The organism is Streptomyces sp. NPDC001848 (genome assembly GCF_042891915.1).
Lineage (GTDB): Bacteria > Actinomycetota > Actinomycetes > Streptomycetales > Streptomycetaceae > Streptomyces.
Genome location: NZ_JBIATP010000002.1, coordinates 166,829 through 280,968 on the forward strand (window position 1 = coordinate 166,829; position 114,140 = coordinate 280,968).

Genomic DNA, 114,140 nt, shown 5'->3' on the forward strand with positions numbered 1-114,140 from the left:
GTTCGTGCCGCTCGTCGTGGACGCGTACTCGTTGAACGTCGCGCTCACCGTCGGGGTCGAGCCGCCGCCCGTATCGGTGCAGCCGACCGTGCACGTGTAACTCGCGTTGTAGAACGCGACCGCGCTCTTCGCCCCGATGGTGATGCTCGCGTTGCCGCCGGACACAGTGATCTTCGTGGCCCCGCCGTCGGTCACGTTCGCGTAGGTGCCGTCCGCCATGCCCGTTGCGAAGGCGTACGTGGCGCTGCTCGAGCCGTTGTTGAGCGCGAAGAAGCCCTTGCCGCTGCGGCCGAAGCCGATCACGTTCGAGGACATCGTCTGCCAGTTGGACATGGCCGCCGTGTCCGTCGCGTTGTGCCAGGCCACCATGCCGACCACTGCCGTGTCGCGGTCCAGGCAGTACCACGCGCCGTTCGAGCAGTCGGTGTCGGTCACGAAACCGGAGGAGTTCGGCGGGGCCTGGTCGCTCTGCGTCCACTCCCAGCCGGCGTACACCGTCGGCGTCGCCCCCTTGTAGGCGAGCTGGAAGAGGTTGGCGAGCTTGTAGGTGTCGCCGTCCTTGTAGCTGAGGTGCAGGCCGTTGCGCTCGGTGTCGTGGTTCGTGACGAACGACACCGAGTGCGCCGCCGGGAGGATCCCGGAGGAGGAAAGGGAGGCCAGGTCGGAGACGTTGCCCAGGAACGCCGACTTCAGCTTGCTCGCGTACGTGAAGTCCAGGACGTCACCGGAGGCGTAGTAGTCGCTCGGCTGCGGGGTCGTGCCCGGGTAGACCTCCTGGAAGACGTAGGGGGACGAGCCCGACGTCGTGTTCGTCAGCTTCGACTCGATCGCCGCGATGTCGGCCTCGGGGATGTGCTTGGCCGCGTCGATGCGGAAGCCGTCCACGCCCAGCGCGAGCTGCTTGTTGAGGTAGTTCGCCAGGCCCGCGCGCACCGTGTCCGAGCCGGTCCTCAGGTCGGGCAGGCCGAGGAGCTCGCAGTTCTGGACCTGGGTGAGGTTCGAGTAGTCCTGGATGGTCAGGTCCGAGGTGGGGCAGTCGGACGAGTCGTGGTAGTCGGATCGGCTCCAGTCGGGGGTGCTGTACTTGCTGGTGATCGTGGTGCCGTCGTAGCCGGTGCCGGTCTGGGCGGCCGTGTGGTTGATCACCGCGTCCGTGTAGACCTTCACGCCCGCCTTGTGACAGGTCGTGATCATGTTCGCGAACTGTGTCTGCGTGCCGAAGCGGCTGTTCAGGCTGTACGAGTAGGGCTGGTAGACGTCCCACCAGTAGTAGCTGGACTGCTTGAGGGACTCCTCGGGGGGCGCGACCTGCACCGCCCCGTACCCGGCCGGGCCGAGCACGTTGGTGCACTCGGACGCGATCGAGTTCCAGTTCCACTCCCACAGGTTGGCGATCACATCGTCCTTGGCGGTGGCGTCCGCTCGCGCGGGCGCGGCGGCCAGCGCCGTCGCACCCGCGAGCGCCAGGGCGCCGGCGGCCACGGCGCTCGCGCTACGGAGGAAGACACCTGGGGATCGGTGTCTGTTCATCTGCGGCTCCGAAAAGTGGGGGTTCTTCTTTCAATCAGGTGGGAGCGTGGGCTAGTTGAGAAGGGCACGTCAAGGTTGACGATGAAAGTTCTTGCTATGACTTTCAACCCTCTTGCTGTAAACCTTTCGTCGGCGATACGGTCACGCGGGCGCCCGGCGACGAAGCCGTCCCGCGGCGCAGGGGTCGGACCCACCTGAGCCGTATTCGCAAGGAGTTCACGCCCGTGATACCGAGATGGCCGGCGCCCGGGACGCGCCGCACCCCGTACCGGAGAAGGTTCGCGGCCGGCGTCGTCGCCGGGCTCGCCGCCGCTCTCCTCCCGCCCCTCGCCGCGCTCCCCCAAGCTTTCGGCTACGCTCGAGCAGGGGGGACCCCCATCGCCGCCCCGCCCGCGCCCCCCTCCGACGCACGGCTGGCCGCGCAGCCCGCCCGGCACGGTGACACCCGCGAGCAGTTCTACTTCGTCATGCCGGACCGTTTCGCCAACGGGGACCCCGCCAACGACCGCGGTGGGCTCACCGGTTCACGTCTGGCCACCGGCTACGACCCCACCGACAAGGGCTTCTACCAGGGCGGCGACCTCAAGGGCCTGACCGACCGGCTCGACTACATCAAGGGGCTCGGCACCACCGCCATCTGGATGGCCCCGATCTTCAAGAACCAGCCCGTTCAGGGCACCGGTGCGAACGCCTCGGCCGGCTACCACGGCTACTGGATCACCGACTTCACCCAGGTCGACCCGCACTTCGGCACCAACAAGGACCTGAGGACCCTCATCTCCAAGGCGCACGCCAAGGGCATGAAGGTCTTCTTCGACGTCATCACCAACCACACCGCCGACGTCGTGAACTACAAGGAGAAGGCGTCCGACTACCTCTCCAAGGGCGCCTTCCCCTATCTGACCAAGGACGGCAGGCCCTTCGACGACGCCGACTACGCCGCCGGCGGCAAGGGGTTCCCGGCCGTCGACACCGGCTCCTTCCCGTACACCCCGCGGGTCACGAGCAACACCAAGGTCCCGGCCTGGCTCAACGACCCGACGATGTACCACAACCGGGGCGACTCGACGTTCGCCGGTGAGTCCGCCACCTACGGCGACTTCGCCGGCCTGGACGACCTGTGGACCGAGCGTCCCGAGGTCGTCAAGGGCATGGAGAGGATCTACGAGCGCTGGGTCCGGGACTTCGGCGTCGACGGCTTCCGGATCGACACCGTGAAGCACGTGAACATGGAGTTCTGGACGCAGTGGGCGACCGCGCTCGACCGGTACGCCGCCGCGCAGGGGCGCAGGAACTTCTTCATGTTCGGCGAGGTCTACTCCGCCGACACCTCCGTCACCTCGCCGTACGTCACCCAGGGCCGCCTGGACGCCACGCTCGACTTCCCCTTCCAGGACGCGGCCCGCACCTACGCCTCCCAGGGTGGCAGCGCGCAGAAGCTCGCGAGCGTCTTCGCGGACGACTACAGGTACACGACCGACAAGGCCAACGCCTATGAGCAGGTCACCTTCCTCGGCAACCACGACATGGGCCGCATCGGGTACTTCCTGAAGCAGGACAACCCGAAGGCGTCCGACGCCGAGCTGCTGAAGAAGGACGGGTTCGCCAACGAGGTCATGTTCCTCAGCCGCGGCAACCCGGTCGTCTACTACGGCGACGAGCAGGGGTTCACCGGCTCCGGCGGCGACAAGGACGCCCGTCAGACGATGTTCGCCTCCAAGGTCCCGGACTACCTGGCCGACGACGAGATCGGCACCGACCGCACGCACGCCAGCGACTCGTACGACACAAGTGCGCCGCTCTACAAGGAGATCGCCGCTCTCTCCAAGCTGCGCAGGAACAACCCCGCGCTCACCGACGGCGTCCAGACCCAGCGCTACGCGGCCGACGGCCCCGGCATCTACGCCTTCTCCCGCACGGGCACGGACGGCACCGAGTACGTCGTCGCCTTCAACAACGCGGACGACAGCAGGACGGCCGGCTTCGCCACCGGCTCGGCGGGCATGACCTTCCACGGCATCTACGGCACCGACGCCTCCCTCACCAGCGACGCCGACAAGAACGTCACCATCACCGTCCCGGCTCGGTCGGCGGTCGTCTTCAAGGCCGCCCGGCCGCTCGGCGCCCCCGCGACCGAGCCGGCCCTCACCCTCAAGGCCCCGGACGCGGGCGCCACCGGCACGGTGGACGTCTCCGCCGACGTCACCGGCGGGCAGCTCAACCGCGTCGTCTTCGCGGCCCAGGTCGGCGACGGCCCCTGGAAGGTCCTGGGCTCCGCCGACCACGCCCCGTACAAGGTCACCCAGACCATCGGCAAGGATGTCCCGGCCGGGACCGCCCTGCGCTACAAGGCGGTCGTCGTCGACTCGGCGGGCCGTACCGCGAGCGCCATGGCCGGCAGCACCACCGGCACCCCGCCCGCCCCGCAGATCCCCACCGCCTCCTCCCGCGACTACGTGATCGTCCACTACAAGCGCCCCGACGGCGACTACGCCAACTGGGGCCTGTACGCCTGGGGTGACATCGCCGACGGCGAGGCGACGACCTGGCCGAACAGCCATCCCTTCGTCGGCCGTGACGCGTACGGCGCCTTCGCCTACGTCAAGCTCAAGCCCGGCGCCTCCGGTGTCGGCTTCCTCGTCATCGACAAGGACGGGAACAAGGACGTCTCCGCCGACCGCACCATCGACGTCACCAAGACCGGCGAGGTGTGGGTCGAGCAGGGCAAGGAGGCCGTACAGACCCAGCGGCCCGCCTACCCGGCGCAGGACACCACCAAGGCCGTCCTCCACTACCACCGCGCCGACGGGAACTACGACGGCTGGGGCCTCCACGTCTGGACGGGCGCGGCAACCCCCACCGACTGGTCCAGCCCGCTGAAGCCGGCCCGGACCGACGCGTACGGCGCGGTCTTCGAGGTGCCGCTCGCCGCCGGTGCCACCAGCCTCAGCTACATCCTCCACAAGGGCGACGAGAAGGACCTGCCCGCCGACCAGTCGCTCGACCTGAAGGCGAACGGCTACGAGGTGTGGCTGGTCGGCGGCCAGGAGAAATACCTGCTGCCGCAGCCCGCGGGCAGCGCGGCGGCCCTCGACCTGACCACCTCCAAGGCGGTCTGGATCGACCGGAACACGGTCGTCTGGAACGGCGCCGACGGTGCCGTCTCCACCCAGCTCGTCTACTCCCACGACGGCTCGATCACCGTCAAGGACGGCACGCTGACGAGCGACGACGAGCGCTGGCTGCGCCTTGAGAAGACCACGCTCACCGACGCCCAGAAGGCGAAGTTCCCCCATCTGAGGAACTACACGGCCTGGTCCGTCGACCCGCGCGACCGCGATCGGGTGCGTGAGGCGCTCGGCGGCCAGATCGTGGCCTCCCAGCGGGCCGCGAACGGAGCCGTGCCGGCGGCTACGGGCGTCCAGATCGCCGGCGTACTCGACGACGTCTACGGTGCCGCGACGAAGGCGGAGCTGGGACCGGTGTTCCACCACGGCCGGCCCACACTCGGCGTCTGGGCGCCGACCGCGCAGAGTGTCGCGCTGGAGCTGGACGGCCGGACGGTCGCCATGAAGCGGAACGACACCACCGGCGTCTGGTCCGTCACCGGCCCGGCGTCCTGGAAGAACAAGCCTTACCGGTACGTGGTGAGGGTGTGGGCGCCCAGCGTCCGGAAGGTCGTCACCAACAAGGTCACCGACCCGTACTCCCTGGCCCTCACCGCCGACTCCAAGCGCAGCCTGGTCGTCGACCTGAATGACAGGTCCCTGGCCCCGAGCGGCTGGTCGGCCCTGAAGAAGCCGAAGGCCGTGCCGCTCCGGGACGCGCAGATCCAGGAGCTGCACATCCGCGACTTCTCCGTTGCGGACCACACCGTCCCGGCCAAGGACCGGGGCACCTACCTGGCCTTCACCGACAGCGGCAGCGACGGCGTGAAGCACCTGCGGGCGCTGGCCGAGGCCGGCACCTCCTACGTCCACCTGCTGCCCGCCTTCGACTTCGCGACCGTCCCCGAGCGGAAGTCCGAGCAGGCCGCCCCCAACTGCGACCTGGCCTCCTACGCCCCTGACTCCGACCGTCAGCAGGCGTGCGTCGCCGCGACCGCCGCGAAGGACGCCTACAACTGGGGCTACGACCCGTACCACTTCACGGTCCCGGAGGGCTCGTACGCCACCGACCCGGACGGCACCGCCCGTACCGTCCAGTTCCGCAAGATGGTCGAGGCGCTCAACCACGACGGCCTCAGGGTCGTCATGGACGTCGTCTACAACCACACCTCGGCCGCCGGTGAGGCCGACACCTCCGTGCTCGACCAGATCGTGCCCGGCTACTACCAACGGCTCCTCGCCGACGGTTCCGTGGCCAACTCCACCTGCTGCGCCAACACCGCGCCCGAGAACGCGATGATGGGCAAGCTGGTCGTGGACTCCATCGTCACCTGGGCCAAGGAGTACAAGGTCGACGGCTTCCGCTTCGACCTCATGGGCCACCACCCCAAGGCCAACATCCTCGCCGTCCGCAAGGCCCTCGACGCACTCACGCCCGCCAAGGACGGCGTCGACGGCAAGAAGATCATCCTCTACGGGGAGGGCTGGAACTTCGGCGAGGTCGCGAACGACGCCCGCTTCGTGCAGGCCACCCAGCAGAACATGGCCGGCACGGGCATCGCCACCTTCTCCGACCGCGCCCGTGACGCCGTACGCGGTGGCAGCCCCTTCGACGCCGACCCCGGCGTCCAGGGCTTCGCGTCCGGGCTGTACACCGACCCCAACTCCTCGCCGGCGAACGGCACCACGGCAGAGCAGAGGGCGCGGCTCCTGCACGACCAGGACCTCATCAAGGTCGGCCTGACCGGCAACCTCGCCAAGTACCGCTTCACCGACTCCGGCGGCAAGGAGGTCACCGGCGCCGAGATCGACTACGGCGGCTCACCCGCCGGGTACGCGGACGCGCCCGGCGACGCCGTCGCCTACGCCGACGCGCACGACAACGAGTCCCTGTTCGACGCCCTCGCCTACAAGCTGCCGAAGGGCACCTCCGCCGCCGACCGGGCCCGGATGCAGGTGCTCGCCATGGCCACGGCCACCCTCTCGCAGGGCCCGTCCCTCTCCCAGGCCGGCTCCGACCTGCTGCGCTCCAAGTCCCTGGACCGCAACTCCTACGACAGCGGCGACTGGTTCAACGCCGTCCACTGGGACTGCCGGGACGGCAACGGGTTCGGGCGCGGACTGCCGATGGCCGCCGACAACCAGTCCAAGTGGCCCTACGCGCGGCCCCTGCTCGCCTCCGTGAAGGTGGGGTGCGAGCAGATCGAGGGCGCCTCGGCCGCCTACCGCGACCTGCTGCGGATCCGGACCACCGAGCCCGTCTTCTCCCTCGCCACCGCCGACCAGGTGCAGTCGCACCTCTCCTTCCCGCTCTCCGGGAAGGACGAGACACCCGGCGTGATCACGATGGAGCTGGGCGACCTGGTCGTCGTCCTCAACGCCACGCCGACGACGCAGGAGCAGACGGTCGCCGCCCTGGCCGGACAGCACTACGCGCTGCACCCGGTGCAGGCCGCGGGCGCGGACCCTACCGTCAAGACGGCCTCCTACGCGGAGAAATCCGGCACGTTCGCCGTTCCGGGTCGTACCGTCGCGGTCTTCACCCGGGGTACGCACTAGGGCACTAGCGTGGTGGGGCGGACCGGAACCTCCCGGTCCGCCCCATCCTCTTTCCCGAGTGCCGAGGAGCGGCTCTCATGGACGGCAACGGCGAACAGACGGGCTCCACCGTGCTGGTGGTCGACGACGCCCCGGCCAGTCGGCACGCGCTGGGCGCCGTGCTGCGCCGGGCCGGACACCATGTCGTGCCCGTCGCCAGCGGCGGGGAGGCGCTGACCGTACTCCACGCACGGGTACGCGACGGGACCCTGCCCGACGTCGCCCTCGTCGAGGTGGGCCTGCCCGACATGAGCGGCTTCGAACTGTGCCGCAGGCTCAAGTCGTCACCGCCCACCGCCGCCCTGCCGGTCGTGCACTTCTCGGCCGCCACGGCCGGACCCGGTGTCCGCTGCCGGGGGCTGGACTCCGGCGGCGAGGCCTATCTGTCGGTGCCGGCCGCACCCGAGGAGATCCAGGCCGTCGTACGGGCCGCCGTGCGCGGGGCGCGGATGCGCACCGGCGCCGAGGCGCTGGCGCGGCGGCTGACGCTCCTGTCGGAGACGATCGTCTCGGTGCAGGCGGCGGGGTGCATGACGGGACTCGTCAGGGCCGCCGCCGAGGGCACCGCCCGGCTCACGGGATTCCCCTCGATCGTCTTTGTGCTCGGCGAGGACGGTGAGCTGTTCCGGGGCCTGTCCGGCTCCCGGGCGCCCGCCGCTGTTCCGGACGCCGAGGCGCACGACACCGTGGCCCGGCTGATCCGTGGGCTGGCCGCCGGACACACCGGGGCGCGCGGCACGGTGGTGCCGTATCCGCTGTGGCCGGCCGGGCTGCTCGGGCCCGGTCATGTCGGGGACGCCCGCGTGGTGGTGGCGCGAACCCGGGAGGGAAAGCCGGCCGTGTGCCTCGCCGTGCCCGCGCGCGGCCCCGAGGCCGACCCGCTGGTCACCCGGCTCGCCCAGGCCACCGCGCTCGCTGCGGATGCCCTGCTCATGTACCAGGTGGAACGCCATGTGGCGCTCACCCTGCAGCACAGCTTCATGCCCCAGCAGGCGCCCCCGACACGGGGCGTGGAGACGGTCGTCCGCTATGTGCCCGCCTCCCGGCAGACCGAGATCGGGGGCGACTTCTACGCCGCGCTGACCACCGCGGACGGTGTGCTCACCGCGGTGGGCGACGTCGCCGGGCACTCGCTGGACGCGGCCACCGTCATGGTGGAGATCCGGCACGCGCTGCGCGCCTACTGCCTGGAGGACCCGGACCCGACGAGCCTGGCCCGGCGGCTGGACCGGCTGCTCCAGCACTACCATCCGGACGTCACCGCGACCGTCTGCCTGGTCCTGGTCGACCCCGACAGCGGGCGCGCGCGCATCGCCAACGCCGGGCACATTCCGCCACTGATCGTGCACGACGACCGCACCGCCGTCTACGCCGTCGCCAAGGGGCCGTTGCTCGGTCTGGGCCTCGACCGGCCGCCGCCCACCGAGACGGTGCTGCGGCCCACCGACCGGCTGTTGATGGTCACCGACGGGCTCATCGAGGACCGCGGCACCGACCTGACCCTGTCGATGGAACACCTGCGCCGGGCCGCCGCCGACGCCCCGCCCGGCGTCGCGTCCCTGTGCGACACGCTGCTCGGCTGCTTCGGCCGGGACCGGCAGGACGACATCGCGCTGCTGGCGCTGCGGCTGACCGGCAGCGTCTAAGGTGAGGGCGTCCGCCGTAGAACAGGAGTGCCCATGCCGCAGATCACCGTCGACTACTCCGCACCGCTCGAGGACGCCTTCGACCGGCGTGCGTTCGCGCTGGCACTCCACGACCGTACGGTCGACATCGCGGCCGCGCGGATCGAGGCGTGCAAGACGCAGTTCCGCCGTACCGAGGACACCACGGTCGGCGCCGACAGCGAGGGGCACGCCATCGTCCACGTCACCCTCGGGCTGCTCGCCGGGCGCACCGAGGAGACCAAGGCGAGGCTCGCCGAGGCGACGCTGGAACTGCTGCGGCAGCACATCAAGCCCGCCGAAGGCCTGGCGCTGCACGCGTCCGCCGAGGTGCGGGACCTGGACGCCTCGTACCGGAAGTTCGACAGCTGAGGGGTTCCTCAGGACGCCAGGCTGACCAGCCGGGCGACCAGGTCGCCGAACGGCCCGTCGGCCGGCTCGTCGCCGAGCATACGGCGCAGCAGCGCGCCCATCTCGTCGTCGTAGGCGGCGCTCACCGCCGTCAGCGCCGCCAAGTCCCGCACGAGCTGGGCCTCCAACTCGCGGCGCGGGATCCTGCGGCCGTCGAGCCAGATCAGTGCCGTGGACTCGACGAGCGAGATCCAGGAGCGGATCACCAGTTCGAGGCGGGCCGGCGGGTTCTGCACCTTGAGGTGCGCGAGGATCTGGACATAGGCGGCCTGCCGCACCGCGTCGACGAGCGCGTTCGTACGGGAGACCGCGTCCCTTGAGCGGACTCCGTCGGCCGGGACGGCCGGGCCGCCGCGCATCAGCGCGGAGAAACCGGGGCCGTGGTCGTCCACGAAGTCGAAGAACCGGCGCATCACCCGCAGCAGCCGGGCGCCCAGCGGACCCTCCTGCGGTTCCACGAACCGGGCCGCGAGATCCTCCGAGGCGCGCTTCAACGCGGCCTCGTACAGGCTCATTTTGCCGGGAAAGTAGTGGTAGACCAGCGGCCGCGAGATACCCGCGGCCGACGCTATCTCGTCGATGGAGACCTCGTCGGGGGAGCGCTGGCTGAACAGTTCGAGCGCGACGCCGATCAACTGCTGCCGCCGCTCCTCAACTCCCAGTCTGCGGCGTACCCCGGTTGTCATGCGAACACCTTACCGATCGAATCCAGCCGCACAGAGCCCCGAACGGCAGCGGTTGTTCACATCTCAATCACAGGTCTCTCACCGATCGGGCATCGCGCAGGGATCCGGTGCCGTGTCACCGCAACCCGCTGATCGTCCTTCCGTCCTTCAGCGTCCCCTTCAACCGCGCCTCGGCGCCCTGCTTCGCACGCACGGTGAGCAGCGTTCCGTCCGCCGATCCGTTCACCCCGCCCGTCGCCCGGATCGACTTGGTGTCCTCGGCGCCTGCGGCCAGCAGATACCAGTCGCCCTTCGCCGACTTCCACAGCACGCCCGCCAGCACATGGGGATCCTTGGCACCGCACGCCGGCACGTCCTCGGCCTGCGCCGCGACCGCCCCGTAGACCCCGCCCGGCGTGTGGAACTGCGCCTGCACCTGAGCCCCGTCACCCCGCCACGTGTCCGCCCGCGTGCACACCCAGCCCGCGTCCCCGGAGGCGTCCGGCAGCGCCTGCCGTGCGAACTCCCAGGCGTTCACGGACTTCACCCCCTGCGATCGCACCACCGCCAGCGAGCAGGCGAAGGGCGCCCACGCGCGCAGCGCCGTCGCCCCGGACGCCTCCTGAGGCGCGCCCGGCCGTCCCACGGTCAGGTGCGCCGGCACCAGCTCCCCGAGGTCGGTCAGCAGGCGCGTGCCCGAGGCGTCGGTCAGCTGCAGCACGTTCCACGACGGGCACGCTCCGGACTGCTGCGCCGGACTCGCCAGCGGCGCGGTCACCCCGTCGGTCAGGCCGAGGTTCGGCGTCGCCGCCGTCGGCTTGCGCAGGTCCCGCTCGACGGCACTGGTCACCCAAGGGGCCGTCAGATAGCGGACGTTGGTGTCGGCACGGTCGAGCACCACCGCGTCCGCCTCGGCTCCGCTCGCCCCGTCGACCCGGGCGAAGTCGAGCGCGGCCCCGGCGGAGCCGTCCTTCGGCTCGGCGTAGCGCACGATGCGCAGACCGTCGTAGAAGACCACCACGCGCGCGGCGTCGACCCGCCCCGCGTACAGCAGTCGCGGTGGTCCGGGCGGGCCACCCGAGGGAGTGCCCGGGGTCGCCGAGACCCGGACCGAGTCACCGGGCCGCGCCCAGGCGGCGAGCGCCCGCCGCAGCAGTGCCCGGTCGCCGGTGAGGGCGCCGCGCGCGGGCCATACGGAGAAGTCGGTGCGCGCCGAGGTCTTCCAGGCGGCGGGCGGCACCGTCGTCACCCGGGCCGGGTCCAGGGCGGCCTGCGCGGCCGGGTTCCGCGCGCCCGAGGGGGCGGTCGTGTCGTCCGGGCCGAAGCCGCCGGGCAGCGCCAGCAGCGCCCCGCACACCGCGACGGCCGCCACCGCGGCGAGCGCCGCCTTCCCGTGCCGGCGACGCCGCATCAGGTCGGTGGGCCGGGCCTGAAGGGAACACGGGTCGAACTCCGGGGAGTCCAGCAGCGCGTCCTGCGCGGGCACCTTCGCGGCCTGCCGGACCGCGGCCGCCGGGTCCGTGACGCCCGCCGCGGCGAGCACCTTGCGCACCTCGTCCTCGGGGAGCTTCTCCAGCCCGCGCAGGACGTAGGCGGCGCGGGCCGGACCGGAGAGCGCCGACAGCCGCTGGTCCAGGGCGAGTTCCTCGGCGCCCCCCGAGCGCGGGAAGAGCCTGAGCCCCCACACCTGCGGCAGCAGTGGCGGCAGCTGGGAGCGCTTCGGCCAGGCGGCGCGCTTCAGCGGCAGTCCGGCCTCCAGTGCCGTACGCAGTACCCGGAGGCGGACGAAGGAGTACCCGGGATCGCCGTCGCGGCCGGTCGCCTGGGCCGGGATCACCGACGCCGAGGCACGCCCGTGGGGCAGTGCCCGCTGGGCGAGGGCGTGCGCGGTCAGCACCCGCCGGGTGCGGCCGAGGCCCGGCGGCAGCACCAGATAGGCGAGCCGGACGAGCCGGGGGTAGTGCTCGACGAGCGCGGCCTCGGCCTGCTCGACGTCGACGACCGGTCCGGAGGGCGGAGTTGGGCGCGGGGCGACATCCTGTGGCTGCACGTCCGGCAAAACGAGCAAGCTGGAGGTTGGTCACCCCGGTGCCGTCGAGCGGGAGAGGGGCGACCGGTACCCGGGTGGGCTCAGCCCTCGGGTTCGACCAGCAGCCGCGCGTAGTTCGCCATCGACCGCTGGTAGCGCGGCAGATGAGGGGCGAGCGCGCCGAGGACCAGTGCCAGGCCCGCACGGTCGCGGCCGAGGCTCGACAGGCACAGGGCGAGAGTGGCGCGTACCGCGTCGTCCAACTCGTCCGAAGGCGCGTCGAGTTCCGGGGTCAGCAGTTCGACGCCCTGCTCCGGCTTCCCCACGTTCCTGAGCGAACTGGCCAGCTGGATCTTCGCCCGGCGGCCGCGGTAACCGTCGAGGCCGCGCTCCAGCGCCTCCCGGTACAGCGGCACCGCCCGGTCCGAGTGCCCCGTCGAGTCCCAGGCGCACGCCTGCTCGAACGGCCCGAGCGGGCTGTCGCCGGGCAGTTCGGCGACGAGGGCGTCGATCACCGCCCGGAAGTCCGCAGCGCCCTCCTCGGCGTAGTCGTCGAAGCGCGCCCAGGCGGCCGCCAGGCGCTCCTCCCAGTCCGGTGTGCTCATTGGTTCCCCTCGTTTCTGATACCCGCGGCACACTGTCGCACAGATGTGCAGCGATTGAGCGCTGGGCCCGTCGCAGCCGTACGGAAGAGCAGGGCCCTCGCGAGGGTCTTCAGCGGCATGGGCCGGAAGGGACCGGAGGAACACATGAGGTGGACGCGCGAGAAGCTGGCGGCCGGTGCCGTCGTCGCCCTGCTGGTGCTGACCGGCTGCGGCGGTTCGGGCGGGACGTCCGGGGCCGCCCAGGACAAGGTTCCGGCGCCCGCGACCGGCAGCCTCGAGGACCTGGCGGCGGACGTGAACTGCAAGCCGAACATCCAGACGGACGCCGACGAGATCCGTCAGGCCATCTGCACCAACTCCGACGGCAAGTTCGTGCTCGCCACCTTCGCCACCGACCGCGGTCAGCGTGAGTGGATCAACGATGCCAAGGACTACGGCGGTTACTACCTGGTGGGCCGCAAGTGGGTCGCCGTCGGCGACGACGGGGTGGTCAAGGCGCTGCGCGGCAAGCTCGGCGGCGATGTGGAGGTGGGCGCCGACCACCACGCCCACGCCGGCCACAGCGGCTGAGCAGCCGGGAGCGCCGCCCGGCGCACACACCGAAGGCCGGTGGCGGGGGATCCGCCACCGGCCTTCTGCTTCAGTGGGTCACCGGCTCAGGCGTGTCACTGGCACCTCTGTCCGGAGTTGATGCAGTTGGCGATCTTGTTCGCCAGGCCGCCGGTGGTGACGCTGATGAAGTCGTCGTGGTCGGTGGCCGCCTTGTGGAGCTGGTCCGGGAAGCCGTCCACCGCGTAGGCGTTCTTCACCTGGCCGTTCTGGATGACCGGCGGGTTGATCTTGTACACGAGGCGCATCGTCAGCTGCGGGATCGCCTTGAAGCCGTTCCCGCAGGCGCCGCTCGCCGGGTCGGCGAAGGCCACGTGCGTGCGGTGGTTGGCGCTGTCGATGTTCTGGCCGTCCCAGCAGCTCTGGAAGGCGAACGTGCGGACCACGTTGCTGCCCTGCGGGCAGATCGGGTACTGCGTCGTCAGCTGGACCTTGTTCTCGAAGCCGGTGCAGCTCCAGTGCGCGTTGGCGTTCGCCAGGCCGTTGGTGGTGGTCTTGGCGTCACCGGTGATGATGCGCAGGAACTGCGGCATCGCGACGACCTTGCTGGTCGGGTTGCCGACGTACTTGATCTCCGCCTGGATGGGCGTGAGGATCTTGCCGACGTTGCCTTCCTTGCCGCCGCCGTCCGCGTTCTGGTCGAAGTCCTGGGTGCCGTCCTGGATGCGGACCACCGGCCAGTAGTACGCCGACAGGTCGTTCTTGTTCTGGCAGCTGGTGCCGCCCTGCAGGAAGGTCTGGTTGCTCGAGAAGGCGTTGACCTTCTGGTTGCCGACGTAGTCGTGCAGGTGGTGCGCGCCGTTGGTTACGCCGGGCGCCACGATCACGTTGTCGGTGTTGTGGTTCTTGTTCGCGTTGACACCGCAGCGCGTGACGAACTGACCCGTCGAGGCGTTGGGGGTCTTGTTCGGCTTGGCCTGGACGTTCGGTGCGACCTTCGTGATGTCCACGAAGTCGGCCGCCACCGGACCGTTGCCGGCCTGGCCGCCGATGCCGCCCTGCTGACCGTTGTTGCCCTGCTGCTGGCCGCCGTTCTGCTGCTGGCCGCCGTTGTTCTGCTGACCGCCGTTCTGCTGACCGCCGTTCTGCTGGCCGCCCTGCTGCTGGCCGCCGGTCTGGCCCGCGTTGGTCTGGTTGGCGCTCAGCGTGGTGCAGGCGGCGAGCTGCGACAGCGACTGGTTGAAGGTGCCGCCGACTCGCTGGATGTCGATCCTGATCCGGTCGATCGTCGCGGCCCGCTTCTCCTTGAGGGGGCCGACGATCGCGTTCTGCACGAAGCTCGCGTCGTTGGCCTGGGCCTGGCGCGTGGAGGCGAGCCGGGAGTAGGCCTCGGTGATCTGCTTGTCGAGGTTCGCCAGCTCCGCGGCCACGCCGTTGCGTGCCGCGGCGGGCACGTTCGTCAGCTTCTGGCCGACGTCCGGGCAGGAGATCGTCGCCACCTGGGCGCTGGCGGCCTTGGTCTGGTTCCCTCCCCAGGCCTGGTTGTTCGTCTCGTGGGCCGAGGCGAAGTAGTTGGCCCAGAGCAACCCGCCCCCACCGAGCGCTAGGGCAGCCGAGGCGGCTATGGCCTTGGTGGCCAGCGGCGTACGGCGTTTTCTTGTGTTGCGTCCCATGGAACTCCTCTGACTTCCTTTCGGGGCGGAGGCGCCCGACAGGGGTGAAGCGGCGTCTTCCCATACGCAGGAGGCGGGTGGGGTGTTCAGAGACCGGAGGAAAACTTGGAAGTTCCTGAGGGCAATTCGGGTGCAAGAGGTGCAGAAGCCCCTGTTTCAGCGGGAGTTGAGGCGGGTAGGTCTCATCGCTTTGAATTTGGTTCAGCTGATTCGGAGCTGATTCGGAGCTGATTCAGCGGTGATTCAGCGGTGATCAGCGGCCGTGATCCAAATAGGCGAGCACGGCCAGAACCCGCCGATTGTCGTCGTCGGAAACCTCCAGGCCGAGTTTTGCGAAGATGTTGGAGGTGTGTTTGGCGATCGCCCGCTCGGTGACGACGAGCCGGTCGGCGATCGCCGCGTTCGAACGACCCTGCGCCATCAGCTCCAGCACCTCACGCTCACGGGGCGTCAGCCGCCCGAGCGGCCGGTCGTCCGCCGCGCGCCGCGTCAACAGCTGCTGGATCACCTGCGGGTCCATCGCCGTACCGCCCGCCGCGACCCGTCGTACTGCGTCGACGAACTGCTCGGCGTCGAACACCCGGTCCTTGAGCAGATAGCCCACCCCGCCGTTGCCGTCGGCGAGCAGCTCGCGCGCGTACAACTGCTCCACGTGCTGGGAGAGGACCAGCACCGGGAGGCCGGGCCGCTCCCGCCGGGCCTCCAGCGCGCACTGCAGGCCCTCGTCGGTGTGCGTGGGCGGCAGTCGCACGTCCACCACGGCGACGTCGGGCGTCAGTTCGGCCAGCGCCCGGGTGAGCTCGGGGCCGGACTCGACGGCCGCGGCGATCTCGAAGTCGAAGGCCTCCAGCAGCCGGACCAGCCCGTCGCGCAGCAGGAAGAGGTCCTCGGCTAGGACAACGCGCACGGGATCTCCAGGGTCACCAGGGTGGGACCGCCCGCGGGGCTGCTGACGGCCAGGACGCCGTCGAATGTACCGAGCCGGCGTTCGACCCCGGCGAGCCCCGAACCGGCCCCGACCGCCGCGCCGCCCTTGCCGTTGTCGGTGACCGTGATCCGCAGCGTGTCCTCGGCGTGGTGCACGTCGATCCAGATCCGGTCCGCGCCGGAGTGCTTGACGGCGTTCGTGAGCACCTCGCTGACCGCGAAATAGGCGGCCGACTCGATCGGCGCGTCCGCGCGGCCGGGCAGCTCCACGGTCACCTCTGCGGGCAGCGGCAGCCGCAGCGCCAGCGCCCGTACGGCGTCGCCGAGTCCGCGTTCGGCGAGGACCGGCGGGTGGATGCCGCGCACCAGGTCGCGCAGTTCCTCCAAGGCCTCGGCGGAGTTCCGGCGGGCCTGGGCGAGCAGCTTCCTGGCCTGCTGCGGGTCCTTGTCGAGCAGCATCTCGATGCTGCCGAGGTCCATGCCCATCGCGACCAGCCGGGCCTGCGCCCCGTCGTGCAGGTCGCGTTCGATGCGACGCAGTTCGGCGGCGGAGGTGTCCACGGCGTCGCGTCGGGTCTCGGTCAGCACGCGGACGCGCTCGGTGAGTTCACCGTGCGGGCTGCCCAGGACGGCCCGTGTGAGCCGGAAGTGCGCGCCGAGCAGGCTCGGGGGGTACCGCCAGGTGAGGGCGAGGAGTACGGCGCCGAGCGCGGCCGCGCCGAAGGCGGTCGCCTGGCCGGAGACTGGGACGAAGGCGTACCGGTACGTGCCGCCCCCGTGCGGCACGTACGCCCGCCACAGCCCGGCCGGCAGCATGAGCCCCTGCACCGGGTACAGCAGCACCACGGTCGGCAGCAGCGCGGTGGCGAAGCCCGCCGTGATGTCCACCGGCAGCCAGAGCACGTCCCGCCAGGTCTGCGGGTCGCGCAGCATCCCGAAGGTGCGCGACCACGGATTGGCGTCCGCGGGGAGCGGCCGGTACGCGGTGCGGATCCGTATCCCGCACCACTCGCCCGCGAGCCTGCGCCGGGTGTCCGCCAGGGCGCGCACGCCGGTCAGCACCCACGGGGTGGTGACGAGCCCGATCCCGAGCGGGACGAACGCGAGGGACAGGAGCGTCAGCACGAGGAACGCCACGCCGAACGGAAGCACCGCCAGGGACAGCACCAGCCCCCGCACGGCGGCCAGGACCACCTCTCGTGCGTACTCGCGGGCGCCCCCGCGCCGCATGTCTGTCTTCATGGCGTCAGTCTGGCCGAGGGCCGGGCGGCGGTCACGGGCCCGAACCCCCCGGTCAGGGGGTGGTGCCAGGTACACCTGCGGCGACGCCGAGCACCTTCGCCTCCACCGCCGGGTCCAGGCCCACCGGCGGCCGGCCGGGCCGCGGCGGCACCACACCGCCGGACTCCAGCCACGCCCAGGTGTCGCGCACGGTCTCCTCGACCGGCCGGCACCGCAGCCCGTCCCGCACCGCTCGGGACACGTCCATGCCGTACAGGGCGGCCTCACCGTCGCTGCCCGGGGGCACCCACACCGGCAGCTGCGTCCACGGCTCGATCCCGGCGTCCAGGACCACCTCGGGCGCGGTCCACCGCAGCCGCGCGCCGCTGCCCGTGACCCGCGCGCACTCCTCCAGCAGCCCGCCCATCGTGGCGTGCCCCCGGGGGCCGGCCAGGTTGTACGGCCCGCTCAGCTCCCGCTCCACCGCGCCGAGGATCCATTCCGCGAGGTCCCGCACATCGACGTACTGCAGCGGCAGTTCACGCGGTCCGGGGGCCAGGACCGGCCCGCCGCGGGCGATCCGGGTCAGCCACCACGGCAGCCGGCCGATGTTCTCGCACGGGCCGAGGATCAGCCCGGACCGCACCAGCACCGAGCGGTCCGCGCCGAAGGCGTCCAGCGCGGCCAGCTCGCCGCCCCGCTTGTCCCGCATGTAATCGGTCGCCTCGGCGTCCGGCGCGGCGCCCGCCACGAGCGGCGCGTCCTCGGCGTACCCGAAGGGCGGGGCCCACGCGTACACGGAGCAACTCGACACGTACACATACCGTCCGGCGCGCCCGGCGAGCAGGCGCGCCGCCTCGTGCACCGCGCGCGGCGCCGCCGACCAGGTGTCCACGACGGCGTCCCACTCACCCTGGGCGAGCTCGGCGAGCCCGCCGGGCGCCGTGCGGTCGCCTCGCAACGCCCGTACGGCGGGCGGGGGTTGGTGCCGTCCCCGGTTGAGGACGGTCAGCTCCCAGCCCCTCCCGAGCGCCGCCTCCACGACGGCTCGACCGGCGAACTCCGTACCGCCCAGCACCAGAAGTCTCATACGGACGACTCTGCCCGGGCGGCCCGCGGGACGGAACCCGGATCTGCTGACGGCAGATCCGCGGTCACCGGCCGGTGGGCGGCACGTACTTGTAGCCCACGCGCCGCACCGTCTGGATGGTCCTGCGGTGCTCGGCACCCAGCTTGCGCCGCAACCGGGCGATGTGGACGTCGACGGTGCGTCCGTCGCCCACGTGGCCGTACCCCCACACCGTGGTCACCAGTTGGTCCCGGGTGTGCACCCGGTGCGGGTGCGCCACCAGGTGGGCGAGCAGCTCGAACTCCAGATAGGTCAGGTCGAGCGGGCGCCCGTCCACCTCGGCGGTGCGCCGACCGGTGTCGACACGTACGAGCGGGTCCGTGCCCACGGGCTGTTCCGTGTCCGGGCGGGCTTGAGCGTCCGGGTGGTCGGGCACCGCGACCGGCGCGAAGGGCGGCTGCTGGTCGGCCGGGACGAGCACCAGGTAGCCGATCATCGGCGGATGGCCCGGCAGGCTCGGCAGCGCGTGCGGGGGCGCCGGCAGCCAGGTGGTGCCCGGTGGCAGGAAGTCGGCCACGTCGACGGCCTCGTCCCGGTCGACGGCACGCAGCCGGTGCCGTGCGGAGCCGTTCGGCGGGGTGGCGGTGGTGGTGGTGAGGGCGGCGGTGGTGAGAGAACGAGTGGTCGCCATGAGAGGTCAGCTCTTTCGCGCGAGGAGTTCGTCGGGGGGACGTACGTCGTGCGCGCTGGCCGAAGGCCGGAAGGACGGCTGTAGCCGGTGTACGGCTTGCCGGGTGTACGGCTCTACAGGGCCCGCGCGGTGTTCGCGCGACAACACACCCGGTCGAAGTCGTGGTGCTGACGGGAAGGCCAGAAGGGCTCGAGGTCACGGCGACCCGTCGCGCTGAACTTCTGGAAGCTGGCCATGGTTCCCATTGAAGCAGACACCGCGCCCGGACAGGACCCTTCTCTCACTGCTTGGACACGTGGGCGATGCGAAAAGGGCGCCCACCTCGCGGTGGACGCCCCTGCGGAGCCGTGCGGTGCGTGGATCAGACCTGGCCGGCCTTCTCCAGCGCCGTGCAGCAGGTGTCGACGATGAGGCGGGTCACCAGGTACGGGTCGACGTTGGCGTTCGGACGGCGGTCCTCGATGTAGCCCTTGCCGTCCTTCTCGACCTGCCACGGGATACGGACGGAAGCGCCGCGGTTGGAGACGCCGTACGAGTACTCGTTCCACGGGGCGGTCTCGTGCAGACCGGTGAGGCGGTCCTCGACGCCGACGCCGTAGTTCTTGACGTGGTCGAGCGGCTTGGAGCCCTCACCGAGCGCCTCGCAGGCGGTGATGATCGCGTCGTAGCCCTCGCGCATCGCCTTCGTGGAGAAGTTGGTGTGCGCACCGGCGCCGTTCCAGTCGCCCTTGACCGGCTTCGGGTCCAGGGTCGCGGAGATGCCGAAGTCCTCGGCGGTGCGGTACAGCAGCCAGCGGGCCACCCACAGCTGGTCGGCGACGTCGAGCGGGGAGAGCGGGCCGACCTGGAACTCCCACTGGCCGGGCATGACCTCGGCGTTGATGCCGGAAATGCCGAGGCCCGCCTTCAGGCAGTTGTCCAGGTGCGCCTCGACGACCTCGCGGCCGAAGATCTCGTCGGCGCCGACACCGCAGTAGTAGCCGCCCTGCGGGGCCGGGAAGCCGCCCTCCGGGAAGCCGAGCGGACGCGAACCGTCGAAGAAGGTGTACTCCTGCTCGATACCGAAGATCGGCTCCTGGGCGGCGAACCTCTCGGCCACCTCGACCAGCGCGGCACGGGTGTTGGACGGGTGCGGGGTCATGTCCGTGTCGAGGACCTCGCACAGCACCAGGACGTCGTCGCCGCCGCGGATCGGGTCGGGACAGGTGAAGACCGGCTTGAGCACGCAGTCCGAGGAGTGACCCTCGGCCTGGTTGGTGGAGGACCCGTCGAAGCCCCAGATCGGAAGCTCCTTGCCCTTGGCGTCGTCGGCCAGGATCTTCGTCTTGGAACGAAGCTTGGCGGTCGGCTGCGTGCCGTCGATCCAGATGTACTCAGCCTTGAAGGCCATGGGCCACATCCTTCGGGATGGTCTCGACTGCGTGGTCGAACAGCGCAGTCGCAGAGGTTGTGCGGGTGCGCGGCGCTGCGGCAGTGGGGCGCCGGGTGATGCCCGGCAGCTTGTCAACAGGCGATTTCCCGGCCATTGCTCCGATGTGAACCCCGTGTTACCGAGAGCCGCGGCCGGGCATGCGTGAGGTCGGCCACCGCCCCCCGTGCGATGGCCGACCTCAGGGTGCCGCTCCACGCGGAGCGGCCGCGGCTCCGGGAGGCGACGGCTGCACGCCGGTCACCGCCCGCGTCCGAGCGCTGCCGCGCCGCGCTCGCCCCGCGTGCCGGTCCTGCTGCTCGTGGCCGCGAACAGCAGGACCGTGCCGGGTGTTGTGCCGCCTCCTGGAGTTACCGGGGCGCCGGCCTCACCCCACCTTCTCGATCAGGGCCCGGCGGATCAGGAACTTGCCCGGTTGGCGGACCTGTTCGAAGGCGGCGTTGTTGAGGAGCACGCAGCTGCCGGAGACGGAGGTGACCTTCACCGTCGTGGACTTGTTGTTGTCCAGGTTGGTGACCTTCAGGGTCGTCCCCGCCGGGAACTGGTTGCTGGACGCAGCCGGGGCGCCGCCCTCACCGGAGAGCGTCACCGTGGAGCCCTTGCAGACCTGCTGGCCCGAAGCAGCGGTGCCGGCGCCTCCCGTGTTGTCCGCGGGCGCGGTCGTGGCGGGCGTGGTCGTGGCCGGCGCGGAGGTGGCGGCCTGCGAGGCCTGGGGGTCCTGAGCCGACCCCCCGGCCTGCGCGGCGCCGCCCGACTGCGCCGATCCCGATCCGCCCGCCTGGATCGACTCCCCGACCTGGCAGCCGGACGCCTCCTGCTTCCGCTTGATCTCGGCGACGACCGCCTCGCGGTTGGCGATCCGCGCCGCCGACTGGGCGTCCGGCTTGGCCTTCTGCGCGGCGATGAACGACTCGTTGTTGCCGAGCGCGGTGGCCAGGCCCTGACAGACCGTCGAGGTCGACGCGTTCTGCACGTTCGCCGCGTTCGAGGTGGCGGCGAGGGCGAAGGCCCCACTGCCGGCCACGGCGACGGCGGTGACCGCCAGCGCGATCTTCTTCTTGGGACTGAGAGTTCTCCTACGCGACATGCGCGCCTCCTGTCCCCGGCCGCCGTCACCGGCGACCGGACGCGATGGGTACGCCGCTATGTACGAGATACCGAACGGAGTTACTCAGCGGTTTACAGGAGTCAGCGAAGTAACGTAGGTCACAGGGGAGTCGGCGTCAGCGGGACAGGGCGTCCCGTACGGCCTCCTCCGTGCGTCCGACCACGGCCGTACCGTCGTCGGCGGTGATGATCGGCCGCTGGATGAGCCGGGGATGCTCGGCGAGCGCACGCACCCACCGGTCGCGGGACGCGGCGTCCCTCGGCCAGTCCTTCATGCCGAGTTCCTTGGCGTCGGCCTCCTGGGTGCGCGTGATGTCCCAGGGGTCGAGCTTCAGCCGGTCGAGGACGTCGCGGATCTCCTCCTCGGTCGGCACGTCCTCCAGGTAGCGGCGCACGGTGTAGTCGGCGCCCTCGGCGTCCAGCAGGGTGAGGGCGCTGCGGCACTTCGAACAGGCCGGGTTGATCCAGATCTCCATGTCCCACACGGTAGCCGAAACACCGCTTCTCACCGGTGTCATAGCCTGGCTCAAATGCCCCGTGGCCAGGGGCTTTTGTCAGTGGGCGGCAGTAAAATAGAAGCAGTGTTCGAGGGAGGTGCCGGGGCGTCCGGCGGCTCCCTGACCGCGACAGGAGGATGCCTGTGCCCGCTGCCGCAACCAAGCCGAAGCCGACTCAGTCCACGGCACGGCGGCCGGTCCCGCTGGACCTGCCGTACGCCCCGGTGGCCAAGCGACCGCTCCCGCCGGGGCGGCCGCGCGAGTGGTACGTCACGCACAACCGGCGCCTCAAGGCGATGCGTCTCGCGATCGCCCTGCTCGACTCCGGGGTGTACGTACCGAACCAGGCGCGCAACGAGACGATACGGAGCACGGCGGAGCGGATCGGGGTGCGACCGCCGTCGGACACGACGTGCCACATGGTGCGCGCGCTGATGCGGTACAGCCGTTGAGCCATGGCGCCGGGCGCCCGCCGGCTCCGGGGTGCCCGGCGCCGGCCGGCAGCCACTCAGCCGTTCGATACGTTTCGGTCGGGGCCGTGGGGCGCGCGACGGCCCGGAAGGCTTCGAGCTGCGCGCCGCCGCAGCGGTCGTAGTCAGCGGTCGGAGGGGAGCTTCCGCCGGATCTGGCGGCCTGGGTAGCCCGCCCCAGGGCGATCAGTGACCAGGTGCGCGAGCGGCTCCGCCTGACCGCCCGGACGCGCCCTCTGCGGACAGCTCCTTCTCCAGCGGTGTGCGGAAACGGGGCGTGACCCGGGTCGTGCCCAGCCACGAGCCCAGGCGTTCCGCCTCCCTCGCGATCGCCTCGTGTGCCTCCCGGCCCAGCCCCTCCGCGTCCAGCAGGCGCCACACCACCTCGCCGTCCGGTCGCTGGGCCCACCCCCCGACCACCCGGCCGTTCCACCACACCGTCGGGCCCACGTTGCCGCTGCGGTCGAACAGGGCCGGGCGCAGCTCGGGGGCCAGGTACCAGTCACGGTCCTGCCAGCCCATCGCCGTGGGGTCGAGGCCCGGGAGCAGGGCCGCCCACGGTTCGACGGCCGACAGCGGCTCCTCGTCGCCGGGCGTCACATACCCCGTCACCCCACCGTCCAGCGTCACCGGCACCGCCTCCATCGCCGTCAGCGCTCGGCGCACCTCCGTGACCCTCCAGCCGGTCCACCACTTCAGGTCCGCCTCCGTGGCCGGCCCGCACGCCGTCAGCCAGCGCCGGAGCAGCTCCTGTTGTGCCTGCGCGGGCGGGAGTTCGGGATGGGGCGGGGCGATGGCCCAACGGAACTGCGACGACGTCCACCCACCCAGCGGGCGCCCACGGACGACCAGGCCGTCGACACCCAGGACACGCATCATCCGCGACGACACGGTCTGCGGGGCCTCATAGCTCCTGCCCGCACCGTAGACGAACTGCTCCTTCAACCGCGGTTCGTCCCGCGTGAGTTCGCCGACGGTCGCCTGACCGCGCCGGGCCAGCGCGGCGAGCACCGACGCCTCGACCTCCTCCAGCCACTGAGCCGTCAGCCGGCCGCCGCTTCCGGTCACCACCTCCTTGACCAGCGCGGCGCGTGCCTTCGCCGCGTTCACCAGGCCGGTCGACGCGTGCACCACGGCCGCGAGTTCGGTCGGGAACACGAACACGGTGTGCCGCATGCCGTGCATCCGCACCAGCGTCCGGTCCTCGTACAGTGCCCGCTCGACCTCCGCCACGGTCTTGTCCGCGTCCGCGAGGCGCGCCCCGACGGCGAGGTACACCGTGGCCGGATCCGTGCCGTGCAGCGCGACCAGCGACCCGGCCACGTCCTCGGGTGTCGCCGCCCGCGACCCGGCACCCAGCCGGTGCCGCACCGTCAGGCGGGCCCGTCGCTCCGTCGTCCCGATGTGCCGCCCTGCCCCGCCCATGCCGTCTCCCTCGGATCGAAAAGCAGATGCACCATACGTGACCGCCTCCCTACGCTGGACACACATCCGATGGAGTCACAGATCCCCGGCCACCCATCGAAACCTAGTGGCACAACCACTCACCCAAGCGAAGGAGGGCGTCATGGGCACCATCATCCTTGCCGGAACCGTCGTCCTCGTCCTCTTCGGATTCGGCAACCACATCTGGTGGCTCGCCGCCATAGCCGTGGTCTTCCTGTACGCGCGGTACGGTCGCGGCTCGTCCGCCACCGGCACGCCGGGCGCCCCGGCCTCGGCGGCCACCTACCAGGAGTACCGCGCGCGCCGTGACCAGCACGCCAAGTGGGAGCGCCGCTACCGCCGCGAGCGCCCCTTCGAGGCCCGTCGTCAGGAACGCAGCAAGTAAGAGCAAGAGCTGTCAGGAGCAGGCGGACGTCACAGGCCGGGAGCGCCCCAGATGGGGAACCACCGGCTGAGGTCCTGCTCGATTCGCAGATCGTTGGCGAGGGCCGCCTTGATCTGCAGCTCCAGCGCGTTGTCGCGCCGCTCGCCCTGCCCGGCGAGCGGCGCGAACGGATAGAAGGTGCCCCGCTTGTACAGGTAGACCAGGCCGAGCCGCCGCCCGCGCTCGTCCTGGAAGCCGGCCACCGAGCACAGCAGCTGCGGGCCGAAACCGTTGACCTCCATCGCGCTGTTCACCGCGTGCAGATCGTTGACCAGGGCGGACAGCTGGTCGGGGGTGCGGCGCGACACCAGCCACGAGTAGCCGTAGGCGTCCCGTTGCAGCTCGACGGGCGGGCCGGTGCGGTCGGTGTCGGCGTCGAGGAGTGCCTGCACCTCGCGGTTGGCCTGGGCGAAGGCACCGCCCTCGACCGTGGCGAAGCAGACCGCGCCCGTCCCTGTGGGGGTGAACCCGGCGGCGGCCTCCAGGGTGATCGCCGCGGACGGCAGGGCGAACAGCTGGTCGAGATCGGGCGCCACCGGCTTGGTACGGCCGAGCAGGATGTCCAGGAACCCCATCGGCGCTCAGCCCGCCTTTCCGGGCGCGGCCGCCTCGCCCAGCTCCGCGGAGATACGGGCAAGCTGCTCCAGCCGCTGCTCCAGGGAAGGGTGGGTGGAGAACAGGCGGGAGATGCCCGGCTCGGCACCGAAGGCGGGGGTGAAGTAGAAGGCGTTGAACGCCTGGGCGGTGCGTAGGTCCTTCGTCGGGATACGGGCGATGTCCCCGGTGACCTTGGTGAGCGCGGACGCCAGCGCCGATGGACGCCCGGTCAGGTGTGCGGCGGCGCGGTCGGCGGCCAGCTCCCGGTACCGGGACAGGGCCCTGATCAGCAGGAAGCTGATCGCGTAGACGAGTGCCGAGATCCCCATGACGGCGCCGAGGATGGCGATGGTGTTCTGGTCCTTGCGCCCCCGCCCGCCGAACAGCTCCGAGTAGAACGCGAACCGCACCACCAGCCCGGCGATCACCCCGAGGAACGACGCCACCGTGATCACCGCGACGTCCTTGTGCGCCACGTGTGACAGCTCGTGTGCGAGTACACCCTCCAGCTCGTCGGGTTCCAGCCGCCGGAGCAGACCGGTGGTCACGCACAGCACGGCGTGGTCGGCATTGCGCCCGGTCGCGAACGCGTTCGGCATGTCCAGATCGGAGACCGCGACGAGCGGCTTCGGCATGTCGGCCACCGCGCACAGCCGGTCGACCACGCCGTGGAGCTGCGGATACTCCTCGCGCTCCACGATCCGCCCGTGCATGGCGTACAGCGCGATCCGGTCCGAGAACCAGTACTGCGCACCGAGCGCCACCGCCGCGATCACGACGACCAGCACCCAGGACTTCAGCAACGCGATCAACGCGGCGACGAACGCCACGTACAGCAATCCGAGCAGAAACAGCGTGACCGTCATCCGGACGGTCAGCCGCCGATCACTCTGGAACCGGCTCCGCATCGTGCATCACCCCGCAGTACCCCGTAGTAAGGCACTCGTCCCCTCCCCATTGTGCGCCCAACCCGACCCATGAACCGGTTCCGAACGGCCCCACGGCAGGCAAAGAGTCCCTGTGGATCTCTGTGGGCTCCGGCAAAGAACACCGGTCGTACGGGCGGAGCCCCGTCTCCACCCGAGGGCGGGGACGGGGCTCCGTGTCAGTGCTGCGGCAGCGGCCGGCTCACACGTCGAAGTACAGCTCGAACTCGTGCGGGTGCGGACGCAGCTGGAGCGGGGCGATCTCGTTCGTGCGCTTGAAGTCGATCCACGTCTCGATCAGGTCGGACGTGAACACGTCGCCCTGGAGGAGGAACTCGTGGTCGGCCTCGAGCGAGTCGAGGACCGCCGACAGCGAGGTCGGGACCTGCGGGACGTTGGCGTGCTCCTCGGGAGCCAGCTCGTACAGGTCCTTGTCGATCGGCTCGGCCGGCTCGATCTTGTTCTTGATGCCGTCCAGACCGGCCAGCAGCAGTGCCGAGAAGGCCAGGTACGGGTTGCCGGAGGAGTCCGGGGCACGGAACTCGACGCGCTTGGCCTTCGGGTTCGAACCGGTGATCGGGATACGCATCGCGGCGGAGCGGTTGCGCTGCGAGTACACCAGGTTCACCGGGGCCTCGAAGCCCGGCACCAGGCGGTGGTACGAGTTCACCGTCGGGTTGGTGAAGGCCAGCAGCGACGGGGCGTGCTTGAGGATGCCGCCGATGTAGTAGCGGGCGGTGTCCGACAGGCCCGCGTAACCGGCCTCGTCGTAGAACAGCGGGTCGCCGTTGCTCCACAGGGACTGGTGCACGTGCATGCCCGAGCCGTTGTCACCGAAGATCGGCTTCGGCATGAAGGTCGCGGTCTTGCCGTTGCGCCAGGCCACGTTCTTCACGATGTACTTGAACAGCTGCAGGTCGTCCGCGGCGGCGAGCAGCGTGTTGAACTTGTAGTTGATCTCGGCCTGGCCGGCGGTGCCCACCTCGTGGTGCTGCCGCTCGACCTTCAGACCGGCCTTCTCCAGCTCCAGGGAGATCTCGGCGCGCAGGTCGGCGAAGTGGTCGACCGGCGGGACCGGGAAGTAGCCGCCCTTGTAACGGACCTTGTAACCGCGGTTGTCCTCCAGCGCGCCGGTGTTCCAGGCACCGGCCTCGGAGTCGATGTGGTAGAACGACTCGTTCGCGCTGGTGGCGAAGCGGACACTGTCGAAGACGTAGAACTCGGCCTCGGGACCGAAGTACGCCGTGTCGGCGATCCCGGTGGAGGCGAGGTAGGCCTCGGCCTTCTTCGCCACGTTCCGCGGGTCACGGGAGTACTGCTCGCCCGTGATCGGGTCGTGGATGAAGAAGTTGATGTTGAGCGTCTTGTCCCGGCGGAACGGGTCGACGCGTGCGGTCGACAGGTCGGCGCGCAGCGCCATGTCGGACTCGTGAATGGCCTGGAAGCCACGGATCGAGGATCCGTCGAAGGCGAGCTCGTCGTCCGGGTCGAACGCCTCGACCGGCACCGTGAAGTGCTGCATCACGCCCGGCAGGTCGCAGAAGCGGACGTCGATGAACTTGACGTCCTCGTCCGCGATGAACTTCTTGGCCTCGTCGGCGTTCTGGAACATCCAGCTCCTCCTACTCCCGACCGTCCGTGCCGGGGTGGTAGTTCGTTCGTGCGGCCAGTGCGGTGGCACACGCTGAAAGCCGACCTTAGGGACGGGCGGTTTCTCAGGCATGACCCATTTGTTTCTGTCAGGTTAACCAGCGCGCGCCTCCGTGACCCCGCCTCCCGGGTCGCGAAATCGGGAGCGATACCGTGGACGGGTGGACAACAGGCAAGCAATCGGATCGTGGCTCTCCGGTCCCCGCGCGGCCATGGAAGAAGCCGGTGCGGACTTCGGATACCGAGGGGAGCACCTCGGTCTGCCGGAGCACGGTCCGGGCTCCATCGCCCGCCCCGGCCGACGCTTCGGCGCCCTCGCCGTCGACTGGGGCCTGTGCGTCTTGATCGCATACGGTTTGATCACCCACGGCTACGCCCCGGCGACGAGCAACTGGGCGCTGCTCGTCTTCTTCGTGCTCGGTGTCCTCACGGTCGGCACGGTCGGCTTCACCCCCGGCAAGCGCCTCTTCGGCCTGCGGGTGGTGGCCCTCGCCACGGGCCGGGTGTCCCCGCTGCGGGCGGTACTCCGCACGGTCCTGCTCTGCCTGGCCATTCCGCCCCTGATCTGGGACCGGGACGGCAGGGGGCTGCACGACCGGATGGCGGGGACGGTCGAGGTCAGGATCTGAGGCGAAACGTCGATCGGCCGTCCCGAAACGTCACGTTCCGGGACGGCCGATCGACGTTTCGCCTCGGCTTATCGGCCCTTCGGGCCGCCTCGCGGCATCCGCATGCCCTTCGGCAGGGGCCCCTTCGGCAGCGGCATGTTGCTCATCAGATCACCGAGGGCCCGCAGTCGGTCGTTCGTGGCGGTCACCTGGGGGCCGGTGAGCACCCGCGGGAGCTTCAGCATCGTCGTGCGCAGCTTCTTCAGCTCGACCTGGCCCTCACCCGTGCCCACGACGATGTCGTGCACCGGCACGTCCGCGACGATACGGGCCATCTTCTTCTTCTCGGCGGCGAGCAGGCTCTTGACCCGGTTCGGGTTGCCCTCGGCGACCAGGACGATGCCGGCCTTGCCGACCGCGCGGTGCACCACGTCCTGGTTGCGGTTCATCGCGACCGCCGGAGTGGTGGTCCAGCCGCGGCCGATGTTGTCCAGAACCGCCGCCGCGGCGCCCGGCTGGCCCTCCATCTGACCGAAGGCGGCCCGCTCGGCCCGGCGTCCGAAGACGATCGCCATCGCGAGGAAGGCGAGCAGGAGGCCCAGAATGCCGAGATAGATGGGGTGACCGATCAAGAAGCCGATCGCGAGGAAGACACCGAGAGTGATGATTCCGACTGCCGCGAGTACAAGACCGATCTTCGGATCGGCCTTGCGGGTCATCTTGTAGGTCAGGGCGATCTGCTTCAGTCGCCCCGCGTTCGCAGCGTCCGCTGCAGTTTCCTTCCTCGCCATGCCACGAAGTCTACGTGGCCCGGGAAGCGGCTACGACGGCAGTGCCGGGGGTGGAGCGGTGGGGGGTGGGGGAGCGGTGGGGACGCTCCGGTGCGCCGGGGGAGAGGCGCGCAACTGCTACGAGCGGGACGCCGCGTCCTCGAGGACACGCTCGGCCTCGACCCGGTCCTTGGCGCGGCGGCGGTCCTCCAGGACGGAGGTCCAGGCGTTGCGACGGGCGGTCCGCTGGCCGCCGCTCATGAGCAGCGACTCGATGGCACGGAGTGCATCGGTGAACGATGGAATCGCGTTGGCACGTACGGGTGCGGCCTGCATGGTGGAGGTCCCCCTCGGGTCGGCGGCTCGTGGCCGGGGTGCTACGGGGCGTGAAGCCAGGCTCACTGTTCGGTGTTACCAGGACGTGACCGACCGGTCAAACGCCAATGAAGCCTTGCTACGCGGCACGGAAAGCCGGACGCGGCCCCGACGGTGCCCGCTAGCTGCGGGGACGGTCGGGGCCGCGTCAATCGGCCATTACCGGCCGGTAGCCGCTTGTGTGCGGATTCACACCCGGGAAGTGGCACGGAGTGTCAGAAGCGGTGTGACGGCCGGTTCAGACGGCCTGGGCGGCGACGTACGCCCCACGCTTCTCGACGGCCATCTGGTAGAGCCGGCCGGCGCGGTAGGAGGAGCGCACGAGCGGGCCGGACATGACACCGGAGAAGCCGATCGCCTCGGCCTCCTCCTTCAGCTCCACGAACTCCTGCGGCTTCACCCAGCGCTCCACGGGGTGGTGGCGGACGCTCGGGCGCAGGTACTGGGTGATGGTGACCAGTTCGCAGCCGGCGTCGTGCAGGTGGCGCAGGGCCTCGCTGACCTCCTCACGGGTCTCGCCCATGCCGAGGATCAGGTTGGACTTCGTCACCAGGCCGTGGTCACGGGCCGCGGTGATCACCTTCAGGGAGCGTTCGTAGCGGAAGCCGGGGCGGATCCGCTTGAAGATCCGCGGGACGGTCTCGATGTTGTGGGCGAACACCTCGGGGCGCGCGGAGAAGACCTCCTCGAGCTGCTCGGGGATCGCGTTGAAGTCGGGGGCGAGGAGCTCGACCTTGGTCCGGCCGCCCTCGCGCTCCGCCGTCTGCCGGTGGATCTGCCGTACGGTCTCGGCGTACAGCCAGGCGCCGCCGTCCTCCAGGTCGTCGCGGGCGACGCCGGTGATGGTGGCGTAGTTCAGGTCCATGGTGACCACGGACTCGCCGACGCGGCGAGGCTCGTCGCGGTCGAGCGCCTCGGGCCTGCCGGTGTCGATCTGGCAGAAGTCGCAGCGGCGGGTGCACTGGTCACCGCCGATGAGGAAGGTGGCCTCGCGGTCCTCCCAGCACTCGTAGATGTTCGGGCAGCCGGCTTCCTGGCAGACCGTGTGCAGGCCCTCGCTTTTGACGAGGTTCTGCATCTTCGTGTATTCGGGGCCCATTTTCGCCCGGGTCTTGATCCACTCGGGCTTGCGCTCGATGGGGGTCTGGCTGTTGCGGACCTCCAGGCGCAGCAACTTGCGTCCGTCGGGTGCGACTGCGGACACGTCGGCTCCCTGTAGCTTCGATTCTTCGGCGTACACCAGGGTACGCCCGTGTATGTGGGCCCCCGCGCCGAGGCCAACCTGGGGGCGTTCGGGCGCATTCCCCTGCGGGATGCACCGGGTTCGCCGGAGGGGCTGATTCTCCGGCGCCGGTCGGCATCGATCAGCCCGTCCGGCGATTGAGGACGAGGCCGTTCAGGCCGACAGCGGGGGTCTGGGGGCGCAGCCCCCAGGGACGGGACGGGTAGGGGCGGCGGGGGCGGAACGAACCCCGGCGTGGCTCACGCCGACGCCCGCTCGACCTCCCGCGGCCTGAGCACCGCGTTCTCCAGCACGTCCCGCAGGTGCCGTTCCACCACCGGCAGCACCTCCTCGATCGTCACGTCCCGGCCCAGCTCGTTCGCCAGGGACGTGACGCCCGCGTCCCGGATCCCACACGGGATGATCTTGTCGAACCACGCGTTGTCCGGGTTCACGTTCAGCGCGAAACCGTGCATCGTGACCCCCTTGGCGACGCGGATGCCGATCGCCGCGACCTTGCGGTCCTCCCGGCGCTGGCCGGCGTTGGACGGCGCGTACTCCGGGCCGTTCAGCCGCGGATCGAACTCCTCGTCCGTCAGGCGCGGGTCGAAGTCCAGGGAGAGGCCGCCCAGGGACGGGCGCTGGTCGACCGGGTCACCGAGGACCCACACCCCGCTCCGGCCCTCGACCCGCGTCGTCTCCAGGCCGAACTCCGCGCACGTGCGGATCAGGGCCTCCTCCAGGCGCCGTACGTGCGCCACCACGTCCACCGGGCGCGGGAGCTTCTGGATCGGGTAGCCCACGAGCTGGCCGGGGCCATGCCAGGTGATCTTGCCACCGCGGTCCACGTCGATGACCGGCGTGCCGTCCAGGGGCCGCTCCTCGGGCGCCGTGCGTCGGCCCGCCGTGTAGACCGGAGGGTGCTCCAGGAGCAGACAGGTGTCCGGGACCTCGTCCGCGAAGCGGGCGGCGTGCACCCGGCGCTGCTCGTACCACGCCTCCTGGTAGTCGACGGCATCGGCCCCGAACCCCATACGGACGAACCGCAACTCACTCACGGCAAGCGCCTCCCTAGAAGCCTCGTAAGGCGCGAAACGCGCCCACGCCACTGTACGTCCGGCCCGGGGGAAAGGGTTCGCCCGGGCCGTCGTCAGCCCGACCGAGCAATCCTCACACGATCGGATGAATGGACGGCGAAGGGTGCGATCGGATGCTCACTCTCCGCTACATTCACGCCGTCCACCAGGCCATAAGGGCTGCTCACAGACGATTTCAGGGCAGGCAGGAGACCGCACCGCAGATGACGGAACGACCCGCGCAGCGCACCCCCAACCGACAGCTCGCCGCGCTCATCGCAGAAGCGGGGTTCTCCAACGCAGGTCTCGCCCGTCGCGTCGACCAGCTGGGCCTCGAACACGGGCTTGATCTGAGATACGACAAGACGTCCGTGACGCGCTGGCTGCGGGGGCAGCAGCCGCGCGGCACCACCCCTGCGCTGATCGCCGAGGTGTTCACCCGAAGGCTCGGGCGCCGGCTCACCGCCCAGGACCTCGGGCTCGACGCCTGCGCCCCGGTGTACGCGGGCCTGGAGTTCGCCGCCACCCCGGAGGAGGCCGTCGACATCGTCAGCGGTCTGTGGCGCAAGGACTCCGGCAGCCACGCCGAGCTCCGGAAGATCGCGTTCACGCCGGCCGGGCTCGTCGTCCCCAGCCGGGACTGGCTGATCGGGCGCCCCGACGACAAGGTCGCCCGGGGCGAGAGCGCCCCCCGCGTCCCCGCCCAGGGCCGCCCCGCCTCCCCCAGGTTCTCGGCCTCGCCCGAACAGGGAGGACCGGCGTCCCGGCAGCGCGGCCAGTCCGAGCGCGGCCCCGGCCAGAAGGTCACCGGCGGGGACATCGCCGCCCTGCGCTCGGTCGGCGAGCTGTTCCGCGCCCTCGACAACGCCTACGGCGGCGGCCACGCCCGCCAGGCCCTCGTGCGCTACCTGGAGCACGAGGCCGAGCCGATGCTCCGCGGCACCTACGGCGAGCAGACGGGCCGCCGCCTGTTCGCGGCCGCCGCCGACCTGACCCGGCTCGCCGGCTGGACGTCGTACGACATCGGCGCGCACGGACTCGCCCAGCGCTACTTCGTCCAGTCCCTGCGGCTCGCCCAGGCGGCCGGTGACCGGCTGTACGGGGCGTACGTGCTGGTCACGATGAGCCGCCAGGCCGTCTACCTCGGCCACGGCCGCGAGGCGGTGCAACTCGCGCGCGTGGCGCAGCAGGGTGTCGGCACCTCCGCGCCGCCCGTCGTGCAGGCGCTGCTGCACGCCGTGGAGGCGCGCGGGCACGGCGTGCTCGGCGAGGTCCGCGCCTGCACGTCCTCCCTGGTACGCGCCGAGCGCGCGCTGGAGTCGGCCCGCCCCGGTGACGAGACCCCGTACTGGGCGCGGTTCTTCGACGAGGCCCAGCTCGCCGACGAGTTCGGGCACTGCCACCGGGACCTGCAGCAGTACCGGGCCGCCGTCCAGCACGCCGAGCGCTCGCTGCAGCTGCGGGCGCCCGGTTACGCCCGCAGCCGGCTGTTCTGCCGGGTCGTGCTGGCCACGGCCCGACTCGGCCTGGGGGAGGTCGACCAGGCCTGCCAGCTCGCGGCCGAGGCCGCGGGGCAGGCCGCGGAGATGCGGTCGGTGCGGGCGACGGAGTACGTACGGGACTTCGAGCGCCGTCTGGAGCCGTACCGGGACGCCGCCCCCGTGCGCGGCTACCGGGACAAGGTAGCCGCGCTCCACTGACGCTGATGATCCGTCAGGCGGCCGTCGGCAGCGGGTCGGACAGCTCGGTCGGGCCCGTGTCCAGGTCCGCCAGGACCGCCGACGCGGCCCGGTGGCCCGAGTGCAGCGCCCCCTGCACCGTGCCCGTGTCCCGGTGGTCGCCGCACACATACAGACCGGCCAGCAGCCGCACCGGCCGGCGTACGTCGTGCGGCGGCCGCATCACCGGGACGGCCCGCGCGGTGTGGTGCACGGCGAGGGTCTCCCAGCGCGTGGTCGAGGTGCCGTAGAGGCGGGCCAGATGGGCCCGCACGGCGCCGTCGACGTCCTCCGGCGGCGCGCCGAGGACCGTGGAGGAGACCAGGGGTCGGCCCGCGGGCGCCCGGGAGGGGTCCACCAGGCTGACCACCGCCGTGTGCGCCACCGGACCGTCGCGGTCCGCGTCCAGCAGCAGCGACGCACCGGTCGGTGGCGGCTCGTCCATGGTGTGGTGGACGACCGTGACGGGGTGGAAGTCGGGCACGCGCAGACCGGGCAGCAACTCGGCGGCGGCATGCGCGTCGGTGGCCAACAGCACGGCGCGGCAGCGGAATTCACCGTGCTCCGCGGTGGTGACCGAGGTGGTGGAGACCGAGGTGGCGCGCACGCCCGTGTGCACCGTGCCCGGCGGCAGCGCCTGCGCCAGCAGCTCGGGCAGCACCTCCGCACCACCCTCCGGCAGGCACAGCCGGCCGCTCGCGAAGGAGCGTAGCGCGAGGTCCGCGGCGCGGCTCGACATGGTCAGCTCGGGGTCGCACAACAGCGCGGCGAGCAGCGGACGCAGAAAGCCCTCGACGGTGCGGGCGGGCATCCCACGGGCCGCGAGCGCGTGCCAGGCGGGCAACTCGGGCCGGGCCAGCAGCCGTTCCACGGGGGTGGCGGCGATCCTTCCCAGCACCACCTTGAGCCGGGCCTGGTCCACGGCACTGCCGAGCGGGGCGGGGGATCCCGCCGCCCTCGGCCGGACGGGCCGCACACCGGCCGTTCCGTTCACCGAGCGGGGCGCACTGGCGAGAGCGCGCACCGCGTTGAGCGCTCCCCGTGCGCCCCTTGCCGCCGGAGGAGCGCCTGCGCGCCGGTGGCGGCCTCCGCTGTGCACCAGGACGCCCGGCGCGAACGGGCGCAGGACGAGGGGGTCGAGCCCGGGGGTCAGCCCCAGTTCGGGATACGACGTGGACAGGAGTTGTCCGACGCGGTCGAGCCGGAAGCCGTCGACCTTCTCGGTCGACATCCGGCCGCCCACCCCATGGGCGGCTTCCAGGACGGCGGTACTCACTCCTGCGCTGATCAGCCGGTGGGCCGCCGCGAGGCCCGCCACCCCGGCCCCCACGATGACGACGTCCGCCTGATTCACGGGCTTCAACACGTGCCCCTCCTCGAGGTTGCGCGGTCGGCGAAGACGTCATGCCCGCGACCGGCTTCAGGAATGCCCGAGTTCTGCTTGAGGGTAGGGCCAGGCACGGTCAAGTGAAGTCGCGCATCAACAGAGCACGGTCGCACAACGGTCGCATATGGTCGAACGCGAAAGGTGCCGTGCCGCCGTCACGCCGTCCGGCCACGCCGTCCGGTCACGCCGTCCCGTCACGCCGTCCGGTGAGTCCGCCCGGTCACGGCCGGAGCGCCGCCCGCAGCGCGTCCTCGATCCCCGGGAACGTGAACGAGAACCCGGACTCCAGCAGCCGCCTCGGCACCACCCGGGCGCTGCCGAGCACGTCCCCGGCCATCTCGCCGAGCGCCAGCCGCAGTGCGGGCGCGGGCACCGAGAAGAGCGTCGGCCGGTGCAGCACCCGTCCCATCGCCGCCGTGATCTCACCGTTCGTCAGCGGTTCGGGAGCCGTCAGGTTGAACGGCCCGGACAGCCCCTCGGTACCGAGGAGATGGCGGATCGCCGCCACCTCGTCGTACAGCGAGATGAACGACCAGTACTGGCGCCCGTCCCCCATCCGCCCCCCGAGCCCCGCCCGGAAGAGCGGGAACAGCCGCCCCCAGGCGCCGCCTTCACGCGCCACCACCAGCCCGGTGCGCAGGAACACCGTCCGCACGCCCGCCTCCCGCGCGGGAGCCGTCGCCTCCTCCCACTCCACGCACATCCGGGACAGGAAGCCGTCCCCGGGCGGGGCCTCCTCGTCGACCACCCGGTCCCCGGTCTCGCCGTAGTAGCCGATCGCACTGGCGTTCACCAGGACACGCGGCGGCTCGGGCAGGGCGGCGACGGCCTCCGCGAGCGCCGCCGTCCCGAGCACCCTGCTGTCCCGCAGCGTCTTCTTGTACGCCTCCGTCCAGCGGTGGTCGCCGACACCGGCCCCCGCGAGGTTGACCACCGCGTCGCACCCGGCCAGCCCGGTCGTGTCGATGTACTGCCCCTCCGGATCCCAGCAGATCTCGTCCTTGCCCCGGGCGGAGCGGCGCACCAGGCGCACCACCTCGTGCCCCTCCGCGGCCAGCGACCGGACCAGGGCACTGCCGATGAGACCGGAGGCACCGGCCACGGCGATCCTTGAAAGTTCCATGAAATCCATCCTGTCGCGCGTCGCCCAAAACCCCGGTCAGGACACTCTTACCCCGCCGTACAGTGATCTTCATGCCCGCTGCGTACATACGTCTGGCCACCCTCGACGACGAGGACGCCCTCGGCCGGCTCGACCGGGAGACCTGGTCCCCGCTGCACGCCGTCCAGCCCCGCCCCCAGCCGCCGTACGAGCCCTTCTACAGCGAGCGCTTCGGGCCACGGGACCACCTCGTCGCGGAACGCGACGGCACCCTCGTCGGCTACATCCGGCTGGGGTTCCCGACCTCGCTCGCGTGCAACTCCCACGTCCGGCAGATCCAGGGCCTGGCCGTCGCCGAGGAGGCGCGCGGCGCCGGCGTCGGCCGGGCATTGCTGCGGGCCGCCCAGGACGAGGCCCGCCGCCGCGGCGCCCGCCGCATCACCCTGCGCGTCCTCGGCCACAACACCCCCGCCCGGGCGCTCTACGAGTCCGAGGGGTTCATGGTGGAGGGTGTCCTGCCCGAGGAGTTCCTGCTGGAGGGCGAGTACGTCGACGACGTGCTCATGGGCCGCTCCCTTTGACGCGTACACGCCGCGCCTCGACGCGCACAGCGGTCAGGACGTGACCAGCTCGCCCGTGTCCACCGGCGCCGTGGCGTTCGCCGCCCGCTGGGCGTCGCCCGCCACCTCGTCCGCCGTCAGCACGTACCCCGTCTCCTGGTCGGAGGTGGACCGGGCGAACACCACGCCGTACACCTCGCCGTCGGTGGTGAGCAGCGGGCCGCCGGAGTTGCCGGGCAGGACGGTGGAGCGGATGGAGTAGATCTCGCGGGTGACGGTGTCCGTGTTGTAGATGTTCTGACCCGTCGCCTGGATCTTGTTCGCGACCGTGGCGGCCCGCAGCGTCAGGTCGCCGTCCTGCGGATAGCCCGCGACCACGGCCGCGTCGCCGCGCTTGGCCCCGTCGTCGAACCGCAGCACGGGCGCCCGCAGGTCCGGCACGTACAGCACGGCCACGTCCCGGTCCGGATCGAAGAGCACCACCCGAGCCGCGTACGCCGGGCCGACGCCTCCCACCCGTACCGTCGGATGGTCGATGCCGGCCACCACGTGGGCGTTGGTCATCACATGCCGCGCCGCGTACAGGAACCCGCTGCCCTCGCGGCCCTGGAGGCCCGAGGCGCCCTCGATCTTGACCGTGCTCAGCTTGGCGGCGTTGGTCGCGCTCGGTGTGACGTTGTCCCCGGAGGGCTTGGCCACCGTGGCCGTCGGCTCGTTCTCGAAGGGGTTGAAGACCTGCGGGAAGCCCGCCTGGGTGAGCGCGGAGGTGGCCCGCGAGAACCAGGTGGGGGTGGTGTCCGGCATCACGTTCTGCACGGCGCCCAGCAGCCGTGAGTCCCGGATCGCCTCGGTGACCAGCGGTGAGGAGGAGGCGCCGAGGACGCTCGCGGCCACCCACGCCACGATCAACACCGCCAGCGAGTTCGCCGCCGCCCCACCGATCCCGTCGGCCACCCTGAGCGGCCCGCGGTCCAGCTCGCGCCGCAGCCTCAGCGCGAGCCGGCCCGCCAGCTCGTGGCCGATCGCCGCCGGGACCAGAACCGTGAACACCGCCGCCACCGTCGCCGCGGTCGTCCCCCGCGTCACCAGGTGCATCACCCAGGGCAGGATCCACACACCGACGACGGCGCCGCCCACGAAACCGGCCAGGGAGACACAGCCGGCCACCAGTCCGCGCCGGTAGCCGGACGCCGCGTAGGCCAGGATGACCAGCACCAGAAGGATGTCGAGCAGGTCCACGAAGCCGCCTTTCTCTTGGACCCCTTAGTACGCGCAGCGGGGGTCCGGTGATCAGCCCCGCGCACGTGGGCCCGGAAATCGGCCACGCGCGCGACGACCTTTCGCTGCATCACCCGGGGACCACCTCCGCACCCCTGGCCGGTGTGCGGTCGCCCGGGCGACCCGCGCGGCGCGCACTGGTGAAAACGTCCTGGACCGGGACGATGGTTCCACCGGGTGGCACAGCACACATCGCGGACGCGGCGTACGGCATGGACAGTGGGTCCATGCGTGTCTTCCGAAGAGCACGAAGGGGCAGAAAGAGACGCCCGCTCCGGTCGCTCCGTTCGGTGCGGATCTCGGGTGTCGTCCTGCTCCTGGTCGGCTGTCTGCCCGGACTCACCGCCGGTGCCGCGCTGGTGATCGGGACCCTGGGGGCCGAAACCCCGGTCCAGGTACGGCCCCCACAGTGGCCGGCCGGCGCCCGAACCGCCGTCCTGCACACGGCACCCAGGCCGCGCATCCTGCCGCGGTCCGCCTGGGCGAACGCGGAGGAAGGCGCCGGGAGCCGGCCGGCGCCGCGCTACGACGACAAGGTCGTCGCCGTCTTCGTGCACCACACCGCCTCGCCCAACCGGTACGACTGCGCCGACACGCCCCGCATCATCCGGGCGCTGTACGCGGGCCAGATCGGCTACCGCCGCTGGGACGACATCGGTTACAACTTCCTGGTCGACCGCTGCGGCACGATCTACGAGGGCCGCACGGGCGGCGTCGAACGTCCCGTCACCGGCGCCCACACCCAGGGCTTCAACCACCGCACCACGGGCATCGCCGCCATCGGCACCTTCTCCCAGGGCGTGCCCGTGCCCAAGGCGATGACCGACGCGATCGCCGCCCTGGCCGCGTGGAAGCTGGGCCTCGTGGACGTCGACCCGCGCAGCAAGGTCAAGCTGGTCTCCAGCAACGGCCAGAGCCGGTACCAGGAGGGCAGCACCGCCCTGCTGCCCGCCCTCGCCGGCCACAACGACGGCTACAGCACCAACTGCCCCGGCGCGGCCCTCACCGCCCTGCTCCCCTCGATCAGACAGAAGGCGGCCCATCTGCAGGGCAGGAAGTGACGGCCCATCACGCCCGCTGTCCCGGTCCGGCCGGGGCCCCGGTCCACAGCAACGCCACAGGCCGTCCGAAGGGTCCTGAGAACCCGGCGGCCTACCGTTCTCGGCAACAGCCGACCGGAGGTGGGACCATGAGCAACAGCCGTACGCGGACGAGGACGACAGGGCCGAGCACCTGGGCCGGAGCCGTGCGCAACCCGTGGACGGTGCTCTGCGTGGCCGCCACGGTCGTCCTCGGCCCGGCCGCCGCCACGGCGTCCGCCCTGGACCAGGCCAACAAGGCGCCGCTCCACCACGTTCTCGGCAACAGCCGACCGGAGGTGGGACCATGAGCAACAGCCGTACGCGGACGAGGACGACAGGGCCGAGCACCTGGGCCGGAGCCGTGCGCAACCCGTGGACGGTGCTCTGCGTGGCCGCCACGGTCGTCCTCGGCCCGGCCGCCGCCACGGCGTCCGCCCTGGACCAGGCCAACAAGGCGCCGCTCCACCAGGCGGCGAAGCACGACCGGGCGCCGCACCCCCACCTCCCGGGCGCCGGCCCGGCCCAGGCCTACCTGCCCTCGGCCCCGACCCGCCGGCGCGTGGCCTGAGGCTCATGCCTGCCGCGGCACTAGGAGCGGAAACGGTCCCAGAGCCTCGGGTAGCGCTCGGCCAGCACGGAGTCCTGCTCCAGGTCGAACGGCGTGCCCTCCGGCTCCGCGGGCGTGGGCGGGATGTCCAGGTCGGGCGTTTCGGTGCCGGTGAGCTGTTCGTACGCCTCGTCCGCCGCGTAGCCGAGTTCCTCTCCTTCGCCGTCGATCTCCTCGTCGAAGTCCTCCAGCAGGTCGGCGAGCGAGTCGGGATCGTGCAGGGCGCCCTCGAAGACATGCCGGCCCTGGCCGATCAGCCAGCACCGGAAGGAGTCGAACGCGTCGTCGCTGGCCCCGTCGAGCAGTACCCAGGCGGCACCCCACAGGTCCCATCGGTACGAGCGGTTGAACCGGGACTCGAAGTGACGGGCGAAGTCCAGGACCGACTCCGGGTCCAGCTGCAGCAGCCGCTCGACGAGCATGTCGGCCTGCTCCTCGGGGTCGCCCTCGGCGGCCTCGCGGCTCGCGTCCATCAGCTCCCAGAACTCCGTCTCGTCCATCACGGGACCAGCATCGGCCTTCGGGGCAAGGGGCGCACGCGGAGTACGCCGGGACGTCAGGCGCCGTAGAGCCCCGCCAGCCGCCGCGCGTCGCTCACGAAACGCGCGCGCAGCCCCTCGGGCGACAGCACCTCGACCTCCGGACCGAGCGCCGTGAGCTGTGTGTGGGCGACCTCCTCGGACTCCACGGGCAGGGCCGCCGTCACCCACCCGCGCGCGTCCGGGGCGCCCGCGTCCCGCAGCGCCTGACGGGCCGAGGCGCGGCCGACGGCGTACGGCAGTCTTCGCACGCCCTCCTCCGACAGCCGCACCACGACCTCCGCCCGCAGGATCGACCGCGCGAACTCCTCGGCCCGTTCCGCCCAGAAGGCGGGCAGGTCGAACTCCTCGTCCCGGGCGAAGCGTTCCGCGCCCACGTCCACGACCGTGAAACGGTCGATGCGGTACACCCGAAAAGAGCCGTGCCCCGCGCCCCCTGCGGCTCGCCTCCGGGGCGCCTCCCCCGGCGCCGAGGGTTCGACCGCGCTCAGTCCTTCGGGCCTCCGCGCCGCCCCGAGCTCTCGACTTCGCTGGAGCAGGGGGGACCCGCACGCACCCTCGGCACCGGCACGCCCCTGCGGCTCACCGATCCGCGCGCACAAGTACCAGACGCCCGCCTTCAGCACGAGCCCGTACGGCTCCAGTGCGCGCTCGACCACGTCCTCGCCGCGCCGGTAGCCGGCGGTGATCCGCCGGTCGTCCCAGACCGCGTCCGCCACGGCCGGCAGCAACGCAGGCGTCCCGGGCTCCTTGAACCAGTCGGGCGCGTCCAGATGGAACCGCTGTGCCGCCGTGCGCGGCGCGTCGCGCAGGGAGGGGAGGAGGGCCGCGGACACCTTCAGCCGGGCCGCCGAGGCCACGTCCTGAAGACCCATCTCGCGCAGTGCGCCCGGCACGCCGCTGAGGAACAGCGCCTCGGCCTCGCCGCGGGCCAGACCGGTCAGCCGGGTGCGGTACCCGCCGACCAGACGGTAGCCGCCCGCCCGCCCCCGGTCCGCGTACACCGGGATCCCCGCCTCCGAGAGCGCCTGCGCGTCCCGGGTGACGGTCCGCTCGGACACCTCCAGCTCCTTCGCCAGCTCGGCGGCGGTCATGGAGGGGCGGGACTGCAGCAGCAGCACCATTTTGATCAGACGGGCGGCACGCATGGGTTCATGATGCCGGGGCCACTGATTTCGTGGCTCGTTCGCCCACGGGGGCGCCTCTCACGGCAGTGAAGGGGTACGGCGAGACCGCCGTACCCCTTCACCGGACCTCAGGCCTTACAGGCCGTACTTCTCCCGGGCCTCCTTCACGGCCGCCGCCTTGACCTCGCCGCGCTTCGCGAGCTGGGCGAGGGCCGCGACCACGATCGACTCGGCGTCGACGCCGAAGTGGCGGCGGGCCGCCTCACGGGTGTCGGAGAGGCCGAAGCCGTCGGCGCCCAGCGAGGACCAGTCCTGCTCCACCCACTGCGCGATCTGGTCCGGGACCTGGCGCATGTAGTCGGAGACGGCCAGCACCGGGCCCTCGGCGCCCTGCAGCGCCTGGCGCACGTACGGCACCCGCTCCTCGCCCCGCAGCAACGCCGCGTCCGCCTCCAAGGCGTCACGGCGCAGCTCCGTCCAGGAGGTCGCCGACCAGACGTCCGCGGCCACGCCCCACTCCTCGGCGAGCAGCTTCTGCGCCTTCAGCGCCCAGTGGATCGCGGTACCGGAACCCAGCAGCTGGATGCGCGGAGCGTTGGCCGCAGGGGCGAGACCCGCCGACTCCGCCGTGTTGAAGCGGTACAGGCCCTTGACGATGCCCTCGTCGATGCCGGGGGCGGCCGGCTTCGCCGGCTGCGGCAGCGGCTCGTTGTAGACGGTGAGGTAGTAGAAGACGTTCTGGTCCTCGCCCGGGGCCGCCTCGCCGTACATCCGGCGCAGACCGTCCCGCACGATGACCGCGATCTCGTACGCGAACGCCGGGTCGTACGTCAGCGCCGCCGGGTTGGTCGCGGCGATGACGGGGGAGTGGCCGTCCGCGTGCTGCAGGCCCTCACCGGTCAGCGTGGTACGGCCGGCCGTGGCGCCGACGAGGAAGCCGCGGCCGAGCTGGTCGCCGAGCTGCCACATCTGGTCGGCGGTGCGCTGCCAGCCGAACATCGAGTAGAAGATGTAGAACGGGATCATCGGCTCGCCGTGCGTCGCGTACGACGTGGAGGCGGCGATGAAGTCGGCCATCGAACCGGCCTCGGTGATCCCCTCGTTGAGGATCTGGCCGTTCTTGGCCTCCTTGTAGTACATCAGCTGGTCGCGGTCGACCGGCTCGTACGTCTGGCCCTTGGGCGAGTAGATGCCGAGCGACGGGAAGAGCGACTCCATGCCGAAGGTGCGCGCCTCGTCCGGGACGATCGGCACCCAGCGCTTACCCGTCTCCTTGTCGCGGACCAGGTCCTTGACCAGACGGACGAACGCCATGGTGGTGGCGACGTTCTGCGAGCCGGAACCCTTGTCGAACGCGGCGAACGCCTTCTCGGCCGGGGCCGGCAGCGGGGCCACCGGGTGGACGCGGCGGGCCGGGGCCGGGCCGCCGAGGGCCGCGCGGCGCTCCTGGAGGTAGCGGACCTCGGGGGAGTCGGCGCCCGGGTGGCCGTAGGGGACCACGCCGTCGACGAAGTCGCTGTCCTTGATCGGCAGGCCGAGGCGGTCGCGCATCGCCTTGAACTCGTCCACCGTCAGCTTCTTCATCTGGTGGTTGGCGTTCTTGGAGGCGAAGCCCTCACCGAGGGTGTGGCCCTTGACCGTCTGGGCCAGGATCACGGTCGGGGCGCCCTTGTGCTCCAGGGCGGCCTTGTACGCGGCGTACACCTTGCGCGCCTCGTGACCGCCACGGGAGACGTGGAAACACTCGAGGATCTTGTCATCGCTCAGCAGCTTCGCCATCTCGACGAGCGCCGGGTCCTTGCCGAAGAAGTCCTCGCGGATGTAGGCGGCGTCACGGGTCTGGTACGTCTGGACCTGCGCGTCCGGTACCTCGCGCAGCCGCCGTACCAGCGCGCCCGTCGTGTCGAGGGCGAACAGCTCGTCCCAGGTCGTGCCCCACAGCGTCTTGACCACGTTCCAGCCGGCGCCGCGGAACTGGGCCTCCAGCTCCTGCACGATCTTGAAGTTGGCGCGGACCGGGCCGTCCAGGCGCTGCAGGTTGCAGTTGATGACGAAGGTGAGGTTGTCCAGCTCCTCACGGGCGGCGAGCGCGAGGGCCGCCGTCGACTCCGGCTCGTCCATCTCGCCGTCACCGAGGAACGCCCACACGTGCGAGGCGGAGACGTCCTTGATGCCGCGGCTGGTGAGGTAGCGGTTGAAGCGCGCCTGGTAGATGGCGGAGAGCGGGCCGAGGCCCATCGACACCGTCGGGAACTCCCACAGCCAGGGCAGGCGGCGCGGGTGCGGGTAGGAGGGCAGGCCGTTGCCGCCGGCCTCCTGGCGGAAGTTGTCCAGGTGCTGCTCAGTCAGGCGGCCGTCGAGGAAGGCGCGGGCGTAGATGCCGGGGGAGGCGTGGCCCTGGATGTAGAGCTGGTCGCCCGAGCCGTCGCCCTCCTTGCCCTTGAAGAAGTGGTTGAAGCCGGTCTCGTACAGCCAGGCGGCGGAGGCGAAGGTGGCGATGTGGCCGCCGACGCCGTGTTTGCTGCCGCGCGTCACCATGGCCGCCGCGTTCCAGCGGTTCCAGGCGGTGATCCGGGCCTCCATCTCCTCGTCACCGGGCACGGACGGCTCGGCGGCGGTGGGGATGGAGTTGACGTAGTCGGTCTCGAGGAGCTTCGGCAGCGCGACGCCGGCCCCTTCGGCGCGCTCCAGCGTGCGGCGCATCAGGTACGCGGCACGGTGCGGCCCGGCCGCCTTGGCGACGGCGTCCAGGGAGGCCTGCCATTCGGCGGTCTCCTCCGGGTCGCGGTCCGGGAGCTGGTCGAGCTCGCTCGGCTGGATGGCGTAGGGGTCGGTCATGTCGCCGCCTTCCTCAGTCGAAGGGGGTGCCCTCATCGGTAAGGGTCGGGGTGCCCTTGGTCTTTGGCAGGACAGGGCGTGGGCTTGGGTGCGGTGCCGGTTTGCGGCTCCGTCGCGTGGCCCATCGGGGACTCTAACTCGCTGATCGATGATCGATCAAAGGGTTGAGGGGCAAAACCTCTTGATCACGAGAAAGTCGGCACGCGGTGCCTCGGGTGGTGGCACCGGGTGACGTCGTGGCTCGGGGTTTTCGCAGGTCGGGCGACGTATGAGCGGGAGCTCGCTCCGGTGTTCGGGAGGGTTCCCTGAGGGTTCCGTCCGCTCACGCCCTCGGCGCGCAGCCGAGCACGTGAGCCTTCACCAGGTCCGCAATCCTCGGGTCGCGACGCTTGAACGCCTGAACGAGTTCCTCGTGCTCCTCCGCGTACGACTGCTGGACCGTGCCCAGCCAGCGGATCGACAGGGCCGTGAAGACCTCGATGCCCAGGCCCTCCCAGGTGTGCAGCAGCACCGAGTTGCCGGCCGCGCGGACCAGTTCGCGGTGGAAGGCCACCGTGTGCCGCACCTGCGCCGTACCGTCCGACCTGCGGTCCGCCTCGTAGAGCGCGGCCACGTGCGGCTCCAGCGCCGAGCAGTCCTCCGCCAGCCGCTGTGCCGCCAGCTCCGCCGCGATGGCCTCCAGACCGGCCCGGACCGGGTAACTCTCCTCCAGGTCGCCCGCCGTCAGGTTCCGCACCCGTACGCCCTTGTTCGGCGCCGACTCGATCAGCCGCAGTGACTCCAGCTCCCGCAGCGCTTCGCGCACCGGGGTCTGGCTGACCTCCAGCTCGGTCGCGATCCGCCGCTCCACGATCCGCTCGCCCGGCTTCCAACGACCGCTGACGATCCCCTCCACGATGTGCTCGCGGATCTGTTCGCGCAGCGAGTGGACGACGGGCGCGGTCATGAGGGCTCCTTAAGGAGGGGCAATCCAATGCAGCGGCCCGAAGGGCCTCGTTGAGGGGTGGCGGTCGGGCGACGGGCGGGACCCCGGGGGCGTTGACGTTTAGACAATACGGCCGCCAACGCCCGGGGGAAGGGCGCATACCGGCGCTTCAGCGCAGGTGAGACGAGGCTTACACCCGGCAAACGCGACGCCCCCGCCCGGACAGCTCCGGACGGGGGCGTCGTACAGCCGTATCCCTGAGGGGATCAGAGGCCGAGCTCGACCTCGAACTCGCCCGCCTCCAGGATCGCCTTGACCGCCGTCAGGTAACGGGCCGCGTCGGCGCCGTCCACCAGGCGGTGGTCGTAGGAGAGGGTCAGGTAGGTCATGTCGCGGACGCCGATGACCGTACCCTCCTCCGTCTCGATGACGGCCGGGCGCTTGACCGTGGCGCCGATGCCGAGGATCGCGACCTGGCCCGGCGGCACGATGATCGTGTCGAACAGGGCACCGCGCGAACCGGTGTTGGAGATGGTGAAGGTCGCGCCGGACAGCTCGTCCGGGGTGATCTTGTTCGCCCGGACCTTGCCCGCGAGCTCGGCGGTGGCCTTGGCGATACCGGCGATGTTGAAATCACCGGCGTTCTTGATGACCGGGGTCATCAGGCCCTTCTCGGAGTCCACCGCGATACCGATGTGCTCGGTGTCGAAGTAGGTGATGGTCCCCTCGGCCTCGTTGATCCGGGCGTTGATGACCGGGTGGGCCTTGAGCGCCTGGGCGGCGGCCTTGACGAAGAACGGCATCGGGGAGAGCTTGACGCCCTCGCGCGCCTGGAACGAGGCCTTGGCCCGCTCGCGCAGCTTCATCAGGCGGGTCACGTCGACCTCGACCACCGAGGACAGCTGGGCCTGCTCGTGCAGGGCCTTGACCATGTTGTCGCCGATGACCTTGCGGATCCGCGGCATCTTGATGGTCTGGCCGCGCAGCGGGGAGACCTCAAACGCCGGGGCCTTCCTGGCGGCCGGGGCAGCTGCGGCCGGGGCCGGGGAAGCGGCGGCGGCCTTCGCGGCCTCGGCGGCGGCGATGACGTCCTGCTTGCGGATACGGCCGCCGACGCCCGTGCCCTTGACGGTGGCCAGGTCGACGCCGTTCTCGGCGGCGAGCTTGCGCACCAGCGGGGTCACGTAGGCACCCTCGTCGGTCGGCTGGGCGGCGGCCGGAGCAGCCGGGGCCGGGGCGGGCGCGGGCACGGCCGGCGCGGGAGCCGGAGCCGGGGCGGCCGGGGCCGCAGCGGCGGGCGCCGCCGGGGCGGCGGGGGCCGCCGGGGCGGCGGGGGCCGCCGGGGCGGCGGGGGCCGCCGGGGCGGCGGGGGCCGCCGGGGCGGCGGGGGCCGGAGCCGGGGCCGGGGCGGCCGGGGCCTCGGCGGCGGGCGCCGGAGCGGGGGCGGCCGGGGCCGGGGCGGCCGCCGGAGCGGCACCCGGGGCGCCGATGACGGCGAGCTTGGCGCCGACCTCGGCGGTCTCGTCCTCGCCGACCACGATCTCCAGCAGCACACCGGAGGTGGGCGCCGGGATCTCGGTGTCGACCTTGTCCGTGGAGACCTCGAGCAGCGGCTCGTCGGCCTCGACGGTGTCGCCGACCGACTTCAGCCAGCGGGTGACGGTGCCCTCGGTGACGGACTCGCCGAGCGCGGGCAGGACCACCTCGGTGCCCTCGGCGGTGCCGGCACCTGCGGTGGCCTCGGCGGTCGGGGCCGGAGCCGGGGCGGCCTGCTCGGTGGAGGGGGCGGCCGGGGCCTGGGCGGCCGGAGCGGCCGTGGGAGTGGGAGCCGGGGCGGGAGCGGCCTCGGCGGCCGGGGCCGGGGCGGCGGCCGGGGCACCGGTGCCGTCGTCGATGACGGCCAGCTCGGCGCCGACCTCCACCGTCTCGTCCTCGGCGACCTTGATGGAGGACAGCACACCGGACGCCGGCGCCGGGATCTCGGTGTCGACCTTGTCGGTCGAGACCTCGAGCAGCGGCTCGTCGGCCTCGACGCGCTCACCCTCGGCCTTCAGCCAGCGGGTGACAGTGCCCTCGGTGACGCTCTCGCCGAGCGCCGGAAGGGTTACGGAAACCGCCATGGTTTCGGTTGCTCCTTACAAGTGCGGAAGTCTGTGTCGTCGCGTTCGTCGACCGAGGGTCAGTCGTGCGCGTGCAGCGGCTTGCCGGCCAGCGCCAGGTGCGCCTCGCCGAGCGCCTCGTTCTGCGTCGGGTGGGCGTGGATGAGCTGGGCCACCTCGGCCGGCAGCGCCTCCCAGTTGTAGATCAGCTGGGCCTCGCCGACCTGCTCGCCCATGCGGTCGCCGACCATGTGGACGCCGACCACGGCACCGTCCTTGACCTGGACGAGCTTGATCTCGCCCGCGGTCTTGAGGATCTTGCTCTTTCCGTTGCCCGCGAGGTTGTACTTCAGGGCGACGACCTTGTCCGCGCCGTAGATCTCCTTGGCCTTGGCCTCGGTGATACCGACGGAGGCGACCTCGGGGTGGCAGTAGGTCACGCGCGGCACGCCGTCGTAGTCGATCGGGACGACCTTCAGGCCGGCCAGGCGCTCCGCCACCAGGATGCCCTCGGCGAAGCCGACGTGGGCGAGCTGGAGGGTCGGGACCAGGTCACCCACGGCGGAGATGGTCGGGACGTTGGTGCGCATGTACTCGTCGACGAGGACGTAGCCGCGGTCCATGGCGACCCCGGCCTCCTCGTAGCCCAGGTTCTGGGAGACCGGGCCGCGGCCGACGGCGACGAGGAGGACCTCGGCCTCGAACTCCTTGCCGTCGGCGAGGGTGACCTTGACACCGTCCTGGGTGTACTCGGCCTTCTGGAAGAAGGTGCCCAGGTTGAACTTGATCCCGCGCTTGCGGAAGGCGCGCTCGAGCAGCTTGGAGGAGTTCTCGTCCTCGACCGGGACGAGGTGCTTGAGGCCCTCGATGATCGTGACGTCGGAGCCGAAGGACTTCCACGCGGAGGCGAACTCGACACCGATGACGCCGCCGCCCAGGATGATCGCGGACTGCGGCACGCGGTCCAGGAAGAGGGCGTGGTCGGAGGAGATGATGCGGTTGCCGTCGATCTCCAGACCCGGCAGCGACTTCGGCACGGAGCCGGTCGCCAGGAGGACGTGGCGGCCCTGGATCCGCCGGCCGTTGACGTCCACCGAGGTCGGGGAGGACAGGTAGCCCTCTCCCTCGATGTAGGTCACCTTGCGCGAGGCGATCAGACCCTGCAGACCCTTGTACAGGCCCGAGACGACGTCGTCCTTGTACTTGTTGACGGCCGGTACGTCGATGCCCTCGAAGGTGGTCTTGACACCGAACTGCTCGCTCTCCCGGGCCTGGTCGGCGATCTCGCCCGCGTGCAGCAGGGCCTTGGTGGGGATGCAACCCCGATGCAGGCAGGTGCCGCCGACCTTGTCCTTCTCGATCAGGGCGACGTCCAGGCCCAGCTGCGCCCCGCGCAGGGCCGCGGCGTAACCACCGCTACCACCGCCGAGGATCACTAGGTCGAAAACGGTGCTGGCGTCGTTCGCCACGTCACGTCCTCCATGCATGTGCGCCGTGCGCCGGTCGTCGGTGACCGGCAGGCGGCTGGTGTCCGGCCGCTTGATGCTTCGGCCCTTCGGTGGGGCCCTGTCCTGCCGAGACCCCATCTTTGCACTTGTCGGCGGCTACCGAGACGCCGGGCCGGTGTGTGAGACGTCTGATCCGTCACGTCGCAAGGTCCCGGCGCCGGTGGGCCGTACGGATTTCGTCGAGGGCGTAACCCCCGGGCGAGGGCGAGGGCGGCCCCCTGACCGCGTCGGTCCGGGGGCCGCCCTCAGCGGGTGTGCCGCGATCAGCCCAGGTCGCCGGCGGCCGCCAGCTCCACGAGCCGGACCAGCGTGCGCACCGCCGAACCCGTGCCGCCCTTCGGGGTGTAGCCGAACGGGGCCTGCTCGTTGAAGGCCGGGCCGGCGATGTCCAGGTGGGCCCAGGTGATGCCCTCGCCGACGAACTCCCTCAGGAACAGACCGGCGACCAGGCCACCGCCCATCCGCTCGCCCATGTTGGCGATGTCGGCGGTGGGGGAGTCCATGCCCTTGCGCAGGTGCTCCGGCAGCGGCATCGGCCAGGAGTCCTCGCCGACCTCCTCGGCGGCCTCGTGGACCGCGGTGCGGAACGCGTCGTCGTTCGCCATGATCCCGAAGGTGCGGCTGCCGAGCGCCAGCATCATCGCGCCGGTGAGGGTGGCGACGTCCACGATCGCGTCCGGGTTCTCCTCCGAGGCCGCCCACAGCGCGTCCGCGAGGACCAGCCGGCCCTCGGCGTCCGTGTTGAGCACCTCGACGGTCTTGCCGCTGTACATGCGCAGCACGTCACCGGGGCGGGTCGCGGAGCCCGACGGCATGTTCTCGGCCAGGGCGAGCCAGCCGGTGACGTTCACCTCGAGGCCGAGGCGTGCGGCGGCCACGACCGCGGCGAAGACCGCCGCCGCGCCGGACATGTCGCACTTCATGGTCTCGTTGTGGCCGGCCGGCTTGAGGGAGATGCCGCCCGAGTCGTAGGTGATGCCCTTGCCCACGAAGGCCAGGTGCTTGCTCGCCTTGGAGTGCGTGTACGACAGCTTCACCAGGCGCGGGGCGGAGGCGGAGCCCGCGCCGACGCCGAGGATGCCGCCGTAGCCGCCCTTGGCCAGCGCCTTCTCGTCGAGCACCTGCACCTTGATGCCGTGCTCCTTGGCCGCCGTCTGCGCGAGGGCCGCGAACGCCGCCGGGTTCAGGTCGTTCGGCGGGGTGTTGATCAGGTCGCGGGCGCGGTTGAGCTCCTCGGTGACGGCGACGGCGCGCTCCACGGCCGCCTTGTACGCCTTGTCGCGGGGCTTGCCGCCGAGCAGGGCGACCTCGGCGAGCGGGGCCCTGCCGTTCTTCTTGGCGTTCCGGCCGTTCCCGCCGTTCTCCTTGTACGTGTCGAAGGAGTACGCGCCGAGCAGCGCGCCCTCGCCGACGGCGCCGGCGTCGGCGGCGTCCGTGATCGGCAGCGCGAAGGCGGCCTTCTTGGAGCCGGCGAGCGCGCGGGCCGCGGATCCGGCGGCGCGGCGCAGCGCCTCGGCGGTGAACGCCTCGTCCTTCTCCGGCTCGGCACCGAGGCCCACCGCCACCACGACGGGAGCCTTGAAGCCGGAGGGCGCGGGCAGCTTCGTCACCTCGCCCTCGGCACCCGAGGCACCCAGGGTCTGCAGGATGGCGGCGAGCCTGCCGTCGTACGCCTGGTCCACGGCCTCGGCGCCCGGTGCGACGACCGGGCCCTCAGCGCCCTTCGCGACACCGACCACGATCGCGTCGGCGCGCAGGCCGGCCGCGGCGGCGGTGCTGAGAGTGAGAGCAGTCACGGTGGTGAAATCTCGCTTCCGATTGAGTTTCAGGTGGCCGAACGGATGGGGTCGACCGGCCCGGGAACCGACCCTAGATTGCCGTGCACATCCGGTCTTCACCTGGGCTGGGAAAACACCCTGCACGAGCCTACGCGCGGTGGCCGGTTTCCGTGGTGCCAGGCGTCGGCGATCGCCACCGGGGACGGCCGCGCCGCCCGGAGTCCGCCCCCGTGAAGTGCCGATCGGCCGGCGGTCAACGGCGGTGCGCCCGGCCGGATACGACCCAGGGGGCGCGGCGGCAGCCTGCTCAGCCCAGTGACAGCACGACGAGTGCCGCCGTCGCGGCCGTCTCGGCGAGCCCGCCGAAGACGTCGCCGGTGACCCCGCCGAAGCGGCGCACGCAGTGCCGCAGCAGCAGTTCGGCGACGGCGACCGAGACGACGACCGCGAGGGCCGTACGGGCCGCGTCGTACGACCCGAGGAGCGCGCCCCCGGCCGCGGCGGCCACGGCCACGGCGGCGCCCACCGCCAGCGCACCGCCCACCGGCACCACGCCCGCGACCGCCGCCCCCAGCCCTTCGGGCCGGGCGGCCGGTATGCCGTCCCGCGCGGCCAGGGTGAGGGCCAGCCGGGCCGCCGTCGCGGCGACCACCGCCGCGAGGGCGCCCCGCTCCCAGGAGTGGCCGTACGCCTGCGCGAGGGCCGCCACCTGGGCCGACAGCGCGAAGACCAGCGTGATCACACCGAACGGACCGATGTCGGACTGCTTCATGATCCGCAACGCGTCCTCGGCGGGCCTGCCGCTTCCGAGCCCGTCGGCGGTGTCGGCCAGCCCGTCCAGATGCAGCCCCCGGGTGAGCACGGCGGGCACGGCGGCGCTACCCACGGCGGCGAGCAGGGCTCCTGCCCCGAGCGCCACCATCACCGCCCCGACCAGCCCGGCGATGCCCCCGACGACCACTCCCGCAAGAGGCGCACACAACATGCCCCCGCGCGCCGCGTCCCGGTCCCACCGGGTGACCCTGACGGGGAGCACGGTGAGGGTGCCGAAAGCGAAACGGAGGCCATGAGCGGGCGGGATCCTGGACACGGCGGCAGCGTAACCGGCGGAGCCGGCACGCCCCCGCCCACCTCACCCGCGGGTGTCACGCAACCGGGCACCCGCCGGGGACCGCCGGCGCAGCTCCGACAGCCGGCACAACACCACCACCGCCGCGATCGCCGCGATGTGCTCCTTGCCCGCGAGGTTGTCCTTCACCAGCAGCTCCACCACCATCGCCGCGATCACCACGCCCCCCGTGACGCGCGCGCCGTACCGCCAGCACAGGAACACCGCCAGCCCGATCACGGCCGCCGACGGCCCGGTGTCGACGACCTGCGCGTCCGTCGCGGGCAGCCCCAGCGGATGGTGCGCGCCCAGACCGATGCCCACGCGCGCGTACAGGGTGCCGGCCAGCGTGGCCGTGTAGGCGATCACGAGGGTGCGCCACCAGCCCAGGCAGATCTCGGCGATCCCGAAGACGAACAGCACCTGCAGCAGCGCGCCCCACACCGGCAGGTCGAGAGCCGGTACGAAGAGGGAGAGCGGGGTGCGCAACAGGGCCGGTCGCAGCGGCTCATCGGCCCGTACCGACCCGATGTTCTGTACGAACTCGAAGCCCCACGACTGGTTCTGCACGAACTGCAGCACCGAGGTCAGGCACACGGCCGTGAGCGTCAGCGGCAGCGCCCGCCAGGTGCGCCGAGTGAGGGCCTGACGCACGGTGCCGTACGGCGGTCCCCACTCGGCGCGGACCAGGCGGACGAGGGCGTTCATCCAGCGGTCCGCATCTGTCCGGCGCTCATCGTGTCCCCGGCGCTCGTCATGTCCCCCGTGCTCCTCATCTATGCGACTCAAGGTGCTTGCGGTGCAGCCACTTCGGCAGTCCCGGCGCCTCCAAGAACCCCTCCGCGCGCGCCGAGGCAACGCCGATGCGCAGCAGGTCCGCGCTCTTCTCGAAGAGCAGGAACCTGGGTTCCCAGATGGGCCGGTACTTGGCGTTGGCCCGGTACAGCGACTCGATCTGCCACCAGCGCGAGAAGAAGCTGAGCAGCGAACGCCACAGCCTGAGCACCGGTCCCGCACCGAGTCGTGCACCACGTTCGAAGACGGAGCGGAACATGGCGAAGTTGAGCGACACCTGGGTGATCCCGATCTCGCGGGCGCGGCGCAGCAGTTCGATGACCATGAACTCCATGAGGCCGTTGTCGGAGTCCCGGTCGCGCCGCATCAGGTCCAGCGACAGGCCGTGCGGTCCCCACGGCACGAAGGACAGCAGCGCCCGCAGCCGCCCCTCGCCGTCCCTGCACTCCAGCATCACGCACCGCCCGTCCTCCGGGTCGCCGAGCCTGCCCAGCGCCATGCTGAAGCCGCGTTCGGTGGCCCCGTCGCGCCAGTCGTCGGCCTTCTGCAGCAGGAACGCCATCTCGGCAGCGGGGATGTCCGCGTGGCGCCGGATGCGGACCGTGTATCCGGCGCGCCGGACCCGGTTGCAGGCCTGGCGGACGGTGCGCATCGCCCGCCCCTCCAGGGTGAACTCGCCGACGTCCACGATGGCTTCGTCACCGAGTTCCAGGGCGTCCAGCCCGTGCCGCGCGTAGACGGTCCCGGCCTCCTCGCTCGCGCCCATCACGGCTGGGATCCAGCCGTGCGCGCGGGCCTGGGCGAGCCACGGCTCGATGGCGCCGGGCCAGGCCTCCGGGTCGCCGAGCGGGTCGCCCGAGGCGAGCGAGACCCCGCCGAGGACGCGGTAGGCGACGGCCGCCTTGCCGGTGGGCGACCAGATGACGCTCTTCTCGCGGCGCAGCGCGAAGTAGCCCAGTGAGTCGCGCTCGCCGTGCCGTTCGAGCAGGGCCCGCAGCCGTTTCTCGTCGTCCTCGGTGATCGGGTCGACGGCGCGCCGGGAGCGGAACGCGGCGTACAGGACGGCGAGGACGAGCAGCGTGCTGAACACGTTGATGGTGACGTTGACCCAGTTGGGGGTGGCGATCCCCGGGTAGTGCGAGTCGTCGACGGTGACCGAGACCAGGCGCAGGGTGCCGTAGCGCCAGCGCTCCGGGAAGGTCGAACGGTGGGCGTCCCGCGCGGTGTTGGTGACGGTGACCAGGAGCGCGGCGAGCAGCGAGGCGGTGAGCAGACCGCCGGCGGCGACGGCGGCGGCGAGCCGCGGGTTGGACCGGTCGCCCTTGGCGTAGAACTCGCGGCGGCCGACGAGGAGCGCGCCGGCGAAGGCCGCGGTGAGGACCAGGGAGATCCAGTTCTGGGCGTACTGCCGGATCTCGGGGAACGTCATGGCGAACGCGAACAGCAGCAGGAACGGGCCGCTGAGCGCCAGGTTGAGGATCCACGCGGCCCGTTTGCGACGCCGCATGGTGACGGCGAGGAACATCGTGAACACGCCGGAGGCGAAGCCCGCGGTCAGCAGGTACGGCGTGAAGAGGTTCTCCTGGTTGTGCCGTCGCACGTCCTGCCCGAAGGAGACCCAGACGGCCGAGAGGAAGTTGATGAACGTGACGGCACGCAGGTACCAGACGGCGAACGCGGCGGCCCGCCGGGAGGCCCGCCCCCCGCCCCCCTGCCGAACCGAGCGTTCCCGTTCCACGCTAAATCGGGCATCTCCCATGAAGGGCGATGATATGGGGCGCTTGGGGGCGTGTGGGGGAGCGGTTCGAGGCAGAAATCGGCCGGTTCACTCCTTGTCGTCGGCCTCCGCGGGCTTCTCCGGGAGCTCCGCCGCCAGGGCGGCCGCGGCCTGCACCAGGGGCAGCGCGAGCAGGGCCCCGGCTCCCTCACCGACCGTCACGCCGTGGTCGAGCAGCGGCTCCAGGGCCATCCGGTCCAAAGCCTTGGCCTGGGCCGGCTCCCCGCTGTTCTGGCCCGCCAGCCACCAGTCCGGCGCGCGGAACGCGATCCGCTGCGCCACCAGCGCGCACGCCGCCGACACGACCCCGTCCAGGATCACCGGCGTCTTGCGCACCGCGCACTGCAGCAGGAAGCCGGTCATCGCGGCCAGATCGGCCCCGCCCACCGCCGCCAGCAGCTGCAACTGGTCCCCGAGCACGGGCCGGGCCCGCCGCAGCGCGTCCCGGACCGCCGCGCACTTGCGCATCCACGCCAGGTCGTCGATCGCGAGGCCCCCGCGCCCGGTCACCACGGAGGCGTCGGTCCCGCACAGCGCGGCGATCAGCACGGCCGCCGGCGTCGTCCCGCCGACGCTCACATCGCCGAGGACCACCAGATCCGTCCCGGCGTCCGCCTCCTCGTCCGCGACCGCGACCCCGGCCCGGAACGCCGCCTCCGCCTCCTCGAGGGTCAGTGCGTCCTCCACGTCGATGCGCCCGCTGCCGCGCCGCACCCGGTGCCGTACGACGTCCTCCGGCAGCCCCTCGGGGTCGCAGTCCAGCGCCATGTCGACCACCCGTACGGGCACGTCCAGCTGGCGCGCCAGGATCGACGCCGGGCTGGCGCCCTCCAGGACCGCCCGCACCAGCTGATCGGCACCGCCCGCCGGCCGCGCCGACACGCCGAGCGTTGCGACCCCGTGGTCCCCCGCGAACAGCACCGCGCGCGGCCGCTCGATCAGCCGCACCGGCACGGTGGACTGCGCCGCCGCCAGCCACTCACCTAGGTCGTCCAGGCGCCCCAGGGCCCCGGGCGGAACGATCTGACGCTCCCGGCGCGCCTCCGCGTCGCGGCGCACCCCGCCGTCGGGGCGCTCGATCAGATCGGTGAAGTCGTCGAGATTAAGCGAGCTCATTCGCCGAACAGTACCGGCAGAGATCGAACGCCAACGCGCCACCCGCAGCCATGGGTGCGCCGCGAGGCCACCGGCCGGCCGTCATCCGCGCAGCGTCAGCGCCTGCCCGGCCACCACCAGCAGCACATGCTCGCACTCCGCCGCGAACGCGGCGTTCAGACGGCCCAGTTCGTCCCGGTAGCGGCGGCCGGACGCGGTCGCCGGGACGATGCCGGAGCCCACCTCGTTCGAGACGGCGACGACCGTCCGCCGGGTCTCACGGACCGCCGCCGCCAGCTCCTCCACCCGCCCGCGCAGCGCCCGTTCGCCGCCGGCCGCCCACTCCGCGTCGTCCCACGCGTTCACCGCGTCCATCGCGTCCGTCAGCCACAGCGACAGACAGTCGATCAACAGCGGCGGCCCGTCGTCCTTCAGCAGCGGTACGAGATCGCAGGTCTCGGCGGTGCGCCAGGACCCGGGCCGCCGCTCCCGGTGCGCGGCCACCCGCGCCGCCCACTCCGTGTCCCCGCCCCGCGTGCCGCCCGTCGCCACGTACAGCACGTCCGGGAACGCCTCCAGGCGCCGCTCCGCCTCCACCGACTTGCCCGACCGCGCCCCGCCCAGCACAAGGGTGCGCCGAGGGACGTCCGGTGCGTCCTCACAGGCGCCGACGGCCAGCATCGTGCCGTCCGGCACCGCCCGCGCTCCCGCCGCCGCGAGCCGCCGCGCCAGCTCGGTGCCCGGCGGCACCTCATGGTCCAGATGGGCGGCGACGACGTCCGTGGTCGGCCCGAGCGCCCCCACCGCCCGCAGCTTCGCCAGCGCGTCCGGCCGCCCCACGACATCGGCGACCACCATGTCGTACGGCTCCGCCGGCCCCGTCAGCCCCGCGGGCGCCGCACCCGGCGGCAGATACAGCAGCCGTGTCCCGTCCGGGCCGGTCACCGCGTATCCCGTGCCCGGGGCGTCCATCGCGAGCGCCCGCACCCGGTGCCCGGTCAGCAGCGCCAACTGCCGCCCGTCCGGCACCCGTCCGGGCTGCGGCAGGCCCGCCGGGACCTCCACCGGGGGACCGCCGTGCGGATGCGTGAGCAGCACCTGCCGTACGCCCGCCAGCGACTGCCCGGCACGCGCTGCGGCGAACGCCGCGCCCGGCGTGAGGTCGAGCAGCAGCGCCCCGTCCACGAGCAGGGAGGTCGCCGCCCGCGCCGCGGGCCCGAGCGCCCGCGCGCAGGCGGCGCAGGGACAGCCGGGACGGGGGAGGCCGAGCGGGGCACCGGTACCGAGCAGAGTGAGTTCCACGGACTTGATTTTCCCGGGTCGTCGCAGGTGTTGCGCGCCCGGCTAGGCTCAGATCACGAGCCGGACAAGATCCGGCCCCTGGTCCGCAGGTGCTCACATCGTGGAGGCGTAGATGGTGGCATGGACGTGGCGGTTCGAGAAGGCCGACGGAACGGAGGTCCAGCCCGCGGTCGCGCCCGAGGAGTTCACCACGCAGGGGGACGCCGAGTCCTGGATCGGGGAGCACTGGAAGGAACTGCTCGCCGGAGGAGCCGACCAGGTGCGGCTGTTCGAGGACGGCACGGAGATCTACGGGCCGATGAGCCTGCACGCCGAGGAGTAGTCCACCGGCGGGGGGCGAGGGCCCGGGTCCACGGCACGGGTCGAGGCCCGGGGTCCACCGGCGCGGGGCGAGGGCCCGAGTCCACCGGCACGGGTCGAGGGCCCGGCCCTCGCCCATCCCCCTACTGCTCGCCCAGGGTGACGTCCACCGTCTTCCGGTGCCCGTCCCGCAGGAACGTCACCGTCGTCCGCTGTCCGGGCTTGTCACCGGCGAGCGCCTCCGCGAGGGACGTCACGGTGGTGATGCGCGTGTCTCCCAGTTCGGTGATGATGTCGTCGGCCCGGATGCCCGCCCTGTCGGCCGCGCCTCCGCTCTTGACGTCGACCACCGAGACCCCGGCCGGCTGGTACGCGTCGTTCACCACCGTGCGGGCCGAGATGTTCAGGGCCGCCCGCCCCGAGTCGGTGACGTGCCCGGTCCTGATGATCTGGTCGGCGACCGTCTTCACCAGGGACGCCGGGATCGCGAACCCGATCCCGGGCGCCGCACCGCCCCCGAGCTCCGGGTCGACCGCGGCGAGCGTGGGGATGCCGATGACCCGGCTGCCGAGGTCGACCAGCGCGCCCCCGCTGTTGCCCGGGTTGATCGCCGCCGAGGTCTGCACCATGTTCCCGATGGTGGCGCCCGTACCCCCGTCGCCGCCCTCGCTGACGGTCCGTCCGGTCGCCGACACGATCCCCTGCGTCACGCTCGACGACAGCCCGAGCGGGGAACCCATGGCGAGCACGATCTGCCCCACCTCGACCTTGGCCGAGTCCCCGAAGGCGGCCGCCTTCAGCCCGCGCGGCACCTTGTCCAGCCGGATCACGGCGAGGTCCTGCTCCGGGTACGAGGAGACGAGCCGGGCGGTCAGGGGCTGCTCGCTGTTGGCGGTGGTCACCTGGAACGCCCGGTTGTGCCCGATCACATGCGCGTTGGTGACGATGTGTCCCCGGCCGTCGTAGACCACGCCGGACCCGAGGGCGTTGCCCGTCCGGATCTGCACGACGGACGGCAGGACGTCCTTGATGACCCGCTGGTACTCGCTCTGCAGGTCGTCCGCCGCGAGGGCCCGGACGGTGGTTTTCGTGTTTGCCGTGTCCTCCTTGCCGGCCGAGGACCCGGAACCGGGGGTGCAGCCGCCGAGCAGGACCAGACAGCAGACGAGGAGCGGGGCGCACAGCCGGTGCGGGACCCGGGTACGGGAAGCGTCCATGCCCCGAGTCTCACCAAGGGCCGGCGGCCCTGCCCCCGGTGCTCACCCGAACGGGACCCGGCGCGGTCTCAGCCCCGCACTCCGCACAGGTGCAGCAACGCCGCGACCCCTCGGTACGGATCGGTCCTGCCGGCCCGCTCCTCCACCGCCAGCAGCGTCTCGGCGTCGGCGGGAACCGCCGCGTCGTCCGCCGCCGTGTCGGTGAAGACCCGCACCCCGTACCAGGCGTGCAGCGGTGCGCCGATCCCCGCCAGCGTCGCGGTCAACGCCTCCAGCCGGTCCGCGCGCACCTCCAGGCCGAGGCGGTTGGTGTAGGACACGGTGCCGAACGCGGCCAGCGCGCCCGCCCAGTCACCGGACAGGCCCGGCCGCATCGCCAGCGCGTCCCCGTTCCGCACCAGCAGGGAGAGCAGCCCACCGGGGGCCAGCATGCGGGCGAGCCCCGCCAGCAGGGCGTCCGGCTCCTCCACGTACATCAGCACGCCGTGGCAGAGCACCACGTCGAAGCTGCCCGGCAGGAAGTGCACACCCGTGTCCCGGCCGTCGCCCTCGATGATCCGCATCCGCTCCCGGATGCCCTCCGGCTCACCGGCGAGGGCCTCGCGGGCGACGGCGATCATCTTCTCGTCCCGCTCGAGCCCGGTCACCTGGTGCCCCGCCCGCGCCAGGCGCAGGGCCTGCGTCCCCTGACCCATGCCCACGTCGAGCACCCGCAGCCGCTGCCCGACCGGGAACCGCCCGGCTATCTGCTCGTCCAGCTGCCGGGCCACCAGCTCCTGCCGTACGACATCACGCAGACCACCGAGCCTGCTCAGCCAGGCGTCCGCCGCACCCCCGGAGAAAGCCGTCGTGCTCAGGGCCGCTCTCCGCGCTTGACCTGCGGCTTCGGCAGCCGGAGCCGACGCATCTGCAGGGAGCGCATCAGTGCGTAGGCGACCGCGCCGCGCTTGTTCTGGTCGGGGAAGCGCTCGCTGAGCCGCTTGCGCAGCCGGAACGCGGAGATGATCGAGTCGATCACGATCGCCACGATCACCACGAGCCACAGCAGCAGCGCGATCGACTGCAGGGCACCCACACGGACCACGCTCAACACGAGGATGACCACGGCCATCGGCAGGAAGAACTCCGCCACGTTGAGCCGGGAGTCGACGTGGTCGCGGGCGAACTTGCGGACCGGGCCCTTGTCCCGCGCCGGCAGATACCGCTCGTCCCCGCTCGCCAGCGCCTGGCGCTGCCTCTCCAACGCGGCACGGCGCTCCTCGCGCTGCCGCTTGGCGGCGTCCTTGCGCGTCATCGACGTGTTGGCGACGCTGCGCCGCTGGGACTGGGCCTCACTGCGCTTCGGCGTGGGCCTGCCCTTCGGGGCCTGCGGGTCACGGGGCTGCTTGGAGACGGTCAGCGGCGCCTTGTCGGCGACCGGGGCCTTCTCTTCCTTGGCACGGCTACGGAACACGAAACCCAAGGGTACGGGGTCACCCGGCATGGACCCCAGCCCCGTGGGGAACGATCCGGCAACGCCGCTCGTCTCCAGGGGACGGAGCGGTCGTGGAAGGAGGACCGCCGACGTTCTTCCGGAGAGTGGCTGAGGGAATCCCGGCGTCTCCCCGTACGTAACCCCGGGGGACACCTACTCCCTACGCCGGAGCGGAACCGCACGCAGTCGTCCTCGGGGATGACCGCATCCGCTCCCGAACAGTGCGGTAATGGATGCAGGGCCCGTACTGTGGGTTCTGTCGCAGAGCTGTGAGCCGGACTCGGTCAGAAGGGGGCGCGCGAAGCCCATGAGCGGTGTCATGAAGCGTATGGGGATGATCTTCCGCGCGAAGGCGAACAAGGCCCTTGACCGGGCCGAGGACCCGCGCGAGACCCTCGATTACTCGTACCAGAAGCAGCTGGAGCTGCTGCAGAAGGTGCGCCGCGGCGTGGCCGACGTGGCCACATCCCGTAAGCGCCTGGAGCTCCAGCTCAACCAGCTGCAGCAGCAGTCCTCGAAGCTGGAGGACCAGGGCCGCAAGGCCCTCGCGCTCGGCCGCGAGGACCTGGCCCGTGAGGCGCTGTCCCGGCGCGCGGCGCTCCAGCAGCAGGTGACGGACCTGGAGACCCAGCACCAGACACTGCAGGGCGAGGAGGAGAAGCTGACGCTGGCGGCCCAGCGGCTGCAGGCGAAGGTGGACGCCTTCCGCACCAAGAAGGAGACCATCAAGGCGACCTACACCGCGGCCCAGGCGCAGACCCGGATCGGCGAGGCCTTCTCCGGCATCTCCGAGGAGATGGGCGACGTCGGCCTGGCGATCCAGCGCGCCGAGGACAAGACGGCCCAGCTCCAGGCCCGCGCCGGCGCGATCGACGAGCTGCTGGCCTCCGGTGCCCTCGACGACCCCTCCGGCATGGCCAAGGACGACATCCAGGCCGAGCTGGACCGGCTCTCCGGCGGTACGGACGTGGAGCTGGAGCTGCAGCGCATGAAGGCGGAACTGGCCGGTGGCTCGTCCGACCAGCGGCAGGCGCTCGAGGGCGGCACCGGGCAGGGCCAGAACCAGTCCCACCCGCAGGACACCCCGCGCTTCGACAAGCAGTGAGCCGGTCTCGCGCCTCGAGGAGGGCGACATGATCGTACGGATCATGGGTGAGGGGCAGGTACGCCTGGACGACGCCCACGTCACCGAGCTGAACAAGCTGGACGACGAGCTGCTCGCGGAGATGGAGCACGGCGACGAGACCGGCTTCCGCCGCACCCTGACGGCGCTGCTGGAGGAGGTCCGCCGCCTGGGCGCTCCGCTTCCGGACGACTCCCTGGAACCGTCGGAGCTGATCCTGCCGTCGCCGGACGCGAGTCTGGAGGAGGTCAGGGAGATGCTGAGCGGAGACGGCTTGATTCCCGGCTGAGCAGGGTGCAGCGCAGCTGCGGGCAGTCGTGCCTCCCCCACAGCCTGGACGGCCTTCGGGTACCCCCAGGGGCGGCGCGGGTGGTGGGCGGGGCCCGCGGCGGCTGCGGTTCCGCCCGCCGAGGGCGCCCCGTACCGTGAACCCGTGAGCACCCTAGAGCGCACCCGGTGCCGGATCCGCGCCCATCCCCTCGCCCTCGACGCGGCCCTGGCCTTCGGCGCGCTGGTCTGCATGGTGGCGACGTCCTTCGCCGCCCCCCACGGCGGAGGCGCCACCTGGGGCGCCCGCACCCCCGACGCCCTCAGCCTCGTCCTCATGGTGCTCGGCGCCGCAGCGCTCGTCCTCCGCAGACGCCACCCCATGGCCGTCCTCGCCGTCACCGGCGCCCTCTCCCTCGTGGAGCTGATCACCGCCGACCCGCGCGCCCCCGTCGCCATGTCCGCCGTCGTCGCCCTCTACACCGTCGCCTCCACCACCGACCGCCCCACCACCTGGCGCGTCGGCCTGCTGACCATGACCGTGCTCACCGCCGCCGCCATGCTCTCCGGCCCCCTGCCGTGGTACGCCCAGGAGAACCTCGGCCTCTTCGCCTGGACCGGCATGGCCGCGGCCGCCGGCGACGCCGTGCGCAGCCGCCGCGCCTTCGTGCAGGCCATCAAGGAGCGCGCCGAGCGTGCGGAGCGCACCCGCGAGGAGGAGGCCCGTCGCCGCGTCGCCGAGGAGCGGCTGCGCATCGCCCGTGACCTGCACGACGTCGTCGCCCACCACATCGCCCTGGTCAACGTGCAGGCCGGAGTCGCCGCCCACGTCATGGACAAGCGGCCCGACCAGGCCAAGGAAGCCCTCGCCCACGTCCGTGAGGCCAGCCGCTCCGCACTCAACGAACTCCGCGCCACCGTCGGCCTGCTCCGCCAGTCCGGCGACCCGGAGGCCCCCACCGAACCCGCACCCGGCCTGGCCCGCCTCGACGAGCTCGCCGACACCTTCCGCAGCGCCGGCCTCCCTGTCGAGGTCGCCCGCGCCGACGACGGCACGGCCCTGCCCGCCGCCGTGGACCTGGCGGCGTACCGCGTCATCCAGGAGGCCCTCACCAACGTGCGCAAGCACGCGGGGCCCACGGCGAAGGCCGAGGTCAGCGTCGTCCGCGTCGGCCCGGACGTGGAAATCACGGTCCTCGACGACGGCCCGGGCGAGGACCCCCCACCCGACGACGACGGCCACGGCGGCCATGGCCTGCTCGGCATGCGGGAGCGCGTCACCGCCATCGGCGGCTCCCTCACCACCGGCCCCCGCTACGGGGGCGGCTTCCGGGTCCATGCGATCCTGCCGGTCGAGAACCACACGACGACCGCAGCCGGGGAGACCGTGTGACCGCCGCCCAGCAAGCGCCCGCGACCATCCGCGTCCTGCTCGCCGACGACCAGGCGCTGCTCCGCAGCGCCTTTCGCGTGCTCGTCGACTCCGAGCCGGACATGGAGGTGGTGGGCGAGGCGTCCGACGGCGCCGAGGCGGTACGGCTGGCCAAGGAGCGGGGCGCCGACGTCGTCCTCATGGACATCCGCATGCCCGGCACGGACGGCCTCGCCGCCACCCGCCTGATCAGCGCCGATCCTGCTCTCGCCCACGTCCGGGTGGTCATACTCACGACCTTCGAGGTCGACGACTACGTCGTGCAGTCGCTGCGCGCCGGCGCGTCCGGCTTCCTCGGCAAGGGTTCCGAGCCCGAGGAGCTGCTGAACGCCATCCGTGTCGCGCACGGCGGCGAGGCACTGCTGTCGCCCGCCGCCACCAAGGGGCTCATCGCCCGGTTCCTCGCCCAGGGCGACGACGACGGCCGCGACCCGGCCCACTCCGACCGCCTCGGCACCCTCACCGGCCGCGAGCGCGAGGTCCTCGTCCAGGTCGCCGGCGGCCACTCCAACGACGAGATCGCCGAGCGCCTCGCGGTCAGCCCACTGACGGTGAAGACACACGTCAACCGTGCCATGGCAAAGCTGGGCGCCCGCGACCGGGCACAACTGGTGGTCATGGCCTATGAGTCGGGGCTGGTGCGCCCGAGGACGGAGTGACGTGACCCGGCGCCCGGTTGCACCGAGCAGGGCGGCTTCTTGATGTACACCCCCGCTCCGATACGGCCGGTTCACGAAAACCTGGCCTCGCCACGCCTGGGCAACGACCGACGGCTGCGACCCGGCCCACTCCGATCGGCTCGGCGCCCTCACCGGCCGCGAGCGCGAAAGGAGGCAGGCCGCGTCGCGCACACGCGTACGACGCGGAACACGGATCATGGCGGGTGCTGCGCCGATGGGGTGGGCGCCCGCGGAGGTGCGGTGCCCACCCCGTCGGCGACAGGGGAGAGGCTTACGGCAGCGCCAGCATCCGCTCCAGCGCCAGCTTCGCGAACGCCTCCGTCTCCTTGTCCACCTCGATGCGGTTGACCAGGTTCCCCTCGGCCAGGGACTCCAGGGCCCACACCAGGTGCGGCAGGTCGATGCGGTTCATCGTGGAGCAGAAGCACACCGTACGGTCGAGGAAGACGATCTCCTTGCCCTCCGGCGCGAAACGGTTCGCCAGGCGGCGGACCAGGTTCAGCTCGGTGCCGATGGCCCACTTCGAGCCCGCCGGGGCCGCCTCGAGCGTCTTGATGATGTACTCGGTCGAACCGACGTAGTCCGCGGCCGTCACGACCTCGTGCCTGCACTCGGGGTGCACCAGCACGTTCACGCCCGGGATCCGCTCCCGCACGTCGTTCACCGAGTCCAGGTTGAAGCGTCCGTGCACCGAGCAGTGGCCCCGCCAGAGGATCATCTTCGCGGTGCGCAGCTGCTCGGCGGTCAGGCCGCCGTTCGGCTTGTGCGGGTTGTAGACGACGCAGTCGTCCAGGGACATGCCCATGTCCCGCACCGCCGTGTTGCGGCCCAGGTGCTGGTCCGGCAGGAACAGGACCTTCTCGCCCTGCTGGAACGCCCACTCCAGCGCCCGCTTCGCGTTCGACGACGTGCAGATCGTGCCGCCGTGCTTGCCCGTGAACGCCTTGATGTCCGCGGACGAGTTCATGTACGACACCGGGACGACCTGCTCGGCGATTCCCGCCTCGGTCAGCACGTCCCAGCACTCGGCGACCTGCTCGGCCGTCGCCATGTCGGCCATGGAGCAGCCGGCCGCGAGGTCGGGCAGGACCACCTTCTGGTCGTCGGACGTGAGGATGTCCGCCGACTCCGCCATGAAGTGCACACCGCAGAAGACGATGTACTCGGCCTCCGGCCGCGCCGCGGCGTCCCGGGCCAGCTTGAAGGAGTCGCCCGTGACGTCCGCGAACTGGATGACCTCGTCGCGCTGGTAGTGGTGCCCGAGGACGAACACCTTGTCGCCCAGCTTCTCCTTGGCCGCGCGGGCGCGCTCGACCAGGTCCGGGTCGGACGGCGAGGGGAGATCGCCGGGACACTCGACGCCCCGTTCGCTCTTCGGGTCGGCCTCACGGCCGAGCAGCAGCAGGGCGAGGGGCGTCGGCTGTACGTCGAGCTCCTGGGTCTGGGCGGTGGTCACGACACGCACCCTTTCTGTTCTGCGGCTCGCCGGCCCTTCGGGCGGGCCGGCGGGACATGCGGGACAAGCCTTTTCGTCGAATTGACGCTATCTATCATAACCGCTTCATGTCACTTTGACGATGGCGATAGCGTCTATGTGACGTGAATCCCGATCGGCGCCCGGCCGGCCCATCGCCGGCCCATGGCCGTCCCTCCACAGGCCGGTAGGCGTGTTCCGCGGCGTGTGCGAGCATGAAGGGGAAGCGAGACGCGAGAAGCAGCGCGCCAGGCCCGGAATGAATCCGCGGCCGGGCCGGTTGCACTCGTCGGCAAGCAGTCTCCGTACAACCCGGGAGAGATGTAGATGTCCGTACAGGACGAGACCACCACCGTCGCCGACGGCATCATCCTGACCGACGCCGCCGCGGCCAAGGTCAAGGCCCTGCTCGACCAGGAAGGCCGTGACGACCTGGCGCTGCGCGTCGCGGTTCAGCCCGGCGGCTGCTCCGGCCTGCGCTACCAGCTCTTCTTCGACGAGCGCTCGCTCGACGGCGACGTGGAGAAGGACTTCGGCGGGGTCAAGGTCGTCACCGACCGCATGAGCGCCCCGTACCTGGGCGGCGCGACCATCGACTTCGTCGACACCATCGAGAAGCAGGGCTTCACCATCGACAACCCGAACGCGACGGGCTCCTGCGCCTGCGGCGACTCCTTCAGCTGAGCAGCGCACACCGGTAGGCGTGTGAAGGCGGCGTCCCCCACCTGGGGCGCCGCCTTCGTCCGTTCGTGGAGCCGGTCCACTACCGTGCGAGCGGGGGCCCCGCCCCGTCGGCGGGTACCGTCCCCTTCGGGATCGGCGTGCCGTCCGAGCCGACCACTTCGCGGTCGCCCAGCGGTGCGTCGAGGTGCAGCGTCTCGTGGTAGACCTTGGCGATCATGATGCAGACCTTGCCCCGCCAGGGCGTCTCGGTCACCCTCACCGTCACCTTGTCGGAGCCCTCGCTCACGGACGCCGCGTAGTCGGCGCACACCCCGCCCTCGTAGGCGATGGTCAGGTTCCGGCCGTCGGCGGTGTAGGCCATCACCTTCACGTCGTGTTGCGTGGGTGCCGGGGACGGCGTCCCACCCGGCGCGCTCGTGCCCGGCGCCGACGTGCCGCTCGGCTGCCCCGGCGGCTGCGGGATGGTCAGGTACTGCGGGTCGATCGCCGGGTACGTCACCGTGAAGCCGTCCCCGGCCCCCGTCGGCCGTACCTCGAACAGCCATGACGGCACCAGCGCCGCCCGGCCGCTCACCGAGTGACGGGCCAGCCCGAACACCGCGCCCCGCACCGTCGCCGACGCCCGCTTCGGTGCCGCGGTGGACGCCCCGCACGGCTGCTCGTCGCGGTCCTTGACCGGTACCGGACTGGCGCAGCCGCCGACGCCCTTGCGGCCGTACGAGGGCGCGCCGTTCATCAGCTCCAGGGTCCGCTTCGCGTCGAGCACGGGATACGTCGCACCCTTGACCGGCGCCTTGAGGTTGCCGCTGCCGCCGACCACCCGGCCGTCCGCGGCCACCTGGATGCCGGTCGACCAGCCGTACGTGGGCAGCCCGCCCACCTGAGGATCGGCGTTCAGCACCCGCAGGGAGCCCAGGACCTGGTGCGCGTCGAGCTTGGCGTCGTCCTCGCCGAGTGCCTTCAGCACCGGAGCGGCGGCCCGCTTCGCCACGGCCTCGCTGACCGGGGAGGAGGAGCCCCGGGCCGAGCCCTGCGCGGAGGCGCACACCCCGGTGCCCTGGCACAGGTTGTCGGACCCGGGCCCGTACCGGCTGAACGTCCAGCCCCCCGGCGCCTGCCCGGCCACCCGCAGCAGCGGCTGCGCGCCGTCCTTGCCGCCGCCCACCGTCCACGAGTCACCGACCCGCTGCGGCGTGCCGCTCACGTCCAGCGCCTCGGCGAGCCGGGCCACCTCGTCCCGCGTCACCTCGCCCTCGGCCCGGTACACGGGTGCCGACCCGGGGCCGCCGGGGAGCTCGCCCGCCGCGCGGTACGTCGTGCCGTACGGGTCCGGCTCACCCACCGTGATGCCCGGCGTGCCGCCCTCGCCGGAGCCGTCGAGGGCCAGCGGCGGGGGAGCGCCGTCACCGCCCGGTGCGGTGGAGCCGCCCGCCCCGCCGGACAGGGTCGTGGCCAGATACGCCCCGCCGCCGCCGACCAACAGCACCGCGGCCGCGACCGAGGCGATCACCACCGGGGAACGCCGTCGCGGCACGGCGTCGCTCCCACCCTCGGGGACGTCCGCCGTCTCGCTCGCGTCGTCGGGTCGCTCGGTGTTCACCGCATCGCTCCTTCGGCTCCACGCTGTCCCAGGAGACCCCGCCGTGCCGGAAAAGGGCACGAGGGGTCGTATCCCGCCTCCCTCTTACGGGGGACGGCGATGGGACGCAGCGGGGGAGCGCACGGTTCCCTCAGGGGTGCGCCTGTCGGCCGGCGGCCGGGATCAGTCCCCGTAGTCGGACATCGCGTCCAGGAGGCGGGCGGAGGCGGGCGGCACGCTGACCCCGTGGATCAGGGACGGTGGGACCGGCACGGAAGCGGACTTCGCGGGTGCGGCCCAGTGCGGGACCATACGGGCGCAGTCGCCGCGCAGCGACGCCAGGTCTCCTTCCGCTTCCGTGCCGAGCGGGGCGCTGCCGAGGACCTCGAGCTTCGTCATGACGGCACCGTAGGCAGTCCCGAGCCCACCAGGAAAGATCTACTATCGGGTAGCTCTGCCTGCTTCAGGGGGCCCGGTGGACCGGGTAGCGTGAACTGTCCATCCCCTGCGCCCCAGGAGCGTGTCCCAGCCGTGCGTATCGCAGTCACCGGCTCCATCGCCACCGACCACCTCATGACCTTCCCCGGCCGCTTCGCGGACCAGTTCGTCGCGGACCAGCTGCACACGGTCTCCCTCTCCTTCCTGGTCGACCGCCTCGACGTACGCCGTGGCGGGGTGGGCGCGAACATCGCCTTCGGTATGGGGCAGCTCGGCACCAAGCCGATCCTGGTCGGCGCGGCCGGCTCCGACTTCGACGAGTACCGGGCATGGCTGGACCGACACGGAGTGGACACGGAATCCGTGCGGATCTCGGAGACCCAGCACACGGCCCGCTTCGTCTGCACCACCGACGCGGACCACAACCAGATCGGCTCCTTCTACACCGGCGCGATGAGCGAGGCCCGGCTCATCGAGCTCAAGACGGTCGCCGACCGGGTGGGCGGCCTCGACCTGGTCCTCATCGGCGCCGACGACCCGGAGGCGATGCTCCGCCACACGGAGGAGTGCCGCTCCCGCTCGATCCCGTTCGCCGCGGACTTCTCGCAGCAGATCGCCCGCATGGACGGCGACGAGATCCGGATACTGCTGGACGGCGCGACCTACCTCTTCTCCAACGAGTACGAGAAGGGGCTCATCGAGACCAAGACGGGCTGGTCGGACGCCGAGATCCTGGGCCGGGTGGGCCACCGGGTGACCACGCTCGGCTCCCGCGGTGTGCGCATCGAGCGCGTCGGTGAGGACCCGATCGAGGTGGGCGTGCCCGAGGAGACGGCCAAGGTCGACCCGACGGGTGTCGGCGACGCCTTCCGGGCCGGGTTCCTCTCGGGGCTGGTGTGGGGGGTCTCGCTGGAGCGGGCGGCGCAGGTGGGCTGCATGCTCGCGACCCTGGTCATCGAGACGACGGGCACGCAGGAGTACCAGCTGCGGCGGGCGCACTTCATGGACCGGTTCACCAAGGCGTACGGGGACGAGGCCGCCACGGAGGTCCAGGAACACCTGGCCTGACGCCGGCCACGCACAGGCCCTAGGAGAGCCGGCGGACCACGTACGCCGCCCCCCGTTCCGCCGGCTCCTCTCCCACGTACTGCTGCCCCCGCATCTCGCACCACGCCGGGATGTCCAGGCGTGCCGCCTCGTCGTCCGCCAGGACCCGGACCGTGCCGCCGACCGGGACGTCCCCGAAGACCTTCGCCAGCTCGATCACCGGGACCGGGCAGCGCTTGCCGAGGGCGTCGACGACCAGGGCGTCCTCCCGCCCGGCGGTCCGCGGGGACGGAGCCCCCAGCTTCTCCCGGACGCCCGCCACCGCCTCCGGCAGCACCGCGAGGAACCGTTCGACGTCCTGCGCCGGTGTCCCCGGCGGCAGCGACACCCGGACGTTGCCCTCGCTCAGCACCCCCATCGCCTTCAGCACATGGCTCGGCGTCAGCGTGCTGCTCGTACAGGACGAACCGGACGAGACGGAGAAGTCCGCACGGTCCAGCTCGTGCAGCAGCGTCTCCCCGTCGACATAGAGACAGGAGAAGGTGACGATCCCGGGCAGCCGGCGCACCGGGTCGCCCACCACCTCCACATCGGGGACCAGCTCCGGCACCCGCGCCCGGATCCGCTCCGTCAGCTCCCGCAGCCGGGGGGCCTCCTCGGCCGCCTCCGCCCGCACCGCCCGCAGCGAGGCCGCCGCCGCCACGATCGCGGGGATGTTCTCGAACCCGGCCGCCCGCCCCGACTCCCGCTCGTCCGAGGGGCCCTGGGGCGAGAACCGCACCCCCTTGCGCACCGCGAGAAGCCCGACACCCGACGGTCCACCCCATTTGTGCGCACTGGCCGTCAGCACCGACCAGTCGCCCTCCACCGGGCCCCAGCCCAGCGACTGCGCCGCGTCCACCAGCAGCGGCACCCCGGCCGCCCGGCACACCTCGGCCACCTCGGCCACCGGCTGCACCGTGCCCACCTCGTGGTTGGCCGACTGCAGGCAGGCCAGCGCGGTGTCCGGACGCAATGCCTCCGCGTACCCCTCGGGGGTGACGGCGCCCGCGCGCGAGACCGGCACCTCGGTCACCGTCCCGCCCGACGCCTCGAACACCTCCGCCGAATGAAGCACCGAGGAGTGTTCGACCGCTGACACGATCAGGTGGCGTCCGACCCGGCGACGCCCCGCCAGCACCCCCTCGACCCCCGCGTGCACCGCCCGCGTCCCGGAGGAGGTGAAGACCAGCTCGTCCGGCCGGCAGCCCACCGCCTCGGCGGCCGTCTCCCGCGCCGCGTCCAGCAGCAACCGAGCCCGCCGCCCCTCGCGGTACAGCCGTGCGGGATCGGCCCACCCCTCATCGAGCGAGGCCAGCAGAGCCTGCCGGGCAACGGGATGAAGGGGAGCACCGGAAGCAGCATCGAAGTAACCCACACAGCAACGCTAGAACGCCGGGCAAGTGCAACGGACCTCAAGGGGCGCGGGGCTGCGTCGATGTGCGGCTCCGCCGCGATGTGGGTCCCTGTTCGAGCGAAGTCGAGAACTTGGGGGAGCGATCAACCCAAAACGACCCGCACCCGCCACACAAGCCGTACCCCCGAGCTATTGGGCGCCCCATTTGCCCCACTCCACCCCTTCGGGGCGACCCGGCGGCGCGTACGGCACCCTCCCCGCAAGCCGCCGGAAGGCGTCCAGTAGGGTTTGGTCCGCATAAACATCCAAACCCCTGCCCGACGCAGGGCGGCGACCGACCAGCGAGAAGGCCGCAGCCAACCGCGCGGGCGAGACTCTCGGGAAGGCGCTACGTGAGTCCCAACGGCTCCGACCGCTCGCCGCGGCGCCCGATGCGGCGGAAGCTGCTGCAGGCACTGACCGCGGGCCTGGTCCTGGCGACCGCAACCGGTTGCACATACAAGGACTTCCCCCGCCTTGGTATGCCCACCCCGACCACGGAAGAGGCTCCGAGGATCCTCTCCCTGTGGCAGGGGTCCTGGGCGGCCGCGCTCGCCGTCGGCGTGCTGGTGTGGGGCTTGATCCTGTGGAGCGCGATGTTCCACCGTCGCAGCCGCACCAAGGTCGAGGTTCCCCAGCAGACCCGGTACAACATGCCCATCGAGGCGCTGTACACGGTGGTCCCGCTCATCATCGTCTCGGTGCTCTTCTACTTCACCGCCCGCGACGAGTCGAAGCTCCTCAGCCTCTCCAAGAAGCCCGACGTCACCATCAACGTCATCGGCTACCAGTGGAGCTGGGGCTTCAACTACGTCACCCCCGTTCCCGGGGTGACGGGCGACGCGAAGACCGACAAGAACCTGGCCGCGATTCCGGACCGGTTCAAGAACGACTTCCCGGCGAACGCCGGCGGTGTCTACGACTTCGGCACGCCCGCCACGCGCAACCCGCAGACGGGCAACCCCGGTCCCACCCTGTGGCTCCCCAAGGGCAAGACCGTCCGCTTCATCCTCACCTCGCGTGACGTCATCCACTCCTTCTGGGTGCTGCCGTTCCTGATGAAGCAGGACGTCATCCCGGGCCACACCAACGCCTTCGAGGTGACCCCCAACGCGGAGGGCACCTTCCGCGGCAAGTGCGCCGAGCTCTGCGGCGTCGACCACTCCCGGATGCTGTTCAACGTCAAGGTGGTCTCGCCGGCGGCGTACGAGCAGCACCTCAAGGACCTCGCGAAGAAGGGGCAGACCGGTTACATTCCCGCCGGCATCGCGCAGACGAGCCACGAGAAGAACCGGGAGACGAACAACCTGTGAGCATCCTCAACGAACCCCAGGGTGCCGCGGCAGCAGAGTCGTACGAGAACGAGCTGCCGGTACGGCGCAGGCGACCCGGTAACGTCGTCGTCAAGTGGCTGACGACCACCGACCACAAGACGATCGGCACGCTGTACCTGTCGACGTCCTTCGCGTTCTTCCTGATCGGCGGCGTGATGGCGCTGCTCATGCGCGCCGAGCTGGCCCGTCCGGGCCTGCAGATCATGTCGAACGAGCAGTTCAACCAGGCGTTCACGATGCACGGCACGATCATGCTGCTGATGTTCGCGACGCCGCTGTTCGCCGGCTTCGCGAACTGGATCATGCCGCTGCAGATCGGCGCGCCCGACGTCGCGTTCCCGCGGCTGAACATGTTCGCCTACTGGCTCTACCTGTTCGGCTCGCTCATCGCGGTCGGTGGCTTCCTCACCCCGCAGGGCGCGGCCGACTTCGGCTGGTTCGCCTACAGCCCGCTGTCGGACGCGGTCCGCTCGCCGGGCGTCGGCGCCGACATGTGGATCATGGGCCTGGCCTTCTCCGGCTTCGGCACGATCCTCGGCTCGGTCAACTTCATCACCACGATCATCTGCATGCGCGCCCCCGGCATGACGATGTTCCGCATGCCGATCTTCGTGTGGAACGTGCTGCTGACCGGTGTGCTCGTGCTGCTGGCCTTCCCGGTCCTGGCGGCCGCGCTGTTCGCCCTGGAGGCGGACCGCAAGTTCGGCGCCCACGTCTTCGACGCGGCCAACGGCGGCGCGTTGCTGTGGCAACACCTCTTCTGGTTCTTCGGCCATCCAGAGGTGTACATCATCGCGCTACCGTTCTTCGGCATCATCTCCGAGGTCATCCCGGTCTTCAGCCGTAAGCCGATGTTCGGCTACATGGGCCTCATCGGCGCCACCATCGCCATCGCCGGTCTCTCCGTGACGGTGTGGGCGCACCACATGTACGTCACCGGTGGCGTACTGCTTCCGTTCTTCTCCTTCATGACGTTCCTCATCGCCGTCCCGACCGGCGTGAAGTTCTTCAACTGGATCGGAACGATGTGGAAGGGCTCGTTGTCCTTCGAGACGCCGATGCTCTGGGCGACCGGCTTCCTGATCACCTTCACGTTCGGTGGTCTGACCGGCGTCATCCTGGCCTCGCCGCCGATGGACTTCCACATCTCGGACTCGTACTTCGTGGTGGCGCACTTCCACTACGTGGTCTTCGGCACCGTCGTCTTCGCGATGTTCTCCGGCTTCCACTTCTGGTGGCCGAAGTTCACCGGCAAGATGCTCGACGAGCGCCTCGGCAAGATCACCTTCTGGACGCTGTTCATCGGCTTCCACGGCACCTTCCTGGTGCAGCACTGGCTGGGCGCCGAGGGCATGCCGCGTCGTTACGCGGACTACCTCGCCGCCGACGGCTTCACCGCCCTGAACACGATCTCGACGATCTCCTCCTTCCTGCTCGGCCTGTCGATCCTGCCGTTCCTCTACAACGTGTGGAAGACGGCCAAGTACGGCAAGCCGGTCGGCGTCGACGACCCGTGGGGCTACGGCCGTTCGCTGGAGTGGGCGACCTCCTGCCCGCCGCCGCGGCACAACTTCCTCACGCTGCCGCGGATCCGCTCCGAATCGCCCGCCTTCGACCTGCACCACCCGGAGATCGCCGCGCTCGAGCAGCTCGAGTACGCGGGTGCCGGCAGCAAGGGCGTCGCTGGTGGCAAGGAGGCCGGCAAGTGAAGATCCAGGGCAAGATGTTCCTGTGGCTGTCCGTCTTCATCCTCGCGGTGGCCATCATCTACGGCCTGTGGTCGAAGGAGCCGGCCGGCACCACCGCGCTCTTCCTGGCCTTCGGCCTGAGCGTGATGATCGGCTACTACCTGGCCTTCACGGCCCGGCGGGTCGACGCGGGAGCGCAGGACAACAAGGAGGCCGACGTCGCCGACGACGCCGGTGAGATCGGCTTCTTCAGCCCGCACAGCTGGCAGCCGCTCGCCCTTGGCGTCGGTGGCGCGCTCGCCTTCCTGGCGATCGCGATCGGCTGGTGGCTGCTGTACTTCTCGGCCCCGCTGATCCTGGTGGGCCTGTGGGGCTGGGTCTTCGAGTACTACCGCGGTGAGAACCGCACCCAGTGACACGCACAGCCGTACGGGAGCCCGGACACACCACCTGGAGTGTCCGGGCTCCCTCTTTTGCCGCGTATTTCGTCCCCCACACGGATTGCCCGGCGCGCCATGCTTGACCGACGTTCCTAGCGTGAGGGCATGAGCCACTCAGCGTTCTTGAGGACCGGCACCGTCGTCGGCTGCCCCCTGCTGGTGATCGCCCTCGGTGCGGGCCTCGTCGCCTGCGGGGCGGACGGGGACCCGGCGGCGAAGCCGTACGACGCGGCGGACGACATCGCCTTCAACGCCCCGGTCGGCGACGGCAAGCGGGTCGACCCGGACAAACCACTGGAGATCACCGCCTCGGGTTCGGACGCGCGGATCACGGACGTCACCGCCACCGACTCCCGAGGACGTTACGTCGCCGGTGAGCTCTCCGCCGACGGCAGCCGCTGGCACAGCACCTCACCGCTGGCCGCGGGCACCCACTACACGGTGCAGGTCAGCACGGAGGACGAGGACGGCAACCCGGGCCGCAAGACCCTGGAGTTCGACACCGGCACCCCGAAGTCCAAGAAGGTCCTGAACGTCACCCTCGGCCCGGACTCCGGGACCTACGGCGTCGGCCAGCCGGTCACGGCCACCCTCAGCGAACCCGTCAAGGACAGGGCGCAGCGGGCCATCGTCGAGCGCGCCCTCAGGGTGGAGTCGGTGCCCGCCGTGCAGGGCTCCTGGTACTGGGTGGACGACAAGACGCTGCACTACCGCCCCAAGGACTACTGGCCCGTCCACGCCACCATCACGGCCTACAGCAACCTGGCCGGGGTGAAGGTCGCCGAGAACCTCTGGGGCGGCGACACCAAACCTGTGAAGCTCACCACGGGGGACAGCGTCATCGCCCTCACGGACGCCGCCGCACACCGGCTGACGGTCTACAAGAACGGCCAGGTGATCAAGCAGATCCCCGTCACCACGGGCAAGCCCGGCTACGAGACCCGCAACGGCGTCAAGGTGATCCTGAACAAGAGCTACGTCGTACGCATGCGCGGAAGCACCATCGGTATCTCGGCGGGCTCCAGCGACTCCTACGACCTGAACGTCTACTGGGCGGCCCGGGTCACCTGGAGCGGCGAGTACGTGCACGCCGCGCCCTGGTCCGTGGGCTCCCAGGGGTACGCCAACGTCAGCCACGGCTGCACGGGGATGAGCACCGCGTACGCCCAGTGGTTCTACAACGCGGTCCGCCAGGGCGACATCGTCCAGGTCGTCAATTCCAACGGCAAGCAGATGGAACCGTTCGGCAACGGCTTCGGCGACTGGAACCTGGACTGGAAGAAGTGGCAGAAGGGGAGTGCCCTGAGCCCCGACACGCCGAACCCCGCCCTGACGGCACGACTGAGCCCGGAGAGCGTCTGAGGCGCCCTGGCAGGGGCGGGCACCTCTCAGGCGCTCAAAAGGGCCCTACGCCGCAACAGCGCAGCCAGAGCGGAGGAGAACTCCACCGGCTCCACCGGCAGCGCCACCGCCGCGTCCGCGCGACTCCAGGTCGCCAGCCACGCATCCTGGGGCCGGGCGATCAGCACCAGCACCGGCGGGCAGTTGAAGATCTCGTCCTTGATCTGCCGGCACACGCCCATCCCGCCCATGGGGGCCGCCTCGCCGTCCAGCACGCACGCGTCGATGCCGCCCTTGTCCAGCTCCCTGAGCACGGCCCCCGGCGTGGCGCACTCCACGAACTCCACCTCGGGCACGTCCGGAGCCGGCCGGCGCCCGGTCGCGAGCCGCACCTGGGCGCGGGTGTTGGAGTCGTCGCTGTAGACCAGCACCGTGGCGGTCGGCTGCATGCTTCCCTCCGGGACGTCGTCGTCGTACGGAACGGACCATCGGTGCGGATGCTACCCCCTGGAACACCGGGCCAACACCGGCGCGCACCCGCCTTCGGTGCGCCATCCGGGCACTACAGACGGTACGGACACTCCGAACGGCACCCCCCGGAGTGAGGGCGAGATAAGCGACCGACATAATGTCGGTCGTGGCGACAGCAACGACAGTAGAAACCGGGCACGCGCACCCGTCGGTCAACCGGCCGAACCTCACCAGCGTCGGAACCATCATCTGGCTGAGTTCCGAGCTGATGTTCTTCGCGGCCCTCTTCGCGATGTACTTCACCCTGCGATCGGTGACCGGGCCGGCTCACTGGAAGGAGATGGCGAGCCATCTCAACTTCCCGTTCTCGGCGACGAACACCACGATCCTGGTGCTTTCCTCCCTGACCTGCCAGCTCGGCGTGTTCGCCGCCGAGCGCGGGGACGTGAAGAAGCTCCGGGGCTGGTTCATCGTCACCTTCATCATGGGTGCGATCTTCGTCGGCGGGCAGATCTTCGAGTACACCGAGCTGGTCAAGAAGGACGGCCTCTCGCTGTCCTCGGACCCGTACGGCTCGGTGTTCTACCTGACCACCGGCTTCCACGGACTGCACGTGACGGGTGGTCTCATCGCCTTCCTGCTGGTCCTCGGCCGCACCTACGCGGCGAAGAGGTTCACCCATGAGCAGGCGACCGCCGCCATCGTCGTGTCCTACTACTGGCACTTCGTCGATGTCGTCTGGATCGGCCTCTTCGCCACGATCTACATGATCCGGTAGTCGGCCGCCGCGCGGCGGACGGTCCCCCGGTGGGGGAGGCCGATCGCCCCCGACGACCCGATCCACTCCCAGAAGCATCGACGCAGAAGATCCTGACACCGGGGTAATCCGTGAAAAAGCTCTCCGCACGACGACGCCATCCGCTGGCGGCTGTCGTCGTCCTACTCCTCGCGCTGGCGGCCACCGGGGGGCTGTACGCAGCGTTCGCGCCCGCGACCAAGGCGCAGGCCGATACGACCGCCCAGTCCCTCGCCATCGACGAGGGCAAGAAGCTCTACCAGGTGGGCTGCGCCAGCTGCCACGGCACCAACGGTCAGGGCAGCTCCGACGGTCCCAGCCTGGTGGGCGTGGGCGCGGCGGCCGTCGACTTCCAGGTCGGCACCGGTCGTATGCCCGCCGCCACCTCGCAGGGCGCCCAGGTGCCGCGGAAGAAGCCGATCTACAACCAGACCCAGATCGACCAGCTCGCGGCGTACATCTCCTCCCTCGGCGCCGGCCCGGCGATCCCGACGAAGAACGACTACAGCCCGGAAGGCGCCGACATCGCCAAGGGCGGTGAGCTCTTCCGTACGAACTGCGCCCAGTGCCACAACTTCACCGGTGAGGGCGGCGCGCTGACGCACGGCAAGTTCGCCCCGAGCCTCGAGGGTGTCGCCCCGAAGCACATCTACGAGGCCATGCTGACGGGCCCGCAGAACATGCCGTCGTTCCCGGACACCACGCTGTCGCAGCAGAACAAGAAGGACATCATCGCGTACCTGAACGCGGTCAACGGTGACCAGACCGAGAACCCCGGCGGTCTCAAGCTGGGCGGCCTCGGTCCGGTCTCCGAGGGCCTGTTCGCCTGGATCTTCGGCCTCGGCGCGCTGATCGTCGTCGCCGTCTGGGTCGCCGCTCGGACCGCAAAGGCCAAGAAGTCATGAGTAGCCACGACATTCCAGAAGAGAACCTGCCCGCTGAGCAGGACACCGAGTCCGGTGCGGTAGCCGTCGCGGACGAGGAGAACCCGTTCGCCGACCCGGGCCTGCCGCCCCACGAGCACCGCATCCAGGACATCGACGAGCGGGCCGCCAAGCGCTCCGAGCGCACGGTCGCCCTGCTGTTCACCGTGTCGATGCTGGCCACCATCGGCTTCATCGCCTCGTACGTCTCGATCCCGAACGACAGGTCGATCTACGTCTTCCCGATCGGGCACATCAGCGCGATGAACTTCGCGCTGGGCCTGACGCTCGGCGTGGCGCTGTTCACGATCGGCGCGGGTGCGGTCCACTGGGCCCGCACCCTGATGTCCGACGTGGAGATCGCCGACGAGCGCCACCCGGTCGAGGCGTCGCCCGAGGTCAAGGCCAAGGTCATGGACGACTTCCGGCAGGGCGCCAAGGAATCGGTGATCGGCCGCCGCAAGCTCATCCGCACCACGATGCTCGGCGCGCTGGCCATGTTCCCGCTCTCCGGCCTCTTCCTGCTGCGGGACCTCGGCTCGCTGCCCGGGACGAAGCTGCGCCACACGATGTGGTCCAAGGGCAAGCTCATCGTCAACATGAACACGAACCAGCCGATGCGTCCCTCGGACGTCCAGGTCGGTTCGCTCACCTTCGCTAAGCCCGAGGGCCTGGAGGAGACCGACGAGAACTTCCAGGTGGAGATCGCCAAGGCCGCCCTGATGCTCGTCCGGCTGCAGCCGGAGAACATCAAGGACAAGAAGGAACTCGAGTGGTCCCACGAGGGCATCGTGGCCTACTCGAAGATCTGCACCCACGTGGGTTGCCCGATCTCCCTGTACGAGCAGCAGACGCACCACGTCCTCTGCCCGTGCCACCAGTCCACCTTCGACCTCTCCGACGGTGCCCGGGTCATCTTCGGCCCGGCCGGTCACGCCCTGCCGCAGCTGCGCATCGGCGTCAACGCGGACGGTTACCTCGAAGCGCTCGGCGACTTCGAGGAGCCCGTCGGTCCTGCTTTCTGGGAGCGCGGATGAGCACTACAACGAGCAACGGGTCCGCAGCACGCGGACGGGCACCGGCCGGCGAGCGCGTCGCCGACTGGGCCGACGGACGCCTGGGCATCTACACCCTGGCCAAGTCCAACATGCGGAAGATCTTCCCCGACCACTGGTCGTTCATGTTGGGCGAGGTCTGCCTCTACAGCTTCCTCATCATCATCCTCACGGGTGTCTACCTGACCCTGTTCTTCCACCCGTCGATGAACGAGGTGGTGTACCACGGCAGTTACGTGCCGCTGCAGGGTCAGCTGATGAGCGAGGCGTTCAACTCGACGCTGCACATCAGCTTCGACGTCCGCGGTGGTCTGCTGGTCCGGCAGATCCACCACTGGGCGGCGCTGGTCTTCCTCGCCGGCATGTTCGTGCACATGATGCGCGTGTTCTTCACCGGCGCGTTCCGCAAGCCGCGTGAGATCAACTGGCTGTTCGGCTTCCTGCTGTTCGTCCTCGGCATGTTCACCGGTTTCACCGGTTACTCGCTCCCGGACGACCTGCTCTCCGGCACCGGTGTCCGCTTCATGGAGGGTGCGATCCTGTCCGTGCCGATCGTCGGCACGTACCTGTCGTTCTTCCTCTTCGGCGGCCAGTTCCCCGGCGGCGACTTCGTGGCCCGGTTCTACTCGATCCACATCCTGCTGCTGCCGGGCATCATGCTCGGCCTGGTGGTGGGTCACCTGATCCTGGTCATCTACCACAAGCACACGCAGTTCGCGGGCCCCGGCAAGACGAACAACAACGTCGTCGGCATGCCGCTGCTGCCGGTGTACATGGCCAAGGCCGGCGGCTTCTTCTTCCTGGTCTTCGGTGTCATCGCGGCCATCGCGGCGATCGCCACCATCAACCCGATCTGGGCCATCGGGCCCTACCGTCCGGACCAGGTGTCCACGGGCGCCCAGCCCGACTGGTACATGGGCCAGGCCGAGGGCCTCATCCGCGCCATGCCCGGCTGGGAGATCAACTTCGCGGGCCACACGCTCGTCCTGGGTGTGTTCGTCCCGCTGGTGCTCTTCCCGCTGACCCTCGCCGCCATCGCGGTCTACCCGTTCATCGAGTCCTGGGTCACCGGCGACAAGCGCGAGCACCACATCCTGGACCGTCCGCGCAACGCCCCGACGCGCACCGCCTTCGGTGCCGCCTGGATCTCGTGGTACTTCGTGATGCTGCTGGGCGGTGGCAACGACATCTGGGCCACGCACTTCCACCTGTCGATCAACGCGATCACCTGGTTCGTCCGCATCGCGTTCTTCGTGGTGCCGGTCATCGTGTTCATCGTGACCAAGCGGATCTGCCTCGGCCTGCAGCGCCGGGACCGCGACAAGGTGCTGCACGGCCGCGAGTCGGGCATCATCAAGCGGCTGCCGCACGGTGAGTTCATCGAGGTCCACGAGCCGCTCAGCCAGGAGCAGCTGCACACGCTCACGGCGCACGAGCAGTACCAGCCGCTCGAACTCGGCCCGACGGTCGACGAGAACGGCGTCGAGCGCAAGATCAAGGGCTCGCAGAAGCTCCGCGCCAAGCTGAGCAACGCCTACTACGGGGAGAACAACCAGATCCCCAAGCCCACGGTCGAGGAGTACAAGGAGATCACGAGCGGCCACGGCCACCACTGATCGCTGCACGCCACGCCACGGTCGAAGGGCCCCGTCCGATCTCCGGACGGGGCCCTTCGCCATGCCCCCGGCTGGATAGGGTGGACCTGTTCGAGACTCGCGTCCCGTAGTCCGGGACACCGACCCAGGAGCGGCTTATGAGCGCTGTGACCCCCGCTGGAGGCGACACCGCGGCGGGCCGTTCCTGGCCCGAGGTGCTGAACGCCCTGCTGGAGGGGCGGGACCAGAGCGCCGACGCGACGGCCTGGGCGATGGACCGCATCATGCGCGGCGAGGCGACGGACGCGCAGATCGCCGGGTTCGTGGTGGCGCTGCGGGCCAAGGGCGAGACGGTGCAGGAGATCACCGGGCTCGTGCGGGCCATGTACGAGCACGCGAACGTGATCGAGGTGCCGGGCGCGACCGTCGACATCGTCGGTACGGGCGGCGACGGAGCGAAGACGGTCAACATCTCCACGATGTCCTCGATCGTCGTCGCCGGCACGGGAGCCAAGGTCATCAAGCACGGCAACCGGGCCGCGTCCTCCGCGTCGGGCGCGTCGGACGTGCTGGAGATGCTCGGCGTCAATCTGGACCTGTCCCCGAAGCGGGTCGCGGAGGTGGCCGAAGAGGCCGGCATCACCTTCTGCTTCGCGGTGAAGTTCCACCCGGCGCTGCGGCACGTGGCAGCGGCGCGCGGCCAGCTGGGCATCCGTACGACCTTCAACGTCCTCGGTCCGCTCACCAACCCGGCCAAGGTGAAGGCCCAGGCGGTCGGTGTCGCGGACCCCCGCATGGCGCCCATCGTGGCCGGGGTCTTCGCCGAGCGAGGCAACTCCTCCCTCGTCTTCCGTGGCGACGACGGCCTGGACGAGCTCACCACGACCGCCACGTCCCGGGTGTGGATCGTCCGTGACGGCAAGGTCACGGAGGAGACCTTCGACCCGCGGGACGTCGGCCTCGACCTGGTGCCGGTGGAGGCGCTGCGGGGCGCCGACGCCTCGTACAACGCGGAGGTCGCACGGCGGCTGCTGGACGGCGAGAAGGGCCCCGTGCGGGACGCCGTCCTGCTCAACTCGGCGGCCGCACTGGTCGCCCTGCATCCGGGCGACGGCCCGCTGACCGACCAGCTCCGGGCCGGCATGGACAGGGCCGCGGAGTCGATCGACTCCGGCGCGGCCAAGCGGGCCCTGGAGCGATGGGTGGCCGCCAGCAACGCGTGACGCCGCGCGCACCGGCGGAAAAGGCCAGGTCAGGCTGGCCGGAGTAGAGTGAGGTGAGTGGCAGCTCTCCCCGCGGGCCGCAAGGAGGCTGGGCATGATCCATTCAGCCGATATCCGTGAGTGGCGCAACCGCGACGTGATCGACGCCAAGGGCCGCAGGATCGGGTCCCTCGAGGCCGTCTACGTCGACACCACCACCGACACGCCGGCCATGGCCACCGTCCGTACCGGGCTGCCGACCCGGCACAGGCTCGTCTTCGTCCCCCTCGACGAGGCGACCGTGGGACCGGGGTACGTGCAGGTGGCGCACTCCAGAGGGCGGGTGCGCAAGGCGCCGTCCATCGGCGTGGACGACGTCCTGCCGGTCGAGCGCGAAGAAGAGATCTTCAAACACTACGACAGGGCCTACGAGCCCGGCGACGACCGCGGACGCCGCCTCGCGCGCCGCTGACCTGCCGGGCCTCAGGAAGGGGTCACCATGGCGTTCGTGCTGTTCCTGATCCTCGTGGCGGTCGCCCTGGGAATCATCGGCGCGGTGGCGAAGGGGTTGTTCTACCTCCTGATCATCGGCGTGGTGGTCTTCCTGGCCAGCCTTGTCCTGACCGGCATGCGCTGGGGGCGGCGCTCGCGCCACCACCTGCTTCGGTGACATACCGGGACGGGATCCCCTCGGGGATCCCGTCCCGGTATCCGGACAGAAGTTGCGGGCGGGTGATCACCTGCCGTAGTTTCCTGACCAGGTCATGAGCGACAGCCATTCGGCCCCGGCCGGCTGTCCGGCAACCCTCCGTCCGTGGCGGGGTGCCCCGGGTGAAGACCAGGCCGTAGGCAGCGAGGTCTGCGGCAAGCGCGGACCCCTCGTGTCACCAGGGGTCCTGGTCGTTCGAGGGAGCCTTCCGTGAGCAAGCGAATGCGTTAGGGCCGCAGAGCCCCGCCTCCGCACCCCTTTTCTCCTTTCACTCTCCGTGCCGTGGAGACCTCTGCGCCCGTGCGCGCCTCCGGCACCGGTGAGTCTCGCCTGCCTTACGGGAGTACACCCATGTCCGTCCCCACCCTTGCCGCCGACCCGTCCGTCTGTGCCCCGCTGCCCGTTCTGGGCCGTGAGGTCACCGTCCCGCTCGTCACCGGCGGCGACGTCACCTACGCCGCGCTCGACTACGCGGCCAGCGCCCCCGCCCTGCAGCGCGTCTGGGACGACGTGGCGGCGTACGCCCCGTACTACGGCAGCGTCCACCGCGGTGCCGGGTACCTCTCCCAGCTGTCCACCGACCTCTTCGAGAACGCCCGCCGCACCGTCGCCGAGTTCCTCGACTGCCGCGACACCGACCAGGTGATCTTCACCCGGTCCACCACCGACTCGCTCAACCTCCTCGCCGCCGCCCTCCCGGCCGGCTGCCGGGTCTTCGTCTTCGAGACCGAGCACCACGCCTCCCTGCTGCCCTGGCGCGACGCCCAGGTCACCTACCTCGACGCCCCGCGCACTCCGCAGCAGGCCGTGGAGACCCTGGAGCGCGCCCTCGCCGACCGCGACCCCCACGGCCCGGCCCTGGTGTGCGTCACCGGTGCCTCCAACGTCACCGGCGAGCTGTGGCCCGTGCGCGAGCTGGCGGCGGCCGCCCACGCGCACGGCGCCCGTATCGTCCTGGACGCCGCCCAACTCGCCCCGCACCACCCGGTGTCCGTCAAGGACCTCGACGTGGACTGGGTCGCCTTCTCCGGCCACAAGCTCTACGCCCCCTTCGGCTCCGGCGTCCTGGCCGGCCGCGCCGACTGGCTGTGCCAGGCCGAGCCGTACCTCGCGGGCGGCGGCGCCAGCCGCAAGGTCACGCGGCGGACGGACGGGGGAGTGGACGTGGAGTGGCACGACACGGCCGCCCGCCACGAGGCCGGCTCCCCGAACGTCATCGGCGCCTACGCCATCGCCTCCGCCTGCAAAGCCCTCACCGAGGCCGGTTTCGACACCCTGGTCGCCCGCGAGCAGCACCTGATCCGCAAGGTCAGGGAGGGCCTCGCCGACGTCCCCGAGGTCAAGGTCCTGTCCCTCTTCGGCGACGACGCCCCGCGCGTCGGCGTGATCTCCTTCGTCGTCGAGGGCTGGAACAGCTCCCACTTCGCCGCCGCGCTCTCCGCCGAGTACGGCATCGGCGTCCGCGACGGCCTGTTCTGCGCCCACCCCCTGGTCCGGACCCTGCTCGGCAGCGGCCCCCAGACCCAGGGCGAGTGCGGCGCCCCCGAGGCGGCGCCCGGCGAGAAGTCCCTCAACGCGATCCGGGTGAGCTTCGGCGCCGGCACCCCCGACGAGCACGTGGAGCGCTTCGTCGACGCCGTGCAGGAACTGGTGCGCGACGGTGCGAAGTGGCAGTACCACACGGAGAACGGCCGCTGCGTCCCGGCGGTCTGAGAACTCCAGGTCCTCACGCCACCGGTGAGGCGGCGTTCAGCGGATCAGGCGGGTCAGGAGTCCAGCCCGATCGCGAACGCCGCCTCCAGGTCGTGCTGGGAGTACGTGCGGAACGCCACGTGGGTGTCCGTCGCCTCGACCCCCGGGATCTTGCTGATCCGCCCGGGGATGACGTCCGCCAGCTCCTCGTGCTCCTTCACCCGCACCATGGCGATCAGGTCGTACGTCCCCGTGACGGAGAAGACCTCGCTGACGGAATCCAGCGCGGCGATCCGCTCCGCGATCTCGGGGATCCGGTCCACGCTGGTCTTGATGAGCACGATCGCGGTGATCACGGCTGGCTGTCTCCCTCGGTACGCGCTGACGCCCTCACTCTAGACCCTTGGCCGACGGGCCAGATCCTCCAGGGAAACGCGCAGGGTCTCGCGCAGGCGCCCCATCTGTTCCGGTCCGTAGGTCCAGCCGTCGTACTCGTTCTGCACCACCAGCCGACCGTCGAACGCGGCGACGAGCACCTTGGGCGGCATTCCGGGTGCGTTGCCCGTGGCGCCGAAGCGGAGCAGGTGCAGGTCCTCCGGGACGGGGTGCGCGGGGATCCGGCCGAGGTTGGACATGCCGTAGCTGACGACCGGAACCGGCACCGCGAGGCCCCGAGCACCCGCGCGAAGCGCGCCCAGCAGGAAGCGTTCGGGGTCGCGGCGGACGGGTGTCGAGCGCCTCCGGCAGCGCCTCGCGCTCTTCCACGCCGGGGTCCGCGCCTGCGGCGAGGGCGGTGTAGTACCGCCAGAACTCGTCCAGAAGACCGAAGGCAGACCGCCCGTCGGTCACACCGTGGTGGACCCCGAGCACCACCTGGGTGTGCTCGCCGTCGCTGAGCAGCCAGGCGTGCAACATGCTCCCGGTCCAGTCGGGGCGCGAGTTGATCAGGGCGGCGAAGGGTTCGTCGATGCCCTCGCACACGGTGACGGGCGGCTGGACCCGGTCACGCACCCGCAGCAGCGGTCCGCTCCCGCCGGCGACCACCTCGGACCGCAGGATCGGATGGTGTGCGGTCAGCAGCCGCAGGGACCGTGCCACCAGGGCCGGGTCCAGGAGTCCCCGTACCAGGGACTCCACGTACAGGGGCATCTCGTACAAAGGGAGTCCGGCGGGTCCCGGGTCGACGAAGTACGCACTCTCGAAGGGGGATACCGGGCGCTGACGGGTCATGGTGGGGAGGTCTCCGGTTCGGGCGGCGATCGTGCGCCGGTGTGAGGAGGGCGACCCTCGGGTCAGCGGGGTTCGGGCAGCATGGGCAGCGGGCCCGCGGTGAGGCTCATCTCGGCCCGTGGCTTCACCCGGGTGCCCGGGACGGGGCGCAGCCGCCAGCGGGAGGCGAGGGCGGCGAGCGCGAGCGTCGCCTCGGTCATGCCGAACACGTCGCCGATGCACTTGCGGCTGCCCGCGCCGAACGGCAGGTACGAGCCGCGTGCCACGTCCTTGGCCCGCTCCGGCAGCCACCTGTCCGGGTCGAAGGCCAGGGGGCGCGCGAAGAGTTCGGGCATGCGGTGGATGACATAGGGACTGACCAGCACGTCCGTGCCCGCCGGCAGCCGGTGCCCGCCCAGGTCCGTGGACTCGGTGGTCATCCGGGTGAACATCCAGGCCGGCGGGTACAGCCGCAGCGTCTCGGTGAAGATCCGCTGCGTGTACGCGAGCCTCGGCACGTCCGCATAGGCCGGGGGCCGGCCGCCCAGCACCTCGTCGACTTCCGCGTGCAGCCGCGCCTCGGCCTCCGGATGGCGCGCGAGCAGGTACCAGGCCCAGGTCAGGGCGCTGGCCGTGGTCTCGACGCCGGCCAGCAGCAGGGTCATGACCTGGTCGTGGACCTCCTGGTCCGACAACGCGCCGCCGTCCTCGTCGTCGCGGGCGGCCAGCAGCGCCGACAACAGGTCGCCGCGGTCCCCGTCCGACCGCCGGTAGTCGCGGATGATGCCGTCGATGAGCGCGTGCAACCGCCCGAGTGCGGTGTCGAAGGCACGGTTGGCGGCCAGCGGAAGCCGGGCCAGGAGTCCTGTGGGGTCCACCGCCTGACGGTAGGCGCCGCGCACCACGACGGGCAGGTTGCGCTGGATCTCCGCGACCGAGTGCGGTGCCATGTCGGTCGAGAACAGGGCCCGGGCCGTCACCCGCGCCGTCAACGCCTGCATCGCGTCACCGACGTCGACCGGCTGCCCGGACCGCCAGATCCCGGCGTGCCCCGCGCACTCCTCCTCCATGACCGCGGCGTACGCGGCGATGCGCGCCGGGTGGAAGGCGGGCTGCATCATGCGCCGCTGCCGGCGGTGGTCGGCCCAGTCGGAGGTGATCAGCCCGTTGCCCAGAATGGAACGGGCCTTCTCCTTCACCGGTCCTCCGGTGTCGTAGACCCGTGCGTTCAGCAGCACCTGCTGCACCAGTTCCGGATGGCAGGGCAGGTAGGCCGGCTTGGTCCCGATACGGAGCTGGACGAGATCGCCCACGGCGGGCAGGGAGGCCAGGAAGTCCAGCGGCCGGCGGGCCATGAGCAGCGCGTGTCCCACCAGCGGCAGCTGGTGGGGCGCCCGTGCCACCCGCCAGTCGCGCCTGGCCGTGTCGGAATGGGTCTTCATACCTTCGGTCCTTCGATGACGGATGGGGTCGGATGTCCGGGGCACCTCTGACAGTGCCCGCCTGTCCCGCGGCGGAAGCGGTCAGCGCCGTTCGAGGACCATCGGCATCGGGCCCGCCTCCAGGGTGGCTTTCGGCTCGGGCCGCAGCCGCGTCCCGGGCACCGGGCGCAGCCGCCAGCGAGCGGCGACGGTGGCGACGATCAGCGCGGTCTCGGTCAGCGCGAGGACGTCGCCGATGCACTTGTGGCTGCCCGCACCGAACGGAAGCAGCGCCCCGCGCGGCACCCGCGCGGCCCGCTCGCCCTCCCAGCGGCCGGGGTCGAAGGTCTCCGGGGCGGGGAAGAGCTCCGGGTTGTGGTGCAGGGCGTAGGCGCTGTAGAGGATCGTCGTTCCGGCGGGGATGGTCCGGCCGCCGAGGGTGACCTCCTGGGCCGTGACCCGCATCGCCATCCAGGACGGCGGGTAGAGGCGCAGCGCCTCGGTGATCACATTGCGGGTGTATCGCAGCGCGGACAGATCGGCGTAGGCCGGTGTGCGGTCACCGACGGCCTCGTCCACCTCGGCGTGGACCCGCTTCTCCACCTCGGGCAACGTGCCCATCAGGTGGAAGACGAAGGCGAGGGTGGAGGCGGTGGTCTCGCTTCCGGCCACCAGGAAGGTGATGACCTGATCCAGTACCTGCCGGTCGTCCAGCTTCTCCCCGGTGTCGGGATGCTCGGCGCGCAGCAGGGTGGAGAGCAGATCGCCGTGGTCGCCCTCGGAGCCGCGCCGGCGGCTGATCATCTCTGCCACGATCTCGCGCAGCCTCGTATTGGCCCGGTCGTACGCCCGGTTTCCCGGTGTGGGCAGCTTCTCCATGACGCCCAGGGGCGCGACGGTGCGTTTGTAGATGCCGTGCGACACCGTCCGCAGGCACTGCCGGGCCTCCTCGATCGTGGCCTCGTCGAGTCCGGCGGAGAACAGCGTCCGTGCCGCGACCCGCATCAGCAGGGCGTGCATGGTGTCGCTGATGTCCCGCGTCTCACCGGAGCGCCAGGCGTCCGTCGCGACGCGGGTGTCGTCAGCCACGGCTGTCGTGTAGGCCGCGATCCTGCTGGTGTGGAAAGCGGGCTGGATGAGGCGGCGCTGGAAGCGGTGCTCCTCGCCCCGGGACACCGACAGGCTGTTGCCGAGCAGCTGCCGCGCCTTGTCGAAGACGCCGCCTTTGTCGAAGACGCGGGGGTTGAGCAGAACCTCGCGGACCAGTTCGGGGTGCGCGGCGAGATAGGCCCGGCTCGGCCCGAGCCGCACCTCGACCAGATCGCCGTGGGCGGGCAGCGACGCGAGGAACTCCAGGGGGCGGCGCCACAGCGCGGGTACGTGTCCCAGCAGGGGCAGGGCGCCGGGAGCGGTGCCGATCCGCCAGGACCGGTCCGCGGCGGTCGGCTTGGCAGTGGGCATACGGCCGCTCCTCACTGTATCCGCGAGTTGACTTCGTTCACGGGCGCCTGGTACCGCCGGTCGCGGGTGGTCCACACGAAGTTGCCGTGGATGAGGTCGAGCAGCACGTCACGAGTCGTGTCGTCGAACGCCCTGATGCACTCCATGTCCTCGGCCATGTCGTCCAGCCGGGCCTGGAAGAAGCGCCGGAAGCCGGCCTCGTCCGACACGTCGCACAGCCGGAAGCAGTTGGTGATCTGGCCGAGTTCTTTCTCCCGGTCGTAGGAGTAGAAGTCGTTGACGATGGCCAGCCCGCGGGTGGTCATCCGGGCGGCGAGGCCCGTCTTGGAGTGCTCGGTGAGCTCTGGGTGGCGGTAGATCGGGTAGGACATCTTCATCCAGAAGTCCACGCCCACGTCGGTGACGCGGAAGCGGAAGTACTGCTCCGGCGACGTGGTGCAGAGCACCTTCTTCAGCAGGGAGTCCCGGAACATGTGGTCGCTGGTGACGAAGGCGCGGGCGCCCTCGTACGCGAACTCGGCGTCCTGCGGGGCGTAGTAGCGCTCGCAGACCGCGCGCAGCTGGGGCAGGAAGAGATCGAAGTTGTGCAGCGACGGGTCCATGTCGTCCCACACGAAGGTCACGCAGTTCAGGACGCAGACGGCCTTGAACGCCTCCATGTCCTTGATGTGGCGGGCGCTCTGCGACCATCGGACGACGTCCATGTAGGAGATCCAGCGCTTGTCGGAGACGGCCTTGCCCAGCGGGGCGACCGCGCGGTTGCAGGCGTCGATGACCTCCCGCAGTTCCGCGTCGGTCATCGGTACCTTCTGCGCCTCGTATCCGACGTACCGCTCGAACAGGGCGGCGAAGCGGTCGGTGCACTCCTGCCAGTAGCGCGCCGTCGTGGCCTGGGCGCCGACGGGACCCGCCTGCGCCGTCGAGCCGGTGGTGGCGGTCAGATCTGCGGTCATGAGTTCCTCCGGGTGGCGGTGGCGGCCAGCTGCTGCAGAGCGGTGATCGCCTCTGGCGTGAAGGGCGCGGCGTCCAGGGCGCGCAGGGCCTGGCGGTAACGGTCGTCGATCATGCATTCGACGGTGTCCCGGGCGCCGGTGGCGGCGAAGATCGCACGGACCTCTTCGGCGCCGGCCTCGTCCAGCAGGGGGTCGCCGATCAGGGCACGCAGCCGGGCGGACTGCGCCGCGTCACCCGCGCGGAGCGCCAGGGCGACGAGGGTCGTGTTCTTGCCGGCGCGCAGATCGTCCAGGCGGGACTTGCCGGTGTCCCGCACATCGCCGTACACCCCCAGCAGGTCGTCGCGGAGCTGGAACGCCTCACCCAGGGGGAGGGCGTACGCGGTGCAGGCCGCCATCGCCTCGGGGCCCGCGCCCGCGAGGGCGGCACCGATGTGCAGCGGGCGCTCGATGGTGTACTTGGCGGTTTTGTAGCGGTTGACCGTCAGCGTGGCCTCGACGTCGTCGGTCAGTTCGCCCGTCGCACGAAGATCCAGGTACTGGCCGAGCATGACCTCGGTGCGCATCTCGGTGATCAGCGGATGCACCGCCGCCGCCTGCCGCGAGGTGAGACGGGCGGTGTGCAGAAGCTGATCCGACCAGGCGAAGGCGAGGTCGCCGACCAACACCGCGGCACCGAGCCCGAAGCGTTCCGTGCGCTCGTCGCCCCGCTTGCCCGCGAGCAGCCGGTGGATGGTGGGCCGCCCGCGCCTGGTGTCGCTGTCGTCCATGATGTCGTCGTGGATGAGGGCGAAGGTGTGGAACATTTCCAGGGAAGCCGCCACACGCACGACCGATTCCATGCCGGTTTCGCCACCGGCTGCCCGCCAGCCCATGACGGTCAGCACCGGGCGGATCCTCTTGCCGTCCGCCATGAATTCCTTGAGCAGTTTCACCAGCCGGGCCATCTGCGGCTGTCCGGAATGTTTTCGGCGTTCGTCCAGGAAATCCTCTATCACGGTCTCGACGTTTTTTCTGACGACATTGGTGTTCAGTACGTCGGGGGATATCGTCCGAATGCTCATTTTCTCTGCCTCGTCCCGCTTGTCGGGGCCCGTCGGGTCGGTTCCGGGCGCACGTCGGCACGCCCCACGACCGCGCGGGCCGCACAGGGGCGGCGGGTGGGGGCGGCTTTCCAACGGGAACCGGTACCGGGCCGGATGGTGTGCGGACGGTGTCCGGCGGACTTCCGCCGAGGGACACCGGGTCGACGCGTGGTTCTCCGGGGCCGCGGTTCAGCTGCTGACGCGGGCCGACGTCCGCGTCGGCCGGGCTGATGTCGCCATGACGGTGGAGCGGTCCGCGGGGGATTCGACGCGCCCCGGTCTTCGCGGGGAGAGCGCGGAGCGGGCGGGGCGGTGCTGCGCAGCGCGGCCCGCGACTCCGCACGGGTCCAGGACCGAGGAGCCGGTCAGGGAGGAGCCGGACGAAGAAGTCTCGGGCGAAGAAGTCTCGGGCGAAGAAGTCTCGGGCGAAGAAGTCTCGGGCGAAGAGGCGCCGGAGGGAGAAGTGCCGGACGGAGAAGTGCCGGACGGAGAAGTCTCGGGCGAAGAGGCGCCGGAGGGAGAAGTGCCGGACGGAGGGGTGATCGGACCGCGTGGCCGACGGTGAGCCGTGGGCTCCCGCGGACAAGCGCTGCCTAAGACGCGCAGTGGTCCGCCGAATAACTCGTGCCCAATGGAGTCCATGCCTTTTCCCCTCGCAGCGCAGGATGAGCGGGAGGTCCGTCGGTGCGGTCCAACCGGTGATCGAATACTAGGCACACGACAACTGTTCGAAGCAAGAGTTTTCTGCTGGGTAGCGGCGGACGCGATGCCAAGCAAGACGATCGTTCCGGACAGATTCGCCGACCGGGGATTGACGTCGCCTGGTCGGGGGAAAGGGTGGCCGTTCGGTGTTGGGGTGCTTCGACACCACGGAACTTCATTGCGACGGAAGTCCTGCCGCTGTATTCGGCGTCTCCGGTAGCCATCCGTCACCGGTGTCGGGCGACCGCGAGCCCGCGCCCCCACGCGTAGAGGAACCCCAGCGAGAACCCCACCAGGTGCGCCAGGTACGCCACCCCGGGCCCCTGGGCGGCCCGGCCCGCCGCCATCCACTGCAGGGCCGCCCAGAACGGCAGCACGACCCAGGCCGGGAACCTCAGCGGCAGGAAGAACAGGAACGGGAAGAGACTGGTCACCCGCGCCTTGGGGAAGAGGAACAGGAACGCACCCAGCACCGCGGAGATCGCCCCGGACGCTCCGACCAGCGTCTGTGCCGACGCGGCGTTGGCCGCCGCGTACCCCAGCAGCGCCAGACAGCCGCAGCCCAGGTAGAACAGGGCGAATTCCACATGCCCCATCCGCTCCTCGGCCATGGCCCCGAAGACGTAGAGGAAGAGCATGTTGCCCAGCAGATGCACCCAGCTGCCGTGCACGAACAGCGCCGTCGCGGGCGTGAGCGCCGCTCTCGGCGCCCCGCTGAACAGCTCCACCGGCACCACGCCCCAGCGGGCGAAGTAGTCCCGCTGCGCGGTGAGCAGCGCGTCCCCGGTTCCGTAGGCCGGATTCAGTCCGGCGGCCGGTCCGGTGACGAAGAGCGCGCAGCACAGGACGATCAGCCCGTACGTCACCGGGGCCGACTGTCCGCGCAGCGCTCCCACGGCCGTCCTGCTCCAGGTGCTGATCATGGTACAGAGCATGGCGTAACCGGCCCGATCCGCACAGAGTGCCTCGCCGCCGTGGGACGGGCGGGCGGTGGGTACTCGCCAGGCCGTAGGGTTACGAGCCACACGCTCCAGGGAAACTGGCGCATCACGGAGACTGGAAGAAGGAAGAGCACTCACGATGACGGTTCCCCTGCCGACGGAGACGACCCGCTGGCGCTGCACGCTCTGCGGCAACCTCACCCGGTTCGACGTGACCCGCTCGTCGAAGGTCGTCGAGTACGTGCACCTCGATCTGGCCGGGGAGCCGAAGGTCGAGGAGCGCGAGGTGGTCAGTGAGACCATCGAGTCGGTGCGGTGCCGCTGGTGCAACGCGGTCGACCAGGTGGAACTCGTGGACAGGCCGGGCGCCGGCTCCTGAGGGAGGCGGCCCCGCAGGCGTATGGGGTGAGGGATGGCTGAGACCACAGGCGGGGAGCCGGTCGACGGCACCGCTGAGGTGCTCGACCGTCCGCTGCCCGACGGTGTGCGCCGCCGGGTCGTGCAGATCGTGTCCGACGGCTTCGGTGGGCTGACCCTCGCCGAACTGCCCGCACAGCTGCGGCAGTACGCCCGGTTCACCCCGACCCGCCGGGCCAAGTTCGCCGGCAACGCCATGGCGGCGGCCGTGGAGACGGACGCCCTGTTCCGGCAGCGCATCGCGGAGAAGCTCAGAGAGGCCCAGCCGGAGCTCACCGGTGCCCTGGACTCCGGCTCGCCGCCCCCGGCCGCGGACCCGCTCGACGTGGCGGCCGCGGCCTACGTACTGCGCCCGGCGGGCTGGGTGAAGCTGGTGACCGCCGCCGGCGAGGAGGCCCAGCGCGTCGACGCCGAGCGCGCCGACGAGGAGAGCCGGGCCGAGCTGGAGCGGGTGCACGCGGAGCTGGCGGCCGCGCGCGAGCAGACCCGCGCCGAGACCGAGCGGCTGCGGGCGGAGCTGGACGCCGCGCGCAAGGAAGCCGACTCGCTCCACCGCAAGCTGCGCGCCGCCCTCAGTGACGTCCGGCGCGGCGAGGCCGCCCTGCGCAAGGCCCGGGACGAGGTCGAGGCGGTGCGCGCCGAGGGCCAGGCCCAGGTCTCCGCCGCCGAGAGCGAGACCCGGCGGCTCAAGACGCGCCTCTCCGAGGCGGAGGCCGCCCTGGAGGCCACCCGCAGGGCGGCGCGCGAGGGGCGCAGCGTCGAGGACATGCGGGTACGGCTGCTGCTCGACACCCTGCTCGACGCGGCCCAGGGGTTGCGCCGAGAACTGGCGCTGCCACCGGTCTCCGTACGGCCGGCGGAGACCGTGGACGCGGTCGAACCGGGACGAATGACCCCCAAGGACATCGCCGCCCGTGCGCTGTCCGAAAACGATCCCGCGATCCTCGACCAGTTGCTCGCACTGCCCCAGGTGCATCTGGTCGTCGACGGCTACAACGTCACCAAGACCGGCTATCCCCAGATGCCGCTGGAGAAGCAGCGGCTGAGGCTCCTCGGCCAGCTCTCGCAACTCGCCGCGCAGACCGGCGCCGAGGTCACCTGTGTCTTCGACGGGGCCGAACTGGCCGCACCGGTGCTGCTCGCGCCACCGCGCGGGGTGCGGGTGCTGTTCTCCAAACCGGGCGTCACCGCCGACGAGTTGATCCGCCAGCTGGTGCGTGCCGAGCCGCCGGGCCGGCCGGTCATCGTCGCCTCCACGGACCGCGAGGTGGCCGACGGGGTCGCGAGGGCGGGAGCGCGCCCGGTGGCTTCGGCGGTGCTGCTGAAGCGTCTCTCACGCGGCTGATATCAGCCTCGAAGCGCGCTACGTCGCCAACCGCAACGTACAGGCTCAATGCCCGAATTGACGGAACCGTCACGCGACGTAGCGTCAGGGCTGCCTCACTTGCTGTGGCTCATGTGCAAAGAATGCATTGCGTGACAGGATTTTTTGGTGTGAGGATTTGAACTCATCACGATGAGGTCACTAGGGTCTGGCCTCGAACCTCCGAGCGGGTGATCACTCAGAAGAAGGAGCTCGCTTCCGTGGCGTCCCACCGTCGACCCAAGCAGCCCAGCCGTGCACGTGTGACCGTGCTGACCACCGCGGCCGCCGCCGCTGTCGCCTTCAGCGCGAACGCCGCCAACGCGGCGCCCAGTGCCAAGCCGAGCGTGGACGAGGTCAAGTCCAAGGTCGACCAGCTCTACCAAGACGCGGAGAAGGCCACCGAGCAGTACAACGGGGCCAAGGAGAAGCAGGACAAGCTGCAGAAGGAGATCTCCACCCTCCAGGACAAGGTCGCCCGGGGGCAGGAGGAACTCAACAAGCTGCGCGACGGCATCGGCACCATGGCCAGCGCCCAGTACCGCACCGGCAGCATCGACCCCTCCGTCCAGCTCTTCCTGTCCTCGAACCCGGACGACTACCTCGACAAGGCCTCCACCCTCGACCAGTTGAGCAGCCAGCAGGTCGAAGCGCTGAAGAAGATCCAGGAGAAACAGCGCGAACTGGCCCAGGAGCGTCAGGAAGCCACCGACAAGCTCAAGGACCTCGCCGCCACCCGCACCGAACTGGGCAAGAAGAAGCAGGAGGTCCAGGGCAAGCTCGCCGCGGCGCAGCAGCTCCTCAACAGCCTCACCGCCCAGCAGCGGGCCGCCCTCCAGGCCGACCAGCAGCGAGCCAGCCGCGCCAGTGAGCGTGCCGCCCTCAGCGTCTCCGTCGGCGTCGGCTCCGGCCGGGCCGGAGCCGCCTTCTCCGCCGCGCAGAGCCGGTACGGCAAGCCGTACGTCTACGGTGCCACGGGCCCTGACTCCTTCGACTGCTCGGGTCTGACCTCGTGGGCCTACGCCCAGGCCGGTGTCTCCATACCGCGCACCTCGGAGGAGCAGGCGAACATCGGCACCCGCATCTACAACGTCAGTGACCTCAAGGTCGGCGACCTGGTCTTCTTCTACGGCGACCTGCACCACGTCGGCCTCTACGCGGGCAACAACACGGTGCTGCACGCGCCGCACACCGGCGCCTTCGTGCGATACGAGTCGATGAACGACATGCCGTTCCAGTTCGGCGTGCGAGTCTGACCCGGCTGTCCGGTTCCTCGAAGTACCCCACCCAACACCCCCCGAACGAGCGAATTCCAGCGACCCCCGCTGACTCCACGCCCCGCCGATGACCTGCGTCAGCGGCGGGGCGTCGCTCTGTCGGCCGCTCGGCGTCTTTGGACCCCGCGGTGATCACCCCGCTACTGTCTGCCGCGTTTCCCCCGCCGTCCGGCGGGTGGTTCGTCAGCGGAAGGGAGAGCGACCGGTCGTGGGGTCCCATCGCCGCCTTGCACCATCCGGCATGCGCCAGGGCGTCGGCGCCGCGGAGTCCAACCGAGCCCTGAAGAGGGCCGCCGTCGTACTGTCCGCCGCCGCGGCGGCCGCCGCGACGCTGGGCGCCGTGCCCGCGGACGCCGCGCCGCGCGACACCCGGGCCACGGTGGACCGGCTGTACCGGGAGGCGGAACAAGCCACCGAGGCCTACAACAAGGCAGCGGAACGCGTGGACGCGCTGCGCCGGGAGGCCGCCCGGGCACAGGACCGCGTCGCCCGGCAACAGGCCCGCGTCAACACCATGCGGGACGCGCTCGGCGCGCTCGCCGGGGCCCAGTACCGCTCCGGCGGACTCGCCTCCCCCCTGGCGCTGCTGCTGTCGGACAACCCCGGCGAGTACCTCGACAAGGCGGCCGTGCTGGACCGGATCGGGTCCCGCCAGGCCGGACAGCTCAAGGAACTCCAGGGAGCGCTGCGCCGGTTGGCCCGGGAACGCGAGGTGGTGGCCGGTGAACTCGCCCAGTTGGAGAAGAGCCGTGAGGCGGTCGCGCAGCAGAAGAAGGCCGTGGAGCGGAAGCTCGTCGCGGCGCAGCGGCTGCTGAACTCCCTGCCGGACCAGGAGCGCACCGCCTACCAGCGGGCCTCCCGCTCCGCCGGCGAGGTGTCCGGCCTCACCCCGGCCGTGGCGGCCGACCCCCGCGCGGCGGCGGCCGTCGCCGCGGCCCGCTCCGCGCTCGGTCGCCCGTATGTGTGGGGCGCCAACGGGCCGGGTGGCTTCGACTGTTCGGGCCTCATGCAGTGGGCGTACGCGCGGGCGGGCGTCGGACTGCCGCGCACCTCGCAGGAGCAGCGGTACGCCGGCCGCCAGGTGCCGCTGTCCCAGGCCCAGCCCGGGGACCTGGTGGTCTACCGCTCCGACGCCAGCCACGTGGCGATGTACGTCGGCGACGGCCAGGTCATCCACGCACCCCACCCGGGTGCGGCGGTGCGCTACGACCCGGTCGGCATGATGCCGATCGCGTCGGTCACCAGGCCCTGACCGCTGGGTGGGCGGCACGTACGATCGGACGGTGGCTGGTCGTGGACGTGCGTCGGGGATCGTGGCGGGCTGTGTCCTGCTGCTGGCCGGACTCGTCGGTTGCGGCGCCGCCGCCCCCGCCGGGAACGGGACGGCCGCCGTGCGGCAGGTGCTCGACCGGCGGGCGGCGGCGGTCCTGGACGGCGACCGGTCCGCGTTCCTCGGCACCCAGACCCGTGCCGCCGGCGCCGCCGGGTTCGACAACCTGCGCGCCGTGCCGCTGGCCGCCTGGTCGTACCGGGTCACCGCCCTCCACCTGACGGGTGACCGGGCCACCGCCGACGCCGAACTGCGCTACCGCGTCAGGGGATACGACCGGGCGCCGGTCACCGCGGCCCGGTCACTGCGGCTGACCCGCATCGGCGGACGGTGGTACGTGGCCTCCGACGAGCCCGCGTGGAAGGCCGCCCGGCAACTGTGGGACCAGGGCGCCGTCGAGGCGGTTCGCGGCGCGCACAGCCTCGTTCTCGGCGTCGGGCAACCCCGGGACACGCTGCGGGAGTACGCGCGCCTCGCGGACCGCGCGGTGCCCGCCGTCACCGGGGCGTGGGGGACCGGCTGGCCGGGCCGGGTCGTGGTCCTCGTACCGACGTCGCTTCAGGGCATGGCGGCGCTGCTCGGTGCGCCGGCCTCCCGGTACCGGGGGATAGCCGCGGTCACCACCGGTGAGGTGGGCGGGAGCGGGACGGCGCCCGCGGACCGGATCACCGTCAACCCGGACGCCTACGCCATCCTCGGCGACCTCGGCAAACAGGTCGTCCTCACCCACGAGACCACCCATGTGGCCACCCGCCGCCACACCACGGCGGCCACACCCCTGTGGCTCTCCGAGGGGTATGCCGACTGGGTCGGCTACCGCGGCACCGGCCGGACCCCCGCCGAGGTGGCACCCGAACTCGACCGCGCCGTCGGGCTCGGACACGCCCCGTCCGCGCTGCCGCAGGACTCCGACTTCGCCTTCTCCGGGGACGCGGGCAAACTGGCGCAGGCCTACGAAAGCGGCTGGATGGCCTGCCGGATGATCGCCGACCGCTGGGGCGAGGCCCGGCTGAACGACTTCTACCGGGCGGTCGGCGACCACGCCGGGCGCGAAGGTGCGGTCGAGAACGCGCTCAGGACGGTGCTCGGCACGAGCCCGGAGGCGTTCACACAGCAGTGGCGGGCGTATCTGAGGTCCCAACTGGGCTGAGCCGACGGCCGGTTCGGCCCGACGCCGACAGAGGGGGCGGTCGGGAGTCGGTCCGGCGTCGACCGAGGCGCGCCGGTCGGGAGTCGGTCCGGTTGCCCGAGGGGCGCCGGTCAGGAGGACGCGAGCGTCTCCTCGGTGCGCGTGGTCTGCGGCGGTACCGTCGGGGCCGGACGGGAGACCGTCGTACGCCACAGGGCCCTGGCCGCGGTCAGCGTGGCCAGCACCAGAAGGCCGTTGCGCGTGGCGAGCAGGGTGACGCCCAGCCGGTCGCTCGCCACCACGTTCGCGAAGTACACCGGGAACTCCAGGACCGTGGCGAGGCAGGCGGCCAGGACCAGCCCGGCGGGCAGGAGCATCCGGCTGCCGGGCAGGCACAGGCAGACCGCCGCGAGCCCGACCAGCCACACCATGTACTGCGGACTGATCACCCGGCTGGTGAGCGTGAACAGCAGCACCCCCACGAAAGCCGCGTCCGCGAGCGCGTGCGGCGACAGGCGGCGTGCGCTCACCCGCCACAGCAGCAGCCAGCCGAACGCGATCACGGTCAGGAAGAGGGCCGCCGCGCTGACCCGGTCGACGTAGGGGCCGAGGAACTCCACCGAGCCGTAGTTGAGCATCACCCGGCCGTCCCAGCCGTGGTGCCGGGCCACGTGGAACACCAGCGAGCCCAGCGACTCCACCTCGGTGCCCCGGTCGCGCTGGGCGGTCAGGAAGGAGAAGGCGCCGGGCATCGTCAGGGCGAACAGCAGGGCGAGCGCGACCGCCGTCACCGCGGCCGAGATCCAGGCCCGGCGCCGGCCGGCGCCCGCCAGCAGCAGCACCGGCCAGACCTTCACCAGCGCGCCGAACGCCGCGAGCGCTCCCATCAGCCGCGGGCGGCGCATCCCGGCGAGCAGCGCGGCGACCGCCACCGCCGTCACCATCAGGTCGTAACGGGCGTACACCGTCGGGCCGAGCAGCGGAACCCCGGCCACCCACACCCAGGCGCCGCGCAGGGACTTGCCGCGCCCCACGCCCGCGTACAGCAGAAGGCCGAACACCAGCAGGTCGGCGACGCAGGCGAGCACGAAGAACGCCTGCGCGTACTCCAGGAAGGGCAGCAGCGCGGGGGACAGGATCGCGAGCGCCGCGGCGGGCGGGTACTGCCAGGTGACGTCGCCCTGCGGGAACCTGCCGGTGCGCAGGGTGTCGTACCAGCCCTGATAGATGACCGAGACGTCGCTGGTGACGTCCGGACCGGGGAACACCCACACCTTGAAGACGAACAACAGCAGGCCCACTCTGGTGAGCACCCAGGTGGCGAGCAGCCAGAACGGAATGCGCCGTGTGCCCGCCATGTCCACTTTCAGTCCCTGTCCTCACGCGTGCGGTGTCGCTGTGGCCGAGAGGCCATGATCTCGTGCCCAGCCGGGTGACGGGCGGCAAACACGGCCGTACGGCGCTGTGAGTACGGTCGCACCACCGGTTCGGTACTGTCGACGACGATGCACAAGACCCTCATCGTGACCAACGACTTTCCGCCGCGCCCCGGCGGCATCCAGGCGTTCCTGCACAACATGGCGCTGCGCCTGGATCCCGACCGGCTGGTCGTCTACGCCTCCACCTGGAAGCGCGGCCGGGAGGGCGCGGAGGCGACGGCCGCCTTCGACGCCGAGCAGCCCTTCACCGTCGTACGGGACCGGACGACGATGCTGCTGCCGACGCCCGCCGCGACTCGGCGGGCCGTGGAGCTGCTGCGGGAGCACGGCTGCACCTCGGTGTGGTTCGGGGCGGCGGCACCGCTCGGCCTGATGGCCCCGGCGCTGCGGCGCGCGGGGGCGCGACGGCTGGTCGCCACCACGCACGGCCACGAGGCGGGGTGGGCCCAACTTCCCGCGGCGCGCACTCTGTTGCGTCGCATCGGCGAGTCCACGGACACGATCACCTATCTGGGGGATTACACCCGCTCCCGCATCGCCGCCGCGCTCACCCCTCAGGCGGCCGGGCGGATGGTGCAGCTGCCGCCGGGCGTCGACGAGAAGACCTTCCACCCCGGCTCGGGCGGCGACGAGGTCCGCGCCCGCCTGGGGCTCACGGACCGCCCGGTGGTGGTCTGCGTCTCCCGCCTGGTGCCGCGCAAGGGCCAGGACACCCTGATCCGGGCGCTGCCGCGCATCCTGGCCAAGGAGCCGGAGACGGTCCTGCTGATCGTCGGGGGCGGGCCCTACGAGAGGGACCTGCGCAGGCTCGCCCAGGAGACCGGGGTCGCCGGCGCGGTCCACTTCACCGGCGCCGTCCCCTGGTCCGAGCTGCCCGCACACTACGGGGCGGGCGACGTCTTCGCGATGCCGTGCCGCACCCGCAGGGGCGGCCTGGACGTGGAGGGCCTCGGCATCGTCTACCTGGAGGCCTCCGCGACGGGCCTCCCGGTGGTGGCCGGCGACTCGGGCGGCGCCCCGGACGCGGTCCTGGACGGCGAGACGGGATGGGTGGTCCACGGCGGCTCGGAGGAGGAGACGGCGGACCGCGTCATCACCCTCCTGGGAGACCCGGAGCTGCGCCGCAGGATGGGGGAGCGCGGCAGGCGGTGGGTCGAGGAGAAGTGGCGCTGGGACTTGCTGGCGGAAAGGCTGAGGGAACTTCTCTGAGGGTGGTTGCGCCCCGAAAGGGGCGCGGGGCCGTATCGATGTGCGGCTCCGCCGCGTGGGCGAGATCAACCACGAGTCACCCGCAGTCGCCGGACAACAACGCGTGGCAGCCCGGACGGCGCAAAGCGACGAACCCCCTAGCCGGAAGCCAAACCTCCGCCGATGCTGCGGCCATGACACCGAACCTGACGCGCCGTCAAATACTGGGCTACGCAGCCCTGCAAACGGCAGCCACACTGGGCTTCACCCGCATCAACCTGCAGTCGGCAAACGCGGCAGAGCCCGACGCAGTCGAATCCGCCCCGGCAATAGTCATCGGCTCCGGCTACGGCGGCGCCGTAGCCGCCCTCCGCCTCGGCCAGGCCGGCATCCGCACCCTCGTCCTGGAGATGGGCCGCCTGTGGAACACCCCCGGCCCCGACGGCACGGTGTTCTGCTCCACCCGTGCCCCGGACCGGAGATCCATGTGGTTCCGTACCCGTACCGAGGCTCCGCTCGCCACCTTCCTCTGGCTGGACGTCGTCAACCGGGACATCAGCCCCTACCCCGGCGTCCTCGACCGCGTGCACTTCGACGCCATGTCCGTGTACGCGGGCCGCGGCGTCGGCGGCGGCTCCCTCGTCAACGGGGGCATGGCGGTCACCCCCGTCCGGTCGTACTTCTGCGAGCAGTTCCCCACCGTCGACGCCACCGAGATGTACGGGACGTACTTCCCGCGCGCACGTTCCGTGCTCGGCGTCAACACGATCGACCCGGCCTGGTTCGAGTCGACCGAGTGGTACCGGTTCGCCCGCACCTCCCGGAAGGCCGCCGCGAACACCGGCCTGAAGACCACCTTCGTGCCGAACGTCTACGACTTCGCCTACATGCAGCGCGAGGCGGCCGGTACGGCGACGAAGTCCGCGCTGGCCGGCGAGGTGATCTACGGCAACAACCACGGCAAGCGCAGCCTCGACAAGACGTACCTCGCCTCCGCGCTCGGCACCGGCAACGTGACCATCAACACCCTGGAGCGGGTCAGGGAGATCCGAAGAGCCACCGACGGCACCTACGTCCTGACCGCCGACCGGATCGACCCGACCGGCGCGGTCGTCGAGACCAAGAGGTACGGGTGCACGTACCTCTTCCTCGGCGCCGGCAGCGTCGGCACCACCGAACTCCTGCTCCGCGCACGGGAGACGGGCACCCTGCCCGCGCTGGACGCGAGTGTCGGCACCGGCTGGGGCACCAACGGCAACGTGATGCTCGGCCGCGCCAACCACGTCTGGGACACCGTGGGGGCCGACGAGTCCACCATCCCCGTGATGGGCATCGACGACTGGGCCAACGCCGACAACCCCGTCTTCGCCGAGATCGCCCCGCTGCCGATGGGGCTCGAGCACTGGGTCAGCCTCTATCTGGCGATCACCAAGAACCCCGAGCGGGCCTCGTTCTCGTACGACCCCGCGACCGACGGCGTGAAACTCGGCTGGAGCGCCGCCCAGAGCGCGGTCTCCGTGCGCATGGCCAAGAAGCTCTTCGACCGGATCAACGCGGCCAACTCGACCATCTACCGGTACGACCTCTTCGGCTCCGCCGGCAAGGTCTTCGCCGACGACTTCACGTACCACCCGCTCGGCGGCTGTGTGCTGGGCCGGGCCACGGACGACTACGGCCGGGTGAAGGGCTACCCGAGGCTGTACGTCACCGACGGCTCCCTCGTGCCCGGCAACCTCGGCGTCAACCCCTTCCTCACCATCACCGCGCTCGCGGAACGCACCATGGCGCGGGTCCTCGCCGAGGACACCGCGCCATGACGTGGGATGAGAGAGGAACCTGACTACCTCTGGTACAGGGCCTCGATCTCCTCCGCGTAGTCCTTCGCCACCACGTTCCGCTTGAGCTTCAGGGACGGCGTGAGGTGGCCCGACTCCTCGGTGAACTGGGAGGGGAGAATGCGGAACTTCCGCACCGATTCCGCCTTCGACACCGCGGCGTTGCCGTCGTCGACCGCGTCCTGGATCGCGGCGAGCAGATCCGGGTCGTCGCACAGCGACGCCGCGGTGGAACCCGCGGGCTTGCCGTGCTCGGCCGCCCAGCGGGTGAGGAACTCCTCGTCGATCGTGATCAGGGCGCCCACGAAGGGCCGCCCGTCGCCCACCACCATGCACTCCGCGACCAGGGCGTGTGCTCGGATGCGGTCCTCGATCACGGCCGGGGCCACGTTCTTGCCGCCCGCGGTGACGATGATCTCCTTCTTGCGGCCGGTGATCCTGAGGTAGCCGTCCTCGTCGAGGGTGCCGATGTCACCGGTGTGGAACCAGCCGTCGGCCAGCGCCTCCGCGGTCGCGGCCTCGTTGTTCCAGTAGCCCTTGAACAGGTGCTCGCCGTGCAGCAGCACCTCGCCGTCGTCCGCGATACGGATCACCGAACCCGGCAGCGGCTGGCCGACCGTACCGATCTTCTGCCGGTCCCACGGGTTGAACGCCGTCGCCGCGCAGGACTCGGTCAGGCCGTAGCCCTCCAGGACCGTGAAGCCGATGCCGCGGAAGAAGTGGCCGAGGCGCTCGCCCAGTGGGGCGCCCCCGGAGATGGCGTACTCCCCGCGACCGCCCAGCACCGCGCGCAGCTTGCTGTAGACGAGCTTGTCGAACGCCTTGTGCTTGATCTTCAGGCCGAGGGACGGACCGGACGGCGAGTCCAGCGCCTTGCTGTAGGCGATCGCCGTGTCCGCCGCCTTGTCGAAGATCTTGCCCTTGCCGTCCGCCTGTGCCTTCGCGCGGGCGGAGTTGTACACCTTCTCGAACACGCGCGGCACACCGAGGACCAACGTCGGCCGGAACGCGGCCAGTTCGTCGGTCAGGTTCTTGATGTCCGGGACGCAGCCGAGCTTGATCGGCGCCATCATCGGCGCGATCTGCACCAGACGCCCGAAGACGTGCGCGAGCGGCAGGAAGAGCAGGACCGAGCACTCGCCGGTACGGAACAGCGGACGCAGCCGCTCCACCACGTTCCCGCACTCGGCGAAGAAGTTGCGATGGGTCAGCACACAGCCCTTGGGGCGCCCGGTCGTACCACTGGTGTAGACGATCGTCGCCGGATCGTCGGCCTTGGCGAGAGAGCTGCGCTCGTCGACCGCCGTGTCGCTGACGTCCCGGCCGAGGCGACCCAGTTCCTCCACGGCCCCGGCCTCGATCTGCCAGACGTGCTTGAGCGCGGGCAGCTTCTCGCGCACCGCCTCCACGGCCGCGGCGTGCGTGTCCTGCTCCACGATGCAGGCGGTCGCGCCCGAGTCGCTGAGGATCCACTGCACCTGCTCCGGCGAGCTGGTCTCGTACACCGGCACGGTGACCGCGCCCGCGCTCCAGATCGCGAAGTCCAGCAGCGTCCACTCGTAGCGGGTCCGCGACATCAGGCCCACCCGGTCGCCGGGCTGTACTCCGGAGGCGATCAGCCCCTTGGCCGCGGCCTGCACCTCGGCGAGGAAGGCGACGGCGGTGACGTCCTGCCAGGCACCCGACACCTTGCGGGCGATGACGGCGACGTCGGGATGCTGCGCGGCGTTTCTGCGGACGATGTCGGTCAGGTTTCCGTCCGCAGGGACCTCGTACAAAGCCGGAAGGCTGAACTCGCGCAAGACTGCTGCTCCTCACAGGGCGCCGACGCCACGACTCTGTGCGCTGCGACGGTGCGGTCCAAGGCTCGGTCAGGTGCTCAGGATTCATCCGGGATCCACTGGTTGAAACCCTGAGCACGACTGGACGGCCCGGACGTTACCCGCCGGTATGGCTTTTCCGACAGGGGGTCCCGGCGAGATGTTCCGTGCGTCACACGTGTTGGCGTTCCTCGGCGCACAGTAGTCCAACCCTTGACTTACCGGCCAGTAACCGCAGGTCCCGTCGCCACTGTTCACGTTTACCCCACAGCCTTACGCTTCATCGACATGGCACCCACACCCGGCGGTAACAGCAGGAGACGCGTCCATGTGATCAGCGACGTGCACGGCAACGTGCGCGACCTGGCGAGAGCCGGCGAGGGTGCGGACGCCCTGATCTGTCTGGGTGATTTGATCCTCTTCGTCGACTACGCCGACCACTCGCGCGGGATCTTCGCGGACCTGTTCGGTACCGAGAACGCCGACCGCCTGGTGGAGCTGCGCACCGCCCGCCGCTACGAGGAGGCGCGCGCTTTCGGCGCCCGGCTGTGGGCCGGGGTGGGCATGGACCGCGCCGCAGCGATCGAGAAGGCGGTGCGTCGGCAGTACGCCGAGCTGTTCGCCGCGTTCCCCACCCCGACGTACGCCACCTACGGCAACGTCGACATCCCGCCCCTGTGGCCCGAGTACGCCGGCGAGGGCACCCGGGTGCTGGACGGCGAACGCGTGGAGATCGGCGGCTGGACCTTCGGCTTCGTCGGCGGCGGCCTGCGCAGCCCCATGCGGACCCCGTACGAGATCAGCGACGAGGAGTACGCCGCCAAGATCGAGGCGGTGGGGGAGGTGGACGTGCTGTGCACCCACATCCCGCCGGATGTCCCCGAGCTGGTCTACGACACGGTGGCGCGCCGCTTCGAGCGCGGCAGCCGGGCCCTGCTCGACGCCATCCGCCGTACCCGGCCGCGGTACTCCCTGTTCGGCCACGTCCACCAGCCGCTGGTGCGCCGGATGCGGATCGGGGCGACGGAGTGTGTGAACGTGGGCCACTTCGCGGGCAGCGGGAAGCCCTGGGTGCTCGAGTGGTGAGCGGGCCACGGTCCGGCACGGCGGCGGTGAGCGGGCCCCGTCGGCCGAAGCCCAGGTGGGGTGGTGGCGGCGCAGCGCGTGCGCGGTAGCCTTCACGCTGCACACACGTGCGCAGGTGCGCACGGGCGCACCACCCACCCTCACCGGACCGCATCTGGAGGAGCCACGGCGATGGCGGAACACACCAGCTCGAGCATCACGATCGAGGCGGCTCCGGCCGACGTCATGCGGGTGATCGCCGACTTCGCGCGCTACCCGGACTGGACGGGCGAGGTGAAGGAGGCGGAGGTCCTCTCCACCGACGAGCAGGGCCGCGCCGAGCAGGTGCGCCTCGTCATGGACGCCGGTGCCATCAAGGACGACCAGACCCTCGCGTACACCTGGACAGGCGACAGCGAGGTCTCCTGGACCCTCGTCAAGTCGCAGATGCTGCGCTCCCTGGACGGCTCGTACCTGCTCAAGCGGGCCGGTGCGGGCGCCACCGAGGTGACCTACCGGCTGACCGTCGACGTCAAGATCCCGATGCTCGGCATGATCAAGCGCAAGGCGGAGAAGGTCATCATCGACCGCGCGCTGGCCGGGCTGAAGAAGCGGGTGGAGTCCGAATAGCCCGTCCGGGGATCCCAGCTGCGGGCAGCGTCGGCGGGGCGACAACCAGGGCTTCAGTCACAGTCGCTCAGCCGTCCGCCGCCAGGCGACCGGTACCGTTCCACCCCATGCGCACCATCCTGATCACCGGCCCCGGCGGCTCCGGCCGGACCACCGTCGCCGCGGCCACCGCGCTGAGCGCCGCCCGCGAGGGCGCCCGCACCCTCGTGCTCAGCGCCGACCGCACCGACACCCTCGGTGCCGTACTCGGCGTCCCCACCGGCGCCCGCCCCAGCGAGGCCGCACCCGGCCTCACCGCCCGGCGCCCGGACGCAGCCGCCCGCTTCCGCGACGACCTCGTGGCCTTCCAGGACCGCGCGGCCACCGCCCTCGACCTCCTCGGCGCCGCCCCGCTGGACGCGGAGGAGGTCACCCCCCTGCCCGGCGCCGAGGAACTCGCCCTGCTGCGCGCCCTGCGGGACGCCGCGCTGTCCGAGTCCTACGACCTCCTCGTCGTCGACCTGCCTCCTGCCCCCCAGGCGCTCGTCCTCCTCGCCCTCCCCGAGGAGCTCCGCCGCTATCTGCGCCGGCTGCTCCCGGCGGAACGGCAGGCCGCGCGTGCCCTGCGTCCCGTCCTCGGCCGGCTCGCGGGCGTGCCGATGCCCGCCGACTGGCTGTACGAGACCGCCGCCCGCTGGGACGTCGAACTGGCCGCCGTCGAGGCCGTCCTGGCCGACCGCGCCACCAGCGTGTGGCTGGTCGCGGAACCGGGCCCGGCCGCCGCCGACGCGGTCCGCACCGCCGTCACCGGACTCGCCCTGCGCACCCTGCGCCCCGAGGTTCTGGTCGCGAACCGCGTCCTGCCCGACAGCGACCACGACGCCTGGCTCGCGCATCTCGCAGCCCAGCAGCGCAAGACCCTTCAGGAGTGGCAGGGCGCGTACGCCGTGCACGGCGTCCCGCACCTCGGCCACGACCCGCGCGGGGCCGACGACCTCGCCGCGCTCGCCGTCCCGGACGTCAACCCGGCACCCTCCCCGGTCGAGTGGCCGGTGACGGACCGGCTCGGCGAGGACGGTGTGCTCGTGTGGCACATCCCGCTCCCCGGCACGATACGCGAGGAACTGGACCTCGTCCGGCGCGGCGACGAGATCGTGGTGACCGCGGGACCGTTCCGCCGCATCGTGCCCCTGCCGTCGGCCTTGCGTCGCTGCACCGTGGCCGGGGCGGCGCTGCGCGAGGGCGAGCTGCGCATCCGCTTCGTCCCGGACCCGCAACTGTGGCCGCGTACCTCGTGAGGCCGACGCGCGCCCGTGGCCTCATCCGTGGGCTCATCCGATGAGGCACGCACCTCAGTTCGGGTAACGTCGAGAGTACGAACCGCAGTCAGGAGTCCGCCATGAGCGAAGAGCGCCCCTGTTCCGACGCCGCTCAGGAAGAGGCCGAGGAAGTGCGGGTCACCGACGCCGACGCCTGGGCGACAGCATGTGCCGAGGACCTCGCCGCGGAGAAGGCCCGCCGTCGGGCCCGGTACGGCCCGCCGCCCGGCTCGGCGGCCGAGGAGCTGAAGAAAATCGTCGACGCCGTCGCGGACAAGCTGTCGGGGCTGCAGGCGCCGCTGCTCGGCGCGGCGGCCTCGGGCACGGCCCAGCAGATGGTCCGCCAGGTCGTGCAGCAGGCCAAGGCGGCGGTGGAGCCGGTCATCGAGCGCAACCCGGACGTCTTCGACCACCTCGCCGCGGCCGGCTCGGAGCTGCTCGCGGCCTACCGGTCCGCCGTCGAGGCCCAGGAGCGACGCTGGACCAACCGCGCGTCCGGCGACATGGACCCCCGTCGACAGGACGGGGACGAGGGCCCCGGCCCAGGGGAGCACATCGACCTCGACTAGCTCGAGCAGGCCGCACGGCCCGGCAGGGAGAGGCCGGGGTTTCGGGGCGGAGGGAGCAGTCCGACACCCTTCCGGCCCCTCGGGTACGGTTGGCCGTAGCGGGGCTCGACCGAAACTGAGGGATTCATGGGACTCACCATCGGCGTCGACATCGGCGGCACGAAGATCGCGGCCGGTGTGGTCGACGAGGAAGGCAACATCCTCTCGACCCACAAGGTGCCGACTCCGGGCACGCCCGAGGCCATCGTGGACGCGATTGCCGCTGCCGTCGAGGGCGCCCGTGCCGGACACGAGATCGTCGGCGTGGGTATCGGAGCCGCGGGCTACGTCAATCGCCAGCGCTCCACGGTCTACTTCGCGCCGAACATCGACTGGCGCCAGGAGCCGCTGAAGGAGAAGGTCGAGGCCCGCGTGGGCCTCCCGGTGGTCGTGGAGAACGACGCGAACGCGGCCGCGTGGGGCGAGTACAAGTTCGGCGCGGGCAAGGGCCACCGCAACGTCATCTGCATCACGCTCGGCACCGGCCTCGGCGGCGGCATCATCATCGGCAACAAGCTGCGCCGCGGGCACTTCGGCGTGGCCGCCGAGTTCGGCCACATCCGGATGGTCCCGGACGGCCTGCTGTGCGGCTGCGGCTCGCAGGGCTGCTGGGAGCAGTACGCGTCGGGCCGCGCGCTGGTCCGGTACGCCAAGCAGCGCGCGAACGCGACGCCCGAGAACGCCGAGCTGTTGCTGTCGTTGGGCGACGGCACCCCCGACGGCATCGAGGGCAAGCACATCTCGATGGCCGCGCGTCAGGGCGACCCGGTGGCGGTGGACTCCTACCGCGAACTGGCCCGCTGGGCCGGCGCGGGCCTCGCCGACCTGGCCTCGCTCTTCGACCCGTCGGCGTTCATCGTCGGCGGCGGCCTCTCCGACGAGGGCGAACTGGTCCTGGACCCGATCCGCAAGTCCTACAAGCGCTGGCTGGTGGGCGGCAACTGGCGCCCGGTCGCCGACGTGATCGCGGCCCAGCTGGGCAACAAGGCCGGCCTGGTGGGCGCGGCGGACCTGGCCCGGGAGCCCGACCCGATCATGTGACACCCGTTGTTCCACGCACGACAGCGCCCGCCGCGCCCACCGGGGCCCGGCGGGCGCCGCCGTTGCGGGGGCCGGCGGGTTCCTGGGGTTCCGAGGGTCCGTGTGGGGGGCGTGGGGGAAGCCGGCGGATTCCCCGGGGTCCGGGGCGGAGCCCCGTGTCGGTGCGCAGGTCGACAACGCTCCCCGGTGGGCGTGTGCTCCGTGCGCAGGCAGGCGGGGTGCAGGGGACGGCAGTCCCCGCGGGGGGGCGGCGGCGGAGCCCCCGTTACGGGGACGGGTAGGGGCGGCGGGGGCGAGGAAACCTGGGGCGGGCCCCGGCCGGGGGCGGCGGGGGCGAGGAAACCTGGGGCGGGCCCCGGCCGGGGGCGGCGGGGGCGAGAAACCCGGGCGGGCCCCGGCCGGGGGCGGCGGGGGCGAGGAAACCTGGGGCGGGCCCTAGCCAGGGCGGCGGGGGCGAGAAACCCGGGCAGGCCCCGGCCGGGGGCGGCGTATCTTGATCCGCATGGCGACCTCCGACCCGCTGCTGCCCGACTCCCGAACCGAAGCCGACGGTTCCGCCGTCCTCCGGGTGCTCAGCTACAACATCCGGTCGATGCGCGACGACACCGAAGCGCTCGCGCGCGTGATCCGCGCCTGCGCCCCCGACCTCGTGCTCGTCCAGGAGGCCCCCCGCTTCTTCCGGTGGCGCAAGAAGCTCGCCCGGCTCGCGGCGGCCTCCGGCCTCGTGATCCTCTCGGGCGGTGCCACCGCCGCCGGGCCGGCCCTGCTCTGCTCGCTGCGGGCCACCGTCGAGCGCACCGAGGACGTCCTGCTGCCCCTCACCCCCGGCCTGCACCGCCGCGGCTTCGCGACGGCGGTCGTGCGGTTCGGCGGTGCCCGGCTCGGCGTCATCGGCTGCCATCTGAGCCTGCGCGACGACGAGCGCTACGAACAGGGCGGGATGCTCCTCGACCGGCTCGCCGGGATGGGCGTCGAGCACGCGATCGCGGGCGGCGATCTCAACGAGACCCCGGACGGTCCCACCTTCAAGCGCCTCGCCACCGGCCTTCAGGACGCCTGGGCCACCGCGCCCTGGGGCGGCGAGCACACCTGGACCCGCTCCGGCCCCCCACGCCGTATCGACGCCGTCTTCGCCACCCGCGGCATCAAGGTCCTCGGCTGCGGGGTCCCCCTCGACCACCCCGGCGTGACGGAGCGGGACCTCACCGCGGCCACGGACCACCTCCCGGTGCTGGCCGCCCTCCGGGTCCCCGCGGCGTAGGGGATCACGGCGCAGAGGATCGCGGCGCGGGGGATCAGACCACCGCGCCGCGGCCCGGGTCGTCGTCCCCCTCGTCGTCCGTCCTCATGCGTGCGACGAGGGTGACGAAGCCGCCCAGGAAGCCGCCCACGCCGAGCGTGGCGAGCCACCACGTCATGTTCCAGCCCAGCACCACCGCCAGCAGGAGCAGCACCGGGCCGCCGATCACCGAGACCCACGCGAACTTCGCGGTCGTGTCCGCCGCGGGCAGCGGCGGCGGCTCCGGCGGCACGAAGTGGCCCTCGTCGTCCTCGTCGAAGTCGTCCTCGGACGGCTCCGGCGCCACGTAGTCCCGAGGGCCGACCCCGGGCGCGAACGACACCGAGCTGCCCAGCGGCTTCACCGGTTCGTCCTTCGTCCGGTCGTCCTTGAACGTGACGCCGTTCGGCTCCCAGTCGGGCAGCGCCAGGTCCTCGACCGGCTTGAACGGCTTGCTGCCCGGCGGGTCCGGCGGCTCCTCGCCGTACCCCGCGACGATCGCAGCCCAGGCAGCCTCCTCGTCGAAGGGCACACCCTTCTCGTCCGGCTCGCGGTCCTCGCGGTCGGAGTCGTGCTCAGCCACCTGCGGCCGTCCCTTCCTTGCCGGCAATGGGCGCGAGCCGGCCGATGAACGCGTGGCTCTCCTCGAAGATCCGGTCCGCGTCGTGGTCCAACGTCGCCACGTGGTAGCTCTGTTCCAGCAGGATCTCCGTCACGTCCGTGGAGGAGACCCGGCTCAGGATCCGGGCCGAGTCGGCCGGCGGGACCACATGGTCCTGCGGGCTGTGCAGGAGCAGCAGCGGCTGGGTGACCTGCGGCAGCTCGCCGTCGACGATCCGGAAGAAGTTCCGCAGCGAGTGCGCCGCGTGCAGCGGCACCCGGTCGTACCCCAGCTCCACGCTGCCCGGCTTGGCGATGTCGCTGGCGATGCCCTTCGTGGTCCGCACCAGGTGACGGGCGACCGGGAGGGCGTACGCGGACAGGCCGTGCACCTTGTTCGCCGGGTTGACCACGACGACGCCGCTGACCGCGTCCCCGTGTTTGGCGGCCAGCCTCAGCGCCAGGGCGCCCCCCATGGACAGGCCGGCCACGAACACCTGCGCGCAGCTCCGGCGCAGGGCGCGCAGCTCGCGGTCCACCTCCCCGTACCAGTCCTGCCAGCCGGTGAGCTGCATGTCCTCCCAGCGTGTGCCGTGCCCGGGCAGCAGTGGCAGCGAGACGGTGAGGCCGCGCTCGGCGAGGTGCTCCGCCCAGGGGCGCAGCGACTGCGGGGAACCGGTGAAGCCGTGGCAGAGGAGGACGCCGATCTCCCCGCCCTCGTGGCGGTACGGCTCGGCTCCGGGGAGGACCGGCACGTCGGTCTCCTGTTCATGAAAAGGGGCTGGGCACGTCGATTGCAGGTACTTCACCGTACGCGACGGCACTGACACCGACCAGGGTCGTCGGATCCTTTGTCGGCGGGCCGCGTTAAGGTCTGTTCGACAGACACAGGAGGCACTCGGTTGTTGTACGGCGCGATGAAGGTATCCATCGGGGGGCCGCTGAAGCTCGCCTTCAGGCCGTGGGTGGAGGGCCTGGACAACGTTCCCGCCGAGGGCCCCGCGATCCTGGCGAGCAATCACCTGTCCTTCTCGGACTCGTTCTTCCTGCCCGCCGTGCTCGACCGCAAGGTGACCTTCATCGCGAAGGCCGAGTACTTCACCACACCCGGCGTGAAGGGCAGGCTCACCGCGGCCTTCTTCAAGGGCGTCGGTCAGCTTCCCGTCGACCGCTCCGGAGCGCGCGGCGCGGGCGAGGCCGCCATCAAGAGCGGCATCGAGGTGCTGCAGCGCGGCGAGTTGTTCGGCATCTACCCGGAGGGCACCCGCTCGCCCGACGGCCGCCTCTACCGGGGCAAGCCCGGCGGCCTCGCGCGCGTGGCGCTCGCCACCGGGGCGCCCGTCATCCCGGTCGCCATGATCGACACCGAGAAGATCCAGCCGCCGGGGAAGGTCATCCCCAAGCTGATGCGGCCGGGCATCCGGATCGGCAGGCCGCTGGACTTCAGCCGCTACCAGGGCATGGAGCACGACCGGTTCGTGCTGCGCGCGGTGACCGACGAGGTCATGTACGAGATCATGAAGCTCTCCGGTCAGGAGTACGTCGACATCTACGCGACCGCCGCCAAGCGGCAGATCGCGGAGGCGGCCAAGGCGGAGAAGCAGGCTCAGAAGGAAGCGCAGACGGAAGCGCAGAAGCAGACGGAAGCGCAGAAGGAGACGACGGACTCGTAGAGCACGGTCCGTAGGACTTGGCTGGGGGGTTGGGGGACGTGGCTCAGCGCGAGCGTGTCATCAGGATGTCGGTCGAGCAGCCGCTGTGGCGTGCCCTGGCCGGGTACCGGGTCCTGACGATGCTGTACGCGATCGGGTTCTTCGTGACCGCCTACGACACGTTCACCCGGCCCTGGCCGGCGATCGCCTACTACCTCGTGCTGAGCGTGTGGACCCTGGCCACGCTCCCCCGGGTCGCGAACGCGGCGAGCTGCACCAGGTGGTTCCTGGCCGTCGACCTCACCATCGCGCTCAGCGGCATCCTCCTTACGCCCGTCGCCGACTCCCACGAGCGGATCGCCTCGGGCGGCCCGACCCTGCCGTCGATATGGACCGCCGGGTCGGTCCTGGCGTACGCGCTCAAGGGCGGCTGGCGCTGGGCGGCCTTCGCCTCCACGCCGGTCGCCGCGGCGAACCTGATCGAGCGCGGCTCCCCGGCCCGGGACACCGTGCACAACGTGGTCCTCGTCTGGGTCGCCTCCATCGCGATCGGCTACGTCGTCGAGGTCGCCCGCGCCTCCGAGCGCACCCTCGCCCGCGCGCTGGAGATCGAGGCCGCGACCCGGGAGCGGGAGCGGCTGGCCCGGGGCATCCACGACAGCGTGCTCCAGGTGCTCGCCATGGTGCAGCGGCGCGGCACCGCGCTCGGCGGTGAGGCCGCGGAGCTGGGCCGGCTGGCCGGGGAGCAGGAGGTGGCGCTGCGCACGCTGGTCTCCGGGGGCCTCGTGCCGCCGTCGCGGGTGTCGGAAAACGTGGCGCTCGGCGCGGTCGTCCGCGCGGTCGACGAACCGGACGCCGAGGAGGGCTTGATCGACCTGCGCACCCTGCTCGCCCCGTACGCGTGCGCCCGCGTGACGCTGTCCGAACCGGGCTGCCCGGTGCCGCTCGCCCCGGCCGTCGCACGGGAGTTGGCCGCCGCTGTCGGTGCCGCCCTGGACAATGTCCGCCGGCACGCGGGGGAGGATGCCCGCGCCTGGATCCTGGTCGAGGACGAGCCGGACGGGGTCGTGGTGACCGTGCGGGACGACGGGCCCGGCATCCCGGAGGGACGGCTCGCCCGGGCCGAGGAGGAGGGACGCCTCGGCGTGGCCCAGTCGATCCGCGGCCGTCTGCGCGACATCGGCGGCACGGCGGAGTGGATTTCGGTCCCGGGCCAGGGCACTGAAGTGGAACTGAAGCTACCGAAGGCCGTGAGGGACCGGCGGGACCTCAGGGGCGCACGGGGGAAGGCGGAGCAGCGGTGACGGAGAACGGCACGCTGACGGACGAGCGGGGGCAGACCCCGGTCAGGGTCATGGTGGTCGACGATCACCCCATGTGGCGGGATGCCGTGGCGCGTGACCTCGCAGAGTCCGGGTTCGACGTCGTCGCCACCGCGGGGGACGGTGAGCAGGCCGTGCGCCGGGCCCGGGCCGCCTCGCCCGACGTGCTCGTCCTGGACCTCAACCTGCCCGCCAAGCCGGGCGTCCAGGTCTGCAAGGAGCTCGTCGGCGCCAACCCGGCGCTGCGCGTCCTGGTGCTGTCGGCCAGCGGCGAGCACGCGGACGTGCTGGAGGCCGTGAAGTCGGGCGCGACCGGCTACCTGCTGAAGTCGGCGTCCACCCAGGAGCTGATCGACGCGGTGCGCCGCACGGCGGTCGGCGACCCGGTGTTCACCCCCGGTCTCGCGGGGCTCGTCCTCGGCGAGTACCGCCGCCTCGCCTCCGAACCGGCCCCCGCCGCCGGCACCGACGAGCCGAAGGCACCGCGGCTGACCGACCGCGAGACCGAGGTGCTGCGTCTGGTCGCCAAGGGCCTGAGCTACAGGCAGATCGCCGAACGCCTGGTCATCTCGCACCGCACCGTGCAGAACCACGTCCAGAACACCCTGGGCAAGCTCCAGTTGCACAACCGGGTCGAGCTCGTCCGGTACGCGATCGAGCGCGGACTCGACGGCGAGTAGCCCGGCCCCTCGGCGTTTCCCGGCCCGACCGGGCCGCCCAGATCCCCGATCGTGTCAACCTCAGGAGGGATATCCCGCTTTCGAGTGGATTGACGGAGATCAACTGGCGGACAATTCACCGAAATTGACCTTCCCGCCCATGCCGCAGTGACCTGGGTCACTATTAGCGTGACCCGCATCAGGCAACCGCGGCGAAGGGACATTTCCATGCGGGTCGGAGTACTGACCGGAGGCGGCGACTGCCCCGGGCTCAACGCCGTCATCCGGGGCATCGTGCGCAAGGGCGTGCAGGAGTACGGCTACGACTTCGTCGGCTTCCGGGACGGCTGGCGGGGTCCCCTCGAAGGCGACACCGTCCGCCTCGACATCCCCGCCGTGCGCGGCATCCTGCCCCGCGGCGGCACCATCCTCGGCTCCTCGCGCACCAATCCCCTCAAGCAGGAGAACGGCATCCGCCGCATCAAGGACAACCTCGCCAAGGAGGAGGTCGACGCGCTCGTCGCGATCGGCGGCGAGGACACCCTCGGGGTCGCGGCGCGCCTGTCCGACGAGTACGGCGTCCACGTCGTCGGCGTACCGAAGACCATCGACAACGACCTGTCCGCCACGGACTACACCTTCGGCTTCGACACCGCCGTCAACATCGCGACCGAGGCGATCGACCGCCTGCACACCACCGCGGAGTCCCATATGCGGGTGCTGGTGGTGGAGGTGATGGGTCGTCACGCGGGCTGGATCGCCCTCCACTCGGGACTGGCCGGCGGTGCCAACGTCATCCTCATCCCGGAGCAGCGCTTCGACGTCGACCAGGTGTGCGCGTGGGTGACGTCCCGGTTCAAAGCGTCGTACGCGCCGATCGTGGTGGTGGCCGAGGGCGCGATGCCGAAGGACGGCGACATGGTGCTGAAGGACGGGTCGCTGGACTCCTTCGGGCATGTCCGCCTCTCCGGCGTCGGCGAGTGGCTCGCGAAGGAGATCGAGAGGCGCACCGGCAAGGAGGCCCGGACGACCGTGTTGGGGCATGTGCAGCGCGGCGGCACGCCCAGCGCCTTCGACCGCTGGCTCGCCACCCGCTTCGGCCTGCACGCCATCGACTGCGTCCGCGACGGCGACTTCGGCAAGATGGTCGCCCTGCGCGGCACCGACATCGTCCGCGTTCCCCTCTCCGAGGCCACGGCCAAGCTGAAGACGGTCGACCCGAAGCTGTACCAGGAGGTCGGCGTCTTCTTCGGCTGACGCCACCCGCCACCGAGGAACCGGCCGGGGCGGTCCCACCCCGGCCGGCCCTCCTCCTCGACCTACACCGCCGGCCGCCCCTCCGCCAAGGGACTCGTACCCGCGGCGGCCGACCCGTCCAGCAGCTCCCGTACGACGCCGGCGCCGCCCACCGACAGCACCGACTCGGGGTGGAACTGCACGCCGGAGAATCCCGGCCCCCGCAGAGCGTGCACCTCGCCGGTCGCGCTGCGGCTGACCTCGACGCCGTGCGCGGCCAGCTCGGCCGCCGCCTCGTCGTCGCAACGCGCCACGAAGCTGTTGTAGAAGCCGACGGTCTCCCGCCGCCCGAACAGGTCGATCTCCGTCTGGGCGCCCTGGTACGGAACCTCCTTGCGGACGATCTCCAGGCCCAGCTCGGCCGCGATCAGCTCATGGCCCAGACAGACGCCCAGCACCCCGTGCCGGTGCCCCCGGATCACCTGAGCCGTCAGCTCCCGCAGGAACCGCATCTTCGGATCGGCCGGGTCAGAGGGGTGGCCGGGCCCCGGTCCGAGCACCACCGGACCGGAGTGTGCGAGCACCGCCTCCCTGAGCCCCGGCTCGTCGTACCGCCGTACGGTCACCTCGAGACCGGTCGAGCGCAGCACATGCGCGAGCATCGCGGTGAAGGTGTCCTCGCCGTCCACGACGAACGCGTGCCCGGTCAGCTCCGAGGCGCGCTCCTGCATCCGCAGCCAGAACGGCGCGAGCTTCTCCCGCCGCCCGTCCAGGGCCGCCCGCACCCGCGGGTCGTCCGCCAGTCGCGGCTGTGCGTGCTCCT

103 protein-coding genes and 1 riboswitch (2 of these 104 running past the window's edge) are annotated in these 114,140 nt (G+C 71.3%); of the genes, 48 read left to right on the forward strand and 55 right to left on the reverse strand.

Annotated elements, in window-relative coordinates; translation table 11 throughout:
• Positions 1-1,530 carry the 5' portion of a carbohydrate-binding module family 20 domain-containing protein gene (locus ACFYZJ_RS03845; RefSeq protein ID WP_388562500.1) on the reverse strand. It extends 540 nt beyond the left edge of the window, so only the first 1,530 of its 2,070 coding nucleotides appear in the window; it begins with the start codon at positions 1,528-1,530; its stop codon lies beyond the left edge, outside the window.
• Positions 1,531-1,754: 224 nt separating this feature from the next.
• Between ACFYZJ_RS03845 and pulA the strand changes: the two genes are divergently transcribed.
• From pulA to ACFYZJ_RS03860, 3 genes are all read left to right on the forward strand, one after another.
• Complete coding sequence (gene pulA / locus ACFYZJ_RS03850; protein WP_388562502.1) at positions 1,755-7,196, forward strand: pullulanase-type alpha-1,6-glucosidase; 5,442 nt, start codon at positions 1,755-1,757, stop codon at positions 7,194-7,196.
• A gap of 77 nt (positions 7,197-7,273) precedes the next feature.
• Entirely contained in the window at positions 7,274-8,881 is a 1,608-nt protein-coding gene (locus tag ACFYZJ_RS03855; protein ID WP_388562504.1) for a SpoIIE family protein phosphatase, read from the forward strand.
• A 33-nt stretch (positions 8,882-8,914) separates the two neighbouring features.
• Positions 8,915-9,271 (forward strand): 5-carboxymethyl-2-hydroxymuconate Delta-isomerase, encoded by a 357-nt coding sequence (locus ACFYZJ_RS03860; RefSeq protein WP_388562506.1) that lies wholly within the window; start codon positions 8,915-8,917, stop codon positions 9,269-9,271.
• An 8-nt stretch (positions 9,272-9,279) separates the two neighbouring features.
• On the opposite strand, the gene ACFYZJ_RS03865 is transcribed toward ACFYZJ_RS03860, so the two are convergent.
• The 3 genes from ACFYZJ_RS03865 to ACFYZJ_RS03875 form a co-directional block, all read right to left on the reverse strand.
• Entirely contained in the window at positions 9,280-9,996 is a 717-nt protein-coding gene (locus ACFYZJ_RS03865; RefSeq protein WP_388562508.1) for a TetR/AcrR family transcriptional regulator, read from the reverse strand.
• 115 nt (positions 9,997-10,111) lie between these two features.
• Positions 10,112-12,025 (reverse strand): hypothetical protein, encoded by a 1,914-nt coding sequence (locus ACFYZJ_RS03870; RefSeq protein WP_388562509.1) that lies wholly within the window; start codon positions 12,023-12,025, stop codon positions 10,112-10,114.
• An 80-nt stretch (positions 12,026-12,105) separates the two neighbouring features.
• On the reverse strand, positions 12,106-12,609 hold the full coding sequence (locus ACFYZJ_RS03875) for a tetratricopeptide repeat protein (protein WP_388562511.1): 504 nt from the start codon (positions 12,607-12,609) through the stop codon (positions 12,106-12,108).
• A gap of 144 nt (positions 12,610-12,753) precedes the next feature.
• Here ACFYZJ_RS03875 and ACFYZJ_RS03880 point away from each other — a divergent pair, with 144 nt between their 5' ends.
• Positions 12,754-13,179 carry a hypothetical protein gene (locus tag ACFYZJ_RS03880; RefSeq protein ID WP_388562513.1) on the forward strand — a complete coding sequence of 142 codons (426 nt, stop codon included), beginning with the start codon at positions 12,754-12,756 and terminating at the stop codon, positions 13,177-13,179.
• Between the two features lie 95 nt (positions 13,180-13,274).
• Here ACFYZJ_RS03880 and ACFYZJ_RS03885 read toward each other — a convergent pair whose 3' ends face one another.
• From ACFYZJ_RS03885 to ACFYZJ_RS03920, 8 genes are all read right to left on the reverse strand, one after another.
• The gene (locus ACFYZJ_RS03885) at positions 13,275-14,831 is read right to left on the reverse strand and encodes a DUF1996 domain-containing protein (protein WP_388562515.1); all 1,557 of its coding nucleotides are present in this window, start codon (positions 14,829-14,831) and stop codon (positions 13,275-13,277) included.
• Positions 14,832-15,084: 253 nt separating this feature from the next.
• The gene (locus ACFYZJ_RS03890) at positions 15,085-15,738 is read right to left on the reverse strand and encodes a LuxR C-terminal-related transcriptional regulator (protein ID WP_388562517.1); all 654 of its coding nucleotides are present in this window, start codon (positions 15,736-15,738) and stop codon (positions 15,085-15,087) included.
• Complete coding sequence (locus ACFYZJ_RS03895; protein ID WP_388562519.1) at positions 15,723-17,000, reverse strand: sensor histidine kinase; 1,278 nt, start codon at positions 16,998-17,000, stop codon at positions 15,723-15,725. The genes ACFYZJ_RS03890 and ACFYZJ_RS03895 overlap by 16 nt, the downstream gene beginning before the upstream one ends.
• 52 nt (positions 17,001-17,052) lie before the next feature.
• A complete protein-coding gene (locus tag ACFYZJ_RS03900; RefSeq protein WP_388562521.1) occupies positions 17,053-18,069 on the reverse strand; it encodes an NAD-dependent epimerase/dehydratase family protein in 1,017 nt (338 codons plus the stop codon).
• 64 nt (positions 18,070-18,133) lie between these two features.
• Positions 18,134-18,739, reverse strand: a complete 606-nt coding sequence (locus ACFYZJ_RS03905) for a winged helix-turn-helix domain-containing protein (RefSeq protein ID WP_388562523.1) — start codon at positions 18,737-18,739, stop codon at positions 18,134-18,136.
• 361 nt (positions 18,740-19,100) lie between these two features.
• Complete coding sequence (gene glnII / locus ACFYZJ_RS03910; protein WP_388562525.1) at positions 19,101-20,129, reverse strand: glutamine synthetase; 1,029 nt, start codon at positions 20,127-20,129, stop codon at positions 19,101-19,103.
• A gap of 406 nt (positions 20,130-20,535) precedes the next feature.
• Positions 20,536-21,255 carry a hypothetical protein gene (locus ACFYZJ_RS03915; RefSeq protein WP_388562527.1) on the reverse strand — a complete coding sequence of 240 codons (720 nt, stop codon included), beginning with the start codon at positions 21,253-21,255 and terminating at the stop codon, positions 20,536-20,538.
• 136 nt (positions 21,256-21,391) lie between these two features.
• Positions 21,392-21,751 (reverse strand): arsenate reductase family protein, encoded by a 360-nt coding sequence (locus ACFYZJ_RS03920; RefSeq protein WP_388562529.1) that lies wholly within the window; start codon positions 21,749-21,751, stop codon positions 21,392-21,394.
• 164 nt (positions 21,752-21,915) lie between these two features.
• Here ACFYZJ_RS03920 and ACFYZJ_RS03925 point away from each other — a divergent pair, with 164 nt between their 5' ends.
• Positions 21,916-22,224, forward strand: a complete 309-nt coding sequence (locus tag ACFYZJ_RS03925; protein ID WP_388562531.1) for a hypothetical protein — start codon at positions 21,916-21,918, stop codon at positions 22,222-22,224.
• A 204-nt stretch (positions 22,225-22,428) separates the two neighbouring features.
• On the opposite strand, the gene ACFYZJ_RS03930 is transcribed toward ACFYZJ_RS03925, so the two are convergent.
• A complete protein-coding gene (locus ACFYZJ_RS03930; RefSeq protein WP_388562532.1) occupies positions 22,429-23,667 on the reverse strand; it encodes a winged helix DNA-binding domain-containing protein in 1,239 nt (412 codons plus the stop codon).
• 142 nt (positions 23,668-23,809) lie between these two features.
• Between ACFYZJ_RS03930 and ACFYZJ_RS03935 the strand changes: the two genes are divergently transcribed.
• Positions 23,810-24,073 (forward strand): hypothetical protein, encoded by a 264-nt coding sequence (locus ACFYZJ_RS03935; protein ID WP_388562534.1) that lies wholly within the window; start codon positions 23,810-23,812, stop codon positions 24,071-24,073.
• Between the two features lie 29 nt (positions 24,074-24,102).
• Here ACFYZJ_RS03935 and ACFYZJ_RS03940 read toward each other — a convergent pair whose 3' ends face one another.
• The 3 genes from ACFYZJ_RS03940 to glnA form a co-directional block, all read right to left on the reverse strand.
• A complete protein-coding gene (locus ACFYZJ_RS03940; protein ID WP_388562536.1) occupies positions 24,103-24,687 on the reverse strand; it encodes a hypothetical protein in 585 nt (194 codons plus the stop codon).
• A gap of 6 nt (positions 24,688-24,693) precedes the next feature.
• Positions 24,694-25,617 carry a zinc metalloprotease HtpX gene (htpX, locus tag ACFYZJ_RS03945; RefSeq protein ID WP_388562538.1) on the reverse strand — a complete coding sequence of 308 codons (924 nt, stop codon included), beginning with the start codon at positions 25,615-25,617 and terminating at the stop codon, positions 24,694-24,696.
• Positions 25,618-25,837: 220 nt separating this feature from the next.
• Complete coding sequence (glnA, locus tag ACFYZJ_RS03950) at positions 25,838-27,247, reverse strand: type I glutamate--ammonia ligase (protein WP_103843613.1); 1,410 nt, start codon at positions 27,245-27,247, stop codon at positions 25,838-25,840.
• A gap of 199 nt (positions 27,248-27,446) precedes the next feature.
• Between glnA and ACFYZJ_RS03955 the strand changes: the two genes are divergently transcribed.
• Positions 27,447-27,914 carry an RDD family protein gene (locus ACFYZJ_RS03955; protein ID WP_388562540.1) on the forward strand — a complete coding sequence of 156 codons (468 nt, stop codon included), beginning with the start codon at positions 27,447-27,449 and terminating at the stop codon, positions 27,912-27,914.
• A gap of 68 nt (positions 27,915-27,982) precedes the next feature.
• On the opposite strand, the gene ACFYZJ_RS03960 is transcribed toward ACFYZJ_RS03955, so the two are convergent.
• The 4 genes from ACFYZJ_RS03960 to lipB form a co-directional block, all read right to left on the reverse strand.
• Positions 27,983-28,684 carry a DUF4191 domain-containing protein gene (locus ACFYZJ_RS03960; RefSeq protein WP_388562542.1) on the reverse strand — a complete coding sequence of 234 codons (702 nt, stop codon included), beginning with the start codon at positions 28,682-28,684 and terminating at the stop codon, positions 27,983-27,985.
• Between the two features lie 117 nt (positions 28,685-28,801).
• Positions 28,802-28,999 carry a hypothetical protein gene (locus ACFYZJ_RS03965; RefSeq protein WP_388562544.1) on the reverse strand — a complete coding sequence of 66 codons (198 nt, stop codon included), beginning with the start codon at positions 28,997-28,999 and terminating at the stop codon, positions 28,802-28,804.
• 277 nt (positions 29,000-29,276) lie between these two features.
• Complete coding sequence (gene lipA, locus ACFYZJ_RS03970; RefSeq protein ID WP_388562546.1) at positions 29,277-30,242, reverse strand: lipoyl synthase; 966 nt, start codon at positions 30,240-30,242, stop codon at positions 29,277-29,279.
• A 278-nt stretch (positions 30,243-30,520) separates the two neighbouring features.
• Complete coding sequence (gene lipB / locus ACFYZJ_RS03975) at positions 30,521-31,318, reverse strand: lipoyl(octanoyl) transferase LipB (protein WP_388562548.1); 798 nt, start codon at positions 31,316-31,318, stop codon at positions 30,521-30,523.
• A gap of 242 nt (positions 31,319-31,560) precedes the next feature.
• Between lipB and ACFYZJ_RS03980 the strand changes: the two genes are divergently transcribed.
• Positions 31,561-33,036: a regulator gene (locus tag ACFYZJ_RS03980; protein WP_388562550.1), complete on the forward strand. Its 1,476-nt coding sequence runs from the start codon at positions 31,561-31,563 to the stop codon at positions 33,034-33,036.
• 13 nt (positions 33,037-33,049) lie between these two features.
• On the opposite strand, the gene ACFYZJ_RS03985 is transcribed toward ACFYZJ_RS03980, so the two are convergent.
• Both ACFYZJ_RS03985 and ACFYZJ_RS03990 read right to left on the reverse strand, forming a co-directional pair.
• Positions 33,050-34,420 carry an NAD(P)/FAD-dependent oxidoreductase gene (locus ACFYZJ_RS03985; protein WP_388562552.1) on the reverse strand — a complete coding sequence of 457 codons (1,371 nt, stop codon included), beginning with the start codon at positions 34,418-34,420 and terminating at the stop codon, positions 33,050-33,052.
• Between the two features lie 241 nt (positions 34,421-34,661).
• Complete coding sequence (locus ACFYZJ_RS03990; protein ID WP_388562554.1) at positions 34,662-35,564, reverse strand: TIGR01777 family oxidoreductase; 903 nt, start codon at positions 35,562-35,564, stop codon at positions 34,662-34,664.
• A gap of 71 nt (positions 35,565-35,635) precedes the next feature.
• Here ACFYZJ_RS03990 and ACFYZJ_RS03995 point away from each other — a divergent pair, with 71 nt between their 5' ends.
• On the forward strand, positions 35,636-36,124 hold the full coding sequence (locus tag ACFYZJ_RS03995; RefSeq protein WP_388562557.1) for a GNAT family N-acetyltransferase: 489 nt from the start codon (positions 35,636-35,638) through the stop codon (positions 36,122-36,124).
• Between the two features lie 33 nt (positions 36,125-36,157).
• Here the strand turns inward: ACFYZJ_RS03995 and ACFYZJ_RS04000 are convergent, their stop codons facing one another.
• Positions 36,158-37,342, reverse strand: a complete 1,185-nt coding sequence (locus tag ACFYZJ_RS04000) for a MarP family serine protease (RefSeq protein WP_388562559.1) — start codon at positions 37,340-37,342, stop codon at positions 36,158-36,160.
• A gap of 329 nt (positions 37,343-37,671) precedes the next feature.
• Between ACFYZJ_RS04000 and ACFYZJ_RS04005 the strand changes: the two genes are divergently transcribed.
• The 3 genes from ACFYZJ_RS04005 (at position 37,672) to ACFYZJ_RS04015 (ending at position 39,031) form a co-directional block, all read left to right on the forward strand.
• Positions 37,672-38,442, forward strand: a complete 771-nt coding sequence (locus ACFYZJ_RS04005; RefSeq protein ID WP_388562562.1) for a peptidoglycan recognition protein — start codon at positions 37,672-37,674, stop codon at positions 38,440-38,442.
• Positions 38,443-38,570: 128 nt separating this feature from the next.
• Complete coding sequence (locus ACFYZJ_RS04010) at positions 38,571-38,771, forward strand: hypothetical protein (RefSeq protein ID WP_388562564.1); 201 nt, start codon at positions 38,571-38,573, stop codon at positions 38,769-38,771.
• Positions 38,768-39,031, forward strand: coding sequence for a hypothetical protein (locus ACFYZJ_RS04015; RefSeq protein ID WP_388562566.1), 264 nt, complete (start codon positions 38,768-38,770; stop codon positions 39,029-39,031). Before ACFYZJ_RS04010 ends, ACFYZJ_RS04015 begins: the two co-directional genes overlap by 4 nt.
• A 20-nt stretch (positions 39,032-39,051) precedes the next feature.
• On the opposite strand, the gene ACFYZJ_RS04020 is transcribed toward ACFYZJ_RS04015, so the two are convergent.
• The 12 genes from ACFYZJ_RS04020 to ACFYZJ_RS04075 form a co-directional block, all read right to left on the reverse strand.
• Positions 39,052-39,570 (reverse strand): DUF4240 domain-containing protein, encoded by a 519-nt coding sequence (locus tag ACFYZJ_RS04020; RefSeq protein ID WP_388563367.1) that lies wholly within the window; start codon positions 39,568-39,570, stop codon positions 39,052-39,054.
• A gap of 56 nt (positions 39,571-39,626) precedes the next feature.
• Entirely contained in the window at positions 39,627-40,757 is a 1,131-nt protein-coding gene (locus ACFYZJ_RS04025) for a helix-turn-helix transcriptional regulator (RefSeq protein WP_388562568.1), read from the reverse strand.
• A 114-nt stretch (positions 40,758-40,871) separates the two neighbouring features.
• A complete protein-coding gene (gene aceE / locus ACFYZJ_RS04030) occupies positions 40,872-43,574 on the reverse strand; it encodes a pyruvate dehydrogenase (acetyl-transferring), homodimeric type (RefSeq protein WP_388562570.1) in 2,703 nt (900 codons plus the stop codon).
• A 322-nt stretch (positions 43,575-43,896) separates the two neighbouring features.
• On the reverse strand, positions 43,897-44,520 hold the full coding sequence (locus ACFYZJ_RS04035) for a GntR family transcriptional regulator (RefSeq protein ID WP_388562572.1): 624 nt from the start codon (positions 44,518-44,520) through the stop codon (positions 43,897-43,899).
• 245 nt (positions 44,521-44,765) lie between these two features.
• Complete coding sequence (sucB, locus tag ACFYZJ_RS04040) at positions 44,766-46,619, reverse strand: 2-oxoglutarate dehydrogenase, E2 component, dihydrolipoamide succinyltransferase (RefSeq protein WP_388562574.1); 1,854 nt, start codon at positions 46,617-46,619, stop codon at positions 44,766-44,768.
• A gap of 59 nt (positions 46,620-46,678) precedes the next feature.
• The gene (gene lpdA, locus ACFYZJ_RS04045) at positions 46,679-48,067 is read right to left on the reverse strand and encodes a dihydrolipoyl dehydrogenase (protein ID WP_388562576.1); all 1,389 of its coding nucleotides are present in this window, start codon (positions 48,065-48,067) and stop codon (positions 46,679-46,681) included.
• 302 nt (positions 48,068-48,369) lie between these two features.
• Positions 48,370-49,902, reverse strand: a complete 1,533-nt coding sequence (locus ACFYZJ_RS04050; protein WP_388562578.1) for a leucyl aminopeptidase — start codon at positions 49,900-49,902, stop codon at positions 48,370-48,372.
• 289 nt (positions 49,903-50,191) lie between these two features.
• Positions 50,192-50,974, reverse strand: a complete 783-nt coding sequence (locus ACFYZJ_RS04055; protein ID WP_388562580.1) for an adenosylcobinamide-GDP ribazoletransferase — start codon at positions 50,972-50,974, stop codon at positions 50,192-50,194.
• Positions 50,975-51,016: 42 nt separating this feature from the next.
• Complete coding sequence (locus tag ACFYZJ_RS04060) at positions 51,017-51,700, reverse strand: hypothetical protein (RefSeq protein ID WP_388562582.1); 684 nt, start codon at positions 51,698-51,700, stop codon at positions 51,017-51,019.
• Between the two features lie 64 nt (positions 51,701-51,764).
• Positions 51,765-53,546: a phosphatidylglycerol lysyltransferase domain-containing protein gene (locus tag ACFYZJ_RS04065; protein WP_388562584.1), complete on the reverse strand. Its 1,782-nt coding sequence runs from the start codon at positions 53,544-53,546 to the stop codon at positions 51,765-51,767.
• Between the two features lie 66 nt (positions 53,547-53,612).
• Entirely contained in the window at positions 53,613-54,680 is a 1,068-nt protein-coding gene (gene cobT, locus ACFYZJ_RS04070; RefSeq protein ID WP_388562586.1) for a nicotinate-nucleotide--dimethylbenzimidazole phosphoribosyltransferase, read from the reverse strand.
• A gap of 81 nt (positions 54,681-54,761) precedes the next feature.
• Positions 54,762-55,961 (reverse strand): bifunctional adenosylcobinamide kinase/adenosylcobinamide-phosphate guanylyltransferase, encoded by a 1,200-nt coding sequence (locus ACFYZJ_RS04075; protein ID WP_388562588.1) that lies wholly within the window; start codon positions 55,959-55,961, stop codon positions 54,762-54,764.
• 112 nt (positions 55,962-56,073) lie between these two features.
• Here ACFYZJ_RS04075 and ACFYZJ_RS04080 point away from each other — a divergent pair, with 112 nt between their 5' ends.
• The gene (locus ACFYZJ_RS04080) at positions 56,074-56,283 is read left to right on the forward strand and encodes a hypothetical protein (RefSeq protein WP_200417016.1); all 210 of its coding nucleotides are present in this window, start codon (positions 56,074-56,076) and stop codon (positions 56,281-56,283) included.
• Positions 56,284-56,404: 121 nt separating this feature from the next.
• On the opposite strand, the gene ACFYZJ_RS04085 is transcribed toward ACFYZJ_RS04080, so the two are convergent.
• From ACFYZJ_RS04085 to ACFYZJ_RS04095, 3 genes are all read right to left on the reverse strand, one after another.
• Positions 56,405-57,478 carry a S1C family serine protease gene (locus tag ACFYZJ_RS04085; RefSeq protein ID WP_388562591.1) on the reverse strand — a complete coding sequence of 358 codons (1,074 nt, stop codon included), beginning with the start codon at positions 57,476-57,478 and terminating at the stop codon, positions 56,405-56,407.
• A gap of 68 nt (positions 57,479-57,546) precedes the next feature.
• Positions 57,547-58,248, reverse strand: coding sequence for a class I SAM-dependent methyltransferase (locus ACFYZJ_RS04090; RefSeq protein WP_388562593.1), 702 nt, complete (start codon positions 58,246-58,248; stop codon positions 57,547-57,549).
• Between the two features lie 83 nt (positions 58,249-58,331).
• On the reverse strand, positions 58,332-58,961 hold the full coding sequence (locus ACFYZJ_RS04095) for a DUF3043 domain-containing protein (RefSeq protein WP_388562595.1): 630 nt from the start codon (positions 58,959-58,961) through the stop codon (positions 58,332-58,334).
• Positions 58,962-59,259: 298 nt separating this feature from the next.
• Between ACFYZJ_RS04095 and ACFYZJ_RS04100 the strand changes: the two genes are divergently transcribed.
• The 4 genes from ACFYZJ_RS04100 (at position 59,260) to ACFYZJ_RS04115 (ending at position 62,433) form a co-directional block, all read left to right on the forward strand.
• A complete protein-coding gene (locus ACFYZJ_RS04100; RefSeq protein ID WP_388562597.1) occupies positions 59,260-60,057 on the forward strand; it encodes a PspA/IM30 family protein in 798 nt (265 codons plus the stop codon).
• 28 nt (positions 60,058-60,085) lie between these two features.
• Positions 60,086-60,364 (forward strand): hypothetical protein, encoded by a 279-nt coding sequence (locus ACFYZJ_RS04105; RefSeq protein ID WP_388562599.1) that lies wholly within the window; start codon positions 60,086-60,088, stop codon positions 60,362-60,364.
• A gap of 144 nt (positions 60,365-60,508) precedes the next feature.
• Positions 60,509-61,735 (forward strand): sensor histidine kinase, encoded by a 1,227-nt coding sequence (locus ACFYZJ_RS04110; protein ID WP_388562601.1) that lies wholly within the window; start codon positions 60,509-60,511, stop codon positions 61,733-61,735.
• Complete coding sequence (locus ACFYZJ_RS04115; RefSeq protein ID WP_388562603.1) at positions 61,732-62,433, forward strand: response regulator; 702 nt, start codon at positions 61,732-61,734, stop codon at positions 62,431-62,433. Before ACFYZJ_RS04110 ends, ACFYZJ_RS04115 begins: the two co-directional genes overlap by 4 nt.
• A gap of 292 nt (positions 62,434-62,725) precedes the next feature.
• On the opposite strand, the gene nadA is transcribed toward ACFYZJ_RS04115, so the two are convergent.
• Positions 62,726-63,910, reverse strand: a complete 1,185-nt coding sequence (nadA, locus tag ACFYZJ_RS04120) for a quinolinate synthase NadA (RefSeq protein WP_388562605.1) — start codon at positions 63,908-63,910, stop codon at positions 62,726-62,728.
• A gap of 345 nt (positions 63,911-64,255) precedes the next feature.
• On the opposite strand from nadA, the gene ACFYZJ_RS04125 reads away from it, so the two are divergent.
• The gene (locus ACFYZJ_RS04125; protein WP_310775920.1) at positions 64,256-64,612 is read left to right on the forward strand and encodes an iron-sulfur cluster assembly accessory protein; all 357 of its coding nucleotides are present in this window, start codon (positions 64,256-64,258) and stop codon (positions 64,610-64,612) included.
• Between the two features lie 79 nt (positions 64,613-64,691).
• Here the strand turns inward: ACFYZJ_RS04125 and ACFYZJ_RS04130 are convergent, their stop codons facing one another.
• Together ACFYZJ_RS04130 and ACFYZJ_RS04135 are read right to left on the reverse strand one after the other, a co-directional pair.
• Entirely contained in the window at positions 64,692-66,212 is a 1,521-nt protein-coding gene (locus ACFYZJ_RS04130; RefSeq protein ID WP_388562608.1) for a hypothetical protein, read from the reverse strand.
• Between the two features lie 162 nt (positions 66,213-66,374).
• Positions 66,375-66,590: a hypothetical protein gene (locus ACFYZJ_RS04135; protein ID WP_388562610.1), complete on the reverse strand. Its 216-nt coding sequence runs from the start codon at positions 66,588-66,590 to the stop codon at positions 66,375-66,377.
• 132 nt (positions 66,591-66,722) lie between these two features.
• Between ACFYZJ_RS04135 and ACFYZJ_RS04140 the strand changes: the two genes are divergently transcribed.
• The gene (locus ACFYZJ_RS04140; protein WP_388562612.1) at positions 66,723-67,697 is read left to right on the forward strand and encodes a carbohydrate kinase family protein; all 975 of its coding nucleotides are present in this window, start codon (positions 66,723-66,725) and stop codon (positions 67,695-67,697) included.
• A gap of 19 nt (positions 67,698-67,716) precedes the next feature.
• Here ACFYZJ_RS04140 and ACFYZJ_RS04145 read toward each other — a convergent pair whose 3' ends face one another.
• Entirely contained in the window at positions 67,717-69,093 is a 1,377-nt protein-coding gene (locus ACFYZJ_RS04145; protein ID WP_388562614.1) for a cysteine desulfurase/sulfurtransferase TusA family protein, read from the reverse strand.
• Positions 69,094-69,464: 371 nt separating this feature from the next.
• On the opposite strand from ACFYZJ_RS04145, the gene coxB reads away from it, so the two are divergent.
• The 4 genes from coxB to ACFYZJ_RS04165 all read left to right on the forward strand — a co-directional run bounded on the left by coxB (position 69,465) and on the right by ACFYZJ_RS04165 (position 73,935).
• On the forward strand, positions 69,465-70,424 hold the full coding sequence (gene coxB / locus ACFYZJ_RS04150; RefSeq protein WP_388562616.1) for a cytochrome c oxidase subunit II: 960 nt from the start codon (positions 69,465-69,467) through the stop codon (positions 70,422-70,424).
• Complete coding sequence (gene ctaD / locus ACFYZJ_RS04155; RefSeq protein WP_388562618.1) at positions 70,421-72,154, forward strand: cytochrome c oxidase subunit I; 1,734 nt, start codon at positions 70,421-70,423, stop codon at positions 72,152-72,154. Before coxB ends, ctaD begins: the two co-directional genes overlap by 4 nt.
• Positions 72,151-72,549, forward strand: coding sequence for a cytochrome c oxidase subunit 4 (locus ACFYZJ_RS04160; protein ID WP_388562620.1), 399 nt, complete (start codon positions 72,151-72,153; stop codon positions 72,547-72,549). The genes ctaD and ACFYZJ_RS04160 overlap by 4 nt, the downstream gene beginning before the upstream one ends.
• A 129-nt stretch (positions 72,550-72,678) precedes the next feature.
• On the forward strand, positions 72,679-73,935 hold the full coding sequence (locus ACFYZJ_RS04165) for an Ig-like domain-containing protein (protein ID WP_388562622.1): 1,257 nt from the start codon (positions 72,679-72,681) through the stop codon (positions 73,933-73,935).
• A gap of 26 nt (positions 73,936-73,961) precedes the next feature.
• Here the strand turns inward: ACFYZJ_RS04165 and ACFYZJ_RS04170 are convergent, their stop codons facing one another.
• Complete coding sequence (locus ACFYZJ_RS04170; RefSeq protein WP_388562624.1) at positions 73,962-74,363, reverse strand: hypothetical protein; 402 nt, start codon at positions 74,361-74,363, stop codon at positions 73,962-73,964.
• A 179-nt stretch (positions 74,364-74,542) separates the two neighbouring features.
• Between ACFYZJ_RS04170 and ACFYZJ_RS04175 the strand changes: the two genes are divergently transcribed.
• The 8 genes from ACFYZJ_RS04175 to ACFYZJ_RS04210 all read left to right on the forward strand — a co-directional run bounded on the left by ACFYZJ_RS04175 (position 74,543) and on the right by ACFYZJ_RS04210 (position 82,378).
• A complete protein-coding gene (locus ACFYZJ_RS04175) occupies positions 74,543-75,163 on the forward strand; it encodes a heme-copper oxidase subunit III (protein ID WP_388562626.1) in 621 nt (206 codons plus the stop codon).
• A 110-nt stretch (positions 75,164-75,273) separates the two neighbouring features.
• Complete coding sequence (locus ACFYZJ_RS04180; RefSeq protein WP_388562628.1) at positions 75,274-76,086, forward strand: c-type cytochrome; 813 nt, start codon at positions 75,274-75,276, stop codon at positions 76,084-76,086.
• Entirely contained in the window at positions 76,083-77,141 is a 1,059-nt protein-coding gene (locus ACFYZJ_RS04185) for a Rieske 2Fe-2S domain-containing protein (protein ID WP_388562630.1), read from the forward strand. The genes ACFYZJ_RS04180 and ACFYZJ_RS04185 overlap by 4 nt, the downstream gene beginning before the upstream one ends.
• Entirely contained in the window at positions 77,138-78,775 is a 1,638-nt protein-coding gene (locus ACFYZJ_RS04190; protein WP_388562632.1) for a cytochrome bc complex cytochrome b subunit, read from the forward strand. Before ACFYZJ_RS04185 ends, ACFYZJ_RS04190 begins: the two co-directional genes overlap by 4 nt.
• A 137-nt stretch (positions 78,776-78,912) precedes the next feature.
• Positions 78,913-79,977 carry an anthranilate phosphoribosyltransferase gene (gene trpD / locus ACFYZJ_RS04195; RefSeq protein WP_388562634.1) on the forward strand — a complete coding sequence of 355 codons (1,065 nt, stop codon included), beginning with the start codon at positions 78,913-78,915 and terminating at the stop codon, positions 79,975-79,977.
• 94 nt (positions 79,978-80,071) lie between these two features.
• A complete protein-coding gene (locus ACFYZJ_RS04200; protein ID WP_388562636.1) occupies positions 80,072-80,428 on the forward strand; it encodes a PRC-barrel domain-containing protein in 357 nt (118 codons plus the stop codon).
• A 27-nt stretch (positions 80,429-80,455) separates the two neighbouring features.
• Positions 80,456-80,626: a hypothetical protein gene (locus tag ACFYZJ_RS04205; RefSeq protein WP_388562638.1), complete on the forward strand. Its 171-nt coding sequence runs from the start codon at positions 80,456-80,458 to the stop codon at positions 80,624-80,626.
• A gap of 90 nt (positions 80,627-80,716) precedes the next feature.
• Positions 80,717-80,833: riboswitch (SAM riboswitch) on the forward strand.
• A gap of 183 nt (positions 80,834-81,016) precedes the next feature.
• Positions 81,017-82,378 carry an aminotransferase class V-fold PLP-dependent enzyme gene (locus ACFYZJ_RS04210; RefSeq protein ID WP_388562640.1) on the forward strand — a complete coding sequence of 454 codons (1,362 nt, stop codon included), beginning with the start codon at positions 81,017-81,019 and terminating at the stop codon, positions 82,376-82,378.
• Positions 82,379-82,431: 53 nt separating this feature from the next.
• Here the strand turns inward: ACFYZJ_RS04210 and ACFYZJ_RS04215 are convergent, their stop codons facing one another.
• From ACFYZJ_RS04215 to ACFYZJ_RS04245, 7 genes are all read right to left on the reverse strand, one after another.
• Positions 82,432-82,713 carry an Lrp/AsnC family transcriptional regulator gene (locus ACFYZJ_RS04215; protein ID WP_388562642.1) on the reverse strand — a complete coding sequence of 94 codons (282 nt, stop codon included), beginning with the start codon at positions 82,711-82,713 and terminating at the stop codon, positions 82,432-82,434.
• Positions 82,714-82,752: 39 nt separating this feature from the next.
• Positions 82,753-83,019, reverse strand: a complete 267-nt coding sequence (locus ACFYZJ_RS04220; protein ID WP_388562644.1) for a hypothetical protein — start codon at positions 83,017-83,019, stop codon at positions 82,753-82,755.
• Positions 83,020-83,649: 630 nt separating this feature from the next.
• A complete protein-coding gene (locus tag ACFYZJ_RS04225) occupies positions 83,650-85,008 on the reverse strand; it encodes a cytochrome P450 (protein ID WP_388562646.1) in 1,359 nt (452 codons plus the stop codon).
• An 81-nt stretch (positions 85,009-85,089) separates the two neighbouring features.
• Positions 85,090-86,448, reverse strand: a complete 1,359-nt coding sequence (locus ACFYZJ_RS04230) for a cytochrome P450 (protein ID WP_388562649.1) — start codon at positions 86,446-86,448, stop codon at positions 85,090-85,092.
• Positions 86,449-86,459: 11 nt separating this feature from the next.
• Positions 86,460-87,401 carry a hypothetical protein gene (locus tag ACFYZJ_RS04235; protein ID WP_388562651.1) on the reverse strand — a complete coding sequence of 314 codons (942 nt, stop codon included), beginning with the start codon at positions 87,399-87,401 and terminating at the stop codon, positions 86,460-86,462.
• On the reverse strand, positions 87,398-88,465 hold the full coding sequence (locus tag ACFYZJ_RS04240) for a polyprenyl synthetase family protein (RefSeq protein WP_388562653.1): 1,068 nt from the start codon (positions 88,463-88,465) through the stop codon (positions 87,398-87,400). The genes ACFYZJ_RS04235 and ACFYZJ_RS04240 overlap by 4 nt, the downstream gene beginning before the upstream one ends.
• A gap of 950 nt (positions 88,466-89,415) precedes the next feature.
• Positions 89,416-90,111 (reverse strand): rhomboid family intramembrane serine protease, encoded by a 696-nt coding sequence (locus ACFYZJ_RS04245; RefSeq protein ID WP_388562655.1) that lies wholly within the window; start codon positions 90,109-90,111, stop codon positions 89,416-89,418.
• A gap of 157 nt (positions 90,112-90,268) precedes the next feature.
• Here ACFYZJ_RS04245 and ACFYZJ_RS04250 point away from each other — a divergent pair, with 157 nt between their 5' ends.
• The 5 genes from ACFYZJ_RS04250 (at position 90,269) to ACFYZJ_RS04270 (ending at position 95,666) form a co-directional block, all read left to right on the forward strand.
• Complete coding sequence (locus ACFYZJ_RS04250; RefSeq protein WP_103843079.1) at positions 90,269-90,508, forward strand: hypothetical protein; 240 nt, start codon at positions 90,269-90,271, stop codon at positions 90,506-90,508.
• 33 nt (positions 90,509-90,541) lie between these two features.
• The gene (locus ACFYZJ_RS04255) at positions 90,542-91,891 is read left to right on the forward strand and encodes an NYN domain-containing protein (protein WP_388562657.1); all 1,350 of its coding nucleotides are present in this window, start codon (positions 90,542-90,544) and stop codon (positions 91,889-91,891) included.
• Between the two features lie 239 nt (positions 91,892-92,130).
• Positions 92,131-93,165: an NlpC/P60 family protein gene (locus ACFYZJ_RS04260; RefSeq protein WP_388562659.1), complete on the forward strand. Its 1,035-nt coding sequence runs from the start codon at positions 92,131-92,133 to the stop codon at positions 93,163-93,165.
• 229 nt (positions 93,166-93,394) lie between these two features.
• Positions 93,395-94,438, forward strand: coding sequence for an NlpC/P60 family protein (locus ACFYZJ_RS04265; RefSeq protein ID WP_388562661.1), 1,044 nt, complete (start codon positions 93,395-93,397; stop codon positions 94,436-94,438).
• 31 nt (positions 94,439-94,469) lie between these two features.
• A complete protein-coding gene (locus ACFYZJ_RS04270) occupies positions 94,470-95,666 on the forward strand; it encodes a hypothetical protein (protein ID WP_388562663.1) in 1,197 nt (398 codons plus the stop codon).
• 110 nt (positions 95,667-95,776) lie between these two features.
• Here ACFYZJ_RS04270 and ACFYZJ_RS04275 read toward each other — a convergent pair whose 3' ends face one another.
• Positions 95,777-97,003: a glycosyltransferase 87 family protein gene (locus ACFYZJ_RS04275; protein ID WP_388562665.1), complete on the reverse strand. Its 1,227-nt coding sequence runs from the start codon at positions 97,001-97,003 to the stop codon at positions 95,777-95,779.
• A 147-nt stretch (positions 97,004-97,150) separates the two neighbouring features.
• Between ACFYZJ_RS04275 and ACFYZJ_RS04280 the strand changes: the two genes are divergently transcribed.
• Both ACFYZJ_RS04280 and ACFYZJ_RS04285 read left to right on the forward strand, forming a co-directional pair.
• Positions 97,151-98,293 (forward strand): glycosyltransferase family 4 protein, encoded by a 1,143-nt coding sequence (locus ACFYZJ_RS04280; protein ID WP_388562667.1) that lies wholly within the window; start codon positions 97,151-97,153, stop codon positions 98,291-98,293.
• Positions 98,294-98,466: 173 nt separating this feature from the next.
• On the forward strand, positions 98,467-100,089 hold the full coding sequence (locus ACFYZJ_RS04285) for a GMC oxidoreductase (protein WP_388562669.1): 1,623 nt from the start codon (positions 98,467-98,469) through the stop codon (positions 100,087-100,089).
• Positions 100,090-100,112: 23 nt separating this feature from the next.
• On the opposite strand, the gene ACFYZJ_RS04290 is transcribed toward ACFYZJ_RS04285, so the two are convergent.
• Entirely contained in the window at positions 100,113-101,909 is a 1,797-nt protein-coding gene (locus tag ACFYZJ_RS04290; protein ID WP_388562671.1) for an AMP-dependent synthetase/ligase, read from the reverse strand.
• Between the two features lie 306 nt (positions 101,910-102,215).
• Here ACFYZJ_RS04290 and ACFYZJ_RS04295 point away from each other — a divergent pair, with 306 nt between their 5' ends.
• The 6 genes from ACFYZJ_RS04295 (at position 102,216) to ACFYZJ_RS04320 (ending at position 107,830) form a co-directional block, all read left to right on the forward strand.
• Positions 102,216-103,013 carry a metallophosphoesterase gene (locus ACFYZJ_RS04295; RefSeq protein WP_388562673.1) on the forward strand — a complete coding sequence of 266 codons (798 nt, stop codon included), beginning with the start codon at positions 102,216-102,218 and terminating at the stop codon, positions 103,011-103,013.
• A 171-nt stretch (positions 103,014-103,184) separates the two neighbouring features.
• Positions 103,185-103,622: an SRPBCC family protein gene (locus ACFYZJ_RS04300; RefSeq protein WP_388562675.1), complete on the forward strand. Its 438-nt coding sequence runs from the start codon at positions 103,185-103,187 to the stop codon at positions 103,620-103,622.
• 107 nt (positions 103,623-103,729) lie between these two features.
• Positions 103,730-104,899, forward strand: coding sequence for an ArsA family ATPase (locus ACFYZJ_RS04305; RefSeq protein WP_388562677.1), 1,170 nt, complete (start codon positions 103,730-103,732; stop codon positions 104,897-104,899).
• A gap of 101 nt (positions 104,900-105,000) precedes the next feature.
• Positions 105,001-105,489, forward strand: a complete 489-nt coding sequence (locus ACFYZJ_RS04310) for a DUF5304 domain-containing protein (RefSeq protein WP_388562679.1) — start codon at positions 105,001-105,003, stop codon at positions 105,487-105,489.
• Positions 105,490-105,615: 126 nt separating this feature from the next.
• Complete coding sequence (locus ACFYZJ_RS04315; protein WP_388562681.1) at positions 105,616-106,569, forward strand: ROK family glucokinase; 954 nt, start codon at positions 105,616-105,618, stop codon at positions 106,567-106,569.
• A gap of 502 nt (positions 106,570-107,071) precedes the next feature.
• Positions 107,072-107,830, forward strand: a complete 759-nt coding sequence (locus ACFYZJ_RS04320) for an endonuclease/exonuclease/phosphatase family protein (RefSeq protein ID WP_388562683.1) — start codon at positions 107,072-107,074, stop codon at positions 107,828-107,830.
• A gap of 34 nt (positions 107,831-107,864) precedes the next feature.
• Here the strand turns inward: ACFYZJ_RS04320 and ACFYZJ_RS04325 are convergent, their stop codons facing one another.
• A complete protein-coding gene (locus tag ACFYZJ_RS04325; RefSeq protein WP_388562685.1) occupies positions 107,865-108,431 on the reverse strand; it encodes a hypothetical protein in 567 nt (188 codons plus the stop codon).
• Positions 108,424-109,203, reverse strand: coding sequence for an alpha/beta hydrolase (locus ACFYZJ_RS04330; protein WP_388562687.1), 780 nt, complete (start codon positions 109,201-109,203; stop codon positions 108,424-108,426). The genes ACFYZJ_RS04325 and ACFYZJ_RS04330 overlap by 8 nt, the downstream gene beginning before the upstream one ends.
• A gap of 162 nt (positions 109,204-109,365) precedes the next feature.
• Between ACFYZJ_RS04330 and ACFYZJ_RS04335 the strand changes: the two genes are divergently transcribed.
• The 4 genes from ACFYZJ_RS04335 (at position 109,366) to ACFYZJ_RS04350 (ending at position 113,338) form a co-directional block, all read left to right on the forward strand.
• Positions 109,366-110,121: a lysophospholipid acyltransferase family protein gene (locus tag ACFYZJ_RS04335; protein WP_388562689.1), complete on the forward strand. Its 756-nt coding sequence runs from the start codon at positions 109,366-109,368 to the stop codon at positions 110,119-110,121.
• Between the two features lie 38 nt (positions 110,122-110,159).
• Positions 110,160-111,404 carry a MacS family sensor histidine kinase gene (gene macS, locus ACFYZJ_RS04340; RefSeq protein ID WP_388562691.1) on the forward strand — a complete coding sequence of 415 codons (1,245 nt, stop codon included), beginning with the start codon at positions 110,160-110,162 and terminating at the stop codon, positions 111,402-111,404.
• A 50-nt stretch (positions 111,405-111,454) separates the two neighbouring features.
• A complete protein-coding gene (locus ACFYZJ_RS04345) occupies positions 111,455-112,102 on the forward strand; it encodes a response regulator (RefSeq protein WP_388563369.1) in 648 nt (215 codons plus the stop codon).
• Between the two features lie 207 nt (positions 112,103-112,309).
• Positions 112,310-113,338 carry a 6-phosphofructokinase gene (locus ACFYZJ_RS04350; protein ID WP_388562693.1) on the forward strand — a complete coding sequence of 343 codons (1,029 nt, stop codon included), beginning with the start codon at positions 112,310-112,312 and terminating at the stop codon, positions 113,336-113,338.
• A gap of 62 nt (positions 113,339-113,400) precedes the next feature.
• Here ACFYZJ_RS04350 and ACFYZJ_RS04355 read toward each other — a convergent pair whose 3' ends face one another.
• A protein-coding gene (locus ACFYZJ_RS04355; RefSeq protein WP_388562695.1) for an anthranilate synthase family protein crosses the window boundary here: on the reverse strand, positions 113,401-114,140 show its 3' portion. The gene runs 1,147 nt beyond the window's last position; only the last 740 of its 1,887 coding nucleotides appear in the window; the start codon falls outside the window, past its right edge; it ends in the stop codon at positions 113,401-113,403.

Coding starts and splice junctions, on each gene's coding strand:
- aceE (WP_388562570.1), bottom strand. CDS start 43,574: ATGACCGACCCCTACGCCATCCAGCCGAGCGAGCTCGACCAGCTCCCG.
- ACFYZJ_RS04035 (WP_388562572.1), bottom strand. CDS start 44,520: ATGACCGCGCCCGTCGTCCACTCGCTGCGCGAACAGATCCGCGAGCAC.
- ACFYZJ_RS04300 (WP_388562675.1), top strand. CDS start 103,185: ATGGCGGAACACACCAGCTCGAGCATCACGATCGAGGCGGCTCCGGCC.
- ACFYZJ_RS04295 (WP_388562673.1), top strand. CDS start 102,216: ATGGCACCCACACCCGGCGGTAACAGCAGGAGACGCGTCCATGTGATC.
- trpD (WP_388562634.1), top strand. CDS start 78,913: ATGAGCGCTGTGACCCCCGCTGGAGGCGACACCGCGGCGGGCCGTTCC.
- ACFYZJ_RS03895 (WP_388562519.1), bottom strand. CDS start 17,000: ATGAAGACAGACATGCGGCGCGGGGGCGCCCGCGAGTACGCACGAGAG.
- ACFYZJ_RS04315 (WP_388562681.1), top strand. CDS start 105,616: ATGGGACTCACCATCGGCGTCGACATCGGCGGCACGAAGATCGCGGCC.
- ACFYZJ_RS04280 (WP_388562667.1), top strand. CDS start 97,151: ATGCACAAGACCCTCATCGTGACCAACGACTTTCCGCCGCGCCCCGGC.
- ACFYZJ_RS03865 (WP_388562508.1), bottom strand. CDS start 9,996: ATGACAACCGGGGTACGCCGCAGACTGGGAGTTGAGGAGCGGCGGCAG.
- ACFYZJ_RS03880 (WP_388562513.1), top strand. CDS start 12,754: ATGAGGTGGACGCGCGAGAAGCTGGCGGCCGGTGCCGTCGTCGCCCTG.
- ACFYZJ_RS04320 (WP_388562683.1), top strand. CDS start 107,072: ATGGCGACCTCCGACCCGCTGCTGCCCGACTCCCGAACCGAAGCCGAC.
- ACFYZJ_RS04085 (WP_388562591.1), bottom strand. CDS start 57,478: ATGGACGCTTCCCGTACCCGGGTCCCGCACCGGCTGTGCGCCCCGCTC.
- ACFYZJ_RS03965 (WP_388562544.1), bottom strand. CDS start 28,999: ATGCAGGCCGCACCCGTACGTGCCAACGCGATTCCATCGTTCACCGAT.
- ACFYZJ_RS04250 (WP_103843079.1), top strand. CDS start 90,269: ATGACGGTTCCCCTGCCGACGGAGACGACCCGCTGGCGCTGCACGCTC.
- ACFYZJ_RS04095 (WP_388562595.1), bottom strand. CDS start 58,961: ATGCCGGGTGACCCCGTACCCTTGGGTTTCGTGTTCCGTAGCCGTGCC.
- ACFYZJ_RS04240 (WP_388562653.1), bottom strand. CDS start 88,465: ATGAGCATTCGGACGATATCCCCCGACGTACTGAACACCAATGTCGTC.
- ACFYZJ_RS03940 (WP_388562536.1), bottom strand. CDS start 24,687: ATGGGGTTCCTGGACATCCTGCTCGGCCGTACCAAGCCGGTGGCGCCC.
- ACFYZJ_RS04175 (WP_388562626.1), top strand. CDS start 74,543: ATGTCGGTCGTGGCGACAGCAACGACAGTAGAAACCGGGCACGCGCAC.
- ACFYZJ_RS04335 (WP_388562689.1), top strand. CDS start 109,366: ATGAAGGTATCCATCGGGGGGCCGCTGAAGCTCGCCTTCAGGCCGTGG.
- ACFYZJ_RS03920 (WP_388562529.1), bottom strand. CDS start 21,751: ATGGAGATCTGGATCAACCCGGCCTGTTCGAAGTGCCGCAGCGCCCTC.
- ACFYZJ_RS04170 (WP_388562624.1), bottom strand. CDS start 74,363: ATGCAGCCGACCGCCACGGTGCTGGTCTACAGCGACGACTCCAACACC.
- ACFYZJ_RS04060 (WP_388562582.1), bottom strand. CDS start 51,700: ATGAACGCCCTCGTCCGCCTGGTCCGCGCCGAGTGGGGACCGCCGTAC.
- ACFYZJ_RS04025 (WP_388562568.1), bottom strand. CDS start 40,757: ATGCGTGCCGCCCGTCTGATCAAAATGGTGCTGCTGCTGCAGTCCCGC.
- ACFYZJ_RS03915 (WP_388562527.1), bottom strand. CDS start 21,255: ATGTCGCGTAGGAGAACTCTCAGTCCCAAGAAGAAGATCGCGCTGGCG.
- ACFYZJ_RS03980 (WP_388562550.1), top strand. CDS start 31,561: ATGACGGAACGACCCGCGCAGCGCACCCCCAACCGACAGCTCGCCGCG.
- ACFYZJ_RS03905 (WP_388562523.1), bottom strand. CDS start 18,739: ATGGCGACCACTCGTTCTCTCACCACCGCCGCCCTCACCACCACCACC.
- glnA (WP_103843613.1), bottom strand. CDS start 27,247: ATGTTCCAGAACGCCGACGAGGCCAAGAAGTTCATCGCGGACGAGGAC.
- ACFYZJ_RS03855 (WP_388562504.1), top strand. CDS start 7,274: ATGGACGGCAACGGCGAACAGACGGGCTCCACCGTGCTGGTGGTCGAC.
- ACFYZJ_RS04100 (WP_388562597.1), top strand. CDS start 59,260: ATGAGCGGTGTCATGAAGCGTATGGGGATGATCTTCCGCGCGAAGGCG.
- ACFYZJ_RS04210 (WP_388562640.1), top strand. CDS start 81,017: ATGTCCGTCCCCACCCTTGCCGCCGACCCGTCCGTCTGTGCCCCGCTG.
- ACFYZJ_RS04205 (WP_388562638.1), top strand. CDS start 80,456: ATGGCGTTCGTGCTGTTCCTGATCCTCGTGGCGGTCGCCCTGGGAATC.
- glnII (WP_388562525.1), bottom strand. CDS start 20,129: ATGGCCTTCAAGGCTGAGTACATCTGGATCGACGGCACGCAGCCGACC.
- ACFYZJ_RS04350 (WP_388562693.1), top strand. CDS start 112,310: ATGCGGGTCGGAGTACTGACCGGAGGCGGCGACTGCCCCGGGCTCAAC.
- ACFYZJ_RS04080 (WP_200417016.1), top strand. CDS start 56,074: ATGGTGGCATGGACGTGGCGGTTCGAGAAGGCCGACGGAACGGAGGTC.
- ACFYZJ_RS04190 (WP_388562632.1), top strand. CDS start 77,138: ATGAGCACTACAACGAGCAACGGGTCCGCAGCACGCGGACGGGCACCG.
- ACFYZJ_RS04345 (WP_388563369.1), top strand. CDS start 111,455: ATGGTGGTCGACGATCACCCCATGTGGCGGGATGCCGTGGCGCGTGAC.
- ACFYZJ_RS04245 (WP_388562655.1), bottom strand. CDS start 90,111: ATGATCAGCACCTGGAGCAGGACGGCCGTGGGAGCGCTGCGCGGACAG.
- cobT (WP_388562586.1), bottom strand. CDS start 54,680: ATGAGCTCGCTTAATCTCGACGACTTCACCGATCTGATCGAGCGCCCC.
- ACFYZJ_RS04185 (WP_388562630.1), top strand. CDS start 76,083: ATGAGTAGCCACGACATTCCAGAAGAGAACCTGCCCGCTGAGCAGGAC.
- ACFYZJ_RS04285 (WP_388562669.1), top strand. CDS start 98,467: ATGACACCGAACCTGACGCGCCGTCAAATACTGGGCTACGCAGCCCTG.
- ACFYZJ_RS03885 (WP_388562515.1), bottom strand. CDS start 14,831: ATGGGACGCAACACAAGAAAACGCCGTACGCCGCTGGCCACCAAGGCC.
- ACFYZJ_RS04275 (WP_388562665.1), bottom strand. CDS start 97,003: ATGGCGGGCACACGGCGCATTCCGTTCTGGCTGCTCGCCACCTGGGTG.
- ACFYZJ_RS04305 (WP_388562677.1), top strand. CDS start 103,730: ATGCGCACCATCCTGATCACCGGCCCCGGCGGCTCCGGCCGGACCACC.
- ACFYZJ_RS03930 (WP_388562532.1), bottom strand. CDS start 23,667: ATGGGCGGGGCAGGGCGGCACATCGGGACGACGGAGCGACGGGCCCGC.
- ACFYZJ_RS04200 (WP_388562636.1), top strand. CDS start 80,072: ATGATCCATTCAGCCGATATCCGTGAGTGGCGCAACCGCGACGTGATC.
- ACFYZJ_RS04225 (WP_388562646.1), bottom strand. CDS start 85,008: ATGAAGACCCATTCCGACACGGCCAGGCGCGACTGGCGGGTGGCACGG.
- ACFYZJ_RS04020 (WP_388563367.1), bottom strand. CDS start 39,570: ATGGACGAGACGGAGTTCTGGGAGCTGATGGACGCGAGCCGCGAGGCC.
- ACFYZJ_RS04135 (WP_388562610.1), bottom strand. CDS start 66,590: ATGACGAAGCTCGAGGTCCTCGGCAGCGCCCCGCTCGGCACGGAAGCG.
- ACFYZJ_RS03960 (WP_388562542.1), bottom strand. CDS start 28,684: ATGGCGAGGAAGGAAACTGCAGCGGACGCTGCGAACGCGGGGCGACTG.
- ACFYZJ_RS04105 (WP_388562599.1), top strand. CDS start 60,086: ATGATCGTACGGATCATGGGTGAGGGGCAGGTACGCCTGGACGACGCC.
- ACFYZJ_RS03935 (WP_388562534.1), top strand. CDS start 23,810: ATGGGCACCATCATCCTTGCCGGAACCGTCGTCCTCGTCCTCTTCGGA.
- ACFYZJ_RS04310 (WP_388562679.1), top strand. CDS start 105,001: ATGAGCGAAGAGCGCCCCTGTTCCGACGCCGCTCAGGAAGAGGCCGAG.
- ACFYZJ_RS04125 (WP_310775920.1), top strand. CDS start 64,256: ATGTCCGTACAGGACGAGACCACCACCGTCGCCGACGGCATCATCCTG.
- ACFYZJ_RS04165 (WP_388562622.1), top strand. CDS start 72,679: ATGAGCCACTCAGCGTTCTTGAGGACCGGCACCGTCGTCGGCTGCCCC.
- ACFYZJ_RS03860 (WP_388562506.1), top strand. CDS start 8,915: ATGCCGCAGATCACCGTCGACTACTCCGCACCGCTCGAGGACGCCTTC.
- ACFYZJ_RS04235 (WP_388562651.1), bottom strand. CDS start 87,401: ATGACCGCAGATCTGACCGCCACCACCGGCTCGACGGCGCAGGCGGGT.
- sucB (WP_388562574.1), bottom strand. CDS start 46,619: ATGGCGGTTTCCGTAACCCTTCCGGCGCTCGGCGAGAGCGTCACCGAG.
- ACFYZJ_RS03875 (WP_388562511.1), bottom strand. CDS start 12,609: ATGAGCACACCGGACTGGGAGGAGCGCCTGGCGGCCGCCTGGGCGCGC.
- ACFYZJ_RS04255 (WP_388562657.1), top strand. CDS start 90,542: ATGGCTGAGACCACAGGCGGGGAGCCGGTCGACGGCACCGCTGAGGTG.
- ACFYZJ_RS03900 (WP_388562521.1), bottom strand. CDS start 18,069: ATGAGACTTCTGGTGCTGGGCGGTACGGAGTTCGCCGGTCGAGCCGTC.
- ACFYZJ_RS04015 (WP_388562566.1), top strand. CDS start 38,768: ATGAGCAACAGCCGTACGCGGACGAGGACGACAGGGCCGAGCACCTGG.
- ACFYZJ_RS04010 (WP_388562564.1), top strand. CDS start 38,571: ATGAGCAACAGCCGTACGCGGACGAGGACGACAGGGCCGAGCACCTGG.
- htpX (WP_388562538.1), bottom strand. CDS start 25,617: ATGCGGAGCCGGTTCCAGAGTGATCGGCGGCTGACCGTCCGGATGACG.
- ACFYZJ_RS03990 (WP_388562554.1), bottom strand. CDS start 35,564: ATGGAACTTTCAAGGATCGCCGTGGCCGGTGCCTCCGGTCTCATCGGC.
- ACFYZJ_RS04065 (WP_388562584.1), bottom strand. CDS start 53,546: ATGGGAGATGCCCGATTTAGCGTGGAACGGGAACGCTCGGTTCGGCAG.
- ACFYZJ_RS04230 (WP_388562649.1), bottom strand. CDS start 86,448: ATGCCCACTGCCAAGCCGACCGCCGCGGACCGGTCCTGGCGGATCGGC.
- ACFYZJ_RS03995 (WP_388562557.1), top strand. CDS start 35,636: ATGCCCGCTGCGTACATACGTCTGGCCACCCTCGACGACGAGGACGCC.